Annotated in this window: 94 protein-coding genes and 1 pseudogene (2 of these 95 running past the window's edge); 35 read left to right on the top strand and 60 right to left on the bottom strand. The window is 34.9% G+C overall.

Annotated features, from left to right (window positions below; translation table 11 throughout):
* Positions 1-147, top strand: partial view of a pyrroline-5-carboxylate reductase family protein gene (locus NKG37_RS14495; protein WP_016204090.1) — the final stretch only. 660 nt of this gene lie to the left of the window's left edge; only the last 147 of its 807 coding nucleotides appear in the window; the start codon falls outside the window, past its left edge; the stop codon is at positions 145-147.
* The gene (locus tag NKG37_RS14490) at positions 144-920 is read left to right on the top strand and encodes a VOC family protein (RefSeq protein ID WP_016204091.1); all 777 of its coding nucleotides are present in this window, start codon (positions 144-146) and stop codon (positions 918-920) included. Before NKG37_RS14495 ends, NKG37_RS14490 begins: the two co-directional genes overlap by 4 nt.
* Positions 921-1068: 148 nt before the next feature.
* Here the strand turns inward: NKG37_RS14490 and NKG37_RS14485 are convergent, their stop codons facing one another.
* The 4 genes from NKG37_RS14485 to NKG37_RS14470 form a co-directional block, all read right to left on the bottom strand.
* Positions 1069-1317 (bottom strand): type B 50S ribosomal protein L31, encoded by a 249-nt coding sequence (locus NKG37_RS14485; RefSeq protein ID WP_101730213.1) that lies wholly within the window; start codon positions 1315-1317, stop codon positions 1069-1071.
* Positions 1318-1354: 37 nt separating this feature from the next.
* Complete coding sequence (gene rpsN / locus NKG37_RS14480) at positions 1355-1624, bottom strand: 30S ribosomal protein S14 (protein ID WP_016204093.1); 270 nt, start codon at positions 1622-1624, stop codon at positions 1355-1357.
* A gap of 349 nt (positions 1625-1973) precedes the next feature.
* Entirely contained in the window at positions 1974-3170 is a 1197-nt protein-coding gene (locus tag NKG37_RS14475) for a GTP-binding protein (RefSeq protein ID WP_254414837.1), read from the bottom strand.
* A 439-nt stretch (positions 3171-3609) separates the two neighbouring features.
* A complete protein-coding gene (locus tag NKG37_RS14470) occupies positions 3610-4236 on the bottom strand; it encodes a metal-dependent hydrolase (RefSeq protein WP_169188227.1) in 627 nt (208 codons plus the stop codon).
* Between the two features lie 476 nt (positions 4237-4712).
* Here NKG37_RS14470 and NKG37_RS14465 point away from each other — a divergent pair, with 476 nt between their 5' ends.
* The gene (locus NKG37_RS14465; RefSeq protein ID WP_169188226.1) at positions 4713-5090 is read left to right on the top strand and encodes an SLAP domain-containing protein; all 378 of its coding nucleotides are present in this window, start codon (positions 4713-4715) and stop codon (positions 5088-5090) included.
* Positions 5091-5500: 410 nt separating this feature from the next.
* Here NKG37_RS14465 and NKG37_RS14460 read toward each other — a convergent pair whose 3' ends face one another.
* Positions 5501-6445, bottom strand: coding sequence for a helix-turn-helix transcriptional regulator (locus NKG37_RS14460; protein ID WP_224427954.1), 945 nt, complete (start codon positions 6443-6445; stop codon positions 5501-5503).
* A 148-nt stretch (positions 6446-6593) separates the two neighbouring features.
* Here NKG37_RS14460 and NKG37_RS14455 point away from each other — a divergent pair, with 148 nt between their 5' ends.
* A complete protein-coding gene (locus NKG37_RS14455; protein WP_101730590.1) occupies positions 6594-7097 on the top strand; it encodes a DinB family protein in 504 nt (167 codons plus the stop codon).
* Positions 7098-7588: 491 nt separating this feature from the next.
* On the opposite strand, the gene NKG37_RS14450 is transcribed toward NKG37_RS14455, so the two are convergent.
* The 6 genes from NKG37_RS14450 to NKG37_RS14425 all read right to left on the bottom strand — a co-directional run bounded on the left by NKG37_RS14450 (position 7589) and on the right by NKG37_RS14425 (position 14917).
* Positions 7589-8389: a formate/nitrite transporter family protein gene (locus NKG37_RS14450; RefSeq protein ID WP_016204100.1), complete on the bottom strand. Its 801-nt coding sequence runs from the start codon at positions 8387-8389 to the stop codon at positions 7589-7591.
* A gap of 23 nt (positions 8390-8412) precedes the next feature.
* On the bottom strand, positions 8413-9147 hold the full coding sequence (locus NKG37_RS14445; protein ID WP_169188225.1) for a sirohydrochlorin chelatase: 735 nt from the start codon (positions 9145-9147) through the stop codon (positions 8413-8415).
* Positions 9147-10583 carry a uroporphyrinogen-III C-methyltransferase gene (cobA, locus tag NKG37_RS14440; protein WP_169188224.1) on the bottom strand — a complete coding sequence of 479 codons (1437 nt, stop codon included), beginning with the start codon at positions 10581-10583 and terminating at the stop codon, positions 9147-9149. The genes NKG37_RS14445 and cobA overlap by 1 nt, the downstream gene beginning before the upstream one ends.
* Before the next feature lie 3 nt (positions 10584-10586).
* On the bottom strand, positions 10587-10904 hold the full coding sequence (nirD, locus tag NKG37_RS14435) for a nitrite reductase small subunit NirD (protein WP_016204103.1): 318 nt from the start codon (positions 10902-10904) through the stop codon (positions 10587-10589).
* A 30-nt stretch (positions 10905-10934) separates the two neighbouring features.
* Positions 10935-13340, bottom strand: a complete 2406-nt coding sequence (nirB, locus tag NKG37_RS14430; RefSeq protein WP_169188223.1) for a nitrite reductase large subunit NirB — start codon at positions 13338-13340, stop codon at positions 10935-10937.
* Positions 13341-13792: 452 nt separating this feature from the next.
* Positions 13793-14917 (bottom strand): IS4 family transposase, encoded by a 1125-nt coding sequence (locus NKG37_RS14425; RefSeq protein ID WP_036180785.1) that lies wholly within the window; start codon positions 14915-14917, stop codon positions 13793-13795.
* A gap of 893 nt (positions 14918-15810) precedes the next feature.
* Between NKG37_RS14425 and NKG37_RS14420 the strand changes: the two genes are divergently transcribed.
* Both NKG37_RS14420 and NKG37_RS14415 read left to right on the top strand, forming a co-directional pair.
* Positions 15811-16062, top strand: coding sequence for a hypothetical protein (locus NKG37_RS14420; protein WP_254414836.1), 252 nt, complete (start codon positions 15811-15813; stop codon positions 16060-16062).
* A gap of 301 nt (positions 16063-16363) precedes the next feature.
* Positions 16364-16786, top strand: coding sequence for a hypothetical protein (locus NKG37_RS14415; RefSeq protein WP_254414835.1), 423 nt, complete (start codon positions 16364-16366; stop codon positions 16784-16786).
* A 116-nt stretch (positions 16787-16902) separates the two neighbouring features.
* Here NKG37_RS14415 and NKG37_RS14410 read toward each other — a convergent pair whose 3' ends face one another.
* The 3 genes from NKG37_RS14410 to dcm all read right to left on the bottom strand — a co-directional run bounded on the left by NKG37_RS14410 (position 16903) and on the right by dcm (position 23343).
* Positions 16903-20655, bottom strand: a complete 3753-nt coding sequence (locus NKG37_RS14410; RefSeq protein WP_169188220.1) for an AAA domain-containing protein — start codon at positions 20653-20655, stop codon at positions 16903-16905.
* Between the two features lie 530 nt (positions 20656-21185).
* The gene (locus NKG37_RS14405) at positions 21186-22364 is read right to left on the bottom strand and encodes a type II restriction endonuclease (RefSeq protein WP_169188219.1); all 1179 of its coding nucleotides are present in this window, start codon (positions 22362-22364) and stop codon (positions 21186-21188) included.
* The gene (gene dcm, locus NKG37_RS14400; RefSeq protein ID WP_254414834.1) at positions 22351-23343 is read right to left on the bottom strand and encodes a DNA (cytosine-5-)-methyltransferase; all 993 of its coding nucleotides are present in this window, start codon (positions 23341-23343) and stop codon (positions 22351-22353) included. Before dcm ends, NKG37_RS14405 begins: the two co-directional genes overlap by 14 nt.
* A 128-nt stretch (positions 23344-23471) precedes the next feature.
* Between dcm and NKG37_RS14395 the strand changes: the two genes are divergently transcribed.
* Positions 23472-23762, top strand: coding sequence for a hypothetical protein (locus tag NKG37_RS14395; RefSeq protein ID WP_169188217.1), 291 nt, complete (start codon positions 23472-23474; stop codon positions 23760-23762).
* 535 nt (positions 23763-24297) lie between these two features.
* Here NKG37_RS14395 and NKG37_RS14390 read toward each other — a convergent pair.
* Positions 24298-25509, bottom strand: coding sequence for a M20 metallopeptidase family protein (locus tag NKG37_RS14390; protein WP_169188216.1), 1212 nt, complete (start codon positions 25507-25509; stop codon positions 24298-24300).
* A gap of 272 nt (positions 25510-25781) precedes the next feature.
* On the bottom strand, positions 25782-27164 hold the full coding sequence (gene gdhA, locus NKG37_RS14385) for an NADP-specific glutamate dehydrogenase (RefSeq protein ID WP_169188215.1): 1383 nt from the start codon (positions 27162-27164) through the stop codon (positions 25782-25784).
* Between the two features lie 144 nt (positions 27165-27308).
* On the opposite strand from gdhA, the gene NKG37_RS14380 reads away from it, so the two are divergent.
* From NKG37_RS14380 to NKG37_RS14350, 7 genes are all read left to right on the top strand, one after another.
* The gene (locus NKG37_RS14380) at positions 27309-28220 is read left to right on the top strand and encodes a glutamate biosynthesis transcriptional regulator GltC (protein ID WP_169188214.1); all 912 of its coding nucleotides are present in this window, start codon (positions 27309-27311) and stop codon (positions 28218-28220) included.
* Positions 28221-28678: 458 nt separating this feature from the next.
* Positions 28679-30430 (top strand): cache domain-containing sensor histidine kinase, encoded by a 1752-nt coding sequence (locus NKG37_RS14375; RefSeq protein ID WP_169188213.1) that lies wholly within the window; start codon positions 28679-28681, stop codon positions 30428-30430.
* A gap of 50 nt (positions 30431-30480) precedes the next feature.
* Entirely contained in the window at positions 30481-31638 is a 1158-nt protein-coding gene (locus tag NKG37_RS14370; RefSeq protein WP_169188212.1) for a response regulator transcription factor, read from the top strand.
* A gap of 47 nt (positions 31639-31685) precedes the next feature.
* A complete protein-coding gene (locus tag NKG37_RS14365; RefSeq protein ID WP_169188211.1) occupies positions 31686-32972 on the top strand; it encodes an ABC transporter substrate-binding protein in 1287 nt (428 codons plus the stop codon).
* A gap of 289 nt (positions 32973-33261) precedes the next feature.
* On the top strand, positions 33262-34728 hold the full coding sequence (locus tag NKG37_RS14360; RefSeq protein WP_169188210.1) for a glycoside hydrolase family 68 protein: 1467 nt from the start codon (positions 33262-33264) through the stop codon (positions 34726-34728).
* A gap of 535 nt (positions 34729-35263) precedes the next feature.
* Complete coding sequence (locus tag NKG37_RS14355; RefSeq protein WP_205835591.1) at positions 35264-36832, top strand: glycoside hydrolase family 32 protein; 1569 nt, start codon at positions 35264-35266, stop codon at positions 36830-36832.
* A 390-nt stretch (positions 36833-37222) separates the two neighbouring features.
* Positions 37223-38539 (top strand): ISLre2 family transposase, encoded by a 1317-nt coding sequence (locus tag NKG37_RS14350; protein ID WP_254414833.1) that lies wholly within the window; start codon positions 37223-37225, stop codon positions 38537-38539.
* 169 nt (positions 38540-38708) lie between these two features.
* On the opposite strand, the gene NKG37_RS14345 is transcribed toward NKG37_RS14350, so the two are convergent.
* The 9 genes from NKG37_RS14345 to NKG37_RS14305 all read right to left on the bottom strand — a co-directional run bounded on the left by NKG37_RS14345 (position 38709) and on the right by NKG37_RS14305 (position 48744).
* Complete coding sequence (locus tag NKG37_RS14345; RefSeq protein ID WP_169188209.1) at positions 38709-40568, bottom strand: glycoside hydrolase family 32 protein; 1860 nt, start codon at positions 40566-40568, stop codon at positions 38709-38711.
* A gap of 35 nt (positions 40569-40603) precedes the next feature.
* Entirely contained in the window at positions 40604-41644 is a 1041-nt protein-coding gene (locus NKG37_RS14340) for a carbohydrate kinase family protein (protein ID WP_367975859.1), read from the bottom strand.
* 22 nt (positions 41645-41666) lie between these two features.
* Entirely contained in the window at positions 41667-43124 is a 1458-nt protein-coding gene (locus tag NKG37_RS14335) for a glycoside hydrolase family 32 protein (RefSeq protein ID WP_169188208.1), read from the bottom strand.
* Between the two features lie 19 nt (positions 43125-43143).
* Positions 43144-44760, bottom strand: coding sequence for an ABC transporter substrate-binding protein (locus tag NKG37_RS14330; protein ID WP_254414832.1), 1617 nt, complete (start codon positions 44758-44760; stop codon positions 43144-43146).
* A gap of 31 nt (positions 44761-44791) precedes the next feature.
* On the bottom strand, positions 44792-45670 hold the full coding sequence (locus NKG37_RS14325; RefSeq protein WP_101730244.1) for a carbohydrate ABC transporter permease: 879 nt from the start codon (positions 45668-45670) through the stop codon (positions 44792-44794).
* A 17-nt stretch (positions 45671-45687) separates the two neighbouring features.
* Positions 45688-46671 carry an ABC transporter permease gene (locus NKG37_RS14320; protein WP_205835590.1) on the bottom strand — a complete coding sequence of 328 codons (984 nt, stop codon included), beginning with the start codon at positions 46669-46671 and terminating at the stop codon, positions 45688-45690.
* 297 nt (positions 46672-46968) lie between these two features.
* Complete coding sequence (locus NKG37_RS14315) at positions 46969-47952, bottom strand: LacI family DNA-binding transcriptional regulator (protein WP_169188205.1); 984 nt, start codon at positions 47950-47952, stop codon at positions 46969-46971.
* A 140-nt stretch (positions 47953-48092) separates the two neighbouring features.
* Entirely contained in the window at positions 48093-48341 is a 249-nt protein-coding gene (locus tag NKG37_RS14310) for a DUF6944 family repetitive protein (protein WP_169188204.1), read from the bottom strand.
* Between the two features lie 13 nt (positions 48342-48354).
* Positions 48355-48744 (bottom strand): DUF6944 family repetitive protein, encoded by a 390-nt coding sequence (locus NKG37_RS14305; RefSeq protein WP_254414831.1) that lies wholly within the window; start codon positions 48742-48744, stop codon positions 48355-48357.
* A 333-nt stretch (positions 48745-49077) separates the two neighbouring features.
* Between NKG37_RS14305 and NKG37_RS14300 the strand changes: the two genes are divergently transcribed.
* From NKG37_RS14300 to NKG37_RS14290, 3 genes are all read left to right on the top strand, one after another.
* Positions 49078-50541 carry a spore germination protein gene (locus NKG37_RS14300; protein ID WP_169188202.1) on the top strand — a complete coding sequence of 488 codons (1464 nt, stop codon included), beginning with the start codon at positions 49078-49080 and terminating at the stop codon, positions 50539-50541.
* Positions 50542-50899: 358 nt separating this feature from the next.
* Positions 50900-51472 carry a hypothetical protein gene (locus tag NKG37_RS14295; RefSeq protein WP_169188201.1) on the top strand — a complete coding sequence of 191 codons (573 nt, stop codon included), beginning with the start codon at positions 50900-50902 and terminating at the stop codon, positions 51470-51472.
* A gap of 51 nt (positions 51473-51523) precedes the next feature.
* Positions 51524-51787, top strand: a complete 264-nt coding sequence (locus NKG37_RS14290; RefSeq protein WP_040344351.1) for a hypothetical protein — start codon at positions 51524-51526, stop codon at positions 51785-51787.
* A gap of 732 nt (positions 51788-52519) precedes the next feature.
* On the opposite strand, the gene NKG37_RS14285 is transcribed toward NKG37_RS14290, so the two are convergent.
* From NKG37_RS14285 to NKG37_RS14275, 3 genes are all read right to left on the bottom strand, one after another.
* Entirely contained in the window at positions 52520-52636 is a 117-nt protein-coding gene (locus NKG37_RS14285) for a DUF4023 family protein (protein ID WP_169188200.1), read from the bottom strand.
* 371 nt (positions 52637-53007) lie between these two features.
* Positions 53008-53232 (bottom strand): hypothetical protein, encoded by a 225-nt coding sequence (locus NKG37_RS14280; protein WP_169188199.1) that lies wholly within the window; start codon positions 53230-53232, stop codon positions 53008-53010.
* 311 nt (positions 53233-53543) lie between these two features.
* Positions 53544-54887: an IS1380 family transposase gene (locus NKG37_RS14275; RefSeq protein WP_118977697.1), complete on the bottom strand. Its 1344-nt coding sequence runs from the start codon at positions 54885-54887 to the stop codon at positions 53544-53546.
* Between the two features lie 139 nt (positions 54888-55026).
* Here NKG37_RS14275 and NKG37_RS14270 point away from each other — a divergent pair.
* A pseudogene (locus NKG37_RS14270) lies at positions 55027-55571 on the top strand (flavodoxin family protein).
* 158 nt (positions 55572-55729) lie between these two features.
* On the opposite strand, the gene NKG37_RS14265 reads toward NKG37_RS14270, so the two are convergent.
* The 3 genes from NKG37_RS14265 to NKG37_RS14255 form a co-directional block, all read right to left on the bottom strand.
* Positions 55730-56197 (bottom strand): hypothetical protein, encoded by a 468-nt coding sequence (locus NKG37_RS14265; protein WP_254416400.1) that lies wholly within the window; start codon positions 56195-56197, stop codon positions 55730-55732.
* 2 nt (positions 56198-56199) lie between these two features.
* Positions 56200-56988: a hypothetical protein gene (locus NKG37_RS14260; RefSeq protein WP_254414830.1), complete on the bottom strand. Its 789-nt coding sequence runs from the start codon at positions 56986-56988 to the stop codon at positions 56200-56202.
* A gap of 341 nt (positions 56989-57329) precedes the next feature.
* Positions 57330-58673 (bottom strand): IS1380 family transposase, encoded by a 1344-nt coding sequence (locus tag NKG37_RS14255; RefSeq protein WP_118977697.1) that lies wholly within the window; start codon positions 58671-58673, stop codon positions 57330-57332.
* Positions 58674-58913: 240 nt separating this feature from the next.
* On the opposite strand from NKG37_RS14255, the gene NKG37_RS14250 reads away from it, so the two are divergent.
* The gene (locus NKG37_RS14250; RefSeq protein WP_254414829.1) at positions 58914-59600 is read left to right on the top strand and encodes an HAD family hydrolase; all 687 of its coding nucleotides are present in this window, start codon (positions 58914-58916) and stop codon (positions 59598-59600) included.
* A gap of 115 nt (positions 59601-59715) precedes the next feature.
* On the opposite strand, the gene NKG37_RS14245 is transcribed toward NKG37_RS14250, so the two are convergent.
* Both NKG37_RS14245 and NKG37_RS14240 read right to left on the bottom strand, forming a co-directional pair.
* Positions 59716-60369 carry a hypothetical protein gene (locus tag NKG37_RS14245; protein WP_205835589.1) on the bottom strand — a complete coding sequence of 218 codons (654 nt, stop codon included), beginning with the start codon at positions 60367-60369 and terminating at the stop codon, positions 59716-59718.
* A 71-nt stretch (positions 60370-60440) separates the two neighbouring features.
* Positions 60441-60665, bottom strand: coding sequence for a hypothetical protein (locus NKG37_RS14240; protein WP_169188194.1), 225 nt, complete (start codon positions 60663-60665; stop codon positions 60441-60443).
* A gap of 208 nt (positions 60666-60873) precedes the next feature.
* Here NKG37_RS14240 and NKG37_RS14235 point away from each other — a divergent pair, with 208 nt between their 5' ends.
* The 3 genes from NKG37_RS14235 (at position 60874) to NKG37_RS14225 (ending at position 62582) form a co-directional block, all read left to right on the top strand.
* Positions 60874-61548, top strand: a complete 675-nt coding sequence (locus tag NKG37_RS14235; protein ID WP_101730249.1) for a response regulator transcription factor — start codon at positions 60874-60876, stop codon at positions 61546-61548.
* Positions 61545-62201 carry a histidine kinase dimerization/phospho-acceptor domain-containing protein gene (locus NKG37_RS14230; RefSeq protein WP_254414828.1) on the top strand — a complete coding sequence of 219 codons (657 nt, stop codon included), beginning with the start codon at positions 61545-61547 and terminating at the stop codon, positions 62199-62201. The genes NKG37_RS14235 and NKG37_RS14230 overlap by 4 nt, the downstream gene beginning before the upstream one ends.
* A gap of 63 nt (positions 62202-62264) precedes the next feature.
* On the top strand, positions 62265-62582 hold the full coding sequence (locus NKG37_RS14225; RefSeq protein ID WP_254414827.1) for a sensor histidine kinase: 318 nt from the start codon (positions 62265-62267) through the stop codon (positions 62580-62582).
* A gap of 74 nt (positions 62583-62656) precedes the next feature.
* Here the strand turns inward: NKG37_RS14225 and NKG37_RS14220 are convergent, their stop codons facing one another.
* The gene (locus NKG37_RS14220) at positions 62657-63760 is read right to left on the bottom strand and encodes a 5-methyltetrahydropteroyltriglutamate--homocysteine S-methyltransferase (RefSeq protein WP_254414826.1); all 1104 of its coding nucleotides are present in this window, start codon (positions 63758-63760) and stop codon (positions 62657-62659) included.
* Positions 63761-64199: 439 nt separating this feature from the next.
* Here NKG37_RS14220 and NKG37_RS14215 point away from each other — a divergent pair, with 439 nt between their 5' ends.
* Positions 64200-64550, top strand: coding sequence for a DUF485 domain-containing protein (locus NKG37_RS14215; protein WP_224428195.1), 351 nt, complete (start codon positions 64200-64202; stop codon positions 64548-64550).
* Complete coding sequence (locus tag NKG37_RS14210; protein ID WP_169188190.1) at positions 64547-66073, top strand: solute symporter family protein; 1527 nt, start codon at positions 64547-64549, stop codon at positions 66071-66073. Before NKG37_RS14215 ends, NKG37_RS14210 begins: the two co-directional genes overlap by 4 nt.
* A 136-nt stretch (positions 66074-66209) precedes the next feature.
* Here NKG37_RS14210 and NKG37_RS14205 read toward each other — a convergent pair whose 3' ends face one another.
* On the bottom strand, positions 66210-66941 hold the full coding sequence (locus NKG37_RS14205; protein ID WP_169189632.1) for a polysaccharide deacetylase family protein: 732 nt from the start codon (positions 66939-66941) through the stop codon (positions 66210-66212).
* Positions 66942-67183: 242 nt separating this feature from the next.
* On the opposite strand from NKG37_RS14205, the gene NKG37_RS14200 reads away from it, so the two are divergent.
* Both NKG37_RS14200 and NKG37_RS14195 read left to right on the top strand, forming a co-directional pair.
* Positions 67184-67378 (top strand): hypothetical protein, encoded by a 195-nt coding sequence (locus NKG37_RS14200; protein ID WP_224428196.1) that lies wholly within the window; start codon positions 67184-67186, stop codon positions 67376-67378.
* A gap of 51 nt (positions 67379-67429) precedes the next feature.
* The gene (locus NKG37_RS14195) at positions 67430-67786 is read left to right on the top strand and encodes a hypothetical protein (RefSeq protein WP_169188188.1); all 357 of its coding nucleotides are present in this window, start codon (positions 67430-67432) and stop codon (positions 67784-67786) included.
* A gap of 67 nt (positions 67787-67853) precedes the next feature.
* Here NKG37_RS14195 and NKG37_RS14190 read toward each other — a convergent pair whose 3' ends face one another.
* The 7 genes from NKG37_RS14190 to NKG37_RS14160 form a co-directional block, all read right to left on the bottom strand.
* Complete coding sequence (locus NKG37_RS14190) at positions 67854-68867, bottom strand: threonine aldolase family protein (protein WP_169188187.1); 1014 nt, start codon at positions 68865-68867, stop codon at positions 67854-67856.
* A 133-nt stretch (positions 68868-69000) separates the two neighbouring features.
* Positions 69001-70929 carry a PTS fructose transporter subunit IIABC gene (locus NKG37_RS14185; RefSeq protein WP_254414825.1) on the bottom strand — a complete coding sequence of 643 codons (1929 nt, stop codon included), beginning with the start codon at positions 70927-70929 and terminating at the stop codon, positions 69001-69003.
* Between the two features lie 132 nt (positions 70930-71061).
* On the bottom strand, positions 71062-72984 hold the full coding sequence (locus NKG37_RS14180; protein WP_254414824.1) for a BglG family transcription antiterminator: 1923 nt from the start codon (positions 72982-72984) through the stop codon (positions 71062-71064).
* 225 nt (positions 72985-73209) lie between these two features.
* Entirely contained in the window at positions 73210-73809 is a 600-nt protein-coding gene (safA, locus tag NKG37_RS14175; RefSeq protein ID WP_016204493.1) for a SafA/ExsA family spore coat assembly protein, read from the bottom strand.
* A gap of 187 nt (positions 73810-73996) precedes the next feature.
* Positions 73997-77410 carry a pullulanase gene (locus tag NKG37_RS14170; RefSeq protein WP_169188184.1) on the bottom strand — a complete coding sequence of 1138 codons (3414 nt, stop codon included), beginning with the start codon at positions 77408-77410 and terminating at the stop codon, positions 73997-73999.
* 1583 nt (positions 77411-78993) lie between these two features.
* Positions 78994-80142: a PstS family phosphate ABC transporter substrate-binding protein gene (locus NKG37_RS14165; protein ID WP_101730259.1), complete on the bottom strand. Its 1149-nt coding sequence runs from the start codon at positions 80140-80142 to the stop codon at positions 78994-78996.
* A gap of 209 nt (positions 80143-80351) precedes the next feature.
* Entirely contained in the window at positions 80352-81203 is an 852-nt protein-coding gene (locus tag NKG37_RS14160) for a TetR/AcrR family transcriptional regulator (protein ID WP_048718732.1), read from the bottom strand.
* Positions 81204-81300: 97 nt separating this feature from the next.
* Here NKG37_RS14160 and NKG37_RS14155 point away from each other — a divergent pair, with 97 nt between their 5' ends.
* Positions 81301-84384, top strand: coding sequence for an efflux RND transporter permease subunit (locus NKG37_RS14155; RefSeq protein WP_169188183.1), 3084 nt, complete (start codon positions 81301-81303; stop codon positions 84382-84384).
* 330 nt (positions 84385-84714) lie between these two features.
* Here the strand turns inward: NKG37_RS14155 and NKG37_RS14150 are convergent, their stop codons facing one another.
* Positions 84715-84903: a hypothetical protein gene (locus NKG37_RS14150; protein ID WP_169188182.1), complete on the bottom strand. Its 189-nt coding sequence runs from the start codon at positions 84901-84903 to the stop codon at positions 84715-84717.
* 196 nt (positions 84904-85099) lie between these two features.
* Here NKG37_RS14150 and NKG37_RS14145 point away from each other — a divergent pair, with 196 nt between their 5' ends.
* Positions 85100-85930 carry a dimethylarginine dimethylaminohydrolase family protein gene (locus NKG37_RS14145; RefSeq protein ID WP_048718737.1) on the top strand — a complete coding sequence of 277 codons (831 nt, stop codon included), beginning with the start codon at positions 85100-85102 and terminating at the stop codon, positions 85928-85930.
* Positions 85931-86028: 98 nt separating this feature from the next.
* Here NKG37_RS14145 and NKG37_RS14140 read toward each other — a convergent pair whose 3' ends face one another.
* Positions 86029-86793 (bottom strand): sugar phosphate isomerase/epimerase family protein, encoded by a 765-nt coding sequence (locus NKG37_RS14140; RefSeq protein WP_048718739.1) that lies wholly within the window; start codon positions 86791-86793, stop codon positions 86029-86031.
* A gap of 177 nt (positions 86794-86970) precedes the next feature.
* Here NKG37_RS14140 and NKG37_RS14135 point away from each other — a divergent pair, with 177 nt between their 5' ends.
* On the top strand, positions 86971-87768 hold the full coding sequence (locus NKG37_RS14135) for a nucleotidyltransferase domain-containing protein (protein ID WP_048718742.1): 798 nt from the start codon (positions 86971-86973) through the stop codon (positions 87766-87768).
* Between the two features lie 269 nt (positions 87769-88037).
* Here the strand turns inward: NKG37_RS14135 and NKG37_RS14130 are convergent, their stop codons facing one another.
* Together NKG37_RS14130 and NKG37_RS14125 are read right to left on the bottom strand one after the other, a co-directional pair.
* Positions 88038-88673, bottom strand: a complete 636-nt coding sequence (locus NKG37_RS14130; protein ID WP_048718744.1) for an FMN-dependent NADH-azoreductase — start codon at positions 88671-88673, stop codon at positions 88038-88040.
* 148 nt (positions 88674-88821) lie between these two features.
* Positions 88822-89712 (bottom strand): cation diffusion facilitator family transporter, encoded by an 891-nt coding sequence (locus tag NKG37_RS14125; protein WP_101730264.1) that lies wholly within the window; start codon positions 89710-89712, stop codon positions 88822-88824.
* A 326-nt stretch (positions 89713-90038) separates the two neighbouring features.
* On the opposite strand from NKG37_RS14125, the gene NKG37_RS14120 reads away from it, so the two are divergent.
* Positions 90039-90593, top strand: coding sequence for a DUF3231 family protein (locus tag NKG37_RS14120; RefSeq protein ID WP_101730265.1), 555 nt, complete (start codon positions 90039-90041; stop codon positions 90591-90593).
* A 220-nt stretch (positions 90594-90813) separates the two neighbouring features.
* Here the strand turns inward: NKG37_RS14120 and NKG37_RS14115 are convergent, their stop codons facing one another.
* The gene (locus NKG37_RS14115) at positions 90814-91743 is read right to left on the bottom strand and encodes a glycosyltransferase family 2 protein (RefSeq protein WP_101730266.1); all 930 of its coding nucleotides are present in this window, start codon (positions 91741-91743) and stop codon (positions 90814-90816) included.
* On the bottom strand, positions 91725-92834 hold the full coding sequence (locus tag NKG37_RS14110) for a polysaccharide pyruvyl transferase family protein (RefSeq protein ID WP_169188178.1): 1110 nt from the start codon (positions 92832-92834) through the stop codon (positions 91725-91727). Before NKG37_RS14110 ends, NKG37_RS14115 begins: the two co-directional genes overlap by 19 nt.
* Before the next feature lie 156 nt (positions 92835-92990).
* On the opposite strand from NKG37_RS14110, the gene NKG37_RS14105 reads away from it, so the two are divergent.
* Both NKG37_RS14105 and NKG37_RS14100 read left to right on the top strand, forming a co-directional pair.
* Entirely contained in the window at positions 92991-93947 is a 957-nt protein-coding gene (locus tag NKG37_RS14105) for a glycosyltransferase family protein (protein ID WP_224428024.1), read from the top strand.
* Positions 93944-95035, top strand: coding sequence for a polysaccharide pyruvyl transferase family protein (locus NKG37_RS14100; protein ID WP_101730269.1), 1092 nt, complete (start codon positions 93944-93946; stop codon positions 95033-95035). The genes NKG37_RS14105 and NKG37_RS14100 overlap by 4 nt, the downstream gene beginning before the upstream one ends.
* A 563-nt stretch (positions 95036-95598) precedes the next feature.
* Here the strand turns inward: NKG37_RS14100 and rfbG are convergent.
* From rfbG to NKG37_RS14080, 4 genes are read right to left on the bottom strand one after another with little or no spacing between them, the layout of a single operon-like run.
* Positions 95599-96669 carry a CDP-glucose 4,6-dehydratase gene (gene rfbG / locus NKG37_RS14095; RefSeq protein ID WP_169188177.1) on the bottom strand — a complete coding sequence of 357 codons (1071 nt, stop codon included), beginning with the start codon at positions 96667-96669 and terminating at the stop codon, positions 95599-95601.
* Between the two features lie 20 nt (positions 96670-96689).
* Positions 96690-97631: an NAD-dependent epimerase/dehydratase family protein gene (locus NKG37_RS14090; RefSeq protein WP_169188176.1), complete on the bottom strand. Its 942-nt coding sequence runs from the start codon at positions 97629-97631 to the stop codon at positions 96690-96692.
* A 12-nt stretch (positions 97632-97643) separates the two neighbouring features.
* Complete coding sequence (locus NKG37_RS14085; protein ID WP_224428025.1) at positions 97644-100412, bottom strand: cell envelope integrity TolA family protein; 2769 nt, start codon at positions 100410-100412, stop codon at positions 97644-97646.
* Between the two features lie 27 nt (positions 100413-100439).
* Complete coding sequence (locus NKG37_RS14080; protein ID WP_101730272.1) at positions 100440-101183, bottom strand: sugar phosphate nucleotidyltransferase; 744 nt, start codon at positions 101181-101183, stop codon at positions 100440-100442.
* Positions 101184-101476: 293 nt separating this feature from the next.
* Between NKG37_RS14080 and NKG37_RS14075 the strand changes: the two genes are divergently transcribed.
* Positions 101477-102592, top strand: coding sequence for an IS4 family transposase (locus tag NKG37_RS14075; RefSeq protein ID WP_254416035.1), 1116 nt, complete (start codon positions 101477-101479; stop codon positions 102590-102592).
* A 975-nt stretch (positions 102593-103567) separates the two neighbouring features.
* Here NKG37_RS14075 and NKG37_RS14070 read toward each other — a convergent pair.
* Together NKG37_RS14070 and treC are read right to left on the bottom strand one after the other, a co-directional pair.
* Complete coding sequence (locus NKG37_RS14070) at positions 103568-104041, bottom strand: PTS sugar transporter subunit IIA (RefSeq protein ID WP_016204515.1); 474 nt, start codon at positions 104039-104041, stop codon at positions 103568-103570.
* A gap of 123 nt (positions 104042-104164) precedes the next feature.
* Positions 104165-105847 (bottom strand): alpha,alpha-phosphotrehalase, encoded by a 1683-nt coding sequence (treC, locus tag NKG37_RS14065; RefSeq protein WP_169188174.1) that lies wholly within the window; start codon positions 105845-105847, stop codon positions 104165-104167.
* A gap of 502 nt (positions 105848-106349) precedes the next feature.
* Between treC and NKG37_RS14060 the strand changes: the two genes are divergently transcribed.
* Both NKG37_RS14060 and NKG37_RS14055 read left to right on the top strand, forming a co-directional pair.
* Positions 106350-107468, top strand: a complete 1119-nt coding sequence (locus tag NKG37_RS14060) for a GntR family transcriptional regulator (RefSeq protein ID WP_169189631.1) — start codon at positions 106350-106352, stop codon at positions 107466-107468.
* A 159-nt stretch (positions 107469-107627) separates the two neighbouring features.
* Positions 107628-108470, top strand: coding sequence for an STAS domain-containing protein (locus tag NKG37_RS14055; protein WP_101730274.1), 843 nt, complete (start codon positions 107628-107630; stop codon positions 108468-108470).
* A 59-nt stretch (positions 108471-108529) separates the two neighbouring features.
* Here NKG37_RS14055 and NKG37_RS14050 read toward each other — a convergent pair whose 3' ends face one another.
* The 6 genes from NKG37_RS14050 to NKG37_RS14025 all read right to left on the bottom strand — a co-directional run.
* On the bottom strand, positions 108530-109804 hold the full coding sequence (locus tag NKG37_RS14050; protein WP_016204519.1) for an MFS transporter: 1275 nt from the start codon (positions 109802-109804) through the stop codon (positions 108530-108532).
* Positions 109805-109827: 23 nt separating this feature from the next.
* The gene (rhaM, locus tag NKG37_RS14045; RefSeq protein WP_016204520.1) at positions 109828-110151 is read right to left on the bottom strand and encodes an L-rhamnose mutarotase; all 324 of its coding nucleotides are present in this window, start codon (positions 110149-110151) and stop codon (positions 109828-109830) included.
* A 329-nt stretch (positions 110152-110480) separates the two neighbouring features.
* Positions 110481-112109: a response regulator transcription factor gene (locus NKG37_RS14040; RefSeq protein ID WP_169188173.1), complete on the bottom strand. Its 1629-nt coding sequence runs from the start codon at positions 112107-112109 to the stop codon at positions 110481-110483.
* The gene (locus NKG37_RS14035; RefSeq protein ID WP_254414823.1) at positions 112096-113934 is read right to left on the bottom strand and encodes a cache domain-containing sensor histidine kinase; all 1839 of its coding nucleotides are present in this window, start codon (positions 113932-113934) and stop codon (positions 112096-112098) included. Before NKG37_RS14035 ends, NKG37_RS14040 begins: the two co-directional genes overlap by 14 nt.
* On the bottom strand, positions 113924-114970 hold the full coding sequence (locus NKG37_RS14030; RefSeq protein ID WP_169188171.1) for an autoinducer 2 ABC transporter substrate-binding protein: 1047 nt from the start codon (positions 114968-114970) through the stop codon (positions 113924-113926). Before NKG37_RS14030 ends, NKG37_RS14035 begins: the two co-directional genes overlap by 11 nt.
* A gap of 269 nt (positions 114971-115239) precedes the next feature.
* On the bottom strand, positions 115240-115343 hold the 3' end of the coding sequence (locus NKG37_RS14025) for an iron-containing alcohol dehydrogenase (RefSeq protein WP_169188170.1). Its footprint extends 1048 nt past the window's final position; the window shows 104 of its 1152 coding nt (coding positions 1049-1152); the start codon falls outside the window, past its right edge; the stop codon is at positions 115240-115242.

The raw sequence follows: 115343 nt of genomic DNA, 5'->3' as shown, positions 1-115343 counted from the left end.
CAATTATTAGATATTAATAATTCACCTGGCGGGGTTGGAATTAATGCGTTATTTGAACTAAATAAAAGTGATTTTGCTGCTGGATTACAAAGTAGTGTTTTAACTGCTGTTAAACGAACATCTCAATTAGGAGGAGAAACAAAGTGACAAAAGTAAAGTGGGATCATATTGTTCACTATGTTAACGACATAGAAGAACCAATTGATTTATTTAAAGAAAAAAACTTAATTGCTTTTAGAGGCGGATCTCATAAACAATGGGGAACCTACAACTCTCTTAGTTACTTTGATTTAACCTATATTGAATTCTTAGGAATTGAAAATAGAGATTTAGTTAAACACGTTAAAGAACCGAACAGAGTAGTAAAAGATGCTATTCAATATCTGCCTGAGCATGAAGCCCTAAGTAGAGTTGCCCTTCGTACAGATAATATAGAGGAAATAGCTGCTAGATTAAGAGATACAGGGCTCACCCTTTCCCCAATTATGGCTGGAAAACGATTAGATAGTAAGGGAGAATTAATCGAATGGAAAATGATGACGATTGACGGTTCTTTTCAAGGTTTACCTTACCCATTTGTAATCCAATGGAAAGGCACAGATTCAGAGCGTTTAAAATCACTGCAATCTTCAGGGGTTATTCAAGATCATCCTGCTGGTAAAACGATTATCCACCAAGCAATATTTACAGTATCTGATCCATTAGCTGTTGCTGAACATTGGAAAGAGATATTTCACTTAAACAGTATCAATTTTTCTGACACTGTAGCTACTCTATCGATCGGAGAACAAAGCTTTCTATTTAAGAAAGGTTCTTTCAATCAGCTAACTGAAATCATTCTTTTAACTGAATCTCCACAGCTTCAAAATAAATCACTCACGATAGGAGAAGGAACTTATACCTTTAAATCGATAGAATAACTCTACCTCTCCATTTAATTTAAGTGTGGAATTGTCCCAAAAAGGTAACAAACTATATGTATTGAGTTAAAATATAGCTTGTATGGTCTAAAAACTTTTCGGGACAATTCTGTTTCTATTTTTGTATAGTACTAACATCCTTTAGAAATTAGAGCTTATTTTTATACTTCTCATAAAACCGCTCTACTCGACCGCCTCGATCAGAGAATTTTTGACGTCCTGTATAAAAAGGATGGGTATCGGAACTTATTTCAACTTTTATTAGAGGGTAGCTTTTCCCATCTTTCCAGACAATTTCTTCCTTCGATTGTTTAGTCGATCCTGTTAAAAATTGAAACCCACTATTAACATCCATGAATACAACTTCTTGATAAGTCGGATGAATTCCTTTTTTCATTATATAGTCCTCCTATAAGTTGATTTAAATCTTTTAATCACCAGCTAGATTTTTTCACACCAGGTAGTTGTCCTTTATGTGCATATTCTCGAAAAGCAATTCTAGACATCTTAAATTTTCTGAGATAGCCTCTTGGTCTTCCAGTAACTTCACATCTATTTTTCAATCTCGTCGGCGAAGAATCTCTAGGTAGTTTTCTTAATGCTTCATAATCGCCCTTTTCTTTCAACTCTTTGCGAATTTCAGCATATTTCTCCACCATTTCTCTTCTTTTTCTCGCTTTTACTACTTTTGATTTTTTTGCCAAAGTTCCTTTTCCTCCTTTATCCTAAATCGCCATCATTACGATTTACTAAATACAAGTATTCTTTTCAAAAGGCTGTTTTGGTAAAGTTTGTTGCTATTACCCGCAGCCGGAATACACTTCGCTTTCCGTGGGGCTAAGCTTAAGCCTCCTCAGCTTCGCCTCCGGGGTCTCAGGCTGTCTCGCTAATCCCACAGGAGTCTACGTGTATTCCGGCTGCTCCATTTTTCCAACTAATTCTTTTTTTCTATTGAAAAAACAATAATCCTTTAGAAAACAGCCTTTCAAAAACACTTATCTATCATAAAACGAAATCATTACGATTTGCAAGTTTTCTGCTTCTATTCATCATCTATCTTGCTTGGAGCTGCCAATAAAATGGATCTCTTAATTGATGCCAATCTCCATGAAACTCTTCTTCCGTTAATAAACATTCATCCAATTCCTTTTTGATAAGCTCCACATTTAAATCCATTCCAATAAACACAAGCTTTGTATGTCTGTCACCAAATTGAGGGTCCCAATTTTCTCTCAAAGACGGATTAACGCTGAGAATGTCCTGTTGTCTAGCCTCTGGAAGTGATGCAACCCAGTAGGAAATAGGCTCGATAGTCACTGAAGGCCCTGCTTGAGATAACAGCAAAGCAAGATTATTTCTAGTCGCACACCAAGATATTCCTTTCGCTCTTACAATTGAAAGTGGCATTGAATGACACCAATCATTAAAACGTTCCGAGTGAAACGGTCTTTTAATTGAATAAACAAACGAGCTAATACCGTATTCCTCTGTTTCTGGTGTATGCATGCTTGGACCAATATTTAATTCTCGTAACCAACCTGCAGACTCACTTGCTCGATCAAAATCAAAAAGGTTCGTATCTAGGATTTCTTGTGGATCTATTTCGCTATTCACTGTACGAATGATTCTGGCAACTGGCTGTAACGTTCTAATAACCTGTTCTAATTTATCCAAATCATCTGCTGCTACTAAATCACATTTGTTAAGAATTAGCACATCACAGAACTCTATTTGATCGATTAGTAAATCGGCAACATTTCTATCATCATCAGCCCCAACTGCTTCTTTTCGGTCAAGTAAAGAGTCTCCAGATTCGTAATCATGCCAAAAACGATTTGCATCAACTACCGTTACCATCGTATCCAATTTACAAAATTTAGTTAAATCTATTCCCATCTCTTCATCTATGTAAGAAAAAGTTTGTGCAACCGGAATAGGTTCACTGATTCCAGATGATTCAATTAAAATATAATCAATATCGCCTTCAGTCGCTAGCCTCTCCACTTCTACAAGCAAATCTTCACGCAATGTGCAGCAAATACATCCATTTGACATTTCCACAAGTTTCTCTTCTGTCCGGTAAAAACCACCCTTTGTTTGCACTAATTCACTATCAATATTCACCTCGCTCATATCATTCACAATTACTGCAACCTTCAGTCCATTTCGATTATGTAAAATATGATTCAGCAATGTCGTCTTTCCAGCTCCTAAATAACCACTTAACACAGTTACCGGTATTTTTCTCATTTCCTCACTCCTTTTTTGATTTCACACAAATCGTAATCATTACGATTTATATAATAAACCCATTAATAAAAAAAAGCAAGGGAATCAAGGGGACGGTTCGAGGGCACTGAAAAACTGGCTAGTTAATGATGATGGGCAATAGCCACTTTTTAAACATAAGATGATGGATTTGTTTTTCGAGGCGTCCGCTCGCTTTCCATGGGGCGAGCGCCAAGCCTCCTCGTCACACTACGTCCGGGGTCTCGGGCTTTCTCGCAGCTCCCACAGGAGTCGAGCGGACGCCTCTCCAAACCAAACTTATTTTCACTTTCCAATGTGCTTGCTCTTCATTTCGCACGAAAAAAAGGCTTTTTCAGTGGTCTCGGACGGTTCTTCTGATTCCCAATTAAAAATGTCTTCAGTAGAACCGTCCCTCTGAATCCTGTCATCTATAAATATATTATAATTCTTTCGATGATAATGGTAAGAACAGTTTAACTCCGCGTTTATTAAATGGTAGTATTTTTAAATCTGCTAGTAGATGACTGATGTATCCTCCAATACAAGTGTAGAACAATCCGTTAATCCCAAGCGAAGTCTCTAAATCTGCGGCAATTATTCCAAAGTAAACAACGCCTAAAATAGAATGCGTATAACTTCGATGAGAGGTAAATGAGGCAATCATAATATAGATTCCTAGAAGAATAATCCATCGCTCTTCTACAGATATTCCGCCCATCAGAACAGCGATACCAGTAATTGTTAACATATGTTTTCGTTTAATCAAAGAGGCAATAAATAAAATCAATATACCAATTCCGACACCTATCCACCTCTCTCCTGCCGTCTTTTCAAAGATACTATATAGGATCATCATTATTCCAATGACTTGTGCAGACAGTTGAATCATTTGGTGGGGTAAAGTAATTTTCCCACGAAGCTTCCCGTCAATGTCAAGATCGGGAATTAATCCAGAAACCGCCCCTAAAGAGACGAATAAGAGTGTCTCTGATGGTGTGGATTGCACCGCATTAGCAACAATAAATCCTGTCGCTGATCCAATTACAGCGTGTGATGTTCCATTCAAGTTGATTACACCTCTAATATTTAATATTTTATTGCAACATTACTATTCTACACCAAAACACTTGTTCTGTTTAGAAGGAATTTTTCATTAGAAAAATAGATAGTGAAGATTAAAGTAAATCAATTCTATCTTCATGATAGAATAATAGGAATGAAATAAGTTTATAAGGAGTGTCACATTGAAATTTTTCAGAAATATGTCAAAAGTAGAAGTGATTAATTGGAGAAAAGGAGCAATACTTGGGTTTTACGTCTTTTTATTACTATTATTTGTAAACTATACCAGCTCATTACTATTCAATAAGGAGCCTTTTACCTCTACAGTGATTTTTTGGTCTGGATTATTAGTAGCTTTCGGATGTGAATTTCTCTTAAATTTACTGTCTAAGAAGAATAAATGACTAGTGTAATAAAAGGATCATTAATAGATTCTTTTATCGGCTTATGATACACTCACTTCAAAAGGTGGTTTTGTGGATGCAGCAATTACAATTTGAATCTTCCTGGGATAAACAACTGGCACCTCAGGATCGACGAAATATAGAAAAAATCTTTCAAGAGACTAAAAGTTTAAACAGCACGAGTGTCATCTTCTCCCCTATTCGAGAAGCGATTAATCATAAAGATGCCTTGCTTGTGTCTGTATTAGTTCATAATTTTACGAAAAACCAACTATTATTTAATCAAACTAGATTGCAATATAGATTAAAAGGAAAGGTCGTTGCAGAACAGGCCTTCACATTCCCTGATCTCGTCATCCCCCCTCATGTAAGTATGCCTTGGACGTTTATTTTTCCAAAAGAGAATTATCAAACTCATACTTCTTATAAGGATGGACTGTTAGAACTGAGCTAGTTTTTATTTGTAAAAAAAATAAACATTTATTGCTAAACAGCGGTTAACTACATAAATAGTTAGCCTATGTTTGCGTATATTCCGATAGTGAATTAAAACTATATCAGTAGAGGTTTAACAAAAATCGCGAATATGGACAAAAATAAATCGGCAGAAATTCACTATCCAAACATCATTAGAGGCATACCCAATATACAGGAAGAATTCACAAAATATAGGTAATAAGAATAAAGTGAAACTTCCATCAGTGGGGGTTTTCCTTCCTCCCCCACTGATGGTTAGTTGAACCAATCGGACCTTTACGGACAGTTGATCTCCCACCTATCTTCCTCGTATTCTCATATGCTTGAGGGGGGAGTCTTACTGTCCGTTAAGAGTGGGATAAAAAAGAACTTGATAAGGTCAAGCTCTTAGTTATACTGATTTAATACTTTGTTTAATATTTCTTTTGTACTTTCGATTAATTCCAAAGGCTCTTTTATAAACGCATTTTCTCCATATGCGATAAAGTAGTTTGATAAAAAGTTAATATCATTTTTTGCAATTATACCTTTTATAAATCCAGTTCCATCTTCTCTTTTTCTTAAATGGATATTTGGCCAATTAACAGATTCAAATTTCTCTACTCCATTTTTAGTGAACTCCACATATAATTCCATCATGTCCTTATCGGGATTAAGAATGGAAAAACGATTATTTAAGTTAATATGTGATAAATCAATAGGACCATTTTTTTCATCAAATTCTACAGATTTTATACGATCACAACGGAAAACTCGATAATCTTCTCTAAAAAAGCAATAGGAAGGACAATACCAATTTCCTTCCTTTGCATAAATACCAATTGGTTGAATGCTTCTTAAGCTGGTCTTTCCACTCGTTTCATAACTAATTATTAAAACTTTTTGGTGCACTGCCGCATCTAGTAACTCTTTTAAAAATGGAATTTTTTCTTGTTGAGGCACCGATACAAAATCAACTCTATTTTGCATTTTATCAATTGTATCTCTAATATCACCGGAAAGATTTAAGTAAAATTTCTTTTTTATTGATTCATACTCCATATCAAAAGGAAGAGATATGTAATGCCGTAATGCATGAATAGCAAAAAATATAGAGACAGCTTCATCCTCACTAAATACTATTGGTGGAAGAATTCTTTCATTTAAGACTTGATACCCTCCATGTGGACCTACTTCTGAATGTAATGGAACTCCCATCTCACTTAATTCTTGTAAATCTCTCAGGATAGTTCTTTTTGATACTCCAAATTCTTGTGCTAATTCTCTTACCGTAAATCGTTTTCTTCGATTAACCATCATAATCATTTCATTTAATCTTTTTGCTCGAGACATATTTTCCTCCAAAAAACAAAAGTGACATAAACTGTCACTATTATAATATATAATCACACATAGATAAAGAATAAGGAGGATGGAAATTGAATTAAAAAAACAATTATTTCATGATGTATCTTTAAATTTAAATGATGGAGGACTTTACATGTATATAACCATTTCAGACTTTATTAAAGAATGGAACAAAGAAGCTGTATTAACGCAAAACATATTAAATGGTTTGACTGATGATTCATTGAAACAACAAGTTTATCAAGAAGGTCGTAATATAGGAAGAATTGCATGGCATTTAACAATAACTGTTCCAGAATACTTGGCTGAATTTGGGTTGAAGATAGAGGAAGTAAAAAATGCGGAAAATATTCCAACTTCAGCAAAAGAAATTGCGGAAACCTTTAATGATGTAAGTGTTAACGCTGCTAAAGTTATGGAAGATCAATGGACTGATGACTCTCTGAAACAAATACAAGATGCCTTTGGAAGACAAGAAACAAATGCCTCCATTCTAATGGGATTAATCAAGCATATTGTTCATCACCGTGGCCAAATTACCGTTCTTATGCGTCAGGCTGGATTGAAACCATTTGGAGTTTATGGACCTCCCAAAGAAGATTGGATTCAATTAGGAGTCAAAAACCCACCATTATAAAGAAAACTTCTATCAGTGGGAGTTTTTCCTCATCTACCACTGATGGTTGGTTGCACTTATCGGACCTTTACCTGCAAGAGTTTGAAAAATATCGAGGATTTTGAAAGATGATTAGCAACATATATTGACTATTACAATCACAAAAGAATAAAAGCAAACTAAAAGATCTGGAACCTGTAGAATACGAGTGCACTGAAAAACTGGCTAGCTAATGATGATGGGCAATAGTCACTTTTTAAACATAAGATGATGGATTTGTCCGCTCCCTTTCCATGGGTCGAGCGGACGCCTCTCCAAATCAACCTTATTTTCACTTTCAAATATGCTTGCTCTTCATTTCGCACGAAAAAAAGACTTTTTCAGTGGTCTCGTAGAATACCGGACTCAGATCCTTTAATTTTCCTAAAAATATATGTCTAACTTTATTGGATTAGATCACTTTCCACATAGCTCTTTTTGTGATATCTTTCACATAAGCAGATAAAGTAAAATTAAGCTTCTTTTTTAAAAGATTTAACAACTGCTTGTGTCTTCTCCGAAATATGATACCAATAGGCAGCTCCTACAAAAATAGCTCCACCGATAATATTCCCAATGGTCACTGGCAATAAATTTGCAAACATGCCACCAATAGATACTGTTTCAGGGTGAGGAATGATAAGTGCAATAGACAATAACGTCATATTTGCGACACTATGTTCAAATCCTGACGTAATAAAAGCGAAGAGACACCAAAAAATCATAATTAATTTTGCTGTTTCATCCTTTAATTTTACAGAACACCAAACTGCTAAACAAACGAGAATATTACAAAGAATTCCACGGATCAGTAATTCCATAAAAGGAGCATTCATTTTCGCTGCCGCTCCGTTAGTTATAAATTCAGCTACTCCTCCAACAGCCAAACCTGAATAACTAAATAATAACGCTACTATAATAGAACCAATAAAGTTGCCAATATAACTATATCCCCATACTTTGCCGGTATCTTTCCAGGTAACTTTATTCTCTAGCATGCCAATTGTCATCACCATATTATTACCAGTAAATAAGTCAGCGCCTGCCATAATAACTAAACTTAATGCAATCCCAAATGAAACTCCCATTATAATTTTCGTGCCTGCAAATCCAGTTGCGCCGAGTAACCCACCAATTGTAAAAATAAGAATAATTCCTAACCCAACAAAAAAACCAGCAAGCATAGAACCAACTAAATACTTCTTTTTACTTGTATTTAAAGCATTCCTTTTCATTAATGCCGTATTACTAAATGCAGTAATAACTTCTTTCATAACGACACTCCTCTACATATAATTTAAGCCAAGCATTCCTTTACAAGACTCATTAATTGCTCTTCCATTTTTTCTACCAATACTTCCTTCATGAAGCAATCGTACTTTAATGGATGACAAAGTATAACTTCTTTTTCACTGTTTTCAATTTTGCTCTCCATTCTTTTTAATAATCTTCCCGTAAAAAGTAAATACGGAACAACATAAATCTTGTTATATTCCAATTGAAGCTTTTCCAATTCATCAATAAACCCAGGCTGGCCTGCTGTTAAAAAAGCTGGATATACAGGGCAATCTAATTTTTGCTGGACATGCTTGCTTATTTCCTTAAGCTTCCCAATTGGTTCTGGATCACTACTGCCTCTTCCCACTAATAGAATTGCCCCATCATTTTTCAATCGTTTTTCTTCTATTCTTTTCAGAACTAAGTCGATCATTTTCGGATGGAGATCAAATGGCTTTGAAACATAAAAGCTGACTTCTGGAAATCTTTCTTTCACTGCCAGTAATTCTTCTGGTATATCTCTTTTGAAATGGGCTGCTGCAAACAAAAGAACAGGTACAACGAGAATCTCCCTTGCTCCAGCCATGATTATTTTTTCCATTGTTTCATCAATCGATGGTGATGCCAGTTCTAAAAAAGCAATTTCTTGTACGGATATATTGATTTCTTTTTTTACTTCTTCGATAAATGCTATGAATTGATTATTTCCTTCCATTATGCGGCTACCATGACCTATATATACAACTGCATCCATTAGCATTCACGCTTCCAATCCTGGTTATCTAGTTCTTGTTGGACCTGCTCATCTATATGCTTAAACCCCTGCTTAGCAGCATACTCCTTCACAGATTGGCCGATTGCTGCAAAGGAAAGTTCCATTGGATTCCGTTCACTAAATTTACGCCATTCTTGTAAAAATAAATCCACAGATTGTTTATTTGGAAAAATAACCGTTTCCCAACAATCTTCTGTCAATAAGCGTTTATTTACTTCATGAAAGCGTTCATCTATTTGAATAGTATGACTAGGTAATGCTAGTAGATTATCTGAAAATATTTGTTTTTCAATTGTTCGCTCATTTCCTATAAAAATAGCACTTCTTTTGTCATAAGATGCCTTTATGCTGCGAATTCCCCTTTTCTCCAATCCCTTACGCGTTTTATCAGATAAGTGTTCTATCTGTCTAGGGAGATCACGCAAGTCATAATCTGCCTTAAACAACTGGGAAAACACGAATTCCACTCCTTCTGCAGAAGCAAAAATCAGTCTTTCTGCATTTACTATCAATTGTAATTCCTCGGTTGTGTAAGAGTGCGCGATAGCTTTTAAAGTAGGGAAGGCATAAGCTTCCGCGCCATTTTTGGAAAAATATCTTTCTAGCAAACTTTCTTCTGATGAGCTTTTGGCAATTAATAATTTCCTTTGATAAAAGGCTTTTTTCTCGAACCAAGCAATAGACGATCTTAGCTGTACAACGTCACCGATTATCGTTAAGGCTGGATTCCCAAGCTCCGCTTCCTTTACCATTTCTACAATTGTTTTTAAGGTCCCCTCGACTACTCGTTGTTTTCCTAGAGTTGCCCACTCAATAACAGCTACTTTGGTATCGCTAGACTTACCTTGTGCTAATAAATTCTCACAAATTCCCGGTAAACCTTTCACCCCCATATAATAGGCAATAGTATCTCCTATTGCTTCTTGCTTAGGTTCATGATGAATGGCAGCCTCATTTTTCTTACAAGCATGCCCTGTTCGAATCGTAAAACTAGTACTATAATCTCGGTGCGTTACTGGAATGCCTGCATAAGCACTAGCTGCAATGCTTGATGTCACACCCGGTACTATTTCAAAAGAAATATCATATTTTGTAATAGCTTCTGCTTCTTCTCCTACTCTTCCAAAAACAGAAGGATCTCCCCCTTTTAACCGGACAACATATTTTCCTTTTAACGCTTCTTCCACTAATGTTTCATTAATCTTTTCTTGTCGCATAATGTGATTGTTTGGTAGCTTCCCACAATAGATAAACGTACAATCCTTGCTTGTAAAACGTAATAATCGTGGATTCGCAAGGCGATCATACAATACAACATCTGCTTTTTTTAAACACTCTATCCCCTTATTTGTAATTAATCCAATATCCCCAGGTCCTGCTCCGACAAATGCTACATACCCCTTGTTCGTATTCATCTCTTACACCATTATATAAATATAGTCATCTTTTATTTGTGTTTCATAAACCTCGACACAGCCATTATCTGGTTTTTGAACTTCGCCTGTGACTAAAGAAATTTTCCAATCATGCAATGGACAGAAGACAAATTCGCCTGATACAATTCCTTCTGCCAACGGCCCATTTTGATGGGGACAGCTGTTTGCAATGGCTCTAACATCTCCATTTGAAAGATGAAACAAAGCAATTGATTTTCCTTTTAAATGAACCTCTTTACCAATTTGTTTAGGTAAATCAGCTAGTTTCATAATCTTATTCCACTCTAAAGTTGCCGTCATCATGTATACCCTCCGTTTTATTCTCCATTATTATCCTTTTATCACTTCATACATTTCTCTCTTCGTCTGATCGTTTAGGACAGAAGACCAAGCTTCTTCGTATGTTGTTTTTGCTTTTTCGAATCTACTTACAAACTGTTCAACATTTTCTACGTTTAATAATGTTTCTTTAACTGTATCAACTCCCATACGTTCCACCCAAGGAGCTGTTCTTTCTCCATAATTAGCATTTTCTCTGTAATATTGAACATAAGCCTTCGCCATCGTAATGACTTCTTCTTCCGTTTTCACTGTAGTTAAGCTATCACATTCGCGAACTTCAGTTCCACCATTTCCACCAATATATAATTGATAGCCATTTTCTACACATATCACGCCAAAGTCTTTTGTAAGTACTTCTGCACAGTTTCGTGGACAGCCCGTTACCCCCATCTTCATTTTATGTGGAGTATCGACCATTTCAATTGCTTGTTCCAATTTAATACCAAGTCCGAGTGAATCCTGTGTTCCAAAGCGGCAAAATCTTGAACCAACACATGATTTTACGTTACGAAGGGATTTAGAATAGGCATAACCAGAACGCATCCCTAACTCTTCCCATACATGTGGTACGTCCTCTTTCTTTACACCATATAATCCGATACGACTCGCACCTGTAATTTTTACTAATGGCACATTATATTTTTTCGCTACTTCTCCTATTTTCACTAAATCTTCTGCAGTGGTTGTTCCCCCATACATACGAGGAATAATAGAGAATGTACCGTCTTTTTGAATGTTCCCTTCCATTTTTTCATTTACAAATCTTGATGCTTTATCATCCTCATACTCTTCTGGGAACAGCATGCGCATATAATAGTTTAGTGCTGGACGACATTTAGAACAGCCTTCCTCACTTGAAAATTCAAGCACCATTCTTACTTCTTTTGGAGACTTAAGTTGCTTTTCTTTTATTTGTGCTACTACTTCATCACGAGTTAGTGTTGTACAACTGCACATGCCTGTTTTTTGAATAGAAGCATCGAAACTGTCACCAAGCGTATGTGCTAAAATACTTTCGACCATTGGTTTACATTTCCCACAAGATCCACCAGCTTTTGTACATCCCTTCACTTCTTCAAAAGTAGTCAATCCTTGCTCTAAGATAGAATGGACAATCGTACCTTTTGTTACCCCATTACAGCCGCACACTGTATCATCTGCACTCATACTTGCTACTAAATCTTCTTCTGAGTCCTGACCACTCTTACTTAAAACAGATGAGCTTATATATTCACTAATATCCGCTTGTTTTTTCAGCATATTAAAGAGACGATTGCCATCTGAAGCATCTCCATATAAGACAATCCCAACAATTTTGTTTTCTGTTACTAAAATCTTTTTATATACTTTTGCAAATTGGTCATGGACAATAATGGCTTCTGTATTCTCATCTTCATGAATTTTCCCCCCTGAGAATAAGTCACAGCCCGCAACTTTCAATTGAGTAGAAAGAATCGATCCTTGGTATCCTTTTCCATTTCCTCCTGTAATGCATTCCGCAAGTGCCATTCCTTGTTCATATAAAGGAGCAACTAATCCATAAGCAATTCCATTATGTTCCGCACACTCTCCTACTGCAAAGATAGATGGATCAGATGTTACCATATGATCATTTACAAGAATAGCACGATTCACTTCTAATCCTGCCTCACGGGCAATCGCCACATTTGGTCGAATTCCTACGGCCATCACAACAAGATCACACTCAATGTTAGTACCATCTGTAAATTTTAATCCCTTCACACGATTGTCTCCATATATTTCGGCTGTCTGCTTTTCCATTAAGAACTTCATACCTTGTGCTTCTAAATCTTTTCTAAGAAGATTTGCTGCAGCAGCATCTAACTGTTGCTCCATTAAAGTTGGCAATAAATGAACAACATGAACTTCCATTCCACGGTCAATTAACCCTCTTGCTGCTTCTAGTCCTAATAAACCTCCACCGATAACAACCGCTTTTTTATAATGTTTTGCTGTTTCCATCATTTTTTCCGTATCATCAATCGTTCTGAAACCAATTACACCTTCTAACTCACTTCCAGGTATCGGTAAAATAAAGGCACTAGATCCTGTTGCTAGGATAAGTTCATCATATTCAATCGTTTTCCCTTTATCAGTAATTACCTTTTTCTCTTCTCTATCAATCTTGATCGCTTTTTCACCTGTTAATAAATTAATATGATTGTCTTGATACCAATTCCAGTCGTTTATATTAATATCATTTACAGTTGTTTTCCCTTGTAAAACATTTGAAAGCATAATGCGATTATAGTTTGGATAAGGTTCATCTCCAATAATCGTGATTTCAAAAAGATCAGCATTCCGCTTCAATATCTCTTCAATTGTCCGTACTCCCGCCATTCCGTTTCCAATCATAACTAATTGCTTTTTCATCTTTGTACCTCCAAGAATCATCTAGTAAGGTGAATTCATTTGTGAAATAAATCACATAATGTCACATAAAAAAATAAATTGTTAATATTCTAAGTACTTTGCTAATATTACTAGTCACATCCCTATTCATACAAAAGAAGTATATTAAATACACCTTTTATAATTCCATTATATCTGCTTTTTGAGAAAAAAAAAGACCTAAAATTTGACGATTTAATGAACTTCTTTTGTTCTTCGACATACTGGAAGATGATAATATGTAAATGGACTGCATATTTATTTCCAGGAATTAATTGATATACTTTTCCACTAACGTCGCATAAATATTGACTGAATTTTCTGTTTTATTATTTTTCCGTTTGAGAAGAAAAATGAAGACACGTGAACAGAGGTAGTAATCATCCATTTTTTCACTATAACCTTTGGCGAGGGCGACAGAGACGGTTAAACCTTTATGGGACAGCTCTTCCTGCTATTTTTCGAATCCAAATGTGTGCGGATTTCCACGGTGCTGCTTTTAACAACCGACTAATTTGTAAGTACGTCCGTGAACTGTTTGTACCCAACTGAGCCAGTACGTTTAAACAGTAGACAATCATCGCGATGTACACTTGATTATGGACAGCTTGTTCGCTTTGTCCGTAGAACTTTTTGATGTTCAAGTGTTGTTTCATCCACTTGAAAAACAGCTCGATTGCCCAGCGTGATTTGTACAGTTCAGCGAGTTCATCCGCATTTAAGTCGAAACGATTCGTGATGAGGTGCAGCTCATTCCCTTTTGAATCCATCACTTTCAGTAGTCGAAACTCATTACCAGCCCGACTTTGTGCTGTGCCCAAAGAAATCATTTCATCTGATAAAACAGTTGAATTTTTTGGAAGGTGAAATTTCTCGATTTGATGTGTAACGGCGTTTTTTCGTAAGCGTGAGACAAAGAAATACCCGTCGTCTGTCATACGGTCAAATTGCTTGTAATCCAAGTAACCACGGTCAAAAACATACATGCACTCTTTGTCGTCAACAAGTACTTCTAGCTGACCTCGATCATGTTCAATCGCATTCGTTAACACCGCTTTATCCGGGTATGAACAGCCCTTTTCTAAGTAAACAAGACGTAAATGGAGCTTAATGCCTGATTTTGTTTTGCGGAATTCAGCCCATTTATGATTGTTCAGGTTCAATGGTAACGTACTTGAGTCGATGATTTTCAGTGGTGTTGTCATTTTCCGTCGCTTTTCAAAATGCGTTTTCTTATGAATTTGCGCGACTAAATCTAGAAACACCTGCTGGAACACCTCTGTCGGCACTTGATTTAGCCGGCGTCCCAGTTGCGAAAAGCTAATTGATTCTAGTTCGGTTGCTTTTTGTAGGTCATCCGAGAATAACGTATCACTAACCGCACGTAGACTTTCGGTTTCGTTGAGTTGTGCGAATACGAGTAATTTCAAGAATGAAGCAATGTACAGCTTCTTTGTATAGTAATTTAATTGATAGGCTTCCACAAGTTCCTCTAGTTTTGTGGAGGAAATCGGTGAAAGCCATTGTTCAAATGATGTTTTTCGTGTAAACTTATCCATGCGTATGTCCTTTATTTTGGATTTGGATGGTTTACTACCACCCAACCATTATAAAGGATTTTTTTGTGCATGAATAATATTGCAGAAAATTCAGATTTATAAAGGGCTTTGAATTATTTTAATGCGACGCTAGTGATACTTTTCGTAAGTGGTTTTATTGACACATTTGAATAAAAATTCAAAAAACATATGCATAAACACTAATATTTATGCACATTTATGAAACTGTATATACTTGGACTAACGTATTAAAAACTTATATCAGTAGTTTTTTTCCTCATCCTCCACTTATGGTTAATTGCCCTTAACGGACCTTTACAGGAGAGTTCAACACCTATCACTCTCGATTTTCCCAGCTCGAACTGGGGTCTCACTGCCTGTTAAGAGTGGGATAAAATCCAAGAACCCAAATATACAATAATTATGCATTTTTTTGTATATCTGGGTTTTTTTATTCATTAAACATACTGCTATAAACTACATTTTTAATTACTGAAAACAATATTTATGTATCTAGTTCACCTAACGCTTAAGCTATAGATAGATATTCCATCAATCCTCGTTTTTTCTGAATAAGAGATAAAGTGATTTTTCACACTCAGTGACTGGAATGAAAACGGACTTAAGGTTTCACAGCTTAAAAAAAGAAGGGAAGACCATCTGTACAGTATCTCACTTACCGGTTTATGGGCAAAATTGAAACCTTCCTTACAAAAGATACGTATATATCAGCATAGTATTTTAATAGATGGGGCCATATATTTTCTTAGAAAAAACACATCACCATCATTAATAAAGAGGAAATTTCCATTTCTTCTTGTATAATTAATGCTAGACATTTATTAAAATTTATTCGAATACACTATAAAAAAGTAAAGTGGAGGTTGTTCATTATGGAGTTTTCTTTATATTCGGTAATAAATATTTTAATAACCATTTATTTGGTAGTAGATTCTAAAAAGCACGGAAAAAATCCTGTCCTTTGGGGAATACTGGGCTTTATATTCGGAATAATAACACTTTCTATTTATTGGATTAGAACAGGTAAAAAATTATTAGGATGGATTATACTCGTATTAGCAATTATTTTCCATTTACTACTTATCCTATTTATATTCGCCGTTTTATTTATGTCCTTTACTTAATTCTCTAATAGATAGGTCGTTAGAACAATCAAACACACCCTGAACAAGCTACATTATTTCTATAATCACTATCCATAAGTAGAAGTTAAAACCCGTTTAACGGTCACATCACCTTTTATTAAGTGCCCATTATACGGGTTTTCCTTTTAATAACGAAGTGTCAGGCAACTGTAAAAGACATTTGTCCATATACAGTCCCTGACACTATTATTGACACTATTATTCTATTATTCAAACAGAAAGTGAAACCAAGCTGACAGTATATCCGTAATGAAGATAAATAGTAATAGGAGGAATTAATTTGGAATATTACAGAAAAACCCCAAGAAGCTTCTTAATCATTATGTTAGCACTAGTTACGGTCTCTTTATCTTTGTCTTCTCCCGTCTGGTTACTTTTCTTTCAACTTACACTTATCCTATTTTTTATCCTATCTTTTTTTATCCAATATAAAATCACCATTACTGACGAAGTAATAAGCTATCAAATTCAATGCATTGGAACATCCCTTTATAAGAAAAAAATTCAATTCTCTCAAATAATGCAAATCAGCTTTAAACGTTTTGGTTGGTCTACGAAAGGAGCGATAATTAAGCAAAAAAAGGGATTTTCTATTCAAATCATTCATTATTCTCCTAACAACATTCTGGAAGATTTAATGTTTTTTGCTAATAGGAATGGAATTATGGTAATTAAAACAAAAGACTTTTTGATTTTGGAGTGAGCACATGATAATGATTAAAATAATATTAAGGATACCAAGATCATTTTTCTAATTGTTCTTGATTTTATGTAACAAGACGTTGTCAAACCAACGTCTCGTTTAACCAATAACTTACTTTATCCATTTTTAACTTTCTTCTTAAGTTCTTCTTGTTTCAATAACTCTTTCACCTTTTGGTCAATCCGCTCTATTTCTGCACTAGGAGTTTTCCACCAGTTTCGGCTCCAGATTCTTTCAATCGTCCATCCTCTGCTTTCAAGGAACCGTTGACGATATATATCTCTTTCCTTTGCATTGGCCGTACTGTGGTACATTGCCCCATCACATTCTATACCAAGAATATACTTGGAAGAATCATTTGGATGTACAATGGCCATATCGATTCGATATCCTGACATCCCTACTTGTGTTGTTACTTCATATCCTAAATTTCTTAACTGTTTATACACTTGTTCTTCAAATGGTGAATCAAAATGCAATCCTTGCTCCTTTACATGCGTACTAACATTTTCATTAATTTCTTCAACCACTGCATGTATATATTCTATTTGTGTATTGGAAACAGCTTTTACATATTTCATATAGGACTTTAGTAATTTAGGACCTATTTGCGCAGTATTACTTACATTTAGTTCTTCTGGTTCAATACTTGAAACAACGGTAATACCTTCTTTCGCTCTTGAAACAGCAACGTTTAGTCGATTTTCTCCACCTTGTTGGTTAAGCATTCCGAAACGATTATAGATTCTTCCTTCTTCGTTTTTTGCATATCCAATAGAGAAGATGATTATATCTCTTTCATCGCCTTGAACATTTTCGATGTTTTTGACAAATACTCTTTCATCTAACTCTTTAGCCATCACTTGGTTATATACTGCATTAAATTCTTGATCGTCTGATGCATTTTTTTCAATCATGTCAAGAATTTTTGTCTGCTGCTTCGCATTAAAAGTAATAATCCCAACTGACTTATCAGGTTGTTTAGTCAAAGATTCTTTTAATATCCGAACTACTTCCAATGCTTCTACTTCGTTTGATTGATTGAGCCATCTTCCATCAACTTTCTTCCATGAGATAGATGGAGGATTTTTTAATGGAGCCACATTAGGCGCAATTTGCACATGCCCATTATAAAAAGCATGATTGGAAAAATTAATAAGTTCCTCGTACTTAGAACGATAATGCCATTGTAGTATTTTCTCTGGGAATCTTCTTTTTGCAAGATTTAATAAACTTTGGGATTCATCCGTATCATATTCCTCTTCGTCTTCCTCATTTACAAAAGAAGATTGGAACATGTTAAATGGCGGTAATTGTTTCTCATCACCAGCTATAATAACTTGTTTTCCACGATGAACAGCTGGAATACCACTTTCTACCGTACATTGGGAAGCTTCATCAAATATAACGAGATCAAATAAATTTTCTTTTAATGGGAATATAGACGAAACTGTTTCTGGTGAAGTAAGCCAAACAGGCATTAATCCTACAAGTCCTTTATCTGCAAATTCATTTACAAGTTTTCTTAGTGGCCACACTTGGCTTTTCTTACCTACTTGATATTTTAAGTCACGCATCGCTTTCGGATAATTACTTAATAAAGAATCTACGGATTGCGTTAATTGGTGAATTAAATACTTATTTGCTAGCTCTCGTTTCTCTTCAACCAACTTAGCGAATGTCTCTCTTGTTCGATTAAATTCATTTGTCGATATCTTCTTTACTTCTGGATACTTACTTTCTGTTTTATCAATCCAATGTATAAAAGTCGAATACTTAAATAGTTGAACCCAATAATTAGGTAAACTACTTTCTGAAGAAGAAGACTTGGTTTGTAATTCGGTTAGAATTTTTTTGACTACCTCTGAACACTGATTCCAATAGGCATCCATTTGCTGTAAACTATCAAAATCCTGATAGATATATTCCAACATTTTATCTAGTTCCTGAATTGGTATGTACCCATCAGCTATTCTATTTTTCCACGAATCGATATATTTATCATCAAAATATTCTTTAAGCTTCTCCATCTCATCAGCCATTTTTTTCGTTTCTTTCCCTAAATGATTCATCATAATAAGTGATTGTTTGATTTTAAGCCATTCAGTAGAACTAGTTCCTTTGAATTTCTCTCCTTCTAAAAGCTCTTCGATAATGGTTTTTCCTGAGAAAGATGTCCACCACCAAATTCTTAATCCTTGTAATGTTTTCTTATTATTATCCTCTAAATCCGGGTATATTTTGTCTAGTTTGTTTTCAATCAACCAAGTGTATGCTGGCGTGATTTTCTTATAATCCAATGAATGCAGATACTCAGAAGATTGCTTTGCTTTTTTGATTAGATCATTCAACAATTCATCTAGTTCTACTTTCTCTTTCATCGAAAAAGCAGCAAATGATTTACGGTTCTTTAATGCATAATTCTCATCTCCAAACCGTTCTTGCCATTCTGCATACGTGTATATATTTCCGTATATATCCTCTAAAGTATCCTTATGAAACTCACTTAACATTGGCTTTAAATCAAGGATTTGATTAAATTCACCGATGGACGCTGCTTTTCCATATAAATCATAAAGACGATAACCAAAATCTTGATATTCATATAATCCTTTTGCAATATCGTTTAACAGTTTTTCATGCGTTTCCAATCGTTTGGAAGTTGAATGCAATTCATGACTTGCTTGTTCATACATTACTTTGTTTTGTTCTAATACAGATCCTATTTTGCTATATAATGATTTGCGGTCATTTTTCTCATCATGTACTAAAGCTATATGATTAGTTAAAGATAGACCATCTAACCGCTGATAAACCACATCAAGAGCTGCTCTTTTCTGACAAACGACAAGCACCCTTTTATCCTGACTTATAGCATCTGTGATTAAATTAACAATCACTTGCGATTTACCTGTTCCAGGAGGACCATGCACCACAATCCCTTTTTTATATCTAGCTTCTTTTAAAATCTCTTCTTGAGAACCATCTGTGTCGAGAAGATTCAAAACCTCGATTTTCTCCTGTGTATATTCGGTTTCTAAATTCGATCCTTCTTCAAAGTCCAATTCTTTAGGATCGATTAGTTCACTGACTAAAGATAAATCTTCTTCTTCTGAAATATGAATTAGAGAATCATAATCTTTCACTAAAGCAGATCCACCTTGCGGGAAATTTCCCATGACCGCATATTCAACAATGCTTATCCCTTGTTTTTCCGGAATATCTTCACGTCTATATTCTTTTAGTCTTGTTAATCCTTGTTTTGCAAACGATACCTTCATTTCATGATCTTGTAAAAAGGATCTCCACTCATCCACATCCTGCTTACCTGCTATCACAGATGCTGCTTCAAAGAATTCCTCTGAGAAATCAATATTATTTAATTTTTTGAATGCCAAAAATAAGGTACGATTAATTTGTGGACTTCCTTCTTCAATACGAAGAATCCATTTTTGTGCATGCAGATTATTTTTTTCAATACGGATAGGATACAAAAACAATGGAGCTTGAAAAAAAGTTCCATCAGCGAGTGTTCCCGTTAAAAAGGGATAACCTAAATAAAAATCATGAATACCTGATTCCTCTTCAATTGCTTTCATATTTCGTGATAAATCAGTCAATTTTTTCGAGATAATCATAGAATGTTCATTATCTAAAGTGGGCTTTAATAACGTTATCTCCCCTTTAGATTGACTAATAATCTTCTCAACGATTTTTTCACTCTCTTTATCTTTGGATAGCATCGACAACTTGTCCAATTCCGTTAAATCAAAACTCCACTTGTTATAAATCTTTAATAATCTTATCGATCTATTTCTCTTACTAATATCATTTAACTTATCCCGCATATGTATTAGTTTGTCTTTCATGGTTTAGCCTTCTTTCTATTATTAAAAATTACATTTATATTTAAAAAGAAATTTTCATTAGTTTGTATAAACTGGTTTTACGAAAGAACAATATTTGACACTTTTCGGTTCATTTCGACTTAAGCTTATAGTACCATATTTTATTGGTAATTATCTTCCTAGTTAGGACAATATATCTTAATAAATAATCTAATATTCACAAACACTTCCTCAAAAATCACATATAAAACAAGAGCTAGGCATCACATAATGAACAAATGTCCTTCTGTGATGTCTAGCTCTATGATATTTCAATACTTTAAATTAAATCTAAATTTTTTTCTTTATCTTTCAACTCACTCTTTAATTTCAATTTAATATTTTTTTTAATTCCTTCTTTGAGGAATTTGATCCGCAATACTCAGTTTCATCAATTCAAGAGAAAACTGTACACTTGAATTGATGAAACAAGAATATTCGGTACGTCACTATGCACCACGAATTTGTACTCTTTTATAAACGATAAGTAAAGACCCCAGTTTTGGGTCTCATTAATAATCATACATTCCTTTTGCATAAAGTATAAATTTCTCCACTGACCAAAGCCTGTCTCGGTGTGACTCTGGATATGCTTTATGATAAGGTTTTGGAACAACAAGAATCACCTTCTCATCATGCATTTCTTCTAATTGATTAACAGTAATTCCTTGTTGTAAGGTCAATAAATGTTTAGCTGGAATTCGATTCGCCTCGTTAAGAATCTGTCTCCATCTGTCTTTACAAGTCGTTTTAGCTCCTAAAAAAATCAAATTGTTTGAAGCATATAGGTTATCTGCATACTCATTACTTGAGGGAAGAATAAAGTCAGGTTGCTTTTTACCTTCTGTTTTACCAGGATGACTAAAAGGAATATTCATTTTTCTCAGAATAAAATCAATATGGTGCTCTAATGATTTTCCAGCTCTACTCTTTCTTCGATTTAGTGCACTACTAGCAAATTCTAAAAGTAAATCTAACTCATTAAATGGTTTTATCAGAACGTCTTTATAAATATTTCTTTCTATTGCACGAAATAAACTGTACTCTGTTTCAATCCATTTAAGTAGCATTTTATCAGGATTGAATTTCTTAATTTTATATACTTCGTTGTATATTTCTCTTGCTATTTCTGCAAGATGTATTGTTTCAGGAAAACTTTCATATTTGGATGCTTTCTCATTAATCAACATTTCTATCTTATTCGAAAGATCAACATCTCTTTTTTCTCCCTCTATATATACTGCATTGTTATTAATCAGAGTAAGTGAAAATTTATCTTCAAAGGTTTCAATTACTTCTTCAGTATTAAAAATATATACCTTGAAATTTTCATGATCTAAGGGGATAAAAACAATTAAATTTCCTACTTGTTGTTCTTTTTCGAATGGAGAATTTGTCCAAAACCTTGTAATACGATATTCATTTCTCGTACCTTTCCCATAATAAATTATTCTACTTTCAAATGGATAGTAACCATCTATATGTATATTTACCATTTTAGAATTATTTTCTCCTTTTATCCCCTCCTTTTCAAAAAATATTTTCCAAGCTCCTTTTGCAATATGCAGTCCTTCTTGATGTGCATTTGTTAAACCAACATCATTTGCAGTAATAAATTTACAATAAAAGCGACCATATTGCTTGGCCGCCTCGATCGCTTTTTCTAATTGCCCCCTACTATGTGGTTGCATATTCAACTCGCTCCTCATGTACAAAATCTTGGATTAGTTCGTCCCGTTCAATAGCTTGTACCATTTTTTCAGCAATTAATCGAACAACTGGAACGGCAACACTATTACCAAATTGTTTATAAGCTGCCGTATTACTTACTACAATTTTAAACGTTTCTGGAAACCCCTGTAAGCGAGCACATTCTCTAGGAGTTAATCTTCTTGGATTTTTCCCATCTTCTTGTGGAATTAAAATTTCACTTCCATCTTTATAATATCTTGCGCTAAGTGTTCTACTATATGAATGTAGATTAGCAAGACCGTATCCAAAACCATTTCCTTTTTTTGCATGTTTTTCTTTATAGGCCTGTAGATATGCCCATAACTTGTCTGACAAAGTATATTTTTCTTCAACATTTTCTTCAAGTATAGAGTAAAGAGACGGACCCACACTAGGGATTATAGGAAACTCAAATTTAAGTGGCTTTTTAAAACCTACTATATATATACGTTCTCTATTTTGTGGAACAAGTCCTTTAGCATTAAGTACATCAGCATAAACCGTGTAACCAAGCTCTTCCTCCAAAACTTTTTTTATCACTTTAAAAGTTTTTCCTTTATCATGACTTCTAAGATTTTTAACATTCTCTAGTAAAAATGCCTGTGGTTTCTTTTCTTTTATAATTCTTGCTATATCAAAAAATAAAGTTCCTTGGGTCTCATCAAGGAATCCATGTTCTCTACCAAGACTCTTCTTTTTACTAACACCCGCAATTGAAAATGGTTGGCAAGGAAATCCAGCTAAAAGTATATCATGGTCAGGGACTTGTTTTTCATTTACCGTTCTAATATCTCCAACCGGTTTTTCACCAAAATTAGCCTCATAAGTTTCTTGCGCTTTAATATCCCACTCACAAGAAAATACACATTGCCCATATGGTTCAAAAGCAGTCCTTATCCCCCCGATTCCAGCGAACAAGTCAATAAATCTGTATAACACATTCCCCACCTCCAAACACCTGTTCATGTAATGGTAATTATATCAAAGTTTTAATTCTTTTTGTTGAATTATATGTTATAATATTAAAGTTATTTTTTAACAATTCCCTCTAAGTCGAGGTGGTATAATTGGCTAATATAGTTATTTACTATAACTCAAATAAAGGAGAAAATACACAACAAGCTGTTGAACAAGTAAATAATATTATTCACCAATTGGAAAAGCATCATGTAATTTCCGGAGTTTATATAGACAATTTTGATCAAAGCATCGAACTAATGGATCTTCTAAATTCCCCTCTAAAAAGATTAGATTACATTTATATTAATAAGCCTATTAAAAATGAATTTGATAAAGAGTTAATATATCAATTATCTAAAACTGAGCACTTTAAACTAAGATACTTTAATGAGATATAATATTTTGTTATTATTATTTCATAAGATATTTGAACAACCAATTTTCTAGTCAATTCTAGTTATAATGTAAGATTGTTTATACGGAAATAATTTCACAGGAAAATTCAATAGAAGAAAAAATATAAAGAAGCTTCCGAACAGTCAATTTCCTGACTTTTTGAAAGCTTCTTTATAATAATACTCTATTTAAATATTCCCCTTACTCCAAATCCCACAAATGATAATCTATCACTTAGTACCCAATATCTTTACCTGTCCATAAGCTACTATCAAATACTCTGCAAAATTGTAATCAGAATAAAGAGTAATAACCGGCAAGTCTCTTCCCAGATTTCCTGTAGTTCATCATTTATTACTTTTCTCTTTTCAACGATTGGTTATGACTTTCCATGTGCTAACAATTGATCCTTTAGCTGCGCAACTAAATTGGCAGCAAGTATCATTTTCACAAATATTTTATCCAGCTTTGGCGTTCCTAGAAAGTATCAGGATTTTTGTCAAATTCTACATACCGTTCTTTTTTGTATTAACTGAATTACTTTACAACATTACATTGCTCTATTACTTCCAAATCACTTTCTACAAGATAATAATCAACAATCGCCAGCATTGCTTTTCCAGCATGAAGCATAGCTCTTTCATCAAAGTCAAATTTAGGATGATGATGCGGATAGATAGCACCTAATGATTCATTTCCGGCTCCTGTAAAGAAAAGCATGCCTGGCTTTTCTTCCAAATAATTAGCAAAATCCTCACTGACTAACAGCGCTGGAACTTCTTCTACATGTATTTCTGGTAATGCAGATTTCATTGTACTGGCAAATATCTTTGTTTCATTCGGATGATTATACACCCCTGCTACTCCATGAAAATAGTTAAATTCATAATCAGCCTTTGAGCTTAAACAGATTCCTCTGATAGCATCCTTCATTTCTTCCTCTACTAATTGCTGTACCTCTTTTTCATATGTTCTCACTGTTCCTTTTAAAATAGCAGAATCAGCTATGACATTGGCAGCATCTCCGGCATGAATGGAACCAATGGAGACAACTGCTGTTTTCTGGGGATGAACTCTTCTGCTAACGATATATTGAAGCTGGTTAATCAGCTGTCCGGCAACAGCAATCGAGTCAACCGTATCATGCGGAGAGGAGCCATGACCGCCTTTTCCCTTAATTTTAATCTCGAATCCGTCTCCTGCTGCTGTGGTATATCCTTTTGTATAGGAAATCGTTCCAACAGGGATTAGGCTCCACAAGTGATTAGCAAATATAGCATCCACCCCTTCCAAACAATTGTCCGCAATCATTTTTCTTGCTCCTCCTCCTCCTTCTTCTGCATGTTGAAAGATTAGTACTACGTTTCCGGCTAGCTGATTTCTATTTTGTTGCAGAACCTTACCAACAGCCAGTAAAGTTGCTGTGTGTCCATCATGTCCACATGCATGCATGACTCCGTCAACTTTTGATTTATAGGAAACATCTTTTTCATCCTGAATGGGTAGTGCATCAAAATCGGCTCTTAGTGCAATGGTTTTCCCTGTCTGTGCTCCCTTTATAAACCCGATTACTCCCAAGCCACCAACATTGATTTTCCTCTCAATTCCATAATCCGATAAGATGGATGCAATGAGCTTGGAAGTCTCATATTCTTGATTTGTAAGTTCGGGATGCTGATGTATATATCTACGCCATTCCACCATTTTATCGTACATTTCCTCTAATTGAAGATTCCAATTGCTTAGCATTCATTCTTCCTCCTCTATTATTATATCAACTTATAGCCTAAGTATTATTCTGTATATTCTGAATATTAATCTTATAACTAAGTATAACGCGAAAAAATGCATAATACAATTTCATCTTTCGAAATCCGAAATAAGTGCTAATTTATTGTTTTTTACATGTTACTATTCTACTAGAAATATTGTAACTACTATTAAAAGTTTTGACCCAGTAATTATAGTTATTTAGCGGCTAAAAAAAGAGAATCAGCAAAATGCTAATTCTCCTAAACTTGTTATATAATCCCCTGCTCAATCATAGCATCTGCAACTTTAATGAAGCCTGCAATATTAGCACCTGCAACTAGATTTCCTTTAGTAGCATAATCCTCTGAAGCTTTTATACTTTTGCTATAAATATTTTTCATGATATCTTGTAATTTCTTATCTACTTCATCTTGAGTCCAAGCTATTCTAGCGCTATTTTGTGCCATTTCTAAAGCTGAGACTGCCACTCCACCTGCATTTGCTGCTTTGGCAGGTGCAAATAACACATTATGATGGATAAAGGTATCGACTGCTTCTAGAGTAGAAGGCATATTTGCCCCTTCCCCTATTGCCTTTACCCCATTGGCGATTAACTTTTCTGCTGATTCTTTATTCAACTCATTTTGTGTTGCACATGGCAGAGCAATATCGCAAGGAATCCTCCAAATACCAGTATATCCTTGCTGGTAGATTGCCTCAGGATGCTTATTCACATATTCAGAGATTCTCTTGTTTTCTTCTTCTTTTAATTGTTTCACTGTATCTAGATCTATTCCATTTGGATCATACACGTAACCACTGGAATCGCTGCAAGCAACAATTTTTGCACCTAACTGCATCGCCTTCTCCATCGCATAAATAGATACATTTCCTGATCCTGACACAACAACCGTACTATCTTTAAAGCTTAGCCCCTGATTTTTAAGCATTTCTTCCACAAAGTATACTAATCCGTAGCCAGTTGCTTCTTTACGACCTAAGCTTCCGCCATATCCGATGCCTTTACCGGTTAACACACCTGCTTCATAAGCGCCTTTTAATCTTTTATATTGTCCAAACATATAACCGATTTCTCTTGCACCTACTCCAATATCTCCAGCGGGCACATCGATATCTGGTCCGATATGCTTGCTAAGTTCTGTCATAAAGCTCTGACAAAAACGCATAATTTCTAAATCTGACTTCCCTTTAGGATCGAAATCGGAACCACCTTTTCCGCCACCTATCGACTGACCAGTTAACGAGTTTTTAAAGATTTGCTCAAAACCAAGAAATTTAATAATACTTGCATTAACAGAAGAATGAAATCTTAATCCTCCTTTATAAGGTCCAATCGCATTATTAAATTGGACACGATAGCCACGGTTTACTTTTATATTTCCTTTGTCATCCATCCAAGGTACTTTAAAGCTAATCATTCGATCTGGTTCAAGCATTCTTTCTAGTACAGCATATTTTATATATTTAGGATTTTTTTCAAGTACAGGAACTAAAGACTCGAGGACCTCTTTAACTGCCTGCTGGAACTCCTTTTCGTGAGGATCACGTTCTTGAACTTGAATCAATAATTGGTTAATGTAATCTTTCACGGTGTGTGTTTGAAACTCATCTTTTTTCTCCAGCACTTTCATCCTTTTTCAGCCCCTATATTATTTTAATGTTAGAATATTCTCTTTTCTAAAAGTTGTTTTTATTTTATAATTTTATAATTAATAGGTACAATACTAATTTCGGATTGAATTCATGCGTTTCGCGCATGAATAGGAGAGTGGATAATGGAAATAAGACAAATCCAGTATTTTTTGGAAGCGGCGAAAAGGGAACATATTACTGAAGCTGCTGACGCTTTGCATGTGGCACAATCCTCTGTAAGTCGACAAATTTTCAATTTAGAAGCAGAATTAGGAGTAGAGCTTTTTATACGCGAAGGAAGAAGCGTAAAATTAACACCTCTCGGAAAAGTTTTTTTTGAGCGGATGAAACAAGTATGGAGTATGATGGAGGATGCGAAAAGAGAAGTAGAGGAATCACTTGATCCTGAAAAAGGGACAGTCAGAATTGCATTCCCTATCAGTATGGCTGCTCATACGTTACCTTCTATCATTTATTCATTTCGCAACCGATATCCAGAAGCAAAATTCCATATGAGCAACGCCCTGTATTATGACCTTATCGATGGAGTTATTAATGGAGAATTTAATTTGGCAATGATTGCGCCAATGCCCAACCGAGAAAAGGAGGATAAAATTAACGGTGCTACATTATTTACAGAAAATATTGTTGCCCTACTTCCTCTTCATCATCCATTGAGCAATCAAAAAGAGTTACAGCTAAAAGATTTAAAGAATGATCCCTTCTGTGTCTTACCAGAAGGATTCGTATTCAGGGACCAAGTGGTTAAAGCATGTCATGATGCAGGATTTTCTCCACAGATTGCATTTGAAGGAAAAGACATAGATGCACTGAAAGGATTAGTATCTGCCGGGTTAGGAGTAGCCTTGATGCCAGAAATGACATTGGTGGATAACACACCACGTTCTACTTGCGTCATTCCCCTTTCAGATGTTAATCTGACGAGAACCGTTGGGGTTATTTATCCAAGTCATCGCAAACTACTTCCAACAGAATCACTATTTTACCAATTTCTCTTAGAGACATACGAAAGATTGAATGAGTTTAAAAAGTAAACAGCCAAAAAGGGTGTCAAAGCATATCAGCTGTGACACTCTTTTTACATTAAATCAGCAATTAACATCCCAAAATGCAAACGGAAGATGCTCCTTAGTTATCCAATCTCATAAATGAACATTTAATTTTCCTTATTTTGACTTGAATGTAACGAAATAATAGATAGTATGACAATATTTAATGATAATTACCTAAATTTCGTAATGAAGATATAGTCCCTAGTGCCATCGATTCAATTTTGTTCTTTTTATTATCGTTTCCACTACCATTAGTAAGCGATGCCATTCAGCGGTTTAATGGATAAAACGCCAAAAATATCTCCTAGCTTTCTTTCCATCTATGTATATTGACTTATTTGTAAAAAAAGATTTAGATTTAAAGAAATGGTTTATTGAGTACTACTAAATTTTTTTAAGGCTAGATAATGATATTAATGGAAAGAAAGGAACTTCTTAATATGAAAAGCATTCAAAGCCGTTTATTTTTTATGCTTCTTGCTTTCATTATCCTGCCCTATTTTTTAACGGTTTTAATTATTTATGGATATACAAAGGATAGTGTCGAACAGCATGAACTGCAAAACAGCAAAGAACAATTAGATAAATTATCCAAAGAATTAGAACAATATTTTAACGATATGATTAACCTTCCCTATATTTTATATAGAAATCCAGACTTTTTTCGGATTTTCACTAATGGCTATGAAGATTCCATTTATTTTAATCCAATTGCTATGGAAGAAAATATTGAAACTTTTTTCCTGATGCGTTCCGAAATCCGCCAAATTCGTTTTTATTTGGATAAGAATAAAGAATCATTCACTATTTATAATGGGATGATCAGCGCAAGAAAACCGCAAAATGATTTTATGATGCTAGACTCCATGCAAGAGCTGATTCATTCAAATTCACGTTTTTTAATAGAGCCTCCCCATACGATTGGAAACTATAATAATGCCGCGATTATACCTGAATCAGACAAAACAGAGGTTATGACTATCCATCATAAAATATTGGATCCTCTATCCAAAGAATTTCTTGGGGTTATTACAATTGATATGGATCTAGACAAGTATGCACAGATTTGCAGGAATCTATTACAGGAGAAAGGTGATTCCATTTATCTTCTTAATGAACATGATATTGTAATGTATACAAATGTTCATTCCCTAATAGGAAAAACAGCAGATGAGAAATTCCTTCATGCCAGCCAGGATAAAAGCAATGATATTATCTTATCTAAAACATTATCAAAACCACTTCATCAGTGGAAAATCGTAAAGGTGACACCTAGTGATAGATTATTTTATGATGCTAGACAAACCGCTTACACCAACATACTGGTTGGGATAGGGGTGGGGGTACTAGGACTATTAATGATCAGCATCCTTGCCTATTATATATCACGTCCTATTAAAGTGCTCAGCCAAAAGGTGCTTTCTATTAAAGGAGGAAATTTAAATATTCCTTTTACCGACAACCGCGAAGACGAAATTGGTCATCTAGAAAAGCATATGAAAGAAATGTTGGAGCGTATAAATCTCCATATTGATCGGGAATACAAATTGGAGATTGAGAATAGAAAAAATCAATTACGAGCACTTAAATCTCAAGTGAATCCACACTTTCTATTTAATGCTCTTCAATCCATAGGAGCAGTTGCGCTGCAAAATAGCTCTCCTAAAATCTATCAACTTGTGACATCCTTATCAAAAATGATGAGATACTCTATCCGAGCAGATCAGTGGGTTCTAGTTCGTGAAGAACTGGATTATATAAAAGCATACTTAACGCTGCAACGGGAACGTTTTGGCAGTAAGCTAAACTACTCTATTCATATAAGTGAAGAAATTCAGGGGATAAAAATCCCTAGTATGATACTCCAGCCACTTGTAGAGAACTACTTTAAACATTGCTATGAACAAGGCTATTTTAATTCTACATTATATATAACAGGCGAAAATAAAGAAGATTTTTTATATCTAATCGTTGAAAATGACTACTCAAGTTTATCAGCAGAAGAGCTGGAGACTTTAAGGAGTAATATCTATCGTGCTCCTTATGCTGGCGAATTTTCTCACGAGCATATTGGTTTAAAAAATATACATGACCGTCTTCTTCTAAACTACGAATCAAAAGCAGGTTTAGAGATAGATACCAACGAGGGGCATGGCTTTATCGTAAAGCTATATATCCCGATGCAAAATTAAATAGATGGTTCATCATTGCAAACCATTCTTTTCGAGGAGGCTCATTCAATTTGAAAGTTCTTATTATAGACGACGAAATTAATGTACGATATGTTATTCGCTATATTGGTGAATGGAAAAAAAACGGAATCACGACCATCTTAGAAGCTAGCAATGGAGAAGACGCAATAAAAATCATCAAAAAACAAAAACCGGAAATTATCTTTACAGATGTGAAGATGCCGAAAATGGATGGCATAGAAATAATTGAGTGGCTAGATTCCATTTCTTATTCTGGTAAGGTTATTCTGATTACAGGATTTGACGATTATACCTATATGCGAAAAGCAATCCAGTGCAGCAGCTTTGATTATTTATTAAAACCGATTGAAGCTGAATCTTTAAACAATACTTTATCAGAAGCAGTACAAACATGGATAACCGAAAATAAAGATGCAGGTGTTTTAGAAGACGCAAAAAGACTGCGTTTGAATCAATTGGCTACACAAGCTTGTATGGGAGAAGAATTTGACTTAATAGAGCTTGCTTCTAGTCTTCCCGATACAGTCGAGTATGAACTAACGCTTATTTCTTTTTATCAGATGCACCATTCTGAGCCATATATCCAATTACTTGCCAATCAACTTATAGAAGAAGGAATAGGAAATGCTTTTGCCCTTCAACATGATCATAGCCTTTGCTTAGTAATTACTACTAGCCAACAATGGCTGTCTGTTGAAGAATGGATTATTCAGCAATTCGATATCCCTATCCGAATCGTAAATGGAGCGTCACTTCTATCGTTGGGAAAAATCCATGAGTCTTATCAATCGATGCAAAAAGCAGTGGAAGAACAAAATTACCGGACGATTCACCGTTTAAATGATATAGACGATGCCAAGCGAATGCAGGATATTGTTTCTTATGTTGATACTTATTATATGGAAGAATTAAGTTTAGAAAAACTTTCTAATCGATTTTTCTTAAGTCGCGAGCATATCTCTAGAAAATTCAAACAGCAAACAGGCATGCCTTTATCCAAATATATTATGAAACTGAGAATCGAGAGAGCTAAATACTTGCTTCGGGAAAAAGATGAAAACATTTATGCAATTGCTTTATTACTCGGTTATCAAGATGAAAAGTACTTTTCAAAATTATTTAAAAAAATGGTTGGCTTAACGCCATTTGAGTACAGAAACTGTCAGAAAACGTTGGACGCAAAGTAGATACCACCATCAATAATAAATGAGAGTGAAATAGCAGGAGTGAAATTATGACAAAGTGGACATTCACATGGCTTATTGCAGGATTGTTGATTGTTGCACTTTCAGCTTGTCAGCCAAAATCAGAAGAAGACTCAAGCGAAAGAAAAACAGCCGATGAACGCATCACACTAACTATCCGAAATCCAAAAGTAGAAATTTCTACCCAATTTGAAGAAATGGTGATGGCATATGAACGCGAACATCCAAATATAGATATTCAGGTTCACACTGTAGGTGGTGCTGCTGATGATCTTGCTGATTTGAAAGCTCAAATTGCAGCAGGGAATGGTCCTGATATTTTTACAAATACAGGGTATGACAATGTGAAGATATGGAGTGACTATTTAGAAGATCTATCTGATCAACCATGGATTTCACATGCATACAAAGACACCTTGAAACCTGTAACAATGGATGGCAAAGTGTATGGAATGCCCCTTAATATAGAAGGATATGGATTCATATATAACAAAGATTTATTCCATAAGGCAGGAATTCATACGCTTCCTAGAACGTTATCTGAGTTACAGGCTGCAGCACAAACATTAGAAGAATCTGGTATTACGCCCTTTGCAACTGGATATTATGAAGAGTGGAAGCTTGGTGATCATCTCTTAAATATTGCATTTGCACAACAAGATGATCCTGAAGCATTTATTGCCCAACTAAACAAAGGAACCACAAAAATTACGAACAATCAAAAATTCTTAGATATTATTTCTTTACTTGATACTACCATCAAATATGGAAACCAAAATCCCCTAACAACGGACTATAATACAGAAGTTGATCTCTTCGCTTCGGGAAAAGCTGCGATGATCCAACAAGGCAATTGGATTCAGCCAATGATTGATCAGCAGTCTCCGAACATGAACATTGGATTTCTGCCAATTCCTATTAACGAGGAACCAGCTGACGCAATCGTTGTTAACGTTTCTAATTATTGGGTAGTTAACAAGCAATCATCTGCTGAAAAGAAAAAAGCAGCCAAAATTTTTCTAAACTGGATGGTATTTTCAGAGCAAGGAAAGTCCTTTATGACAGAACAATTTAAATTCATTCCAGCTTTTGACCATATAGAGGCACACCATCTAGGACCGCTTGCAACGGAAATTATGAACTACTATCAAACAGGAAACACCCTTAGAGCCAATTGGTTTTCCTTTCCTGGTAGTGCACGAGAAGAGTTTGGATTAGCTATGCAATTATACGTAGGTAATCAGCTAAATCGAGAACAATTGCTGCAAGAATTTCAAAAATCTTGGGAAAGGGCTGCCGCTTCGTCTTCCCACTAATTCCCGCCTTCTAATCGCTCCCTTTTGCAGGGAGCGATTTTTTGTTTTTGCAAACATTCATTCTCTCTATCTGAAATAAGTAAGAAGGTCCCGTTCTTCTATTACATCCCCTAGTATATTCGATTTATCTTATATCAATATAAGACTAGATTTCTATCAATCTATGCCATATGCGCAGAAACTAGATTAACCTATAATTTTATTAGAAACACGGTGTATTTGCTGCTTTGTTTTTATAAATCAGCAGCTTTACCCTGTCCTTATCTTTTCACATTCTAGGAGGTAAACCATGAAATTGAACAAGCTTGCTAAACAAGCAACAGTCGTATCATTGAGTGCTGCTATCTTATTGGGAGGTAGTGGATCACTAGCTTTTGCAAAACAAAAGGAAAAGTCAGACCACAAAGAATCTTATGGTATTTCACATATCACTCGATTTGATATGGAAAAAATGACGGAACAACAAAACGATTCTAAATTTAAAGTGCCAGCTTTTGATGAATCAACAATTAAAAACATCCCTTCAGCAAAGGGCTATGATGAAAAAGGTAATTTAATTGATTTAGATGTCTGGGATACATGGCCGTTACAAAATGCAGATGGCACAGTTGCAGAATATAATGGCTATCAAATTGTATTTGGATTAGCTGGAGATCCTGATAGAGGATGGGATACATTTATTTACATGTTCTATAAAAAAATTGGTGATAATTCCATTGATGCATGGAAAAATGCAGGAAGAGTATTTAAAGACAGCGATAAATATGCTACCAATGATGTTATTTTAAACAATCAAGCAGAAGAATGGTCTGGTTCAGCCACTTTCACTTCTGATGGCAAAATTCGCTTATTCTATACGAATCGTCAAGGCTGGGATCCTGATCATGGATTTTTTGGAAAACAAACATTAACCACTGCCCAAGTTAATGTATCTAAACTAGATGCAAATACATTAAAAATCGATGGTGTGGAAGATCATAAATCCATCTATGATGGTGGAGATGGATCTGTATACCAAACAGTTGATCAAGCTTTTTCGGGTGGGAATTATGCAGATAACCATACATTAAGAGATCCTCACTACGTTGAAGACAATGGCCATAAATATCTTGTATTTGAAGCTAATACAGGAACAGATTATGGCTATCAAGGAGAAGAATCATTATTTAATAAAATCTATTATGGGGGCAGCACTAAATTTTTCAGAACAGAAAAAGAGCAGTTATTACAAAGCCCGAAAAAGAATTTAGCAACACTAGCAAATGGTGCATTAGGAATCATTGAGATTAATGATGATTACACACTAAAAAAAGAAATGAAGCCGTTAATTGCTTCCAACACTGTTACAGATGAAATTGAACGTGCGAATATCTTCGAAAAAGACGGAAAATGGTATCTATTTACAAGTTCCAGAGGTTCAAAAATGACTATTGATGGCATTAACGACAAAGATATTTACCTATTAGGATATGTAGCTAATTCTATTACTGGACCATATAAACCTTTAAACAAAACAGGTATTGTCTTACATCAAAATCTAGATCCAAATGATATTACATGGAACTACGCTCATTTTGCGATTCCACAAAAGAACAGTGACAATGTAGTTGTCACAAGCTATATGACAAACAGAGGATTATTTGAAGATCATCAATCCACTTTTGCTCCAAGCTTTTTATTAAATATTAAAGGCAATAAAACTTCTGTAGTAAAAAATAGCATTTTAGAACAAGGTCAAATCACTATAAATAAATAAACAAACGAGGTTGGGATAAAAGTATTTCAATTTAATATAACCCGAACAATTATACATTCATACTAAAAAGGATTCGTATAATTGTTTGGGATTTTTATTTATTGAAGAAAAAAGGTATGTGGTAATCACCCGCAGACTGAATACACTTCGCTTTCCATGGGGCGAGCGCCAAGCCTCCTCGTTCCTGCGGGGTCTTGGACTTTCTCGCAGCTCCCATAGGAGTCTCCGTGTATTCAGTCTGCTCCATTTAGTTCTTTTGAAAAAAAAGTTGGAACGAAATACTCTTTAAAAACGGAGTGAAATGGAGTGGAAGACACTCAACTCCTGCGGGAAATAGAGCAAAGCCTAAGACCCCACAGGCTTGCCGAGGAGGCTTAGGTTGCTCCCCGCGGAAAAGGAGTGTCTGTAACGCAATGGAACGAATTGGATACACCACTAAATTAGAGATTGTTCGTCTTTATCCATTATTTATTTTGCTTTGTCCCACCCTCTTTTACCAATAGCAAGAAATACAGGATAAGCGCGGTGATATTACTTGAAGAAACCAGCAAAGCACACACAGAAAGTCCTATTTCTCTTATGCCTTATTATACTTGTCGGCATCCTCTTATTTTGGCATCAAATCACTAAGGTTTTTACTGAAACAGTAGACCAGCAAGAAAAGACCGTTGTTTCTGATGGTCAATCCTATCGTGCCAAATACCATTTCACTACACCTGACAAGTGGAAAAATGATCCGCAAAAACCAATCTATTTAGATGGCTTCTATCATTACTATTATCTTTACAATGGTGATTATCCTGACGGTAATGGCACAGAATGGAGACATGCTGTTTCAAAAGATTTAGTGCACTGGAAGGATAAAGGAATTGCCATTCCAAAATACACAAATCAAAATGGAGACCCTTGGTCAGGTTCTGTCGTTGTTGATAAAGAGAATACAGCTGGATTTGGATATGGCGCACTTATCGCAATCGTCACTCAGCCATCAGCCAATCAGCAAAAACAAGAACAGTTCTTGTGGTACAGCCTCGATAATGGCAGTACATTCACTTCATACAGCGATACGCCTGTTATGACAAATCCTGGAACCGATGATTTTCGTGATCCCAAAATCATTTGGTCAAAAGAGTATCATAAATGGATAATGTTAATGGCAGAAGGAACAAAGATTGGTTTTTATGAATCCTCTAATATGAAAGATTGGACATACCTCAGCGATTTCTTCACAAATGATATAGGAATTGTGGAATGTCCGGACCTTTACTATATGCAAACAAATGATGGAAGCTTCAAATGGGTGCTTGCTGCGAGCGCAAATGGAAAAACAAAGAATCAGCCCGCTACTTATGCTTATTGGATTGGTCAATTTGATGGAAACCATTTTACAGCTGATCATCCAGAACCCCAATGGCTTGATTATGGTTTAGATTGGTATGCTGGGGTAACATTTGAAGATGGAAGCAATAGTGAAGATTACAAGAAAAGATATGCTTTTGCGTGGATGAATAATTGGAATTATGCCGACAATACCCCTACATTACAAGAAGACTTTAACGGAATGGATTCTGTTGTTCGACAAATTCAATTAAAAAATAATGGGGAAAATTCCTATTATTTAGCTTCCCAACCAATCGAAGCATACAACAACCTGGCCAAGACAAAAGATCATCTAAAGGAAATAGAAGTAAACGGCCAAAAGCAACTAGAGATGACAGGAGAAATTTATCAACTAGAGACAGACATCTCATGGACAGAGTTAGATAATGTCGGTTTAAGACTTAGAGAATCTTCTGATCAAACGCGATATGTGAATGTAGGAATATTTATAAAAGAAAACTACTCGTATGTAGATCGTTCTTTTACCGAACATCCAGATCAGCAGAATTCACATTCAGAAAGTACAGCCCCCTTTCCTGCTGAACAAAAACAAGTACATTTAAAGATCCTGGTTGATAAAAGTAGTATCGAGTTTTTTGTAGATGATGGGAAGGTTGTGCAATCGAATTTAATATTTCCTCATGCGGTTGATCAAGGCATCACGTTGTATGCAGATGGAGGAACAGCAATCTTTAAGAATATGACAATTACACACTTTGATTAATGGATTTGGGCATTCTTTCTTCAGACAGAGAACCGAACATCCTTTTTCACTAATTGCCAGCTTTCTTTTTCAAATCTACTGTATGGTCTCCCCCAGGAGTGATGACATTTTTTCTTACGTGTAAGAATCTTATTTGTAAACAAAATGCTCCATACACTCTATTTAGAATCCATATAAAAGCACTTTGTATGAGTAAAATGTTTGTGGGAGAATAAATATCCTTTTTGTCTAGTTGGGGGACTCGTCCCCCAACTAGACAAAAAGGCCACCAAGCGAAAGCGCGGTAGCTGGAAAAAATTAAGTATTAAAAAAGAGAGCTTCCTTTTGTAAAGTAGAATTTGGCGAAAACTACGAAAAGGAGAGGCTCTCATGAATCAATGTAACATAAAAATGCCATCATTAAAAGAATTGGAAAAAACTTTATTTCGAACACTACAAATGACGTTTCAAGAAATCCTTATTCAAATGTTAGAAAATTGGGATCAAGAGATTGCCAAGCAACGAGACAAAAGAAGATTTGCTTTACGTGATAAACGAGAAATACGATTAGATACAGCGTTTGGAGCAGTGGAGCTGAAGCGTAATTATTATTTCGATCGTGTAACCAAAAAATATATTTGTCTGTTAGATCATTATTTACAGTTTCAAGGGAATAAAGGGTTTAGTCCACTATTAGAAGAATGGGGGCTAGAATTAGCGACAAATGGTTCCTCCTATCGAAAGGCGGTGGAAACGTTCGAACAATTTTTAGGCTATTCGGCGATGAGCCACGAAGCATTACGGCAACATCTTCTTCAAACAAGCGTACTTCCCGCTAAGGAAAAACGCCCTTTTCAAAAGGTATTGTTTGTAGAAGTAGATGGATTATATGTGAAGAGTCAAGAAAAGAAAAAGCGTGGATGGGAGTTGAAATTCGCCGCTGTACATGAGGGATGGAAAGAAAACGGAAAGCGAGTCAGGCTCCGAAATAAAAGGCATTTTCTTTATGAAGGAAAAGAACCCTTTTGGGAAGCCTTTGAAACGTTCTTACAGAATAATTATGCGTATGATCCTACCCAAACCTTGCTTATTATTAATGGTGATGGAGCAGGCTGGATAACGGCATGTCGGGAGTATTTTCGGGAACGCGCCTTTTTCACCATGGACCGTTTTCATGTCGCTCGTTCGATGAAGCAACTAATGAAGAGCCATCCTCGATACCGCTACATGAAAAGAGCGTTAAGAAACTACCAGGTAGAAACATTACTTCTAGAGTTGAATAGCGCAGTAGGAACAATGGATACACCAGAAAAAGAAGAAAAACTAGAGCATTTCCTTGCCTTTTTAACGCATCATCAGGAAACCATAAAAGATTACCGTAGTTGGTTACAGGAAAAAGGCGTGGACACGACAGCGTATCGTCCAATGGGAAGTGCAGAGGCGATGATGAATCAATTAGCCAAACGATTAAAAAATGGAAGAGTATGGAGCAAAAAAGGGGTCATGAGCATGGCGCGCTTGTGGATTGGATTGAAGGATGACCTATCCATCCAAACGATATATGGGAAATGGGAAAAAGCCACGGAAAAATCAAAGAAAGAGCATCGAGCGAAAAGAAAAATACCCACAAAATTAGTAACAGAAACCGTGCGTCAGAACATGCCATACTTAAATCAAGCGATTGGAAAACCCGTTCACTTTGCCTTACAGGGATTAAAAGGTTTTTAAAAAATGAGAGAATCAACAGTTGGAAGAACAAAACCAATTGGAAAGCGGATACAAACTTAGAGGTTTTACTTTATAAAAAAGGGAGCTAAAAAAACTCCCACAAAAACTTGACTCAATCAAGCACTTTTCCTTTTTTGCGAAAAGTGCTCTTACATACTGTATAATACTTTTATTTTACTACCCTTATTCTAATTTCCTTTGCAATTTTCGTTTCTGGATGCTTAACCTGTATGCTTGTTACTCCTGGCTTTAATGCTTTAATGGAAATACCCTTCTCCTCGTCATCAGACTCCGTGATTTCGATTATGTCTTGTACAGCGCTGTCCCAACTAAAAGGAGAACTGCTCTTAATCCAATCTGGCTTTAAAATCGCTTTAATAGTTTTGATTTCCCCTTCTTTAATAGTTAAATATTCCGAACTTACTACTATACGTTCGACTTCATTTTCCTTTGGGCGTTCTCTCCAGGTTGAATATAAAGGATAAAAGTCTAGTGAAACAACCTTCATACTACCACCTTTTGTATATAACTCTATTCCGTTGCTCGTAGGCTGGGAATAGATTAATTTCGTAAAGACATATTCCCCGTCGTTTATAAACACCTCAACAGATGATTCATCAACAAATCCTCTTATCTTTATTCGTTTCTCCTCAACAGGGTAAGTAGTTGTATGGTTATTACCAAATTGAAATGGATTCCCATTTCGATCCAATAACGTTTCTAATCCAGCACGAGATCTATCTAAGAATAGTTTTTTACCTAACGTATTTACACCTATAACCGTATTTTCGTCCTCTGATTGTCGAACGCGAATACCGAATTCCTCTACGTTTTCCCATTCCAGCACAGCTTCAAATTCATAAGTGGTACCAGAAAAATCAGGAATTGACTGCTCCCCATTAACCTTCATAGGATCAATAGCAATATGATTAACACGTAAACTTTCTAACTCCCTAACCGGTTCTTGAAATAACTTAATACTTCCATCCTTAACTGTTTTCAAATGCAGTTCACGTGGAATTGACATAGATCCCTTCCATGGTTCCGTCGGCGATTGATAAGGATATCTCCAATTCGCCATCCAGCCTAACCATATTCGGCGGCCATCTTTTTCCGGGATATCAGAAAAGGACTGAGCTGCATAAAAGTCTTGCCCAAAATCTGTTGTCAAAATAGTTTCTGGCGCATTATCATTAATAAATTGTGTTCCGTCAAACTCTCCAATAAAATATTGAGCAGTTGATCCATTTGTTTCTTCATTATCTCCAACACTAACTTGCAATACCCATTTCTTATTATTCTCATCACCATCTACAGGCAATTCGAATAAATCAGGACATTCCCATACAGCTGCATGAGATCCCTCCTTATCCCCAAATTGACTCTGAAACTCCCAGTCAATCAAATTATCAGAACGATAAAACGTCACACTTTGATTTGTCGAAACAACCATTACCCATTTTTTAGTACTCTCATGCCAAAATACTTTTGGATCACGAAAATCCTTTATTCCAGGGTTTGGAATAACCGGATTTCCTTTATATCTTTCCCATGTTCTTCCATTATCTTTGCTATAAGCAATACTTTGAGATTCTCCACCCTCTGTATTTGTATAGATGGCAACTAACCCGGCTTTCCCATCAAAAAATCCTGTGGAATCATTCCAATCCACCACAGTGCTTCCAGATAATGCTTGCCCTAGGTTATCATGTTCTAACGCAATCGGCAAATGCTCCCAATGTAATAAATCCCTGCTCACTGCGTGTGCCCAATTACCATTTTTTTGATGAAACAGATGATACTCTCCCTCAAAATAGATGAGTCCATTAGGGTCAGCTAAATTTCCTGAAGGGGTTGAAAAGTGATATTGAGGTCGATACAATTCTGTATAATAATCAGAAGTGGCAGCTTCCATATTATCCGGTCTCAAGGCATCCAAATTTTTCTCTTCCTTTCCCATTTGATGGATACTACAGCCAGTTAATAACCATGCAACAGACAAAACAGCTGTCAAGATTCTTTGTCTCAATTTGCTTCTCCTCCTCTCCTCCTTTTTAGCACCATTTATCCTCCCTTTTTATTAACTACTATAAAGTCTTCGATTTGGTGAAGAGTAGGCATGGCTGGAATTCCACCTTTATTTGTTGCCACATATGCTCCCATCGCATTTCCGAAATTCAATATTTGCTTTAATATATCTTCGCGTATTTTAAAATTCAATAAATCCCTCTTTAATAATTCATATAGCACGCCAGCAAGAAATGCATCTCCGCATCCAGTTGTATCAATTGCTTTTACAGCTGCTCCTGGGACAAATACTAAGCCATCCTCTCCATATGCATAGCTTCCCTTATCTCCCACTGTTACAAAAAGCAGCCGTAAATCAAACTCTTTAAATAACTGCTTTGCTCCTGAAAAAATATCTGTTGTATTCGTTAAAAATGCTAATTCTTCTTCCGAAACTTTGACTATATCCGCAAAATGCAAGACTGCTTCGATTTGCTCTTTTGCCTCCTCTAAGCTTTGCCATAGTAAGGGACGAAGATTTGGATCAAATGAAATAATCTTATGTTGTTCTTTCGCATAATTTAATGCTACTAAAGTTGCTTCTCTTGCTGGCTCATTTGTCATGGATATTGATCCTACATGGAATATTTTACCATCTGCTATTAATGAAAAGTCCACATCGTCCTTAGATAACATCATGTCCGCACCAGGCTGTCTATAAAAATCAAATGAACGATCCCCCTGATGATCAATATGCACAAATGCTAGTGTCGTTTTTATTGGGGAATAAACAATTCCATTTGTTTGCACCCCTTTATTCTGTAAGGTAGCAACGAGTAATTCCCCAAAATAATCATTTCCTACGCTCCCCATAAATTCTGTTCTCAGCCCTAAACAGGATAAAGCCACTAGAACATTTCCCGGGGCTCCACCTGGATTTGCAACAAGAATCGGAAACCCCTGCTCATTTTCTCCTTGGGGAGTAAAATCAATTAAAATTTCTCCTAATGCTGCTACATCGATCATATCTCTACACCACTTTTCTAACTTTTTTCCATTGAGTTTCGTATAAAATAGCCAGAGGATAGATTTATCCAATCCTCTGGCTTTCCATTATATATCAACTTTTAGAAGGAACAGATACCTTGCCATATACTAGATTTACTTTCCCTTCTTCTGCAAACAAACATATTCGTTTGCTTACTTTATCAGGGAAAATTAAACTTGTTAATGCTTGCTCTCCGCCATTGATAAATAATTCTAAGGAGGCAGAATCTACAATTATTCGTAACTCAAGTGAATGAGAATCCTCAAGACAAACTCGCTGCAGTTTAGGAAAAATATCGGAAAAATCAACCACCCCAGATTTTTCACGAGACAGACTCAGTATATTTTCTTTCGCATCAATAGTAATAGTTGTATGCTGTGAATCTGTATGTTCTATCCTTAATCCATACTTATTTGCATTTATATTCTTGAAGGATAGGATTATCTCTGTGTATTCATGATCTACTTCAAAAACAGTGCTTTCTTTGTCTGTAATGATTGTGTCTGTTCTTTCTTCTTTTCTATCAAAATAGGTATCTAATTCTCTTACTAAATGCTGGACGAGATAATACTCTCCCATCTTCTCACGCAGTTCCAGCTCTCTAGGAAGAGTCATCTGACTTCTCCATCCTTCTGTCGGAACTTGATTAGCATAACGCCAATTACTCATCCAGCCTAAATAAATTCGTCTTCCATCTGCTTCAGGAATATCAGAAAAGCTTACTCCAGCATAGTTGTCCTTCCCATAGTCCAGCCATTTTATATCTTCATGTTCTGGCGTAAATTCCTTTCCATCAAATGAGCCAACAAAATACTGCGTGCGAGATCCTTCATCATATTGAGGATTATCGCCAATACTGACAATAAGCACCCATTTTTTATCATTTGTATTGTCTATTGGTAACTCAAATAAGTCTGGACATTCCCATACCCCTTTGTGACAGCCGCAATTCTCTCCAAATTCACTTTCAAACTGCCAATCCTTCAAATTTGGAGAGGAATAGAAAGAGATTGTTTGTCCTGTAGCTAAAGCCATCATCCACTTTTGGGTATCTTTGTGCCAAAAAACTTTAGGGTCTCTAAAATCAGGATTGGTAGGGTGAGCAAGTACGGGATTACCGTCATATTTAATCCATGATCTTCCCTTATCTATGCTATATGCCAAACTCTGTGTCTGAACAGCCTCCTTGCCGTGATCTGGCTCCGAGTGATGGGTAAAAATAGCCACCAACCCGGGTTCTTCGTTAAAAAAGCCTGTTGTATTATTCCAATCTACAACTATGCTGCCCGAAAAAATGGTTCCATTCTCATCAGGATGTAAAGCTATCTCTAATTCATCCCATACAATTAAATCTTTGCTGACTGCATGCCCCCAATGCATGGGCCCCCATGTGCTACCATGCGGATTATGCTGATAAAATAAATGATATTCTCCTTTGAAAAACACTAATCCATTCGGATCATTCATCCAATTTTTTTTGGGAGAAAAATGCAAGGCTGGTCTGTATTTTTCGAGTTTAGTAATCTTCAATGTCATGCCTCCAATTAATTTACTGTTTTACTGTTCTGTCATAGCCATCTTGCTTAATTTGCAACCAAGTGCTTAGACCTAGCCTCTCTAATTCTTTCAAATAATCCTTCCATTCTTCCTCAATTTTTCCATTACTCATCCATTCCGCTCTTTTTCTATTTACATAAGCAATTAAATCTGTTTCAATTTTTGCCTTTTCATCTGCTTCCTCTAGTGAGAAAAATACAGGTGGATAAAAGTTCTCAGCTTTAATATGAGGAACCATATTTTTTTCTAAAATATCTAATCTCCAAGCAGCATCTTCTGGTTTTGTCGTATATACGCCGTAATACTCATCTAGTATCGCCAGCGGTCCTGCGATATTTGTTTTTTCTCTTATTTCGACTGGTGCCGCGCCTTCTAAAGGAAGATGCTTTAACATACCAGCTTTCTCATCAAATTCAAAAATATTTTGCTGTTTTGTGTCACCATATGTTCCCCAGTTATTTTGAACAGATTGCAGCGGCTCATACAGTTGATCAATCCATTTGGCTGTTAATTCTAAATTCTTATTCGAACTTGTGATAACCATTCTTCCTCTATCAAGACCAAAGCCATTTGTTTGCGCCACATTTCTTTCCCCAGAAGGTCCTTCTAATGGCGGCATCACATCATAAGTATCGTTCATGCCAGTAATATTTCCTTTATCCCAAGTAAAGTAAAGACCATATTTAGAATCTTTTCCTTTTGCTACATACTTATTCCAATCTTGTTCATATGCTTCTACATCAATTAAACCTAATTCATTTAGCTCATTAAAGAATTTTAATGCTTCTTTATACCCTTCTTCTGCTGCAGTAAAGATAACTTCCCCATCGTTTGAAACAACTGTATGGTCCCAGTTATCCCCTAAACCAAATGAAGCAAATAAAAAGGCTGGGTCTTCTCCTCCTTGATTTACAATAAAGGATAGTGGTATTTCATCTGCTTCGCCATTACCATTTGGATCTTGTGTTTTAAAAGCAAGAAGTACCTCTTTTAGTTCTTCTGTTGTTGTTGGCATTTCCAGCCCTAAATTATTGAGCCATTCTACATTTATCCAAGGAAGGCAGTCAACTACTTGAATGCGGCTCTTTCCACTGCCAAGCTCTTCAATCCAAGGAAAACTGTATATATGTCCATCTGGAGCTGTAATCATCGATTTATATTCTGGAGCTTCTTCCAGCACCTTTTTAAAATTGGGCATATACTGATCAATTAAATCTTCAACTGGTATGATGGTTCCATCCTTCGCATATTTCAATAAATCATAATCACTGAAAGCAGCATCTAAAATGGCATCTGGCAGCTCCCCACTTGCCAACGCTAAATTCCGCTTCTCCACAAATTGGTCTTTCGTATAGTTTTTCCAATCTATATGGACACCTGTCTGTTCCTCTAATCTTTGATAAATTAGCTTTTCATTCGGGTCGGTTGGTGCCAAAGCAGAGCTTTGTGTCATAAAACGAAGTGTGACTTTCTCTTCCAAAGGAAAGGTAACATCTGTTAGTTTTAAATCTTCCGTGGAAGCACTTTTACTTGTCTTTTCGCCACTACAACCTGTTAAAACAAGACCTGTAACAATAAAAGTGGAAAGAAGCTTATTAATTTTCCCCATAAATTAACCCTCCATATGCTTTTGTTTTAAATTATTTTAAAGATCCTACCATAACACCTTTTTCAAAGTATTTTTGGAAGAATGGATACATAATTAGAAGTGGTAAACTTGAAATGACAATAGACGCATATTTTATTTTTTCTGCTAATTTACTTAACTCAGCCATTGCTAACTGATCACTAATCATTCCAGGCTGAACTTGGTTTTGAATCAGAATAGATCGTAAAACTAGCTGCAATGGATGTAATTCTTGATCCTCTAAGTAAATCATTGCATCAAAGTAGGAATTCCATTGTCCAACAAAGGCATATAGAGCAATGACAAAAATAATAGGTTTAGACAATGGCAATACTATTTTTAAAAATATTTTTAACTCAGAAGCACCGTCAATTTTAGCTGCCTCAAATAGTTCTTTTGGTAGACCTTTAAAAAAGGTTCGTGCTAATATAATATTCCAAACACTAATTGCTCCTGGCAAAATAATGGACCAAATCGTATTTAGCATTCCTAAATCTTTTACTACTAAATAGGTAGGAATCAGTCCACCATTAAAAAACATGGTGATGAGAAAGAAAATCATGATTACATTCTTCCCTTTGAATCCATCAAGAGAGAGTGGATATGCCGCAAATATCGTGATAATAATCGTGACGATCGTAAATCCTACTGAATATAAAACTGAATTGATAAATCCTTTTATCATCAATTCATCTTGAAGAATCCGTTTATATCCTTCGAGACTCCAATCAGATGGATTTAAGGAAAAACCTTTACTAAGTAAAACATTTGGATCTAAAAACGAAGCCAATAAAATATAAAGTAATGGTAATAAAACGATTAACACAAGTAATACTAAAATTATTTTGTTACTAAAAAGTAGCGTTTTATCTGTTTTGGAATGATTTTTCAATGGGTATCCCCCCTTTATTAATATAACCCTTCACCTTCATTTAACTTCTTCACAACAAAATTAACAAATACTAATAAAACCACATTAATAACAGAATTAAACAAGCCTACAGCTGTTGAATATGCATAATCCCCAGCCTGTAACCCAACCTTATATACATAAGTTGGCAGTATCTCTGAAGTTGGTAGGTTCATAGAAGTTTGCATTAAGTAAGCCTTTTCAAATCCTATCGCCATGATTCCTCCTGCCCCTAAAATAAACAACACAGCCATTATAGGTTTAAGTGTAGGAAGATCAATATGTCTTATCCTCTGTAAAAGTGTTGCTCCATCGATTGTTGCAGCATCATGTAATTGAGGATCAACATTTGCAAGTGCTGCTACATAAATAATGGACGACCATCCTGCAGCTTGCCATATTCCTGATAAAATATAAATAGATCTAAAATATTCAGGATCTGTCATGAAAGACACGGGTTTATCGTTAAATATAGATAATAGTGAATTTATTGGACCTGTAGGTGACATAAAGATAAATAACATTCCTGTAATGACAACAACAGATATAAAATTTGGTGCATACAGTATTAATTGGATGTTTTTTTTGATAGCTGCTCTCCGTACTTGGTTTAGACTAAGTGCTAGAATAATAGGTACAGGGAAGCCAAGTATCAAACCATAAAAACTTAATTTAAGCGTATTCATAAAAATGTCTTTAAAATTGGGAGAAGTTAAAAAATCCTTAAAGTGTGTTAAACCTACCCAATCACTTCCCATAATTCCCTTCATTGGGCTAAAATCTTTAAAAGCGATTATTGCCCCATACATTGGGATATATTTAAATACAATTGTTAAAATAATGGCAGGTACTAAAAATAAATACAACACATAATTTTTTTTAAAATATTGAATAAAGTTCTCCTTCTTTTCAATAGGAACTATTCTGCCTTCTACTACAGTTGAAGTTTTCTTATTATTCTTTTCAGGTACTGAAATCGACATTTTATTTCGCCCCCTTCTATAGAAAATGTTAAACCATATAAATGTCAACCGCTTGACACATTCCTAATTCTCCCTTCTCAAATTATGTATATCAACCGCTTTCATATCCTTTTATGTCAACCGCTTGATATCTTTGATTTTAACCGCTTTCATATTATGTGTCAACCGCTTGACTTACTTATTTTTAAAAAAAAATACAATCTAATTTTTAGATTATATTTTATTAAAGAAAGGATCTAAGTTTGGTGCTCCTTCGTTTATGCTATTTTATTATACAAAAGGTCTGGAATTCCAACTCTATCCATTTAATTCTGCCGTTCCATTTTCCAACAATTGAACAGGTAATATTATTTCCATTCTTTCATCCTTGTTTACTTCATTTATAATGTCCATTAATCTTAATACAGCTGATTGTGCAATTTCCTCTATTGGCTGTTTAATTGTTGTTAAATGGGGCAATAAGCTTCTTACACTTAGTGTACCATCATATCCTACAACTTTTAATTGATTTGGGACCTGAATCCCCAGTTCATTTGCTACTTTCAAACAAGTCGATGCTATCAAATCATCACTAGCAAAAATCCCATCCGTTTCAGGGTGCTCTTTGAAAATCTTTTTAATTGTTTCTGCAGTCGCTTCCTCATCGAAAACGCTATTTAGTTCATAGGTTATGGGGTGAGCTACTTGGTCTTCATAGGCTTTTCTTCTATTTTGAGTTGGTGTCTCTAACTCACTTGGTCCATTTATATGAATGATTTCTTTACAACCTTGATTAAGTAAATGTTGAACAGCCAGTCTTCCACCTTCATAGTTATCAGAACCTATTACTGGAATTGTTGGTGATAAGTAATGGTCAATTGCGACTATAGGAAGCTTGGAGTTCTTATATATCTCAATTCCACGATTATAAGAACAAACAATAATACCATCTACTTGATGCCTGATAAGCATCTCTGCATAAGATGTTTCTTTTGCCACTTGTCCTAAACTATTACATAAAATAACTTTAAACTCATGATTGGAGCATATATTCTCTATATATAAAGCTAGTTCACTAAAAAAAGGATTATTAATTGTCGGCAAAATAAGACCAATAAAATTAGTCCGTTTTTTAAAAAGGGAACGTGCAATATCATTAGGATAATAATTTAAGTCTTTAATTGCTTGTTCCACTTTTTCTCTCGTTTTTTCACTTATGTATCCCCGATTATTCAGCACACGTGAAACCGTTGTCGGTGAAACACCTGCTAACTGTGCTACATCTTCTAATTTAACTTTCATGATAACCACCCGAAAAATCATAAATTATTGTATACTTAAATTTTTTATATGTTAACCGCTTTCATACATATTATCATAAACTTGTAAATTTTGCATCTTTCCATCTATCAATGTTTTTGTTCTCCATTGTTCCTCCTGAATTAATCACCTTTTCTATAATTGTATTTATTTTTAGTAGCTTTTTTTTCATTAATATTTTGAATTACCGCATATGCCTCTATAACAGAACCAGTAAACTCAATCCATCCCCCTGTTGCAAGTAATATTCTTCTTTGTTTTTCTTTCTCTTCAGGGGTTATAATAGCAATGGCATCAATTAGTGTACCGATAGAAATTAGGAGATTTCCAAAAGCTTTGTTTTCATATAAACTTCCATTTTCCTCAAACACAACACCAGCGACTTCAATTGCAGCACCTATTGATTGAACAACATCCTAATGCATCTAACTTTACAACCTCAGGATTAAGCGGAGTAGGATTAGGTATGCTGGCATTTGCTGCAGCGTAATTTAGAGAGTTTCCTCCAACCTGCACATAAGCTCCGATTATCTCTAGGCGGCTGACTAGCTCTTCTTCCTTTTCATATCGTAATGTTCTTCCAACCCCATGAAAGGAATTAGCTATTGCTTGAATAAAATTCCCATCACGTATTCTTCGTATATTCACTCTATCATCTGCATCTATTGATGATTCTCCGACCGCTGACAAGAATGTCCCGGTAACGAGTAAGTAGGATCCTATTATAAGTAAATCCTCTTTATCTATCATTAGCGAGTCTTCCATATGTACCATTCCCCCAATCTTCCTTACTATGGAACGATATGTTCACTTACATTCTTAGTATCTACTCATATATATTCAACCTTCCCCCTTTATGCTAAAAAAATATTTTTATTCCATCTATAAATACTACTAGTTAATCGAAATTTTCTTGCAATCTCTGGAAAAATAAAAAAGGGAATCCTCCTCATCATTTAAAAAATACTCCAACCTTTTTCACTTTCTTTCGAAGAATTATCACTTTCCACTCCCATATAAGTATGATTTCTCCCTTCTGTGTCTATTATGAAAGTAATCTATAAAAAGGAAAACTGTTCCACTTTTGGTTGAGCATGAGGTGAAAATATGGACACTACAAGTAGTAAAAGAAAAGTATCTAGTCGATTAGAAAAAAATGTTGACTATTTAAAGGAAGAATTAGGTGTTGGCAAAAACTTTGACATCATTCATTTAGATGTTGAATATGCTGGCATTCGAATGGCGATGTTTCTTGTTGATGGATTGGTAAAAGACGATATATTACATTTGCTCATGAAGTTTCTAGCAAAAGTAAAAAAAGAGGAATTAAGAAAAGATGTTTTACAACAATTACTACGTACCTACATACCATATATCGAAATTAGTACGGTTGATGATTTAAATAATGTTGTTGATAATGTCCTGTCTGGTCCAACCGCTCTTGTAGTTGATGGAATTGATGAAATACTGCTAATTGATGCACGTACCTATCCAGTTAGAGGACCAGAAGAACCAGATACGGAAAGAGTTGTTCGTGGTTCACGAGATGGGTTTGTAGAAACAATTGTGTTTAATACAGCCCTTACACGAAGAAGAATTAGAGACCGAACCCTGCGGATGGAGTTTATGCAAATTGGACGTCGTTCGAAGACCGATATCGTTATTTGTTACATTGGTGATATAGCTGATCCTGATATGGTCAAGCAATTAAAAGAATCCATGTCAAAAATTGATACAGATGGATTACCGATGGCGGAAAAAACGATTGAGGAATTTATTTCAGGAAACAATTGGAATCCTTATCCTAGAGTAAGATACACAGAGCGACCTGATACAACAGCTGTCCATCTTTTTGAGGGACACGTTTGTATTTTCGTTGATGGCTCCCCATCGGCCATGATTACACCGGTAACCTTTTGGCATCATTTGCAGCACGCCGAAGAATATCGTAACAACCCTCTGGTAGGTGCCTATTTACGTTTTGTTCGCTACTTAGGTGTATTTGCATCCATTTTTTTATTGCCGTTTTGGTATTTAGTAAGTATTGAACCAAGCCTATTGCCTAGCTCCTTATCTTTTTTTGGACCTAGTGAATTAGGACAAATTCCATTAATCATTCAGTTTCTATTAATAGAAGTAGGTTTGGATATGCTGCGAATGGCTGCTATTCACACTCCTACTTCGTTGGCAACCGCACTAGGACTTGTTGCGGCCTTAATGATTGGACAAGTAGCAGTAGAAGTTGGTCTTTTTTCTAATGAAGTTATTTTGTATTTTTCTATTGCTGCGATTGGATCCTTTGCTACACCAAGTTATGAACTCAGTTTAGCAAACAGACTTGTTCGGATATTTTTACTAATTGCTACTGCTCTCTTTAAAGTTCCTGGATATATAATTGGTGTTGCCCTATTTATTATCTTTCTTGCAAGAATGAAATCTTTTGGGGTTCCATACCTATGGCCGTTCATTCCATTCAATTTCCGTGCCATCCGAGATATTGTTGTAAGAACACCTATTCCATTAAAAAACCGACGACCTCGTATTTTAAATCCAAATGATCCTGATCGATAATCAACTATCTTTTTAAATAGGGATATATGAAAAGCAAATCTTTCATATATCCCTATTTAGTTATTATCAAAATGTAACTACTATAATAACAAACTTACTACTTAAAGGATGTAATGGTATTATTATTAATTAATAAAGAATGTTTCTTTTCCTATTGAGAATGTATGAATAGACTAAGAAACCTTTTGACTTAGAAATTAGACAAGATAGCGACATAGTATATTTTATTCTTATATCATAATAAGTTAAATTTAATATCAAATGAACATAATCTAAATTTTCTGTATACTCAGAAAAATGAGTATGTTATCCTTAAAATGGAATAAAAATACCAAAAAATCATGCGGGAGGTAATATAGTGAAAATAATAAAATCCGGAATATTAACAGTTTTGTTACTTCTATTCACTAATACTGGTATAGGAAATGCAGAAGAGTACCAGGGTGGTGGTTTTTCTGAGAATGAGATAATTAAAGAAGAATCAAATGAAATTATTAGTGATTTAGAAGTTGAAGATGGACCTAACAATCTGAGTAGCCCTGATGCTGCAATTTCTTTAGGACCACCTAGTTGTAATAGAACTCATTCACATAATGTTGCCACTGTAACAATGCAAGTTAAAAATCTCACAGGTAGTTATAGATCTTTAATGTGGGGGTTTCATTTAACTTCTTCAGCTAAATCATTTTTGGGTCCAATTGTAGTAGTTAAAATGCCCTCTGCAGCAGTAAACGGTAAAGCTATAAACACACCATATGAACCTCATTCCGAAGGAGCATCATATAATTTTCATGGAAGCATGAAAAATTATCAAATTAAGGGTCAAAGTTATCCACTCAAAAAAGGTGATATAGTTAATCTTACTTGGCATATAACGGGTACAAATCCGGAAAGATATGGTTATCGATATGTAACTTGCAAAATGCCCTAAAGAATAAACCGAAACATAAGAAATAAAGAAATGAGGTTGTAAATGATGGAGATAGAATGGAAAAAAGAAACTATTATTTTTGAAACTTTAAGAGAATCAGAGGTATGGGCTGATTCTATAGCAAACGAAATACATGGTAGAACAATAAATGGGTATATAACACCAGATTATAAAATAGCATATGCTCTTTCATTTTTCCTAGCTTCCAATCCTGATTATGTTGTTCATACAGAAAAAAGTTTCAATATTTGTCCAGGATTAAAGGTAGAGGATTCATTTATTTATAAAGTTTGGGTAACTTTTAATAGTAAATAAATCATATATGAGTGTGATTATTACATACTGAAAACTTCTATATTTCAGCAAAAATATTTAGATTTTCTTTCACTCATTTATTTTTGACGCTATATTTTCAATGTTGTTTACTTCATTGGAAAATACATTTTCAAAAACTTCTTGGATAATTATATAGTACATTACTACTTAAATCCTACATAATGACATGGAGTTGTATTATCTTATGTTGAAAAGAAACTCAAAAACGGAATTATTTTATCTGTTTTCGAGTTTCTTCTCTTTAAAGCATCTAAATTTCCTCGTTCGTAATAACATTGGGTTTCTATTTTAGTTTTTCTTCTAATAGTTAGTGTTACTTCTTTGCAAACGATATTTAGTTATACAAAACTTAGAAAAAACAGTGAAAAGTTAAGTAATAAAATTTTTGCAAATTTTGTTGCTCCCCAAGTACTTCTCACTGTGATTATAAATTTATGGGTGGAGGGTAGAAATATAATGAGATTTATCAACCTCATTGTATTAAAAAAATTATAGAATTCATGCTATCTCATACCCATAGTATGTCATGACCTTTTCAATTTTCATTGCATCTTCCCCTTTCTTCTCTTCATCCTTTGCTAAAGTATGCAGATTTCTACCAGTAGGTGATAACAAAAAGGATTTTTCACTTAGATAAGAAAGAGGAATTTTCCTATTTAAACAAAATCTGCACCCTCACAATCTATAGGATGCAGTTCTTATCATGTCTTTTTAATGTTGTTTATTCGGTAATTTTGCTTCTGGATGCCCTTTACCATGTTTTTTGTTTTTTTCTTGCTTTTTTTGATCATCCTTTAGTTTTTCAACAAACTGACTTGTATCTTCCATCTAGATTCCCTCCTTTAAATGTTCATGTTATTTTAACCAGTTATGAGATTTTACATTCTTCCTCTATTTTTAGTTTAAGAAAAAAGCACCTATCTATTTTGATAGGTGCTAAACTGTAGAAAAACTCCTGAATTTTAAAATAAAAGTTTGTATATAGTATATTTATTAGTCCCTTTGAATGGGGATGTTGCTTTCCGTGGGGCTCGCGCTGAGCCGCTTCGGCTTTTAAGCCTGCAGGGTCTCAGACTGTATCGCTAATCCCACAGGAGTCTCACCTCTTCCACTACAAACAACGCATAAAAATTCCATTTAACTGTTTAAAAATCATTTTGTCGACAAACTGAGCACTTATCTATTTTGATAGGTGCTTTTTAATTCATTTCAACAGCTCTTGCTACTGGTTTACTGCATTGTTTACACGTTCCTTGTAAAACAATGCCAAAATCTGTTTCTTTAATTTGATAATTCTGTATTTGAACAACATCGCTACAGGAACTACACCAGACATTTCTTTCTAATTCATTGCGCGTTTCTTTAGGAATAGCTAACCATTTTTTATTTGCATTAAAAGAGACCACTTCGTTATTCTTGTCCATTTTCCGCACCACTTTTCTTATTTTTTCGAATCTACAAAGATAACTATAAAAGGAATTTAGGAAAAAGGTTTCTATTATCAGTTTTTTCGATTAGACCTATCTAAATAATCATCTTTATTCTCAGTTACTCCCATTATAATATAAACCTGAATCCGTGATAAAAAATAATTCTTCCGATAATTTTAGGAATTCCTTATTTTCTTGCCATTCGTACTAATTTAAGTTGGATTGATTGTTTTTTGTGTACACTAAATAAAACCTGCTTACCTATAATTTTTTTCAGGTCTTATTACCTATTCAGTTTCCTAGGCTTATGTTGTAAATGAAAGATACAGTCGTTTAAAAGTAGGAAACCAAGGACTATGATTTCCAAACTTTAAGTAAATTCTTCGGGAATGCTTTACCAATTTTGCAGCTAATGTAATCAAATTCTGGATAACCGTTTTTACTCGGCGACGGAAGACCTTTCTTTTAAGCGGCGCATCCCCTGATTTCAGGCTTTCTTGGCCAATAATCCGAAGGAGATTGTAGGTTAAACATCCAAGATGTAAGATTAATTCATTGGTGGCAAATTTCCCAGAAGGGAAACGTTCTAGGTCTAAATCCGTTTTTAATTCACTGTGGAATTGTTCACAAGTGGCATGTTCGTGATAAAGGCTAATTATTTCCTCTGTTTCATTAGGTAGGGTAGTCCAATAGCTCTCAAACTCAACATCTGGGATTAAGAGGATTTGGCCGTTTTTATCAATCGTTCTTTCTGTTACTTTATAGACTTGGCGAATGGCTTTTTTCATTCCCTTTGGAGTTGTTTCTAAAGCACCATAGAATACACGTTTTCCTTCTCGCTCCTGAACGCATTTACCGAATTGTTCAGCTACCATGAGCCAGTTTTCAGGCTTTTCACGGCGAGGATTTCGTTTAATTATGAAATCGGCCTTTTCATTCACACAAACTTTTAGGTTTTCGACACTATCGTTTCCTGCATCCATACGGACCAATAACGATAGATCAGTAATCATCCGAGAATATATAATACTTTTCTCGAGAAATTTCTCAGTATCCTTTTGAACGTGTGTGCTTCCCTCCCGAAGTTCCACATTTACAACGTAGCCTTCTTGACCCAAATAGGAGAAGTTAGGGGAATACCCGTCACATCCTTTGTATGTGCGACTAACCCCTTCTTTCTTAGTATTTGAGTTATCAAATGGCGATACATCAATATCCAGAGGTACGTATGATTTTTTGTCACTAGTAATTGTTGGAGTGACAGGAGAATCAAATTGCCGTATTAGTTTAGCCGATTCTTCCAGAACAATGGATTTCCATCCAGTCACCTTGGCAATTTGATCGAGTCGTTGCCGTAGTGTGGGACTTGATGGAACCACTTGAATATCCAATGCACGATAAAAGAAGGGATCATCTCGAAATTCTTCGATATGGTCGAAATCATTCTTACCTTGGCACAATAGACCCACATAAGAAGTGGTAACATCCCCATTAAGAATGGCCGGAGACGACTTGATTTCTGGGACCTTTAAGGATGAAAAACGTTTGTAAAATTTTGTTTTTGATAAAAGCAAACCTATTAAACCTAGACCCGAATGGGTCGTTAATGTATCATCGGAATCTTCTAAAATAAACTTAACCAATTTCAACACCTGCCTGGTGAAATAAAATTATCAACATAAATCAGCTGATAACATTATTATATCAGGCTTTGTGGGCACATTTATTATTAATTACGTCACGGACTCAGGATAAATAAAAAAGAAACGAAAAGAAAGGATGAAATTTATGAAAACAATTGCAGTCATTGACGGAGGAACTCGCCCCAATGAAATACAGCTATCTTAACTGATCAAGTAATCGAAGGATTATCGGTTGCGAAAATTCTACTTAGAGATTATACTGTTTTCCCTATCATAGACATGCGTCACGCTTCAGGTGGATTCAAAAAAAGAGAGGATGATTATCATACAATAATTGATCAAATTCTCCCTCATGAGATTTTAATATTCTCCACCCCTATCTACTGGTATAGCATGTCTGGATTAATGAAAAATTTTGTTGATCGATGGTCTCATTCATTAAGAGATTCTGACTATCCTGATTTTAAAACTCAAATGGCTAAAAAGACAGCTTACGTTATTGCTGTAGGGGGAGATAATCCCCATGTAAAAGGTTTACCTATGATTCAGCAATTTCAGCATATTTTTGATTTCATGGGGATTGAGTTTGGTGGTTACATTATAGGTGTTGGGAATAAGCCTAAAGATATATTGGAAGATAAGAAAGCACTTTTTACTGCTGCTCAGCTGAAAAACAAATTAATATATTGATAGATCGGAGTGCAAGAGAAGGATTTCTATAAAGAATTTTCTATTAGTGAGGGTCTTACTGCTCGTTAAGAGTGGGATAAATATCAAAACCCTTGCTTTACCCTTCCTGATAAAAAACTAATCCACATAAAGTAGAGCATTATCGATTTGATAGTACTCTACTTTTGTACCTTAATCTTCGCTACCCCTAAAGCGTAATGACTAAATAATATATTTTCAATCATTTCCGCTTCAGACTCTTCGCAATCCACTATGACAATAATTTCTGAATGAAATCCCTTTAATAATCTCCGCCGCTTTTTTAGAATGATTTCTGTAAAAATGCGAATACCAAATCCAATTAAAAATCCAATTGCTGCTCCTATTAATCCCCAATAAATAGGACCCCATGCAAGCTCAAAACCTATACTTGCTCCAATGACGGAAAAGGCTGTTGCTAATGCAACACCAATATCAACGAAAGAGGTCCCATCAGAACGATGCAAATTATCAAAAACCTTGCGTTCTTCCGTTTGATTATCTAGTGGAATAACAAATATATTTTCCCTTTTTACTCCTTTTTTCTCAAGCGTACTAATAGCCATTTCAATAAAAACAGAATGTTCAAATGTCGAAAATATTTGCATCATCATTTCATCTTCAGCCCTTTTAACACTTGGAAAGAAGAGGATTGGTAATTTTCTTTAAAATAAAAGCGCTGTTCTTTATCATACAGTTTATTATTTTCTACGGTGTTTATATAAGAATCAAAAATAGCAAATCCATAAATGGATGGAAAAAATAAAAGCCACTCAGCATTAATAACTTCTGTTGCTTGTTTTATCTCTCCTAAAAACAAAAGAGAGATAGCTTCAAGGCCATGAGACAAATAAAAAAATACAACTGTCCAAATAATAACAAAAAATGCCGTTGTAATTCGATGGATGTATAGTTGACCTAATCCTGGAACAAAAAGGGACCAAATAATTGCCATAAGAGGACTTCTTTTATCTAAATAATTTATTTCCATTGCACCAATACTAAAAGAATTAAATCGATGCTCCTCCCTTTCTGCTAATACATATATTTTATTCAAATCTACCGTTGTGCGATAACTATCCCATATAGCAAATATATAGACAGGGATATAAATCAATAACCATCTTGTATCTAAAATCTCTTTTGCTTTGTCAATCTCTCCTTGAAAAGAATAAATCATCGCTAAATTTATATTACTGTTTACATTTACTACAACTTCCCAAATGAATAAGACAAAACCACGCAAATATTTTGATAAGAGAAGATGTCCAAATCCAGGAAATGCTGCACTCCACCACCCAATAATATAAGGATTTCTCAGGTGAACTTGTGTCGTACCGAGAATACTTACATGGGCTCTATACCTTCTTGCTGTGTTATCATTCGAATAATTATTCATAGTTTTTCACCTTTTTCTTCATTTAATTACAATGGAGATATAGGTGTTATTTTTTACAAAATTATGAAATTCATCCACATCTGTACTTTTTTAGTACAATAGAACTAAAAAAGAAAGAAGAAAATAATTGATAGGAATGGTGTGCCTTTGATAAATTAAATAAAAATAAAACTTTCCTGAATCCGTGATAAAAAATAATTCTTCCGATAATTTTAGGAATTCCTTATTTTCTTGCCATTCGTACTAATTTAAGTTGGATTGATTGTTTTTTGTGTACACTAAATAAAACCTGCTTACCTATAATTTTTTTCAGGTCTTATTACCTATTCAGTTTCCTAGGCTTATGTTGTAAATGAAAGATACAGTCGTTTAAAAGTAGGAAACCAAGGACTATGATTTCCAAACTTTAAGTAAATTCTTCGGGAATGCTTTACCAATTTTGCAGCTAATGTAATCAAATTCTGGATAACCGTTTTTACTCGGCGACGGAAGACCTTTCTTTTAAGCGGCGCATCCCCTGATTTCAGGCTTTCTTGGCCAATAATCCGAAGGAGATTGTAGGTTAAACATCCAAGATGTAAGATTAATTCATTGGTGGCAAATTTCCCAGAAGGGAAACGTTCTAGGTCTAAATCCGTTTTTAATTCACTGTGGAATTGTTCACAAGTGGCATGTTCGTGATAAAGGCTAATTATTTCCTCTGTTTCATTAGGTAGGGTAGTCCAATAGCTCTCAAACTCAACATCTGGGATTAAGAGGATTTGGCCGTTTTTATCAATCGTTCTTTCTGTTACTTTATAGACTTGGCGAATGGCTTTTTTCATTCCCTTTGGAGTTGTTTCTAAAGCACCATAGAATACACGTTTTCCTTCTCGCTCCTGAACGCATTTACCGAATTGTTCAGCTACCATGAGCCAGTTTTCAGGCTTTTCACGGCGAGGATTTCGTTTAATTATGAAATCGGCCTTTTCATTCACACAAACTTTTAGGTTTTCGACACTATCGTTTCCTGCATCCATACGGACCAATAACGATAGATCAGTAATCATCCGAGAATATATAATACTTTTCTCGAGAAATTTCTCAGTATCCTTTTGAACGTGTGTGCTTCCCTCCCGAAGTTCCACATTTACAACGTAGCCTTCTTGACCCAAATAGGAGAAGTTAGGGGAATACCCGTCACATCCTTTGTATGTGCGACTAACCCCTTCTTTCTTAGTATTTGAGTTATCAAATGGCGATACATCAATATCCAGAGGTACGTATGATTTTTTGTCACTAGTAATTGTTGGAGTGACAGGAGAATCAAATTGCCGTATTAGTTTAGCCGATTCTTCCAGAACAATGGATTTCCATCCAGTCACCTTGGCAATTTGATCGAGTCGTTGCCGTAGTGTGGGACTTGATGGAACCACTTGAATATCCAATGCACGATAAAAGAAGGGATCATCTCGAAATTCTTCGATATGGTCGAAATCATTCTTACCTTGGCACAATAGACCCACATAAGAAGTGGTAACATCCCCATTAAGAATGGCCGGAGACGACTTGATTTCTGGGACCTTTAAGGATGAAAAACGTTTGTAAAATTTTGTTTTTGATAAAAGCAAACCTATTAAACCTAGACCCGAATGGGTCGTTAATGTATCATCGGAATCTTCTAAAATAAACTTAACCAATTTCAACACCTGCCTGGTGAAATAAAATTATCAACATAAATCAGCTGATAACATTATTATATCAGGCTTTGTGGGCACATTTATTATTAATTACGTCACGGACTCAGGACTTTTATTGAAATACTTATTTTTCCAAAATTCACACATATAACATGAGCTAGTTGAAGACTTCAAAACCACTTTTTAATATTTCATGCTAAAATATACATATAACCTATAAGTACTTTTAAAAAGGGGAGAAGACGATTGTCTCAAGCACTAATATTCGATATGGATGGCACACTTTTTCAAACAGATAAAATTTTAGAAATATCTCTCGATGATACTTTTAATCACTTGCGTTCACTCGATCAATGGAATGGAGAAACCCCTATTGATAAATACCGTGAAATTATGGGTGTTCCATTACCTGTCGTCTGGGAGACATTATTGCCTAATCATCCCATCACTATAAGAAAGCAAATAGATGCTTATTTTCTTGAAAGATTAGTAGCGAATATTAAAAGTGGGGAAGGTGACTTATACCCAAATGTAAAAGAAGTCTTCTCCATCTTGAAAGAAAATAATATTGCTATCTACATAGCTAGTAACGGTTTACCTACATATTTACAAGCTATTGTAGAATTTTATAAATTAGATAACTGGGTGACTGAGACATGCAGTATTCAACAAATTGAATCACTGAATAAATCAGACCTTGTTCGTACCATCATACAGAAGTACAAGATTACTAATGCTGCTGTAGTGGGGGACCGCCTTTCTGACATAAATGCCGCGAAAGAAAATGGACTAGTTTCCATCGGTTGTAATTTTGATTTTGCTCAAGAAATCGAACTTAAGCAAGCGGATATTGTGATTAATGATCTTATCGAATTAACATCAGTCTTAGCAACATTACCGATCTTTCAGGTGGAACAAACTTCTATTCTATAATGTTTCAAGGAATTTTCTATAATCCTTCAGTAAGCATAACAAACTACGAATCTAAATCTTAGAGGACACAAAAATTATAGCTGCCATCATCGGCAGCTATTCTAAAAAAATCGTATTATCTATATTCATCTAAACTACCAGTTTTAATAAGAATCCCTTCCTTATTAATTCTTTCATGCTCAATAGAAATATCGTTTAAGTCCTTATATTTTTCATTCCAAATAATAGCGATAAACGGGTATGGTTCTTTGACAAAATAGTCACATATTACCTTTTCATAGCGATAGCATTCGCTAGGATAAGTTTCTTCACAACCAAATAATCCAAGGATATCTTCTTCTAATGCTATTCCACCAATTTTAAAGACAAAAACAGAATATAACTCTATCAAGAAATCCATAAACTCCATTATTTCTTCTTTTTGTATTCCCACTTGATTCCATTCTAAAGCATCAAAACTGGAACCGTAGAATAGAAAATTCACTAAAATAGAATTAGAAGAGACCTGCTCTATATAAAGGAATGCCTTTCTTTTCCTCGCAAATGAAACGAATAAGCGCAAAGTGAAAGAATGGATATATTGACTTTCATCAAAGAGATAGCCTATACAGAACTCCTCTATTCGCTCTTCCACATTATTATCATAAATCTCAATACTAGTTCTAACCTTAGACAAACGAAAAAGAATGTCTTGGATTATTTCTTTTTTCGCATTTAACTTACCTCTAGGAACGGACCTCCTCGTATCCATGGAGATGACTGCATTCAATTCCCCCTAAGTATGCTTATCGTTTTCATCATTCCCTATATATGGTCTATAGCTTGTTTAGAGTGGGATATCTAGCTTATGTTTTCCCTTCCATTATTAATAATCTCAGCAATACTCATAAATTTGTTTGTACGTATTCCCCACAAATCAACGTTCCCTATGAATTCATAATTTTGTTGTCTTAACAATGTTTCTAAACTTTCTTTTTGTTGACTAGAAGGAAGTCTGTATTCATCTATTAAACGTGCTTCCTCTCCTACTATCTCATAATAACTAAATAAAATGGTGTAACCCACTAAACTATCTCCCCTCTTTTTTCTATCATGCTTTATTTTATTTAAAATTTATTAGTATTCTTTAATATAATATTTTTTGTAATGTGTTCATTATTATGTTCCTAAGTATAACGATGTAAAGTAAACTGAATATAAACTTCCGTAAAGTAATTTTCAGTTTACATTCTTCTAATAGAATAGGTACAAATTATACATATGGAGGCATTGGATGTTTAAAATATTAGTGGTAGAAGATGATAAAAATACACGAAAATTAATGTGTGCCGTATTAAAGCAGCATGGATTTCAAATATATGATGCAGCTGATGGCATGGAGGCTCTTCAAGTAATGGAAAAGGAACACGTTGATTTAGTTGTGCTTGATTTAATGATGCCGAAAATGGATGGATATGAATTAACACGGCAGCTTAGACAAACATGGGAGAACCTTCCGATCTTGATGGTTACCGCTAAGCAAGAATCGGTAGATAAAAGAAAAGGATTCCTTGTCGGTACGGATGACTATATGACTAAACCTGTAGATGAAGAAGAAATGGTGCTTCGTATTAAAGCCCTTTTACGAAGAGCTAAAATCGCTAATGAGCATAAACTTACTGTCGGAAAAACGATTCTTGATTATGATGCACTAACTGTATCCCGCGAGGACATAATTATTACATTGCCTCCAAAAGAGTTTTACTTATTGTTCAAATTATTATCCTATCCTAATATGATCTTTACTCGTATTCAACTTATGGATGAAATTTGGGGAATGGAATCAGAAACAGATGACCGAACACTTAATGTTCATATCAATCGGTTAAGAGATCGATTCAAAGATTTTCCAGAGTTTGAAATCGTGACAGTAAGAGGACTAGGCTATAAGGCAGTGAAAAAGGGATGAGAGATTTTTTTACAAAACGATTAAGTCTTGCAATTACGTTAGTGATGTTTGTGTTTGGCGTTATGGTGGCTACAGTATTAGTGGCGGCTGTCATTACTTTCGCTTTGCAGCATTTAGGTATTATTTCGAATCATAGCCAACTTCCAGTGTTTCCACTCATTACTTTTTTAGGCTTTTGTATCTTACTTGGTACATCTCTTACTGCCTTTCTCAGTAAAAAAGCGTTAAACCCAATCCGCACGGTGATTGATGCTACTCATAAAGTTGCTGGAGGCGATTTTTCTGTACAAGTTAACATAAAAGGCATTGGAGAATTAGAAGAATTATCTCATAGCTTTAATAAAATGACCCAAGAGCTGTCAGGAATTGAAACACTTCGGAGTGACTTTGTAAATAATTTTTCCCATGAATTCAAAACACCTATTGTTTCATTACGAGGGTTTGCGAAATTACTTAAAGAAAATAACTTAACCGAAGTAGAAAGACAAGAATACCTTGACATTATCATTACCGAATCTGAGCGATTAGCCGCTCTTTCTACAAATGTACTTATCCTTTCAAAGTATGAAAATCTTGAGATTATTACTGAAAAAGCGCCCTTTCGACTAGATGAGCAAATCCGAAAAACAATTGTGTTAATGGAACCAAAATGATCTGCAAAGGAAATACTCCTAAATGTTGAGCTTGATGAAGTTATCTTTAACGGAAATGAAGACTTGACCCAGCAAATCTGGCTAAATCTTTTAGACAATGCCATCAAGTTTTCAGATTCAGGAGGAAAAATAGATATAACTCTTACTAACACAAAGGAAGAAATTTGTTTCTTGATTCGAGATAATGGTCCTGGGATGGATGAGCATACCAAAAAACATCTTTTTGATAAATTTTATCAAGGCGACACCTCTCATTCCCAATCAGGGAATGGATTAGGGTTGGCACTTGTAAAAAGAATTGTGGAACTGTGTGATGGGAGGATTTATGCGGAGAGTGAGAAAGGAAAAGGAAGTACATTTATTGTAAGATTATTAGCTTAATTAGGTTATTCTTCATAAAAGAGGCACATACTCATACAAGAATGTGCCTCTTTCTCTACTAATTTGAAACTATCTTATTCCCAAATCTCTTTTGCCACATCAACAATGTATTTCAATTTATTCCATTGCTCTTCTTCTGTTAATTTATTTCCATGGTGAGTAGAAGCAAATCCACATTGTGGACTAATGCAAAGCTGTTCAAGAGAAACATATTTAGATGCTTCCTCTACACGTGTTTTGATCGCCTCTTTATCCTCTAATTCTCCAGTTTTCGAAGTAAATACACCTAAAACTACTTGTGCTCCACCATTTGGAACAAACTCAAGCGGTTTGAAACCACCAGAGCGCTCATCATCATACTCTAAAAAGAAACCATCTACTTTTTCCTTTGCAAAAAAGCTAGGGGCAATTTTATCGTATGGACCTTCAAATGCCCAAGCAGATTGATAGTTTCCACGGCAAAGGTGGGTTGTCACTATTAGGTCTTCTGGTTTTCCTTCTAGAACTCCATTAACTACACTTAAGGCTAAATCGATTAATTCTTGTCTTTCTAGCTCACTTTTTGCAAATGGTAGTTCTGGTGCACAAAGCCCTGCGATGTATACATCATCAAATTGTAAATAACGACAACCAGCCTCATAAAATGCTTGCACCGCATCCCGATAGGCTTGGATAATATCTTTCGCAAAATCATCAATTTCTGGATAAATTTCTTCATTGCGGATGCCTGCATTGAAAAATTGATTTGGACTTGGAATGGTCATTTTTGCGACTGCACGGTCTCCAACAATCTCATAGAATTCCTTAAAATCTTTTAAATGTGGGTGATCAGGATCAAAAGATACTTTTCCTATAACACGTACATCATACGCTTCTGTTTCAACCCCTTTAAATTTGTAACCATGGTCAGGTACATAGCCTTCTACTCCATTTAAATGCTCCATGAAATCAGTATGCCAGAAGCGGCGGCGGAACTCGCCATCTGTAACTGCCTGAAGACCAACTTCAATTTGCTTGTCTACAATTCGTTTGATTTCTTCCGTTTCAACTGTACGTAGTTCCTCAGCTGTAATAGCTCCTTCAGCAAACTTCTTTCTAGTATCATGAATTGATTGAGGACGAAGTAAACTTCCTACATGGTCTGCTCTGAATGGTGCTTTAATAATTGTTTTTGTCATTTGAATCCCTACCTCCGTAAATTTCTTTTCTCTTTTTAATTTTAGATTTTTCAGAAAAACGCATTTGTAATTATGTATAGAAAAATCTTTTTTGTGGCTTTTACAACTCTAAAATCCACAATTCTTTACTAATTATAAGTAAATGTAACATGAAAACAAATATTCTGAAATACATAAAATTTCAACTCTTAAGATTATTTAAAACTTTTCTAGTAATTCTACACTATTTCTTATAAGAATACTAGATAATAGAAATAGAAAATAGAAGCAAATTTAAATGGCTATTTACAGCAATTCCTATTTTACTTTTTCCAAAAATAAGTAATTTCACTCAAATAAAACGCTTACATTTAAGAATAAAGAACCATTGCTAATCTTCTTTGAAGTTTTTACACTATTGTTATATTGGAAAATAATATGTATTCAAGGGGGAAAGTGAATGAGTAATTTGGCCAAAGATGCAAAAAAGCAATCGGAGCCTTACGATTTCGTACAAATTGCCAACAGCTCTAAATTTAAGCAATTAATGTCCCAAAAGAAAAAATTTCTAATACCTCTAACAGTCTTCTTCTTACTCTTTTATTTTATGTTGCCCATTTTAACTTCTTACACGACTATCTTAAATAAACCTGCAATTGGATCCATCACATGGACATGGGTATATGCGTTTGCACAATTTATTATGACTTGGGTGCTATGTATGATTTATGTCCGAAAAGCAATAAAATTTGATCATTTAGCTGCTGAGATTGTGGAAGAAAATAAGCTGGAAGGAGCTAAAAATGAATGAATCCAATCGCCTTAATGTTATTCGTCATTATTGTCGTTATTACCCTTATCATTACATATTGGGCAGCAAAAAGAACCAACACAACAAGTGAATTTTACACAGCTGGTGGTGGCTTAACCGGCTGGCAAAATGGGTTGGCCATTGCTGGTGATTATTTATCTGCTGCCTCATTTCTTGGCATTGCAGGAGCCATTGCATTAACTGGTTTTGATGGATTCTTCTATTCCATCGGATACTTAGTAGCATATTTAGTTGTTCTTTATATTGTTGCCGAGCCACTAAGAAATTTAGGCAAATATACCATTGCCGATATGATAAATGCCCGCTTTGATCAGAAAAAAGTGAGAGGGGTGGCTGCACTAAGTACGATTACCATCGTAATCTTTTACATGATCGCCCAATTAGTTGGAGCCGGTGCGCTTATACAGCTATTATTAGGTATCGATTATTGGCTGGCTGTCTTAATTGTAGGGGTAATGATGACCATTTATGTATTATTCGGCGGTATGACTGCTACAAGCTGGGTACAAATCATTAAAGCCGTCCTCTTAATGCTTGGAACAGTTGTCATCTCCTTCCTTGTCCTTGCAAAATTCAACTTTAACATCCTTACAATGTTTGACGAAATCAAAACACTTACACCATTAGGAGAAAAATATATTAATCCTGGCGTGAAGTATACAAATTCTCTTGATACTATCTCCATGATGGCGGCACTTGTTTTGGGAACTGCAGGTCTTCCTCATATTTTAATGCGTTTCTTTACCGTAAAGGATGCAAAAACAGCTAGAAGCTCTGTTGTAACGGCAACTTGGGTGATTGGTATTTTCTATATCTTAACCATCTTTCTAGGCTTTGGAGCTGCTGCTTTTGTTGGCGCTGCTGATATTATGGAAGCTAATACAGCTGGGAATATGGCGGCTCCATTATTGGCACATGCGCTTGGTGGTGACTTCCTCATGAGTTTTGTTTCTGCTGTGGCATTTGCGACCATTTTAGCTGTTGTTGCAGGACTTGTTTTATCAGGCGCTTCTGCTTTTGCCCATGATATTTACGGACAAATTATAAAAAAAGGCAAGGTAACAGAAAAACAACAAATGAAAGCTGCACGCTATGCTTCTGTTGCTGTAGCCATTCTTTCTATTATCCTTGCACTATTTGCCCAAAAAATGAATGTAGCCTTTCTTGTATCCCTTGCATTTTGTGTAGCAGCCAGTGCCAATTTACCAGTTATTATTTTTACAATCTACTGGAAAAAATTCAATACAGCTGGTGCTATTACTGGTGTAATAACTGGATTAGTTACTGCGTTAGTATTAGTAGCAATTAGCCCAAGTGTACTAAATCCAGATCCTGGTGTCGCTATTTTAACAGGAACTGCTATATTCCCGTTAACAAATCCAGCTATCGTTTCTATTCCTGCAGGTTTCCTTGGAGCATTTATTGGGACTATTCTTTCCACTAAACGAGACGAGAAAAAATATGCAGAAGTGATTGTAAAAGCGAATACAGGAATGAAGTAAGAAATGGAGACTGACTCTATGTAACAATAGTAGAGTCAGTCTCCATGTTTCCCGGGAAATAAAATGACAAAAAGCGCCAAAAATCGATTTGTTTTCAGCACCTTTCTTACTCATTTAGTTCCATAATACCCGTCAGTCATTTCCCCTCCACTATGTCTGCAAACTCCTCTAACGTAGTAGAATGCTTAATATAAACTCTAGGCAATAAATAGTGTTCATTCTTTATTCCCTTTTCTAAATATAATTCCGGAGTTGTCGTTAATCCAAAAGAATAGTACTTCTTTACTTCATCAATTGTTTTAGAATCAATATTTCCATATGGATAAGAAAGAGCAATAACTTCCTTTCCTGTTATTTTTTCGATTGTTTCTTTCGAATCTTTTAGTTCCTGTTTATAATCTGTCGTTTTCGTTAAATCAGGATGTGTGGCAGTATGAGATTGAACCGATATTAAACCAGAATCGGCTAATCTTTTTAACTCTGTATTAGATAACCTATTTGCATTTCCGATAAAATCTGTTATAACAAACATCGTTGCAGATGGGATAAAATGATTATTTTTTATCTTTTGGAAAATGTCATACACCTTTAAATTATTTTTATAGCCGTCATCCAAAGTAATGAAAATAGGCTTTTCCTTTGTATAAATATCCTGCCATTTTTCTAATGTTAACAAACTAAATCCATGATCACGCAAATAGATCATTTGTTTCTCAAAATTAGTAGGAGTGACATACAATTCTTTTGAACCTTGGCCATGGAATTCATCAATGGAATGATAAACCAAGATAGGTATCTTTCGTTGAGCCGATCCGATGGGTGGGAAAATAATAAATAGTAGGAAAAACATAATGGCGATTTTTTTCATCATAATCCTCTTTTACTTATATTTTGCTAAATGGAAGTTATCTTAGCTTTCCATTAATGGTTTAAACAACAAGATTAGTATGGTGAAAGCTCTTTAAACTATACGTTTAAAATTGATTTAATAATTGGCAAAGAACACTTACAATGATTTGTTATTTTTTACCACTCGCTAAATATTTTATAAACAACGAACCTAGGATTTTTTTCTTCATTTTATCCATCCTAATAGTAGGAGGTGTCATGATGTCAAGAGATCAAGTTCATGTTAACGTAGATCCAAATATGGATGGACCACGAGAAGGAGTTATTGCTGACGCTGATGGAGATCAATTAGGGATAAGCAGAGATACAGATTCAGAAACAACTGCATTTCATGTAAAGCAATTAAAAAAAGATCCTGAATTAGCAAAGTTCGATCAAACTTTTAAAGATAAATAATACTGGACAAAGTATCAAGCCGTATACCTTATTAATTTTATGGAGGAAGAAATGAATAGTTATTTGGATACGATGGTCACTAAAGTAAAAGATTCAATTGCCCAAGCTGCTGATTCGGTACGAAGAGGTTTTGTTGCCTTAAGCGGGGACACTTTTATATCTGTATGGGAACTAGCAGAATATATAAAAACACATAAAGAAACGAAAACAGAGAGCAAATATTTATTAGGAAATTATTATTATTTCAGCCATTTGCAAGAAAATGGCGTTCGGTACTATTTAGAAACGAACGGAGATTTTATATTGCAGGTAGATGCAACCACAAAAGATCAAATACTTGTTGCTTATCGCTCATACAAAGACAAACTATCTTTAAATACTCCCGTTAAATTCCCAAAAGTACACTGAAAAAACAAATAAACATTTTAAAAAAATAGCCCTGTAAGACTAAGAATAGCCAAACAGGACTATTTTATTATATTTCCTTTATAAAGGCTTCAACTTCTGCTTCTTTCGTTGCCCATGAAGTGACAAGTCGAATTGCAGAATGATCTTTATCAATTTTTTCCCAAATGTTGAATTGATAATTCTTCTGTAGCATTGTAATCTTTTCGTTAGAAAAAATCGGAAATACCTGATTAGTAGAAGATGGTGTTAAAAAGCGATAGCCTTTCTCTGCCAATGCTCTATTTAGTCTTTCTGCCATCTTATTAGCGTATTCAGCTAATTCGAAGAAGAGATCATCCTTAAATAGCTCATAAAATTGGATTCCCAACAATCTTCCTTTTGCTAGCATTGCTCCTTTTTGCTTAATATGATAACGAAAATCCGCCTTCAAGGAATCATTCTTTATCACTAAAGCTTCTCCCATTAATGCTCCATTTTTCGTACCACCAATGTAAAAAGCATCTAGTAATTTAGGAAAATCACTTAACACCAGATCATTGTCTTTTGCACAAAGAGCAGACCCTAGTCGCGCTCCATCCATATAGAAAATCAAATTGTTTATTTGACAAAATTGACTTAATTGTTCAAGCTCACTCTTTGAATAAATCGTTCCAATTTCAGTCGAATTAGATATGTATACTAACTTTGGCTTTACCATATGTTCATCCGTATGCTCATCAAGTACACTTTGCACTAAACTTGGTGTCAGCTTACCATGTTTTGCATCAACAGTAATAACTTTATGACCTGTTGCTTCAATGGCTCCTGTTTCATGAACAAAAATATGCCCAGTACTTGCGGCAATTGCCGCTTCATGTGGTCTTAAAAAGGCAGATATGGCAATCAGATTTGTTTGCGTTCCTCCAACTAAGAGATGAACATCTACCTCATCACTATTCATTTTAGCTTTCAAAACTTCTGCTGCTTTGTTTGTAAAGGAATCTTGCCCATATCCTATTTCTTGTTGTAAATTGGATTCTACTAATGCTTGTAAAATTCTAGGATGCGCTCCTTCACTGTAATCATTATTAAAACTATACATGGACATTGCCTCCTTATTTTAAAAATATTTTCTCATACAAAGATTCGTGTTGTCAGTAAATATTTTTTACTTCTAATTAAAAAGTACCAAACACCTCTAAATAAATCCTAAGGTGTTTGGCACTTTTTATTCATTATTGTATTTCATCTAACAAAATAATCGCTTCTGATTTGGAATTAACTTTAAGTAATTTTTCTCTAAAGTTCTCATCCATTAATTTACGTGATAACATTTGCAATATTTTCAAATGAGCGTCGCCTGATCTTTGTTCTGGTACAGCAATCATAAAGATTAATTTAGCGTCTGTCCCATCTAAACTATTCCAGTCCACACCACTTCGCTTTATTCCAAAAGCAACTGCTGGACGTTTAACTGCATTCGACTTTCCATGTGGAAGCGCAATGTTCATTCCTAAACCGGTAGAACTTTGTGCCTCTCGTTCTAAAATAGCTTTCTTATATTCTTCCTTGGAGTGTAATATACCAGCTTTTTCAAACTTTTGAATGAGCTCATCTATTACCTCACCTTGTGTTTCTCCTAGTAAATCTGTAGAAATTAATTCTTCGCTTACAATGTCTGTTAATTTCGTTATTTCAACCGCTTCGTCTGTCTCTTCTTTTGTTGCTGCAACTTCTCTTTTATCCGTTCCCTTTTTAACCGGAACATCAACAGCCACTTCTTTTTTCAATGCATTGACCATGAAGGCAGTAACTAATACCCCAACGATTGCCGCAATAAAAAACATAACTACATTATCTACTGCACCTAATATGGCTACAATTGGACCACCATGTGCTACTTTATTACCTACATTTCCAATCATAGCAATAACAGAACCAACCATTGAACCAGCCATAATACTAGGAATTACACGTAATGGATCTTGAGCAGCAAATGGAATTGCTCCTTCTGTAATACCAAACAGTCCCATGGTAAATGACGCTTTCCCTGCCTCCCTTTCATTTGGAAGGTACTTCTTCTTGTTTATAAATGTCGCAAGTCCCATTCCAATTGGTGGTATACCGATTGCAACTGCAATTGGTCCCATAATCTCATAGTTACCTTCTGCAATCATTGCTGACCCAAACAAGAATGCAACTTTATTAAATGGACCACCCATATCTACGGCAATCATCGCTCCAAGAATAAGTGCTAATAAAATGGAACTTGCTCCTTGCATGCCTGCTAGCATACTAGTTAATCCTTCAAAAACTTGTGCTACTGGAGCTCCTATAACAAAAATGAATAATAGTCCAACAATAACAGATGATACAATTGGGATAAAAATAATTGGCATGACTGGTTGTATTGCTTTTGGGACTTTAATCTTTTTAATACCTAATGCAATATAACCCGCTAAGAAACCGGCAATAATTCCTCCAATAAACCCTGCACCAGCTTCACTGCCGTAAAAACTACCGTTCGCAGCAATATAACCACCGATCATCCCAGGTACAAGTCCTGGACGGTCTGCTATACTTACGGCAATAAATCCAGCTAAAATTGGTACCATAAACATAAAGGCTGTGCCACCAAGACTTTCAATCTGTTTCCAAATCGAATCTTCTGGTATGACTATTCCCCCTGGTGTTTGTTCCCCGCCAAGTGTAAGGGCAAGTGCGATCAGCAAACCGCCGACAACAATAAATGGAACCATATAAGATACACCATTCATTAAATGCTTATAAATGGGATTTTCTTTTGATTTTCGTTCTCCTTTTATTTCATCAGCTGATTTTAATTCTGCTCGATATACTGGTACATCTCCATTTTGAAGTCTTTTAATTAATTCATGTGGATTGCGAATCCCTTCTTTAACACCAGCAATAATGACTTTTTTACCAATAAAGCGCTCTTTTGGAACTTCTTTATCTGCTGCAATAATAATGCCATCAGCTTCTTTTATATCTTGTTCTGTTAAAGCATTTTCCACACCAATGGAGCCTTGGGTTTCTACTTTAATGTCTACACCCAATTCTTCTCCAGCCTTTTGGAGATTTTCTGCTGCCATATATGTGTGAGCAATACCAACTGGACAAGCCGTAATCGCTAAAATCTTCATGATATTCCCTCCTATAACTTATCATACGCCTTATGTAATTGCTTACATTTTGATTATAAACCTATGTTCCTATTCTAATAATCTTAATTTTTACCAGACTTGTGGTAAAAAATGATTATTTATAAGAATCTTTTATTGAATATAGTCAAGGACACTTTTGACGTCTGTTAGTTTCGCTATTCTGTTTGAAAACTCAAGATTTTCACTGTAGGATGCGAGTTGCCCAATCACTGCTCGATTTAGGTTTTGATCTTGTTTTGAGATAGCTAACAGAAATATGACAGCAACATATTCATTTCCCCATTGAATTGGTTCTTTTAAAATTGCGACTGCGATCGAAGACTGAATGACCATTTCTGGATCACCATGAGGAATAGCGATATTCCCCCCTATTGCTGTAGCTGACTTTCTTTCTCTATTAAGCGCACTATGAATAAATTCCTTCTCAATCAGCCCTTTTTGGAACAATAGATTCCCTAACATTTCAATTACTTCATATGGATGACCTTTATCAATTTCCAACTGTACTAAGTCACCACGAACTAGTTTTGACAGTTGTTTACTATCTTTACGGTTGCTTTCTTGATTCGCTTCGACTTGTTGGAGAAATTGGTTCAGTTTATCCTTATCTTTTTCTTCTAGTAAGGGAGAAATAACTACATAGGGAACAGGAAGCTCTTTAAGAGAGACAGTAGAAATAATAAAGTCAATATTATTATTTTTTAAAAATTCATCGATAGATTTCTTGCCAATACAAGCCAATATATAAATATCTGCATAATGCTGTTTAATTTTCGCTTCCAACAAGTGGGAAATCCCCACTCCAAGATGGCAGACGATAAGCGAATTTTTCTTTTTTCCGCGATTACCTTCTAATCGCTCAATCGAGGCTTGAAAATGAAGTACTAGGAATGCTGCTTCGTCTTCAGGTACATCTAAATCATACGTGTTTTTAATTTCTTCTAAAGCAAAAATCACCATATTAAACATATAGGGATACATTTTCTTTATGTCTGCTAAAAGAGGGTTACTAACCGGAAAACCATATTTCATGCGGCTGATAACAGAATACATGTGAACAGCCAGCCCTTCCGTAAGAATGGAATCCTTTTCAAAAGAATAAGCAGTTAATTCACTTAACCTTTCCGTTAGGTTATGAATAATACCAAGCAATTGAGCATCTTGAAAAAAAGCATGCTCTTCTAAGTCCCCTACCCTTTTGCCACTAATTAAATGCCAAGTAAAATAGATGCATTCATTCTCTGGAAATTTCATAGAAAAAGAATTTTCCAATTGCTTAAAGAACATGCCTGCCCATTCGTATTCTTTATAATCTTTAACATAGGCTTTATCTTTCTCTATTACCGTAATAGGTGATTTTTGTCGTGTTCGCTTCACAATAATAAGTGCATGAACAACTAAACTATCGAATGTTTCATCCATAAATTGAATTTCAAAGTAATTTTGCATTTTTTGTAAAGCTTGTTTAACGGAAGTAATTTCATATGGTAAAAACAAATCAAGAACATAATTTTTTTCAACAAAAACAGAAGACAATAGCTGCGATAGATGGGCTAAAGCACTTCTTCTCTGAAATTCTGTGCCAAGAAGGATATTTCCCAATCGAGGCTTGGAAATCAGTTCTAATCCATAATCGGCCAACCATTTTTCAATAATTTCCATTTCTTTTTTTATCGTGGTCTTTGGTGCATAATAGCGTTCTGCTAAACTTTGTAAAGTAATTGGATTCTGTGAAACAAGTAATAAATAAGCAATCTCAACTATCCGCTCTTCCATTGCTTTCTGGTTATTGAAAAATAATTGTTGTAGAAGACCAGACCTGTCTTCTCTGTTAATTTCAAGAGTTATGCCTATTCCCGGCTGACGTTTTAGTTTTGCACTGGGGAATTTATTTAATAGTTGTTCTATCTTACCTAAATCATTACGCACGGTTTTTTCTGAACAGGCTAATCGTTCGGAAAGCTCCATTATATTCCAAGTTTCCCCTTCATTTGAAAGTAAAGTTTGAAGTAGAACTTTTTGTCTATCGTTCATTTAAAACACCTACTTTTATTTATCAATAAAAAGTGTAGCTTATTGGATAGACGAATTCAATTTTATTTTTTCTAGAGTATTAGAAATTAAATGGTAGACTTAAAATATTTGTTATCTTTACAAGTTCAACGCTATTCCCTTTTGTTAAAAGGTGGGTTGGAACGAAAATAATCACTAAAAAAAGGACTACTACTAATAACACTTAAGTGGCAGTCCTTTTGCAGTTTATTTTGATATAAACATTTGTGTCCAATAGTTTCCGCTTTGGTAATAACCTACGCCAATTTGTGTAAAGCTTTTGCTTAGTATATTGGCGCGGTGACCACTGGAGTTCATCCAAGCCTGAACAACCGCTTGGGCACTTGTTTGTCCTTGGGCAATATTTTCTCCAGCAGATTTATAACTAATTCCATATGCTTTCATCATATCAAATGGTGATCCGTATGTTGGACTTGTATGACTAAAATATTTTTTTTGCGCCATATCCATTGATTTATCTCTTGCTACGCGCGATAATTCCCAGTTTTCTGTCAATGCAGGAAGGCCATTTTTTTGCCGCTCCACATTGCAAAGTCTAATGACTTCACGTTCTACTGTTTTAATAGAATCGATATTAGGAATCGTTAATTTTTGATTAGGATAAATTAAACTAGGGTTTGAAATGTGCGGGTTTGCAGCAATAATTTCTCGTAAGCCGATTTGATATTTCACCGCTATTTTCCACATGGAATCTCCGCTTTTAACGGTATATGTATCAGCGAATACCATCGTTGGAAGTGTTACTAAACATAAAAATAAACTAACCATTGCCATTATTTTTTTCATATTCTTTCACCTCCTTCAGAATAATAAGTTGTACACAAAATTTCTTTCTTATCCTGCTTTTAGTAATTTTTTTCATTTTTTCTTTGCATATAATGAACTTCATTCAAATAAAGACCTAACTGACGATCAATACCAAAAAAGCAGAAATCAGCTTTTTACAAAAGCTAATTTCTGCTTAATTTTAACCTTATTGTCCAGCATGTTTTTTCCTGCGAATAATAACTAAAAGACTAACTCCAACCATTAAAATAATGATACCAGCTAAAAGATATGTTCCATTATTTGTAGCTGTGTTTGGCAATGAATTTTCGGATTTTTCGCCACCATTTTCCACCTTATCGTCTGTACTACCATCAACTTCTTTATCAGAACCATCAGGCTTTTCATCTGTATCAGCCGGAGTCTCTTGTTCTGGAGTATCTGGATCGATGGAATCATCTGGATTTTCAGGTGTAGTTGGATTAGGTGTGTCCACATCTGGATCTCCTGCTGTATCCTCTTTCTCTGTTTTAATAACAACAGTAGTTAGTGGATCAAGTGTGATTTTGTCTGCTGCTAATGTAAAACCACTTTTCTCTGTAACAGCGTCCTTTCCAGCTTCATTGTTATCAACTACTACTTTAAAGTCTGTTAAATCTTCACTTAAGGATAACTCTCTTGATTTTGTATCGCCATTCATAAATACATAGTAACTGCCTGTATTATCTGTTGATTCATTTTTATAGGCGATCACAAGGTCCTCTTCCTCTATTTCTTTTGCTTCAACCATGGTTACATTGGAATCCACTAGGCTTTTTTCGCCTAATCGAAATGCATTGGATGATTTTCTTAATTCAATCAATCCCTTTGTAAACTCCATCGTTTCATTATTAACAGCGTATTCTTCTTTATTGGTTGCTTTTGACCAATCAAACATATTAATTGCATCAGATGAATCGTATGAATCATGAACAAAATAACCAAACACCTTGCCATTCTCATCTGTAAAGGCATCGTATTTTTGCTCTGGAACGCCTTCCCCTAACCATTGCTTTGTTCTGCCATATTCTTGTCCAGCATGTAAAAATGCTGTTCCTTGTGAAGTGAGAATTAACGAATTACCAAGACGAATACGTTTATGAATTTCCAAATCATTTTCCGGAACTGCTGGATCTTTTTTCAATGCTTTTGCAATAATATCGTATAACGGCAAATTATCATGTGCTTCAATATATTGCACCATGTCTCCTGGATCATCTGCCGGTGTATTAGATGGTTGTGCTTTTATATTATTAAATATCGTTTGAATATCACGAGCTCCACCAGTAATAAAGCGCGGCTCTCCTTCTGATCCAAATCCAGATTTCAGTTCATTTCTTATTTCATCAGAGAATACGCCAACATCATCAGTCTTATTCATCCAGTCTTGATCCGCACCTTTTCCTGCTAAAGACGGATCTGCTAAATGTCCAGAGAATGTTCTCCAGCCTTCTCCAATAAAGAGTGCATCTGGATTGATGGCTACAGCTTCATCATAAGCCTTTTGGACAGCTTCATATGTTGCATCCCCCATCATATCCCATCTCATTCCATCAATTTTAAATTCACGGAACCAATATTTAACTGAATCAACCATTAATTTTTCAGCCATTTTATGATTTGTTGCTAAGTTATTTCCAAACCCGCCGACAAATTTACCATTGCTATCTTGGAAAAAATAATAGTCTGGAACAATATCATTTAAAAGACTTGCATTGGACATATGTGTATATACAACATCTAATACTACTCCCATTCCAGCATCGTGAATAGCATTAATAAGTTCCTTTAATTCTTTAATACGAAGCTCAGGATCTTTTGGATTCTCCGAATAAGCACCATCTGGAGAGAAATAGTTATGAGGATCATAGCCCCAATTATATTCATTTCCTGCTGCTGAATACTCTAATTCTCTTTCTCCCATTTTTGTTTCATCGCCCCAATACCAAGCATTAACTGGTAAAAGCTGAATATGTGTAACACCTAATGACTTAATATAGTCCAGCTTATCCATAAATGCTTTATAAGTTCCCCAGCGACCATTTAATTCCGTTTGAATTGTCGGGTCGGAAGTAAAGTCACGAATATGAGCTTCCCATATAATGGCATCTTCACGTTTTTCATATCCAGCAATGTTCGCACCATTAAAGTTCGCTGGATTTGTTTGACTTAGATCCACAATTGCTGCCTTACCAACTGTATCACCATCGCTGCCAACTTTTCCCTCTGTGTTCACAGTAAAAGCAGCCATTGATTTAGCATAAGGATCTAAAACTTTTGATATTTTCCCGTCATTTGTTACTTCATATTGGTAGTAATATCCTCTTACATTGTTGACCCCCAGCTCTTTTGCCTCTGCTTCCACACTCCAAACACCTTTGTCACCTTGTACTAAATCTAAACTACCAATTTTCTTAGCAGCATCATTTTTATCATAAAAAATTGCAGTAACTTTTGTTGCCTTTGGCGCCCATAATTTTAACGTTGCGTCCCCATTATGATAAGTAGCCCCTAAATCGTCGCCCTCATAGAAATAATTTTCATCTAACATTTTCCATCCAGATTTAACTGTTACTGATCTTCCTTGATAAGAGATCGTAAAAGGTCCTTGTTCCGCATCAAAAACACCTTTTATTTCCACTGTTGTTTCATTGGCAATTTTCACTTCATTAAAATCAATTGCTTCTTGATTTTTGTCAACAATAGTTAATCCTTTTACTAACTCTTCTTCTGCAAGACCTTTTGTACTGGAAAAAGTTAATTGGATTGTTGTGTCAGACAATAATTCGCCAGATACTAAATCAGTTGGCGATTCCCAGTATGGTGAAATATAAACTTGATCATCTTCATTCTTAATCCATAAATGATCGTATTCCTCCAATAATGCGAACCCTTTATCCCCGCCAATTTTTTCTCCATTTTCACGGTTTACAATAAGAAAGCCAATCTTCTTTGCATCTTCTTTCACTTTTACATCGACATAAGCACCATAGCGATCACTTTTTTCTAATGCTACGGCATCAAGCGGCCAATTTGCAGAAGGAGACTCTACATCTTCCCACAGCCACAGCCCTAACTTTTCATAGTTTTGATCTTCTCTTTGATAATGAATTCTGATTGTGTTCTCAGGTAAAGCTACTGGCTCAAATAGATGGACCGTATCCGCTCCTTCCTTTATCCATATTTCATTCAACGACGGATTGCTTATGGTAACTGCCTTATCTCCGCCCTCTTTCTCTCCATTTGTTCTGTTTACTACTAGAAATCTAACCTTCCTAGCATCTTCTTTCAATGGAATATCAATATATGTACCATACTCATCTTGTTGTTCTTTTTCAAAAGCCACAGCTCCTTGTGGCCAATTAGCAGTTGGAGATTCTACATCTTCCCACAGCCATAATCCTAGATCTTGATAGTTATTATCCTTGTTTTGATAGTGTATTCTTAATGTGTGTTCAGGTATGTCTTTGCCATCTGCATTCTCTGCTTTTACACTCGGTTGATCGAACGCAAATCCTCTTGTGGTCAACACAAGAACAAATACAGTTAGAATAATGAGCAATTTCCTTAACCATTGGTTCATTCCCTTTCCTCCTATTCAAAAATATAAGCAACCTGTTCATTTAAAAATTTATATTCCTAAAAATAGTTGCTTGCGTAACAAAACATTTACCTGTAAAATAAGCTACCAACAAAAGTAAACGCTTTCTTTCTATGTGCGATTATAAATATAGTAGATTAAGAGTGTCAATAATCCTTTTAATTGTTCACGGTAACAGAATTTTCAGTTAGAAACATACAGGCATTCAGACTTATTAAATATACATAAAAAGGAAGACTTAGATAGGGATTAAATCTAAATGATAGAAGGGGTACAATAACTAATTAATCGTTTTTGTTTACGACTTTAGAAAGACATCATGGGGATTGGATACGTTTTGTTTTGGCTGATATCTATGCTCGGTTGGCTGATTTATTTTTGTTTTGGCTGATATCTATGCTCGGTTGGCTGATTTATCTTTATTTTGGCTGATATCTATGCCACGTTGGCTGATTTATCTTTATTTTGGCTGATATCTTTGCCACGTTGGCTGATTTATCTTTATTTTGGCTGATATCTATGCCACGTTGGCTGATTTATCTTTATTTTGGCTGATATCTTTGCCACGTTGGCTGATTTATCTTTATTTTGGCTGATATCTATGCTCCGTTGGCTGATTTATCTTTGTTTTGGCTGATATCCATGCCACGTTGGCTGATTTATCTTTGTTTTGGCTGATATCTATGCTCCGTTGGCTGATTTATCTTTATTTTGGCTGATATCTATGCCACGTTGGCTGATTTATCTTTATTTTGGCTGATATCTATGCTCCGTTGGCTGATTTATCTTTATTTTGGCTGATATCTATGCTCCGTTGGCTGATTTATCTTTATTTTGGCTGATATCTTTGCCACGTTGGCTGATTTATCTTTATTTTGGCTGATATCTATGCTCCGTTGGCTGATTTATTTTTATTTTGGCTGATATCTTTGCCACGTTGGCTGATTTATCTTTATTTTGGCTGATATCTTTGCCACGTTGGCTGATTTATCTTTATTTTGGCTGATATCTATGCCACGTTGGCTGATTTATCTTTATTTTGGCTGATATCTATGCTCCGTTGGCTGATTTATCTTTATTTTGGCTGATATCTATGCTCCGTTGGCTGATTTATCTTTGTTTTGGCTGATATCTATGCTCCGTTGGCTGATTTATCTTTATTTTGGCTGATATCTATGCCACGTTGGCTGATTTATCTTTATTTTGGCTGATATCTTTGCCACGTTGGCTGATTTATCTTTGTTTTGGCTGATATCTATGCTCGGTTGGCTGATTTATTTTTGTTTTGGCTGATATCTATGCTCCGTTGGCTGATTTATCTTTATTTTGGCTGATATCTATGCCCCATTGGCTGATTTATCTTTGTTTTGGCTGATATCTTTGCCCCATTGGCTGATTTATCTTTGTTTTGGCTGATATCCATTCCCATTTGGCTGATTTATCTCTTTAAGAGCAAGGAATATCCTTCTCCTATTGCTATTTCACTGTCTGAATAGATAACTCGGTCAGTGAAAAATTCAGACAGTGACCTATCATTCAAAAAACGAAAATCTTAAGCTTATTATCTATTCAACTGCCACATATCCAGTTTCCGAGACTATCCTTTGCCCCTGCTCTGACAACATCCATTTTAAAAATCTATCAACTTGGGGAGAATCATTATCCTCCAGCGTAATTGCATAAAATTCATTAATGAAGGGATAGCTTCCATCTTTAATTGTTTCTATTGTAGGTGGAATTCCTTCAACCGAAATATTTTTTATTTTGCCATTACGAACCATATCTTCTGAAAAATGACGGAAAGAAAAACCAATGGCATCACTCTTATTCTGATAATCTGCAGTTTCATTAATAATCCCTTCCATTGCACTTACAACATCTTTTGTGGGCGGATCCATTAATGGCTTTCCACCCATTACCCTTATCAATGCTGTTTGACTTCCACTTTCTGCTGGCCTTTGAAAGGCTCTTATTTTTTTCCGGTTTCCACCGACTTCCTTCCAGTTTGTTATTTTCCCAGAATAGATATCCTGTATTTGTTCCACGCTAAGTGTCTCTATTGGATTCTTCGCATGAACAAAAAAGATAAACGCTTCTCTTCCAATTGGCGTTAATTTTAATTGAACACCATGACTTTCTGCCAACTTATATTGTTGCTCTGAAGGCTTCGGTATAAATATGATGTCTGCCTCTTTATTTAACAATCTCTCAAATGCCTCACCTGTTTGGCTAGATACTACTTCGCTTTCTTCTATAGAATAATCTTTTTCTGGATATACGGCTTGAGCAAACCCAGCATATACTGGATAGAGAGCCGTTGAGCCATCTAACTTCGGAAGATTCCCTTCTATTTTTAAGGTGGATTCTTCATTTAATTGAACTACTTTTGTACCTTCAGAATATGGTATGTATTCCGTTAAATCTGTATTTTGACTACTGACTACCTCTAGACTTCTGTCATATTTCACAAAAAGTATATGACCAATCACAATACTTATACTAATGATAAGAATAAATAGATTCGCTTTTTTTGCTGTTCTTTTCTGCCATACTTCAAAGATTGGTAGATTTACTGTCATAATAAAAAATAAAGTTACTATCGGTATAAGCCATAAATAAAACGTACTTGCTGTAAATAAGGATGTGAGGACCGTTAAGATAAACCCAATAAACCCGATACATCCCGTAATAACTATTGCTTGTAATATTTTCATTTTTTCTCCTTTATGCGTTTTTTTTTCACTTTCAACAGAAAAATACCACTTTCTTCCTTAAAAACACCATCATAATGTTATATTATCATTTTAGTGTATTTTTACACCTTATTCAAGTGATTATTATTCTTTTTTTAAAATTGTGATTTAAACTGCATAAAAAAAGACGAGTCTCTGTGAAGAACTCATCCTTAAATATACCTTTTATATCAGCTTTCTTGAGCAGTATCGATCTTAAAATAATGGAATAATAAATATGATAGCCAAACACAATCGCGATGATGCCGAATATTTTCAATTAAGCCTTTTAATAGAACTGGATTTAGTGTTTCCTCTTCCAACTGCTCTGTAAGCAAAAGAAGAGATTCTTTCACATAGCGATCATCAACTTCTTCTATTTTCCCTTTTACTAGCTTTATTATTTCCTCTCCTGCAATATTTTCTTGCGTAACAGACTGATGTAACAACTGATATATATTTTCAGTGAAATATGGTGACTTTGTATGTGTAGCAAGAATATCTGTTTTCTCCACCAGCGATTTTGCAAGCATATGTAAATCAAAATCAATCCATTCATTATGACTTAATACAATATGAGTATAAGCATTAAGAAATCCTTTAATACTAAATACTAAATCATATTTAATTGATTGTTTTGATGAATCGTACACTTTTTCAATCATGTGCTCAATTGTTTTTTCCAGCAAATGATCATAGTAAGTAAATTTCTTAATAAATTCTTCATTAAACGAAAGCGCTTGCTCTTTAATGAATAGAGTTGCAAAACTGGAATTTTCTTTAAAGGTATAAAAGATCTCATAATAAAAATGATAAAGGATATCATCCACATGATTGACTGCATAGTCAAGTTTTGCAATGAACTGTTCCATAAAATAATCAACCAATGCCATAATCAGCTCATCCTTGGACTTAAAGGATAAGTAGAAGGCACCTTTTGAAATGCCACAATGATCCGTGATTTGTTGAACGGAAGTAGCCGCAAATCCCTGTTTTGCAAATAATTCTATTGATTTTTCCATAATCAGTTGTTTTTTTGCCATGTTCATACACTCCTATGCACTATTGATTGACATATGACTACTTAGTCATTTATTATAGGTAAATGAGTAAGATTAGTCAATAAAGGGAAGGTGTAATATGAAAGGTTTAGTAAATTTTGTGTTAGGTAACAAGCTAGCGGTTTGGTTACTAACCATTATTATTACTGTATCAGGTATCTATTCTGGTACAAGAATGAATATGGAGACCATACCGAACATTTCGATTCCATACTTAACGGTAATGGATGTTTATCCGGGAGCAACACCGGAAAAGGTGATGGAAGAAGTATCCATGCCGATAGAAAAACTTGTGGAAAATCTAGAAGATGTGAAAGCTGTTTATTCGAATTCTTATTCGAACATGGCAAATGTTCAATTAGAATATGAATATGGTACAGATATGGATGAAGCAAAACGTGCTTTACAATCCGCTCTAGATAATATCACCTTGCCTGACGGCGCACAGGAACCTACAATCACAGCAATCAGTATGAATATGATGCCAGTTGTAGCGTTAAGTGTCAGCAGTACAGAAGAAGATATTACTGAATTAACATCAACTGTTGAAGAAATCATCCTTCCGAAGATTGAAAAGATTGATGGTGTTGCATCTGCAACGATTACCGGACAACATATCGAAGAAGTAGATTTAACATATGATAAGGAAAAAATGGAACAATTAGATTTAACAGAAGACACTGTTAAAGATATGATCCAAGCAAGTAATTTAGCTGTTTCTTTAGGACTTTATGAGTTTGAAGAAGGCGAACAGGCAGTTGCAATTGATGGTAAGTTTATGACAGAAAAAGAACTTAAAGATATGCTTATCCCTGTCACTCCTTCTGAACAAAATCCATCCCCATTTGTTAAACTTAGTGATATTGCCACAATCGAAGTGGTTGGGAAAGTTGAATCTGTTTCTCGTACAAATGGTGAAGATGCTATTGCCATCCAAATTGTCAAAGGTCAACAAGCAAACACTGTTGATGTTGTTAACAGTGTAAAAGATTTAATTAAAGATGAGCAAAAGAATATCGATGGATTAGTAATTGATGTTTCCCTAGACCAAGGGGCTCCAATTGAAGAATCTGTATTTACGATGATTGAAAAAGCGGTGTTTGGTTGTTTAATTGCCGTATTAATTATTTTACTATTCTTACGTGATTTTAAATCAACGATAATTTCCATTATTTCTATCCCAGTTTCTATTTTCATGGCATTAATGCTATTAAACTGGATGGATATTACGTTAAATATCATGACACTTGGTGCTATCACTGTTGCGATTGGCCGGGTTATCGATGACTCTATTGTTGTTGTTGAGAATATTTACCGACGCTTGCACCTGAAAGAAGAAAAATTAACCGGCCGTGCGCTAATTAGAGAAGCGACGATTGAAATGTTTAAACCAATCCTTTCTTCAACTTTAGTAACAGTTGCTGTATTCGCTCCATTAATGTTCGTTGGGGGAATGGTGGGAGAGCTATTCCGTCCTTTCGCATTAACAATGGCATTTTCACTTGGAGCATCACTACTTGTTGCGATTACAATTGTACCTGCTCTTTCTCATTTCTTATTTAAGAAAAAATTATATGGTGAGAAAACAGAAAGTAATCATAAAGATGCAGGTAAATTGGCAAATTGGTATAAAGGCATTCTTGAAAAAGCTCTTAACCATAAAATCATCACTTCCCTTATCGCTGTTGTTTTATTAGCCGGAAGTGTTGCTCTTACTCCGTTAATTGGCTTTAGCTTCTTAGGAAGTGAAGAAGAAAAAACAATGTATATCACCTATACACCAGAAACTGGTGAATTAAAGGATGAGACATTAAAGAACGTTACAGAAGTAGAAGAAAAAATGCTTGAACGCAAAGATATTGATATTGTTCAATTATCTATCAATGAGACAGCAGATGCACAAAGTGCGATGATGGGTATGGGATCTGGCGGTGCACTTATGTACCTAATCTTTGATGAAGATATGAAAAACTTCCCTGAAGTCCGCGATGAAATTGAGGACTATATTACAAATATCGATCAATCTGGCGAATGGAAAACACAAGACTTCACATCCATGGGGATGTCAACAAATGAAGTTAGCTATACATTCTACAGTGAAGATTTAGATAAACTTAATGAGTCTGTGAAAAAAGTAGAAGACATTTTAAAAGAAAATGATGGATTAGAAGATGTTACTACAACTGCTGAAGATGCTTATGTAGAATATACATTTAAAGTTAATCAAGATGAATTATTGCAGTATGGGTTAACTGCAGGACAGCTTCTCATGATGCTAAGCCCAGACAATACTAAAGATGTATTAACAACAATCGAAAAAGATGGCGAAGCACTTGATGTTATTGTCCAACAAGAAAAATCAGCACAACCTAAATCAATTGACGAAATGCTAGATATGGAAATTCCAACTGCTCTAGGAAATACGATGCCACTTTCTGAACTAGTAGAAGTTGAAGAAGGAACAACTTTAAATACTCTTTCTCGTAGTAAGGGTGAGTATTATGCAACAGTATCAGGAAAAATTCTCGGTGATGATGTTTCCAAAGTAACGAACGAAGTCGATAAGGAAATTGATAAAATTGACTTACCAAAAGGAGTTACAATGGGAGTTGCTGGTGTAGCAGCAGATATGAATGAAACATTTACACAATTAGGTGTTGCCATGATTGCTGCTGTTGCTATAGTATACTTTATTCTTGTTGTAACATTCCGTGAAGGGGTTGCTCCATTCTCGATCCTGTTCAGTTTACCGTTTGCTGTGATTGGTTCCTTTGTCGGATTATATCTTTCAGGTCAAACGATATCCGTTTCGGTTATGATGGGATTACTCATGTTAATTGGTATCGTTGTTACGAACGCAATTGTATTAGTAGACCGAATCATCCATATGGAACGCGATGGAATGAATATGCGCGACGCCATTCTTGAAGCTGGATCAACACGTCTTCGCCCAATTCTAATGACAGCTATTGCAACAATCGGAGCATTAGTTCCATTAGCAGTTGGTTCTGGCGGTAGCGGATTAATCTCTAAAGACCTAGGTATTACGGTTATTGGCGGTTTAATCAGTTCTACTCTATTAACACTTGTTATTGTCCCAATTGTTTACGAAGTTCTTTCTAAAGTATTTAAGAAAAATCGTAAAGATATTGACGAAAGCTAATATTAACTTTTACTAAAAGCCAGTGAAGAATATTTCACTGGCTCAGACCGTAGACAAATCCCTGAATTTTAGATATAGAGGTTTGTCTATAGTATATTTATTAGTCTCTTTGAATAGGGATGTTGCTTTCCGCTTCAGGGGGTCGCTTTCCGTGGGGCTCGCGCTGAGCCGCTTCGGCCTTTGGCCTGCAGGGTCTCAGCTGTCTCGCTAATCCCACAGGAGTCTCACCCCTTCCACTCCAAGCAACGCATGAAAATTCCATTTAAGTTTCTAAAAATCTTTTTGTCGACAAACTGAGCCAGTGAAGAATATTTCACTGGCTTTTTGTTATCATAATTCTCCTGCCAACCTCTTATTTTTAATGGCTGTTTTCCAAAGGATTGTTGCTTTTTCAATAGAAAAAAGAATTAGTAGGAAAATTGGAGCAACAAACTTTTGCGAAAACAGCCTTTTTAATAGTAGGTTTCGTTTACTCGATTGCTCCTTTTTTACTGCTTTTCTAATAATTTCAGCTTTCATTCACAATAAAGAAAACTTCCATCAGTGGGTGTTTTCCTCATTCCCCTTTGACTTTTAAACTTAAAAGACTTTTTTAATTTTCCACAGCTCGAGCTCGGGCGTTAAATGAAATAAAATTGATTTCCCATGTTCCCTTCATAAAAAAATAAAAACAAGGAAAAACTATTCTCAATACTCCAATGGAAAGGATTTTGTCATGAAAGTACATTGCTCGAATGAATATGATCCATTAAAAGCAGTCGTCTTAGTTTCTCCCGAATATATGGCTATTAAAGTTCCTATAAACGATATTCAAAAAAAACATGCAAAGAAAAATATCGATCGAAAAGTGGCCGAAAAACAACATGAAATGTTTATTGAAAAGCTGCAAGAAAACGGGGTTGAAACAATCCTTCTTCCTCCTGTGGAAAAATATCATGAACAAGTATTTACAAGGGATATTGGTTTTACTTTAGGAAATCAAATCTTTGTAGCAGAAATGGCCCGAGATGTAAGACGTGGAGAAGAGAAAATTTTAATCGACTATTTGAAGGAACAGGAGATTACTTATACGGATATTAAAGGAAATATGATTGAAGGCGGAGATGTTATCATTGACGGTAAAACGATTTATATTGGCCTCAGCCAACGCACAAATAAATTTGCTATCCGGCATTTACAAACATTACTTCCTTCTTATGATGTCATCGCTGTTCCATTTACAGACTCGTATCTTCATTTGGATTGTGTTTTCAACGTACTTTCCCCTACAGAAGGATTAATATTCCCAGGCGAGTTTCATAAAGAGAAAGAAAGAATGCTGCGAGATCGCTATGATTTAATCCATGTAAATGCAAAAGAGCAAGAGACATTAGGTACAAACGTATTATCCATCGGTAATAAAAAGGTTATTAGCTTACCTGTGAACGAAGGAGTCAATAAAGAGCTTCAAAAAAGAGGCTATGACGTGATTGAGGTGGATTTTTCAGAAATCATCAAGTCAGGTGGATCCTTTCGTTGCTGTTCTATGCCATTGCTGAGAGAATAATTAAGTAACCAATGATAATCAGTGGGGATTCCCATCCCCACTGATTATAGTTTTCTTTATCCTATTGAAAAAAATGTCTCATCAAATATAGCTTTTCACTACTTTTGTTCCCCTAATATTTTTCTTAAATTATTTAAGCTAATTTCAATGCTTTCAAATGGTGTTCTTCTTGTGGCATCCTGTTCAATAATCCACCACTGTATATCCGCTTCCTCTCCCTTTTCAAGAATTGCTTGAAAATCGATACTCCCAGTACCAACTTCTGCAAAGAATCGTTCTTCATCTGTTGTCATGTCTTTTAAATGGACAAGCTTTGTTCTGTTTTTATATGTATCAATCCATTGTGCAGGATCATACTCTCGCTTTGAAAGCCAGTATACATCTAGCTCTGCAAAAACCAGCTTAGAATCTGTTTCTTCCATTATCGTATCTAATGCTGTTCTTCCATCATACAATCTATCTAATTCAAAATCATGATTATGATAACACAGCGATATCCCTTCTTTTTGACACTCCGCTCCCGCCATATTTAAGAAAGCAATTAGTGACTCATAATCCGCCTCCGTTCTTTTGTCTGGTAAAAGATAGGGACATACTAAAAACTTACTCCCTAAAACTAACTGGTCTTGAATGACTTGGGTTAGATTGCTCTCTAAGTCTGCTAAAGGTACATGACTAGCCGCTACTTGAAGATTTAGTTCATCCAGTAATTCCTTTAATGCGGCTACAGAAATCCCGCCATACCCTGCAAGCTCTACTCCTTGAAAACCAAGGCTTGCAACCTTCTGGAGAGTTCCACGGAAATCCTGTTCACATTCCTCTCTTAACGTATACATTTGAATGGCAATTGGTATATTTTTCACTATATTTCCTCCTTTTAATTAATTCCTTTGAAATCAACCACTTCTACATTATGAAGTAAGTCAAAATAAGTTCCTCTTATCATTGTACAAGAAAACGCTATCATTTTTATAGATTAAGATGGTAAATCGTTAACTTTTTTTGTAAAATGGACTAAAATAACTAGGATGTGTAAGCCATTGGAAAACCATATCAGAAAAGTCATCGAACAAGCAGAAAAAGAATTTGCCATAAAGGTGCTTTATGCCTGTGAATCTGGAAGTCGTGCATGGGGATTTCCGTCAAAGGATAGTGATTATGATGTCCGGTTTATTTATATCCATCATCCAAGCTGGTACTTATCCATTGATCAAAAGCGAGATGTAATAGAAATTCCAAACCATGATCCTATATCAATTCCTGTTGATCCATTATTAGATATGAGCGGCTGGGAATTGACTAAAACACTGAAGCTTTTTCGTAAGTCTAATCCTCCTTTATTAGAATGGTTGCGATCCAACATGATATATTATCAGCGCTTTTCAACCATTGAAAAAATGAAGCAGCTTGAAAAACAAATATTTTCTCCTACTTCTACCATTTATCATTATTTAAATATGGCTAAAGGAAATTTCAGAGAATATTTGCAAGGAGATACCGTTAAGATTAAAAAGTATTTTTATGTATTGCGACCAATTCTAGCAGCCAAGTGGGTACAAACATTCCAAACAATTCCTCCAATGGAATTTGATATTTTGGTACATGGACTTATTCCTGAGGGTGCACTTCGCACAAAGATTGACATTTTATTAGAAAGAAAAAAATCTGGAGAAGAATTGACTCTTGAACCACGAATCAACCTTATTAATGAGTATTTGGAAAGAGAGATGCAACAATTAGAAACGTATGCAAAAGGTTTAGAGAGAAATTTAATTGATCCAACTGAACAATTAGATCAGCTGTTTCGTTATACTTTAAAGGAGGTTTGGAACGACTAAGAAGAAGTCATTGAAAAAAGGTATGTTCTCACAAATACTTTTTTCGATGACTTCTTCTGAATTACGATTAAAAACACTTTGTTTTATTAGGCATTTTTCGTATAGTTTGTTGCGATTACCCACAGACGGAATACACCTCGCTTTCCGTAGGGTCTCAGACTGTCTCGCTAATCCCCGTGGCGTCTACGTGTATTCCGGCTGCTCCATTTTTCCAACTAATTCTTTTCTCCTATTGAAAAAACAACAATCTTTTAAAAAACACCCTTCTATCAAAAAGTAATTGCGGCATCTTTTGCACGAGCAATTGCATTCGCTTTAATCTCTTCTGCTCTTTCTGGTGCTAAATCATGACCTTCCACAAATAAACCTTGGAAATCATTAATGCCGAAAAATGCCATTAGCGTCTTTAAATAACGGTGTGCCATTTCTTTATCCGCTGCTGGTCCATGAGAATAAATCCCACCACTTGCTTGAATATGAAGAACTTTCTTATCAGTAAGGAGTCCCTTTGGTCCTTGGGCTGTATATTCAAATGTCTTACCTGCAACAGCAACAGAATCTAAATAAGCTTTCATCACTGGAGGAAACAATAAATTCCATAGTGGCGTAACAAATATATATTTATCTGCTTTAACGAATTGTTCACTTAGCTCTGCCAAACGACTAACTTTTGTTTTTTCCTCATCAGAAAGCTGATCAAATCCACTTCCAGATTGTAGCTTTCCCCATCCTTGAAATACGTCTGCATCAATGGAAGGAATATACTCATTGTATAGATTAATATGAATAACCTCATCATTCGGATTAGACACTTCATATTGATCAATAAACGCTTTACCAACTGCCATTCCATATGATCTTGATTCATCAAATGGGTTTGCCGTAATATATAATACTTTTGCCATTTTATTCAGCTCCTTAGAAAAGTCTCTAGTCATCTTTTCTTTACTATAGTGCTGATCGAAACGATATTCAATGGAAGCAGCTATATATTACTAATATTGTCACATTTAAAATAACCGTTAAGGTAGAGAGATCTTTTCTCCCTAAAAACTATTCCTTAAAATATGGATTTAAATGGATAAGTACTTCGTTGATATTATCGTGTTTTTTCATAAGTTTCTTTTTTATTTGTCTAGATAAGTCATGACCTTCCTTAATCGTCTTGTCATAATCGATAGAAATGCGTAAATCGACTAATATATAATGTCCATGTTCTCTTGCACGAAGACGATCAATCCTTTTTACTTCAGAGAAGGAAGCAATCATTTCACGATATTCTGTTAAGATCTCTAAATCGATATTTCGCTCCAGTAATATATCGAAAGCTTCACTTACCATTTCCTTCGCAATTTTAAAAATTAAATAAGCAACGATAATAGTAGCTACTTTATCGCCATAGAGCAGTGCATTTATCGTTAAATTTTCTCCAAGTATAGACAGTAATACTCCTATTGCAGCGGCAATCGAGGCAACTATATCTGCCTTATGATCATAAGCAATTGCTTCAATGGCTTTACTACTTTGTTCATTAGCGATTTTCTTACTATAACGATACAATAGTACTTTTGAAACGTATGAAATAACAGCAACCCACATTGTAATCATACTTGGTGTTGTAATGGGATGGAAGAAACCAATTATAGCTTCATACACCAAATAGATGGCAACACCGAGTAGAATCATCCCGACTATTCCGGATACAATTATTTCAGCTTTTCCATGTCCATATGGATGTTCCTGATCAGCAGGTTTATTGGCAATCCGTATCACTACTAAAACAATGATAGAAGCAAAGACATCTGCAGCAGAGTGAATACCATCAGCAAAAACAGCATCACTATTCCCCATCCAGCCAACTATTAATTTTCCCAATGTTAATACAATATTACTAATTACACTAATCCATGCAACTCGTTTAGCTAGAGATTCTCTTGATCCCATTTTCATCAACCTCATTTATTATTTCCAATAATTTCTATATGTACAAAAAGTCAACCTAACTATCTTAGCAGAAAAGAAATCAGTGGGTCTAGAGAAAAAAAGTTGGCTCTCTACAAATTAAAAATTTACCAATCATTGCGTATTTATTCGATTATGCGTGCTAATAATAAATACGATATAAATCACTTAGTATTTTTCTTACAAACAGAGCATTTTTGCGAAAAGGCATTTGCAAGCCTTCGAGAGGATGACTGCCGAACAATGCATTATTTTCTTAAATAAGTAATGTTGACTAATGAAAAATTCCACTAATTAGGATGGTTATGATGACAACTATTTTTGAAGCATTAAAAGATTATCTACAATTGAATTTAGATACGGAGCCAAAAAATCCGCTTCATGTAGGAGAAGTGATGAGTTGCTGGATCTATCTTACTATCATGGATGAAGCCAGTATCTATATACAAGTTGGCTTAAATACATCAACAGATGATGATGTTATTAAATCGTTAGACGAAAGTTATAAACAATGTGATATACAAGGACAAAGATTCCGAAACTTTCTTAAGGTAGAAGGAATTCCATTACCACCAACTAGTGAACAACGACCACTTTCTAATGCAAATGCTGTTCCACTTGGAGTTAAGATGACAGATGATGAAATTATGAATGGATTAAGCATAAAAACGGTTGCGGCAATCACTCATTGCGCAGCATCTGTCTCTCAATGTGTACGAAATGATGTAGCTACCATGTTTACCCAATGTATGTTAGAAAAAATGAAATTCGGTGCAAGTTTAAAGGATTTGATGAGAAAAAGAGGCTGGATTAAAGTTCCTCCCTATTACTATCCACCGGGTGCGCCAACTTCAAACTCATAAGAACAATTGAATAACCCAGCTATAAGTCAAATGCATGGCCCTAGCACTTTGTTTTGAGGGCACTGAAAAACTACTACTTAATGATAAGTGATAGTTACCAGTTATTTAAATTGGGATATTGTATTTGTTATCCTTTCAAATATGCATTCCCTAATTTTCATTCGAAAAAAAGACTTTTTCAGTGCCCTATTTTTTTTAGCAGGAGCATAAAAACATTTACTTAGGGGCATTCTTTTTTATAATTTTTTGTATGAAAACTATATTTGTTGATTATCCTTTTCCAATAGTAAAGCAGCCACAGCTTTGCTTTTTCCCATTTATATACTTTTGCTTCTGTATGATGTAATTCTTCCCAAGCAGAATCTAATTTGTTTGCCTCTAGTAATCTTTTACTGTAATCTAATTTTAATTTTGATAAGTATAAATCGATATAAGGCATTTGTTCTTTACGAAGCAGATTCTCTAATGAATAAATAATTGGATACCGATTTAAAATCGTCAAATCCATACATACGCTGTTTTCTAAGCCACGATAATAAATTGCATAGCTGTCATTTTTGTACGCAATCGGATAGTTCATCCCAATTCGTAACCACATATCTTGATCTTCTCCAAGAGGCTCCCCTTCTTTAAACAGCCCTATTTCTTGAAATACTTGTTTTCGAACTGCAATAGCAGAAGATATAATTGGTAAATCCTTTAATGTTTTTTCCACATAGTTTGTAAATACGCCTTCCCACTTGTCAGGGGTTTGGTAGATAGACGGAATGATCTTTTTTTGGGTTGGCAACCGAATTTCATAACTTGTTGCAAAGGCCCCACATTCGGGATATTTTTCTTTTAAATCCATTATTTTTTCTAGAAATTGCGGCTTCCATTCATCGTCTGCGTCAATAAAAGTAATTAATTCTGCCTTTGCAGCCAGTATCCCTTTGTTTCTGGCTGCTGAAGCTCCTTTATGTTCCATTTTGAGCACCGTAATTCGATTGTCTATCCAAGTTTCCGCTTTTACGACACTACCATCTGTAGAGCCGTCATCGACAATAATAATCTCAAAATCCTGAAACGTTTGCGAAATAATTGACATGATTGTTCGTTCGATATACTGTTCCTTATTATAAAGTGGGATAACTACTGAGACAGCGACCATCTTGCACCCTCCCAATTTTTCATTGCTAATGATTGAGCTTCTATTAAAGATAGTTTTGGATAGCGATAATGCCCGGTTATAATTTGATCAAGAGCATGCCATATATTTTCTTCAGTAAATGAATTGGATGAAAGAAGAAAATCTTTGTCTGCCTTAATCTGTTTTGCCCAGCCATCACATTTTGGATGGTAAGAGAGAATGATAGTTGGCGTATTTGTGATATAGCCAAATACAGCACTATGCAACCTCATCCCAATCAATCCTTTTAATGATGCAATAGTGCGAAGAACATTTATTGGATCCTTATCATAAGACAGATGTTTAATTGGTATTTTGGTTTGTAGTTGTTCGATAACCTCGCGATGAATATCTTGATCTCCCAAAATAGGATGACCGTTAAAATCAATAAAAACTAATTCCTCAATTTCCTCCTCCTTCAGTTCATTTAAAGCATTTATTATTTTTTCCACCCTTGCCTTTTCTTCACTTGTATCTCGCCCTATATATCTTTCATAATGGCATAAGGAAATTCCCAACCCCTTCCTTTGATGACTTCCAGTGAAATCTTCACCTGTTACAAGAGGTAAGAGCACGGCTAGATCAAATGTTAATTCTGCATGAACATTTGAAGAGAGCGAGGAGACTAATTCATAACTCTCCTCGTCTCTACAGCCAATATAGTTGAATTTTTCCACAAGCTTTCTACATGCTTCTTTCGCAGCTGAATCTCTAAATGGTCCAAAGGATACACCAATTGCAGCTGCTCCTTTCCCTCTATTTAAATCGATTAAATCGCCATCTCTCGTCATTTTATCGGTTGAATGAAAAACAGAGCCACCACCATATAAAATAAAATCACTTTCGTAACACTGCCTGTACAAACGTAGTAAGTTTTCATTGCGTTCTTGTTCTTCTTGAACAAAGAGCGCCTCCATTTCGGCATTTAATGGCAGAATAGGCTTTTGCGTACATGTTCCATATATTTTATCTCCAGAAAGAAATTTCCGGCTTCCCCAAGAGGATACTAGTAATAATGCATCATCTCCGCCATTCTGTTCTCCGTAATAACCTGAAAGAATAATCTTCTTCATCTAAGTACTCCTCCTACCTCTCGCATCTCTTAATAGTATATGGACAATCCATAAAAACGTGAGCAGCAGCGAATAATTGGACAAATTGCTATGGTCCGATTTCTTTTGGACAAGAATAGAATATAAAGTAAACATTAGGGAAAGGACATGATGCTGATGACATTAAAGAAGAAGAGAAAGATACTTTTTATTACAAAAAATTGGGAAAATGGAATAGAAAGAAATACGTATTATTTAACAGAAGAAATTAAAAAATACGTTGATATAAGAATTTGGGAAGAAGACGGTAATATAAGTGAGACACTACAAAAAATGGACTTTCAGCCTGACTTTATCCTAGTAAATGATTTACGTCCTACTCGATCACCGAAGGTAACTGGCCTAAAGGAGTGCAATATTCCATTCGGAATCATTATGCATGATTTAACCTACCAAATGGATCAAAGAAGAGCTTTCATTAGGGAAAATAATGTGAAGTATATCTTTACCCACTATAGAGATACATTTTTAGAATGGTATCCAGAATTTAAAGATAAAATGATATGGTTTCCCCATTATGTAAATATCGATGTATTTAAAGACTTCAATCAACAGAAAACAATTGATTATTTAATGATGGGCGCTGTACATCCTACTATTTATCCATTACGTCAAAAAATTCTCGATGAAATGAAGCATTTACCTAATTTCATCTATCATGCACATCCTGGCTATTTTCACAAACAGTACGACGAGAAATCGTTTAAGGTAGCTAGCAGCTTTGCGCAAGAGATTAATAAAGCAAAAATGTTTTTTACCTGTGATTCCATTTACCATTATCCAGTAATGAAGTATTATGAGACTTTGGCTTGTAACACATTATTACTAGCTTCCTGCACAAAAGAAATCAAGGATTTAGGATTCATCCCTGGTGTTCATTTCATTGAAATAAATGAAGATAATTTTATGCGCAAAGCAAATTATCATTTAAGAAATTATGATACATTAGGGAAAAAAATCGCTTTAAATGGATATAAAATGGTAAGACAAAAACACTCTGTACAGGTGCGTGCGAAACAGCTCCTTGATCATATTGAAGTGATTCTTTCTAAGGAAGGAGGAAACGAACAATGAGAATATTATATCTTGGTTATTTAGGAGTTAATAATATCGGAGATGAGGTTTGTTATGAAGCATTTGCTCAAGCTTGTGAAAGATGGCTTAACGAAGAGTATACTTTATTCTCCTACCCTATAAATGCAGCTAAAACATTGACTGAATTATATGTAGAAAAGCCTTTCGATATTGTTGTTTTAGGGGGAGGATCTTTATTTCAAGGTAATTTCTTTATTGATTTAGCTTTAGAAGCAATAGAGATGAAGCTTCCCCTTTATTGCTACGGAACAGGTATCGATTATATGACAGAAGAAACAATCGAATCCTTTAAAAGAGGCGAATTCCAATTATCTTTCACCAATTTTCATAACAAAGAGATTAATAAAGAGAAAATAAAAAAAGTGATAGAGTATTCTACATTCGCAGGTCTAAGAGGCCCTCTTACACATAAATATATTAAGAGTTTACCCCCTTCATCAACAAGTAACTATCAAATAATCGGTGATTCCGGCATGCTTTTCACTCCTAAAATAGACGATTATATAGAAAGAAAATACTTGCATGACTGCAATAAAAAAATCATAGCAGTCAATTGGGGAACCACTAATAACATCCTATTTGGTTATGATGAGAATAAGCTGAAAAATCAAGTGATTAAAGCATGTACGAATCTTTTAAATAAAGGCTATCAAATTGTTATTTTCCCAATGTGGGATCTGGATATTCCTCATTGCAAGGATTTATATGAAAGCATTAAAGAAAGAGGAAAAGTCACTTTCATACCAGAAGTATGTACTGCTTCGCAAATTTATTATTTCTTATCGCTTTGCCACTTTTCCCTTAACCTAAAGCTGCACGCAAATGTACTCTCTGCCTCAAGTGGGACACCTTTTATCCAGTTAGCTTATCGCTCAAAAGGAGTGGATTTCGCAGCCTCCATCCACCAATTACCCTATACGTTATTAACCAATACAAATAAACTGGCTGAAACGATTGAAAAGAAAGAATACTATTTAACAAGTAATAAAAACCGAAAGAAAATTAGACTAGCAAAAGAAAGAATCGTAGCGAAACATAAAAACTTTATATTATCGTTAAAAAAGTAGCTGGGACATAAGTATTTTCAATCAAATAACCCCAAACAATTATACGTACATGCTAAAAAAATTCGTATAATTGTTTGGGGTTTTATTCATTTTAAAAAGGAAGGTTTGTGGTGATCACCCGCAGACTGAATACACTTCGTATTTCCTACTAATTATACTTTCTTAAAAAAAATAATGGAACGAAACAACTTTTAAAAACGTAGTGAAATGGAGGGGAGGACACTCAACTTCTGCGGGAAGTAGAGCAGTCTTTAGACCCCACAGGCTTTAGCCGAGGAAGCTTAGGTTGCTCCCCGGCGCATAGAGTGTCTGTAGCGAAATGGAACGAGTTGGTTTCGCTACTAAATGAGAGATTGTTTGTCTTTATCTATTATGTATTTTGTTTTGTCCCAGTCTCTTATAACAAAGAAGTGCATGTAATTATAAATAAAGAAGAGATATGTCAGTTGTTTTCTCACACTTTCATTGTATTAGAATGACAAATAGAAGCTTTAAACCTTCCTTTTATGTTTGAGTGAATCCTCTAACCAAAGGAGCGAAAAGCTTCTATTAATCTTGTTATTTTATTTTTCATATTCACTTATCTGTTTTAAGCATAGTTCATAAACGTCTACTTCCCGATACCATTTATACCATTCCATTGTATAATATATTGTTTGGTCAATATTCCATTTTGGGTGCCAGTCTAAATAGTACTTTGCTTTATTTATATCCAAACTAAGAAGCTTTGCTTCATGTTCTGCAGTATGTGACGAATCTACTTCCCATCTACCATCCTTCCACTGCTCAACAATTTTCTCAACTAATTGTTGTACCGTTGTAACACTATCTGATTCTGGTCCAAAATTCCAGCTTTCCGCATATTCGATTTTACCTTCATATAGATAAGCACCTATTTTTAAATAGCCAGAAAGCGGCTCTAATACATGCTGCCATGGACGTACAGATTGAGGAGAACGCAGTTTAATGGACTGACCAGCTAATAAGGAGCGAACACTATCAGGAATGATTCGATCTTCTGACCAATCTCCTCCTCCTATAACATTCCCCGCTCGGACAGAAGCAATTAACTTCCCGTGACTACTATAGGAATCGATTGGAAAGAAAGAATGCTGATAAGAGGAAATCAATAATTCGCAGCATCCTTTACTTGAACTATATGGGTCATACCCACCCATTGGATCGTTTTCACGATATCCCCATACCCATTCTTTATTATCGTAGCATTTATCACTTGTTACCATCACTCCTGCTTTTACGGACGGAGACTTTCTTATCGCTTCTAACACATTCATCGTTCCCATCACATTCACTTCATACGTATAGACAGGGTCTCGATAAGACTGTTTCACTAATGGCTGTGCAGCCAAATGAAAGACAATTTCTGGTTGATATTGTGCAAAAACTGCTTGTAACTTCGTAGCATCACGAATATCTCCCCTTATATCCTTCATTTTATTATTCATATTAGCCAATTCAAATAGACTTTCTTCTCCAATCGGATCTAAAGAATAACCAATTACGTTCGCACCTAGCTTTGTTAGCCAAATAGCTAGCCAAGAACCTTTAAAACCTGTATGACCAGTTATCAAAACCTTTTTATCTTTATATATTTGTTGCCAATCAGTTGTCATAAGTAACACCTCCACTCCCTTTAATGATGATGATAATAACTTTTATACCAGGCAATGGTTTTCTTTATTCCCTCTTCTACGGAAACGGCTGGAGTCCACCCAAGCACCTCTTGAATCTTTGTTATATCAGGAATAGGTGCATTTCTTTCATTTTCCCTTTTTGGTATAGCACCATACAAAGGTACTTGCTTTGTATCTAAATGCTGATAAATTAAATCAACAAAATATCGCAAAGGATGGGCAGTTCCAGAAGCTATATTTAAAATCAAATTACTGCCTTCAGATGTGGCTGCAAGAATTAAGCCATCGACAATATTTCCAACATAGCTATAATCACGATATTGATCACAAGTTGTTAATTTTACATGCTCATCACGCATTACTTTTTCAATAATATGCGAAAATAATTTATGGTTATCCTCTGCCTCCCCAAAAATATTAAAAGCACGCAAAGTGATAATGGGAAGTTTATAATCCAGTGCTAATTGATGCGAAATAATCGTCGAAGCTGCTTTTGTACTGCCATAAATATCAACTGGTTCTAATAGCATTTCTTCATGAATTAGCTCTTTTTTATCCCCATATTCAGAACTACTTCCAAGACAAATAATTTTTTTGCATTTTGTATCTTTTGCTGCAAATAAGATATTCATTGTTCCTACTATATTCGTTTCATATGCAAGTAAGTCATTTCTATTACTTGGGTTTGTTCCATAAGCTGCTAAATGAAAAATATAATCTGGTTTAAATTCATGGATAATTCGACATATGTCTGAGCGATTTTGAATATCTGCCTCATATTTTTTTAAATGAGGCAAATATTCCTGTACTCTCCAAGGATTGGAATGTTCCCGAACAATGACAGCGATGGACGCATTTTCTTTCACAAGCTGTTTAATAAGATGGGATCCAATAAAACCATATGCACCTGTGACTAACACTTTTTTATTTTTCAATTTCATGACATTCACCTCTTATAGAGAAGCGATGGAATAAGGATTTTTAGCAGTATAATTGGCAGGCACATTTGCAAAGAATTGTGCATTGTTAGAAAGGCGGTTTGATATCTCTCTTAATTTCATTAAATACGGATTATAAATATTCGTTAAGATGGCAGACGATATATTAACTTCTTCTAGCTTCCATAAGTCAAATTCATTTACATTTAAGATTAACAAACTACCAAAATGGAAGAACATTAATGGATTATTGTCAATATATACATTATTCTCCCTCATGGTTACTTCTTGCTCGGCATTATTTAGAATAAGGTTCCATGGAGCAGCGTTAATTCCTGGGTTTTCACTCACTTTTATATTTTCAAATAATTCTGGGATACGATCCAAATACAATTGATCTCCCCATGATTTCCGTTCATCATTGTATACATCAGAGCATTCTTCTAAGCATTTTTTCTTCCACCAATTTAAAATTTTTCTACTATTCCCTTCATTTTTAAATCCGATAAATCCAGCTTGATATTGCCCATGGAAATGTTCCAGTAAGTCTGTTCCACGTTGACGGCATAAATAAACTGAATATCTACCGAAGTCATTAGTCACAGAAAGTGGGTTAGAGAAGAAATATAAATCACTATCGCAATAGAAAAGATGGTCAATATCAGAATGCGTTGATAATAAATGTTCTAGTAATGTCGCCTTTATTGTCCAACAATATTCTTGCAATGTCCGTTGTTGTTTTAGCTCTTTTAACTGTGGCGTTTCAATTGTTTCTACTGGGATTAAGGTGACATTTTTTAAATTCAAGTTAGATAAGACATCATAGGTTTCTTGATCCATCGTACAAATCCATAAATGAAAATTTTCTATCTGCTTACTAAGCGAGTCATACATTGCAAGTCCTTTAACCAAATACTCTTTACTAAATATTGAAGTTAATAGCAAATAATTATTATACTTAATCATTTTTCTTTTTAACTTAGTGGAATGATACTTTGTCTTTGCTTGAATAAAATCATTCGTTGATAATGTTGCTTTTATGATTCCAGGATAACTATTTTGATAAGATGTAATTACTCTTTCTAAATGATCAAGGTAGGGAACATAAATATAATTCATAATTTCCTTCTGAATATTTAATTGATGCATATTCCATAAATCATATTTATCACTGCTATAAATAGTTAAACAAGAGAAGTGATAAGCAACAAGCGGATCATTATTTATAAAGACTTTATCACCTTGTAAGGAAATTTTGAAATTATTATTGTAGATTATATTCCAAGGTGCAGCATTTACTCCTAAGTTAGAAGATATTTGAACGTTCTCATACATAATTGGAAGCTGATCTAAATACTTTTGATCCCCAAATCGACCATTGCTTTCAACGACACTACACCATTCAATACATCGATCCTTCCACCATTGAACAGCTGCTAATCCTGTTTCATCTTTTCTAAATCCAACAATACCCGCTTGATACTTTCCATACTTTTGTTCTACCCAATCTAAATCTCTTTGTGGAGTCAAGAAGATGGAAGCAGAACCCCATTCATTAAAAATACTATCCGGATTAGAGAAGAAATAAATATCTCCATCACAATACAATACTTGCTCAACATCATTATTTTTGAGGATATATTCAATTACGAAAGATTTTAATGTCCAACAATATTCATTTATCATTCTTTCTTGTTTAACAGCTCTTAATTGGTCATCCTCTATTTCTTCTACTCTAATAAGATGCATATTTTTTAGATTTTTTTCATTTAAAAACTTGTACGTAATAGCATCTGTGCAACAAACCCATAAATTGAAGTTATTGCTGTTTTTAACAAGCGACTCATAAAATGCCATAATCTTCATACAGTATTCTTTTCCAGCAATAACACAAAAATTTTGATTTGTAGAGGCAATTGGCTCTTTAGGAGATAATTTAGTTTCTACTTTGGTCATAGTTAATGCTTCTTTTTTCGCTTTTTCTTGGGCTGTCACTTCTTGTCTTGCCTTTTCCTGAGCCACTGCTTTTTGTCTTGCTTTTTCCTGAGCTGCCGCTTCTTGTCTTGCCTTTTCCTGAGCTGCTACTTTTTGTCTTGCCTTTTCTTGAGCTGCTGCTTTTTGTCTTGCTTTTTCTTGAGCTGCCGCTTCTTGTTTCGCTTTTTCCTGAGCCGCTACTTTTTGTCTTGCTTTTTCCTGAGCTGCCGCTTCTTGTCTTGCTTTTTCCTGAGCTGCCGCTTCTTGTTTCGCTTTTTCCTGAGCTGCCGCTTCTTGTCTTGCTTTTTCCTGAGCTGCTGCTTTTTGTCTTGCTTTTTCTTGGGCTGCCACTTCTTGTCTTGCTTTTTCCTGGGCTGCTGCTTCTTGTCTTGCTTTTTCTTGGGCTGCTGCTTCTTGTCTTGCTTTTTCTTGGGCTGCTGCTTCTTGTCTTGCTTTTTCTTGGGCTGCCGCTTCTTGTCTTGCTTTTTCTTGGGCTGCCGCTTCTTGTCTTGCTTTTTCCTCAGCGCTCTGTGAATTACTACCCAGTGTTTCTGGATCATTTTCACTAACTACTGAATTTGGAGTAGCTATCTCCTCCAATGAGGAATTATCTTCTTGCGGAGAAGGTAAAGCTAACACCTTATTGTTTTTTGCCCCATTTAAGATTCCAACTAAATTATCTACATGAAATTTCACCGAAATCTCTTTTGAAAATAGTGAAATATTTATAGTAGCAGACTTATCTTTTTTTTCATTATTAGACACTGCTTCCAGAAAGTCATTTATAATATTTCTTTTTAGCCATTTCATGGCAATCCTCTCTCTCCCTTATACCAATTATTTTTGTTTCCATATCTTTCTAGCATCTTCTAAATCCTTTGGTGTATCAATAGATAACCAGGCTCCTTCATGCAGATAGACAGCTAGTTCTCTCTTTTCAATTAACTTTCTTAACGGCTCTTCCTCTAACACACAATCTGGCTGTGCTGATAAATACTGAAAGAACTCCTTATTACAAACAAAGAATCCCCCGTTAATCCAGTCATCTAGAACCGGCTTTTCTGAAAAGCGACTAGCAATTCCATCTTCTATATCAAGTACTCCATATTGATTATTTTTTTTAATACCGGTAAGTGTAACGGTTTTTCCTTTTTCCTTATGAAAAGCAATGAGTTCATCTAAATTAATATCAGACAAACCATCCCCATATGTTAATAAAAAGATATCATCTTCTATATATTGTTCTAACTGTTTAATTCTTGCTCCAGTCATCGTATCTTGACCTGTATCAATACAAGTAATTTTCCAGGGCTCTGTTTTTCCGAGAATGTCATATTGATTGTTTAATAAATCTATTTTTATATTATTTTTTCTCCAAGCTAAATTCACGAAATAATCCTTAATTTGATCTCCTTTATATCCCAATGGCAGAATAAATTCTTGGTGTCCATATTCACTATAATGTTTCATGATATGCGATAATATCGGTTTTCCATTAACATCAGCTAAGGCTTTCGGTATATTTTCTGTTAAGCCTCTCATTCTCATCCCTTTACCCCCACATAAAATAACAACTTTCATGCTTTCACCTCTTCTCTTAGTATTTTCATGCCATTATATGTACAGGCTACTAAGTATGCGTAGGTTGTTTCATTAGGTTTGATAAGATATAGGCAAAATTTTCGTTGGAAAGGAGAAAAAATTTATATGACAGAAATTTTTTTCAATAAATAGTCACTAGTGTTGCGTTAATTTAATTTAACTATTAAAAATACTTGAAATGTTCAATTTTATCATTTTATGCATAGAAAAAGTCCTTTATAATGGATAAGTTAGGTGGTAACCCGTCCAAATCCACTAAAAAGGACTATCGCATGGACAAGATTACACGAAAAACTTCATTTGGACAATGGTTTTCACCAATAAATCTTCAATTATTTGAAGAAAACGTGAAAACGTTGAAATTAGATTTCTATACGAAAAAACTAACGACAGAGTCATTTCTAAAATTATTACTTTTTGCGCAGCTAGAAGAAGTCGAAAGTCTGCATGCGCTGAGCGATTGTCTTTTCGATGATCAACTGCAAAAGGGCATTGATCTTGATTCTATCAGTATTTCCCAACTCTCACGCCGTTTAAATGGCATGAATCCAGACTTATTCCAAAAGCTTTTCCTTGATTTAGTTTCACAAATTCATACCAAAACGCACAACACGAAACTTGTGATGCCATTAAAAATCATTGATTCAAGCACATTGCCTCTCAATTTGACTAATCATAAATGGGCAAAATTCCGCAAAACAAAAGCGGGTGTTAAATTGCACTTACGCCTTGTGTTTATGGAAAAAGGTATATCCTATCCCGAAAAGGCCATTATGACAACGGCCAAAGAACATGACCGCGGTCAGCTTGAAGTAATGGTTGATGACAAGGAATGTATGTATGTGTTTGACCGTGGTTACTTAGACTACGAACGCTTTGATCGGATGACAGATGACGGCTACTTTTTCCTTTCTAGGCTGCGAAAAAACGCAGTCATACGGGAGGTTTACGATTTTAAACTACCCGAGAATACATCTGTTTTGTCGGATCAAATGGTGTTGATTGGTACGACGCAAAACCGTGCCGAAAATTACTTTCGTCTTCTAAAAGTGATTGATTCAAAAGGAAATGAGCTTCATTTAATCACAAATCGTTTTGATTTAAGTGCTGAAGAAATCTCAAAGATGTATAAATCACGCTGGGCGATTGAGTTATTTTTCAAATGGATTAAACAACATCTCCATATCAAAAAGTTTTACGGCCAAAGCGAATGGGCAATTCAGAATCAAGTGTTTATCGCACTTATTGTTTTTTGCCTGCATGTTCTCGCACAAATCGAGACAAAAAGTAAACGAAAAACCCTACAAATTAGCCGATATTTACGGGCAGCTTTGTGGAAACCAGCACATATTTGGCTTCGAAAGATTGAAGGAAAAACCATTCCTTAATAAACAAATTGTCGTCGTCTCTTAAGTCTAATTGTAAAAAAATTTCCAAATGGATGGATCCACCTTTAGTTGGGTATTTACTTTTTTGGCTCTTAACAGGGGACATATTTAAACTGAATATTCTAACAACATTTATGCAACACTAGTGATAAATAGTAATTAAATAAATAATTAGAAAGGGAGAATTTCATATTAGAAAGGGGATGGCGTCTTTAAACCAGCTATTAATGGATGATTGTTTAAGAGATAGGGCTCTCTAATATAAGTGAGTGTGTTTTACGAATTTCATACTTTATTTTACAATCCCGTATTCCTCATATGAACACCATTTTTCCTTCCTCTCCCACAAATTTCAGCTTTCATCCCTCTTATGAACACCACTTTCCCTTCCTCTCCCACAAATTTCGGCTTTCATCCCTCTTATGAACACCACTTTCCCTTCCTCTCGCACCGATTTCGGCTTTCATCTCTCTTATAAACACCACTTTCCCTTCCTCTCCCCACAAAAAAACTGCCCTTTAATAAGGGCAGCCAGATTGTAGAAAAACCCCCTATTTTTAAAAGTATGATTTTGAAAAAGGGGGTTTTTGATGTTTTAATTGATTTTTACCACAACATATGGAATATAAGGTATTATTAAAACACTATATGTTGTATATCGGAATTGTAAAAAAAGCTGTCGAGACTTTCTCGACAGCCTGACTGCCCTTTAATAAGGGCAGCATTCGGTTAACTCTGTACTATTAACTAATATCTCTTTGTGGCAATTAATTTTTATAAAGGATTGCAAAAATCTATTCTTTTCTAATAATTTATTATGTGAACCGTTTTCCTACATTTTCTCTTCCCTAATAACAAAAATGACATCGCTTCTCTAGTTGTGCTCAAGCAATGTTCTTCGTTGCTTCTTTAATATGGAACTCGGTTCTTTTCATAAAAATAAAAAAGCTATGAGGCAGCCTCATAGCTTTTGAATTATCCAATTTTAATTTCATTACCTTCCACTACTACTTTTTCATTTTCTCCTAGGTTAGTAAATACCATTGGAGTAATGATGGAAGGAACTTTTGATTTGATTTCATCAAAATCAATTTCCATTAATTTTTGTCCTTGTTTTACTTTATCTCCATCTTTGACAAAAGTAGTAAACCCTTCACCTTTTAATGCAACAGTATCTAATCCAACATGGATTAAGATCTCTCTACCATTATTGTCTGTCATGCTTAATGCATGCTTTGTAGGAAATACATTCATAATTTGTCCATCTGCCGGAGCAACTAATACACCATTGGATGGATCTACAGCTATGCCATCACCCATCATTTTTTGGGAAAATACAGGATCAGGAACGTCTGCAATACTTAATAGTTTTCCTTCTAAAGGTTGAATATAATGATTACTTGAACTCGTTTTCTCTTCTTTATTTCTTTTAAATAGATTTTTAAACAAGCTAGTACCCTCCAATAAAAGTTTCTATTCCTAGTTTAACTTTTTTCTATGAAAATAACAAAAATTTTCCCATAAATCTGATTAATAATTTTCCTGCGACCTTAAACCGCAGGAAAACGAAACTTATTTTAGATAATATATAATGGACTCATATGGTCTTAACTTCATACTTTCTCCGAAGAAAGCTGAGTTTGAATAGTTAGAAAGAAGGATTTCACTTGTTAACCCTGTCATATCAATATGCTCTGGTAATTTAAATTCCGCTTCTTCCTCGTAAAAATTATTTACCACTAATAATTTTTCTTTATCTGTACTACGTAAATAAGCAAATATTTTATCATCGTCTGGAGCAAGTAATTCATAATCTCCATCTGTAATAATATCGTATTCTTTACGAAGTTTAATTAAATTTTGATAGTGATAGAAGACAGAGTCTTTATCCTTTAATGCATTTTCTGCATTCAATTCTTTATAATTTTGAGCCGTTTCAATCCATGGTGTCCCCTCGGTAAATCCAGCGTTTTTCTCTCCGTTCCATTGAACAGGTGTACGTGAATTGTCACGAGATTTTCTGCGCAAGATTTCAAGAATTTCTTCTTCCGGCTTACCATTTGCTTGCAAAATATTGTACATATTCAAAGATTCGACATCTCTGTACTGATCAATGGAAGTAAATTTAGGATCTGTCATGCCTAATTCTTCTCCCTGATAAATATAGGGAGTTCCTTGCATCATATGAATCGTTGTTGCGAGCATTTTAGCTGATTCCTTATGGTATTTCCCATCATTTCCATAACGTGAGACAATACGTGGTTGGTCGTGGTTACACCAGAATAACGCATTCCAGCCTTCACCTTTATTCATACCGACTTGCCAGTTAGATAAAATTTGTTTTAAAGCATGAAAATCCATTTCTCCTATTTCCCACTTTTCTCCGTTAGGGTAATCAACTTTTAAATGGTGGAAATTAAAGGTCATGCTTAACTCATTTCGTTCAGGCTTCGTATATTTAATGCAATGCTCTAAAGTTGTAGAAGACATTTCCCCAACTGTCATGCTGTCATATTTTGAAAAAACTTCTTGATTCATTTCATGGATAAATTCATGTACACGAGGACCATCTGTATAAAACTTTCTTCCGTCCCCTGGTGCTACCGATCCATCATCATCTGGAAAGGCTTGATTTTTGGAAATCAAGTTAATAACGTCTAAACGAAAACCGTCTACTCCCTTTTCAAACCAAAATTGCATCATTTTGTATATTTCATCACGAAGCTTCTCATTTTCCCAGTTTAAATCAGCTTGGGTTACATCAAATAGATGCAAATAATATTGTCCTGTTTTTTCATCATATTGCCACGCATTACCACCGAATTTAGACTGCCAGTTAGTTGGCTCCCTACCGTCTTCTTTTCCATCCTTCCAAATATAAAAATCACGATATGGATTATCTTTAGAAGAGGCTGCCTGTTTAAACCACTCGTGCTCAGTAGACGTATGATTAACGACTATATCCATGATAATTTTTAATCCTTTTTGATGTGCTTCTTTTAATAGCTGATCAAAATCTTCCATTTTTCCATACTCATGATGAATGGAATAATAATCACTAATATCATAGCCATTATCTTTTTGTGGGGAAGCATAAATCGGTGTTAACCACAGTACGTCCACCCCTAATTCTTTTAAATAATCTAATCTTTTTATGATTCCTTGAATATCTCCTACTCCGTTCCCTGTAGTATCTTGAAAACTCTTCGGATAAATTTGATACACTACTGCCTTTTGCCACCATGCTTGTTCCATCTATATACACCACCGATGTGAAAATTATGTCCTTTTTCCTGTATGCTAAAAAACTCAATGGAATTAGTATTTACGTTTTTTCCTATTTCATTATCGCTTTAGTAGGAAAAGAACTACTACTTGCTCATAAACACACAAATTGGTTGACATCATAGCGCACGTCAACTTATACAATTCTCTACTTGAACAATACCATTATTAACGATTAATATACTATATTCCTTCCCTTTCATCATAACATGTATATACAAGTTGTCAACTAATAAAGTAATGCGTTTCCAAAACTCCTTATATATTTAAAACTTAGATAAGCAAACTTGTACGTATAATAGAAAGAAAATTTTGCCCCTTCATTTGGTCCCCTTCGAAATATCATCACTGCTTGCTATCTTTCTACTAAGAAATCATTGGTCTTTTATGCCTTTTTCTGGTACGATATCCCTATAATTTTTATTGTACGTATAAGTTAACAGCGTTATCTACAATGGAAAGTGGTGAAACAGTGGCACAAACAACAAAATACAATATGGTGAAAGAAAAAATTACGGACTGGATCACTACTGGAAAAGTGCAGCCCGGAGAAAAAATATACTCGGAAAATGAGTTAGGAAAAATATTTGGAGTAAGTCGTCATACAATTCGACAAGCAATTGGGGATTTAGTGCATGAGGGTTGGCTATATAGAGAACAGGGTGCTGGCACATTTGTTTCTAATCAACAAGTTCGCTCTTCTGAATCAGCCCTTTCCTATCCACCATTACAAAGAACAAAAAATATCGGCGTTATAACAACCCATATATCAGACTATATTTTCCCGTCTATTATAAAAGGAATTGAATCTCATTTAACAAATCAAGGATATTCCCTTACCTTCGCTTGTACGGACAATGATATTAAAAAGGAAAAACAATGTCTTCAGACAATGTTGGACAGAAACATTGATGGATTAATTGTTGAGCCGACTAAATCCAATACCTTTAATCCAAATATACAGCTTTATTTAGAACTGGAGCAGAATAAAATTCCCTATATAATGATAAACCAATTTTATTCCCAACTCTCGCCTCCCTATTTAGTGGTGAATGACGAACATGGTGGATTTATTTCGACCGAACATTTAATAAAACTTGGCCACAAAAAAATTATTGGATTATTTAAAACAGATGATTTACAAGGAATAAATAGAATGAAAGGATTCATTCAAGCATATAAAACATACTCGATTCCTTTCTTCCCAGAAATGATTATTAATTATTCAACCGAAAATGAGGTAACCTACCCGATAGAGCGACTTGCGGAGATATTTGAAACGACTACTAGGCCTACTGCAATTGTTTGCTACAATGATGAACTCGCCATTCAAGTAATCAATTACCTCCGTACATTAAACTTAAGTATTCCAGAACATATCTCCATTATTGGCTATGACGATTCATTTTTAACGGAAGCTTCAGAAGTCAAATTAAGTTCTATAACCCATCCAAAAATGGAAATGGGCTTAGAAGCAGCAAAATGGATTATAGATGCGGTGGAAAAGAAAGGAATCTTGCCTCCATCTGTTGTTTATAATCCAAAGCTTGTCTTAAGAAATTCCACAGCACCTTGTCTGAATAATCTTTAGGGATAAGCGCCAATCTTTTAAAAACAGTCTTAAATAATCATTACTACAATACAAATACTTAATTTTATCATTAAATATAGGTGGAAAAGCTCATTTGCTCCACATATAATCAAAGAACATGTATACTATTAATAGATTTAAACTTAGGAGTGAGCCATTTTGAAGGATGAATTAGCTTATATAGGCAACAAAATCATAGAAAACAAGAACATCCTTGCTGAAAATACAAATACACTACTTTCGCAATTCTTACAACAGCAGGAATCTAATTTATCCCTTCCGTATCGCGAAGAAGACATGCATGAATGGAATGCTAAGCTTTTCTTCATCTTGGCTGAAGCCTTAAAGGATAATAAAGATTCGGAAGGAATACAATATTGGTCTGAAAAAACGGGGGAAACGTTTGTAAAGAATCATATTCCCTTACAATCTGCACTTCGCTCCCTATCGGTTTATCGAAATGTTATTTGGGACGTATTCACAGAAGAATTAGAACAAAAATCTTTCGCACCAATTACAATGCTCGATGTTGGAAAAATTATTGATCCTATTCTCGATGAAATCAGTGCTTATATAGGACATATTTATGAAGAGCATAATACGAAGATAATGAAGCTCGCTTATACTGCTTTAGAAGAGCTGTCTGTCCCAGTTGTTCCAATTGCAAAGGAAACAGCCATTATCCCACTTATAGGTGAAATTGATACACAACGTTCTCAGTTAATTTTAGAAGTTGCCTTACAGGAATCAGCCAATTTAAAAATTGAATATCTTATATTAGATATTTCAGGCGTACCAATTGTAGATACTATGGTTGCGGATAATTTATTTAAAGTTGTCCATGCCTTGGATTTGATTGGTGTAAAATCCATTGTCTCTGGTATTAGACCTGAAATTGCGCAAACGATTATTTCTTTAGGAATTGATTTTAGCAAAATTACCACCTGTGCAAATTTACACACTGCTTTAGCCAGCATCGGCTTAAAGAGAGTAGTAGAATAAGAAAAGGATGTCTTAAAGTGTTATTTAAACAATAACTCCATTAAGACATCCTTTTCCTTTTATGCAGAATAGCGCTCTTTTTCAATTTCTTTTAATGATTTCCCTCTCGTTTCAGGAGCCATTATAAATCCGATGATAGCTGCAATTAACAAGAATCCTATCATTATCAGACCTGACGTTTTAAAGCCTAATGTAGTAATCATTAATGGCACTACTAATGAGATTAACCCTACAGAGACACGTGCTGTTGCAAATAAAAAGCCTTGTGCTTTAGCTCTATACTTTGTATGGAATAGCTCACTTGACCATAACCCATAAAATGCCTGTGCTCCAAATCCAGCTGCAACACCCCATAATATAACGAATGTAAATAGTTCAAACATCCCCATTGAACCTAATGATAAAACTAACCAAGCAATAATTCCAAGAACTGCACCAATGGTATACAGTAATTTACGATTTACCTTATCTCCTAATTTAATAAAGACAAAATAAGTAGAAGCAACCGTTAATATCCATAAAAATGCTTGTAACAAGTTAGCATGTGCCGCTGTTAAACCACCAACCGTTTCATAGATATATGGCATAAAGTAACCCATTACCCCTGCCACTAAATTCCAGAACACATAGATTCCGATTAAGAGAACGATTGCTTTTCGATTAGCTTTAATGGAGAAAAGTTCTTTAATCGGATTGGCAATTTTTTCACCTTTTTGAATTTGGGCTTTCTCTTTCTGTTTTTCTTCTTCCCAAATTGCTGATTCATTAATCTGTTGCTGCATAATCCATGTTACTAAAGCGATTATAAATAATTGCGCGAATATTATTCTGCTCCCCAATAAACCTAGTGGTGCAAGTAAAACAGACAATAATAACGATATTGCTGGTCCAACAGACCAAGCTAATTGACCATATCCTATTCTAGCTGCACGCTCCTTATCAGGTGCTTCTTCTGCTATGTATGTCCAGGCAGCTGGAATGGCAGCCCCTACTGCAATACCTGTAATCACATAGCCAATTAACAGCATTGGAAAATTGAAAGAGAAAGTAATCAATAAAACACCAAGCATATATACGAGCAAATCATATTTATATATAAACTTTCTTCCATATTTATCTACTAAAATACCACCAATTAAAGCACCAATTGCTGAACCAAACCCATTTGCACTTAGGGCTCCCAGTAAACCAAGCTTAAAATCATCTAAATGTAAGTATTCCATCCATAGAGTCAATCCACCGGCCCCAGCAACAATAGAGCCTGCTTCAAGATAATTGGACATAGCTACTGTAATTGTAGCCTTTTTATCATTTTTTTTCACCGCAGTCGCCATCACTAATCTTCCTTTCTATTATTCTATTCAAGATAAAAAACACTTTTTAGCTGCTTAGACACAGGACTGTTATCTGGATTTGTCTCCATTAATGGCTCCATGTAGTCCCACCATTTCTTACAAATTTCCGTTTTCGAAACCTTATCCCATGTTTCTACATCGTCTACTTCTAAATAGGCAAATAATTGTCCAGATTCTTCTTCTAAGAAAATGGAATAGTGATGTACACCATGAGCTTTTAACGTCTCCTCCATCTCTGGCCAAAGTTCATTATGTCTCTTCTCATATTCTTCAAATTGATCCTTATATACTTGCATAATACTTGCTAATCTAGTACGATTTTTCATTCTTTGATTACTCCCTTCTTATTATTGAAAGCAATTACATTGTTGATATCTACATATTACTGCATGATAAAAGCGCTTAACAGGAGACAAAACTAAGAATGGGGGGATAAAAAAATGTTTTTTGGTAGGGTTTTCATTATTACACAACGAGAAACTATGAAGGCCTAAATAAATGGAAGGAATTGAAACAGTTCTTTTAAAAATTTACTGTCCTAAACACTACCAGTCTATCTAACAAAAAAAAGCTATCGGAAACTCATTTCCCATAGATTCCGATAGCTCAAATATGATTATATTCCTCATCCTAGTATTACTTAGCCGCTCCTCCCTTATCTTTTTAGATGGGCTTCTCTATATTGAGAAGGTGTGTATCCATACCATTGTCTAAACAATCTACTAAAATACTTTGTATCCTGATAGCCTAGTTGGACAGCAATATCATATATCTTAAGATCCGTTGTTTCCAATAACTCTGTTGCTTTTTTCAATCGTGTTTTCGTAATATAGTCTAGAATGGTTTCCCCTGTCTGCTCCTTAAAATAAACACTGAAATAAGTAGGACTCATGTATACCTGTTGTGCAATTAATTTAATGGTTATCGATTCGCCTAAATGATCCTGAATGTAATCCTTTGCTTTTTGAATAGGGTTTTTATTGGTTCTTTTGGCTTTTTGAATCCTTTCCATTACAGAAAGAACCCAAAATTTTATCTTATCCTTCAATTGATAAAAATTGGATGTATTTTTTGTTAAGGAGATTACTTCGCGGAACAATATTCTTTCTTCTCCAAATCCTTCTAACTCAACCCATCTGTTTACAATTCTTAATCCAAGTAATTGTACAGCTTCTTCTAAAATACTTGCTGAACTAATTAGTTGCAGCTTTTTAAAATATTCTTCGAGCGAGATAATTACTTCCTTCTTTCCCTCATTCTCCAGACTAAATAAAAGCTGCTGGATGCTTTTAATAATTTCTGAACTATGTTTTTTACTCTCCTCACTTGTCTCTGGCAATTGCTCAAGCCAAAACACTTTATTACATCCGTATATCATTCTATTTTGCATAACACTCTCTAATTTTTTTCGATTAGTCAAGTAATCTTCCATATTTGTAAACACCGATCCCACAGCAATTGTAACCGTATTCTCGGATATGTTTTTAATATTTTCTTTCCATAATCGTAAAAGTGCTTCTGTTTCCTTACGTAAATGTTGAGACTCTTGATGTTCTATTAAAATCCATATAGAAAAAAGATCATCTCTCCATAACCATTTTCTTCTATTCGATGAGGAAGACCATTCTTCTAATGAGATCTTTAATGAAGACAAAATATCTTCATTTGCTACTTTTAGCCAAGCTAGATACTCATCCGACCATGTTTGATTTCTATTTTGATCAATGCTGATATACAATAACTGAAATGAACCTTTCCCTATAAGCTGTAACCATTTCTGTTTATCTTCTCTCAAATAATCTTCCAATTGCAATTGACTTAAATAATATATTTGCTTCGTATAGTCTAATTCTTCAGCCTTTCGTTGTAATTGCTGCTTTTCTTTTTCTTCTTTCCTTTTTGTTTCAATTTTTTTCTGTATCTGTAGTAATACTTCTTTCAATTGCTCTCGATGAACTGGCTTTAATAAATAATTGGAAACTCCTTCTTTTATAGCAGATTGCAAATAGACAAAATCATCAAATCCACTAATGATGATTGACTCAAATGACATTTTATCTTTTAAACGCTTAATAAGTTGCAGCCCTGTAATTTCAGGCATTTGCACATCTGTTAAAAGTAAATCAAACCTAAGTGACTTTTCTTCTATTTTTTCAATCGCTTCTTTTCCATCAGAAAAGGCTCCAATGATTTCCCACACTTCTCCATCGTCTTCTACCATCCGTACCATGCGTTTTAAAATTCTAGGTTCATCATCTACAACAATCACCTTAATTTTCTCCATTTTCTCTCCCACCTTCTAACCTGTTCTCATACACTATACAAGGATCCTGAATCAGAGGTAAAAGAATCGTTACTGTTGTTCCGATGGACTGTTTGCTTTCAATCGTTATCCCATATTTATCAGAAAACAACATTTTAATTCGCGCATGAACATTTGTTAATCCCACTCCCGATTCTCTTGTAAAATAATCTTGTTTATTTAAGTTTTTTTGGATACTCTGCAATTTTTCTTCCTCTATTCCAGGTCCATTATCCTTAATGACAATCTTTAATTTTCCATCCTCCACCAAAATGGCTATCGATATTATTAATACTTTCCTTAGTTTCATTCCATATTTAAAAGTATTTTCAATAATTGGTTGGATAATAAATTTAGGAGAATAGTAGAGGGGAATCTGATCTTCTCCCACCATTTCATAGTTGACCCTGTCCTCAAAACGGATTTTTTGAAGCCTTAAATAGTTTTTTATATGTGTTAATTCCGTTTGCAGAGGCACTAAATTTTCACTACTGCTTAATGAATACCTTAACATTTGTCCAAGAATACCTACCATATCTACTGCCGTTTCTGGATCCTCTTCCTCAATAACTGCTCCAATTGTTTCTAACGTATTGTACATAAAGTGTGGATTTATTTGTGATTGAAGTGCATAGATTTGCGCATTTCGTTGTTGTAATTCAATTTCATAGTTTTTCTGTATCAGTATTCTCAATTGTTCTAACATCGACTGAAAGCTCTCGGCTAATTGTCCTACTTCATCCTTATTGGTTGGAGTGATTGTGACATGTAGATTACCATCTTCCACTTCCTTCATTACTTTTCCAAGATGCTTAATCGGCTTGGTTACAGACCAAGCGATAAAAATCGAAATGATCGTAGAAACGATTGTTAAAATAAAAAAAATGGATAGTGTATAATTCTTTACGATATCTGTTCTTTCGGTTAGATATTTCATAGGAATACTGTGAGCGAGAATCCAGTGTTTATTTGTTGATTGATTCATACTATATAATACATTTTCCTTTGCATACTCCGTTGTACGAAAACTACCGTTTACAAGTGGATAATCTACTAATCCGCCATCTATTTGTCCAATGAGTGTTTTGTCAGGATGATAAATGATATATCCATCTTCATCCATTAACCATATATTTGCTCTTTCTTCCTTATCAATATCATTAAGTATTTTTTCAATAAATGTCACATCTACTGCAAATAGTAAAGAACCTAAACTTTCCCGATTTTCAAAGTCCGTAAGTTCATTTACAACGAGAATAAATGGAATATTTTTTTCGAAGGTTAAAGTTGTTTTATTTGGCAAAATTATTGGCATTTCCCCGGCTAAATCATGAATTTCTCCAAAAGGAAGGATGGAATCCTCAAAATCCATTCCTTTAAAAGGAGTTTTCGTGCTTATATAATTGCCATTATTGGTGATTAAAAATGCCGCTAAAATATCTGATTGATTACTGTTTAAATAGTTATTGGATAAAAAGCTTTCCACTGTATATTGCTCCTGTAGAAAAGCTGATTTTTCTTTGTAAGGCGTGCTTCTAAGAATTGACATTATTTCTTTTGAATTATAAATTGCATTAGGCAGATCATTTAGCAAGTTTAATTCATTTTCTATATTTTTATTTGCTTGATTCAATAGTCTAGGAATATATTCGCCTACTTGTTCTTCTATAGCCTTTGTATTTTGCGTATACGTAATATAGCCTAATATCCCCATTGGAATTACGGTCATTATCATATAAGTAATAATTAACTTACGCTTTAAGGGGGCTTGCCCTAGCTTAAATAACTGTATTCGTTTAAAAATCATATTGATCGATATTCTCCTTTGTAAAATCAATAGGCTGCCCCATAATAATCGTATCGTCTTTCACTCTAATAATGCCGACATTTTCAAAAGACTTATTATCTGTCACTTCATTTCCTAATAAAATTTCTTTTGCTACACTAACTGTTAAATAGCCTAATTTTTTAGGACTCCATAAAGTGCTAATTTGTATCGCTTCATTTTTTAAATAGGAACGTACTAAATTAGGACTTGATAAACCAACGACAGCAATCTCTCCAACTTTATTCGCATCCATTACGGCTTGAGCAGCTGCTGGCGGTCCTACCGAAGAACTTCCAATAATCCCCTTTAAATCTGGATATTTCACCAGCAATTCATTTGCAATCATATATGCTCTTTGTGGGTTATCATTTGATTCCTCTACTTCCAAAAGCTTCATTTTAGGATAGTTTTCTTCTTGTTGAATAACCATCCACTCCGTCCACTCCTTTAAAGTGGCAGCATTATCGGAACCGGTAATAATGGCATAAGCACCTTTTTCCTTCATATTTAAAGACAGAGTATCCATCACATGTCTACCTAAAGTCTCTGGATCTACTGAGCTAACAAAATATTCTCGAAATTTTTCATTTGTATCTGAGTCCCATGTCATAACTACAATCCCTTTTTGTTTTGCTTCCATTAAGATGGGACCTAATTTTTCTGGATCATTTGCAGAAATAGCAATAGCATCAACCTCTTTTTCTATATATTCCTTAACAAGTTGTTCTTGTTGCTGCCAATCTGCTATTAATGGTCCTGCATATAACACATGTACATTCAAATCTTTCCCAGCTTCTAATACTCCTTCTTCCACTGCATTAAAGTAAGGAATTCCACTTACTTTTGGTATAACAGCAATCATATATTCCTTTTCTATTGCGGACCTTTCCCCTTCTTTTGGTTGAAGCCTATCATTCTGGTAAATAATTTCATATTTTTGATTAGACGAATCGAAACTGCATCCGCTTACAATAATCAAAAGCATGAAAAGTACCATTATTGATTTTAGCTGCATTTCTTTTCCCCTAACCTTTCATTACTCTCTACATAAAGTGAAACTTCTATCAGTAGGATCTTACTATCCGTTAAGAGTGAGATAAAGTGCTTTCTTTTTATTATATAAAAAATAAACAAAAAAATATATGTTTGTTTATTTTTATTTTTTGGGGTTTCATTTGGAACATCCACAAATTTTATGCATAAATAAAAACAGAAGGAATTAGTAACGTAATATACAACCTAATTCCTTCTATATAATATCGTGCTGGTACACCGATTCTATTATTATAAAATCTCTTTAAACATAGAAATTACTTCTTCCTTTGTAGGTTGAAATGGATTTCCAGGAGCACATGCATCTAATAAAGCAAAGCTTGCTAGTTTTTCCA

This window comes from Niallia sp. RD1 (assembly GCF_024219955.1).
GTDB lineage: Bacteria > Bacillota > Bacilli > Bacillales > Cytobacillaceae > Niallia > Niallia alba.
Note: the sequence above shows the minus strand (reverse complement) of the source record. Positions and strands in the feature narration are given on the sequence as shown.

What these genes read in the sequence shown, in the direction of transcription:
- NKG37_RS14485 (WP_101730213.1), bottom strand. Translation starts at nt 1,317, where the DNA reads ATGAAAAAAGGAATTCATCCGACTTATCAAGAAGTTGTATTCATGGAT.
- NKG37_RS14475 (WP_254414837.1), bottom strand. Translation starts at nt 3,170, where the DNA reads ATGAGAAAAATACCGGTAACTGTGTTAAGTGGTTATTTAGGAGCTGGA.
- NKG37_RS14465 (WP_169188226.1), top strand. Translation starts at nt 4,713, where the DNA reads ATGCAGCAATTACAATTTGAATCTTCCTGGGATAAACAACTGGCACCT.
- NKG37_RS14460 (WP_224427954.1), bottom strand. Translation starts at nt 6,445, where the DNA reads ATGTCTCGAGCAAAAAGATTAAATGAAATGATTATGATGGTTAATCGA.
- NKG37_RS14455 (WP_101730590.1), top strand. Translation starts at nt 6,594, where the DNA reads ATGTATATAACCATTTCAGACTTTATTAAAGAATGGAACAAAGAAGCT.
- NKG37_RS14450 (WP_016204100.1), bottom strand. Translation starts at nt 8,389, where the DNA reads ATGAAAGAAGTTATTACTGCATTTAGTAATACGGCATTAATGAAAAGG.
- NKG37_RS14445 (WP_169188225.1), bottom strand. Translation starts at nt 9,147, where the DNA reads ATGGATGCAGTTGTATATATAGGTCATGGTAGCCGCATAATGGAAGGA.
- cobA (WP_169188224.1), bottom strand. Translation starts at nt 10,583, where the DNA reads ATGAATACGAACAAGGGGTATGTAGCATTTGTCGGAGCAGGACCTGGG.
- nirD (WP_016204103.1), bottom strand. Translation starts at nt 10,904, where the DNA reads ATGACGGCAACTTTAGAGTGGAATAAGATTATGAAACTAGCTGATTTA.
- nirB (WP_169188223.1), bottom strand. Translation starts at nt 13,340, where the DNA reads ATGAAAAAGCAATTAGTTATGATTGGAAACGGAATGGCGGGAGTACGG.
- NKG37_RS14425 (WP_036180785.1), bottom strand. Translation starts at nt 14,917, where the DNA reads ATGGATAAGTTTACACGAAAAACATCATTTGAACAATGGCTTTCACCG.
- NKG37_RS14420 (WP_254414836.1), top strand. Translation starts at nt 15,811, where the DNA reads ATGGAGTTTTCTTTATATTCGGTAATAAATATTTTAATAACCATTTAT.
- NKG37_RS14410 (WP_169188220.1), bottom strand. Translation starts at nt 20,655, where the DNA reads ATGAAAGACAAACTAATACATATGCGGGATAAGTTAAATGATATTAGT.
- NKG37_RS14405 (WP_169188219.1), bottom strand. Translation starts at nt 22,364, where the DNA reads ATGCAACCACATAGTAGGGGGCAATTAGAAAAAGCGATCGAGGCGGCC.
- NKG37_RS14390 (WP_169188216.1), bottom strand. Translation starts at nt 25,509, where the DNA reads ATGCTAAGCAATTGGAATCTTCAATTAGAGGAAATGTACGATAAAATG.
- gdhA (WP_169188215.1), bottom strand. Translation starts at nt 27,164, where the DNA reads ATGAAAGTGCTGGAGAAAAAAGATGAGTTTCAAACACACACCGTGAAA.
- NKG37_RS14380 (WP_169188214.1), top strand. Translation starts at nt 27,309, where the DNA reads ATGGAAATAAGACAAATCCAGTATTTTTTGGAAGCGGCGAAAAGGGAA.
- NKG37_RS14375 (WP_169188213.1), top strand. Translation starts at nt 28,679, where the DNA reads ATGAAAAGCATTCAAAGCCGTTTATTTTTTATGCTTCTTGCTTTCATT.
- NKG37_RS14365 (WP_169188211.1), top strand. Translation starts at nt 31,686, where the DNA reads ATGACAAAGTGGACATTCACATGGCTTATTGCAGGATTGTTGATTGTT.
- NKG37_RS14360 (WP_169188210.1), top strand. Translation starts at nt 33,262, where the DNA reads ATGAAATTGAACAAGCTTGCTAAACAAGCAACAGTCGTATCATTGAGT.
- NKG37_RS14350 (WP_254414833.1), top strand. Translation starts at nt 37,223, where the DNA reads ATGCCATCATTAAAAGAATTGGAAAAAACTTTATTTCGAACACTACAA.
- NKG37_RS14330 (WP_254414832.1), bottom strand. Translation starts at nt 44,760, where the DNA reads ATGGGGAAAATTAATAAGCTTCTTTCCACTTTTATTGTTACAGGTCTT.
- NKG37_RS14320 (WP_205835590.1), bottom strand. Translation starts at nt 46,671, where the DNA reads ATGTCGATTTCAGTACCTGAAAAGAATAATAAGAAAACTTCAACTGTA.
- NKG37_RS14315 (WP_169188205.1), bottom strand. Translation starts at nt 47,952, where the DNA reads ATGAAAGTTAAATTAGAAGATGTAGCACAGTTAGCAGGTGTTTCACCG.
- NKG37_RS14305 (WP_254414831.1), bottom strand. Translation starts at nt 48,744, where the DNA reads ATGGTACATATGGAAGACTCGCTAATGATAGATAAAGAGGATTTACTT.
- NKG37_RS14300 (WP_169188202.1), top strand. Translation starts at nt 49,078, where the DNA reads ATGGACACTACAAGTAGTAAAAGAAAAGTATCTAGTCGATTAGAAAAA.
- NKG37_RS14285 (WP_169188200.1), bottom strand. Translation starts at nt 52,636, where the DNA reads ATGGAAGATACAAGTCAGTTTGTTGAAAAACTAAAGGATGATCAAAAA.
- NKG37_RS14280 (WP_169188199.1), bottom strand. Translation starts at nt 53,232, where the DNA reads ATGGACAAGAATAACGAAGTGGTCTCTTTTAATGCAAATAAAAAATGG.
- NKG37_RS14265 (WP_254416400.1), bottom strand. Translation starts at nt 56,197, where the DNA reads ATGCAAATATTTTCGACATTTGAACATTCTGTTTTTATTGAAATGGCT.
- NKG37_RS14260 (WP_254414830.1), bottom strand. Translation starts at nt 56,988, where the DNA reads ATGAATAATTATTCGAATGATAACACAGCAAGAAGGTATAGAGCCCAT.
- NKG37_RS14235 (WP_101730249.1), top strand. Translation starts at nt 60,874, where the DNA reads ATGTTTAAAATATTAGTGGTAGAAGATGATAAAAATACACGAAAATTA.
- NKG37_RS14230 (WP_254414828.1), top strand. Translation starts at nt 61,545, where the DNA reads ATGAGAGATTTTTTTACAAAACGATTAAGTCTTGCAATTACGTTAGTG.
- NKG37_RS14220 (WP_254414826.1), bottom strand. Translation starts at nt 63,760, where the DNA reads ATGACAAAAACAATTATTAAAGCACCATTCAGAGCAGACCATGTAGGA.
- NKG37_RS14215 (WP_224428195.1), top strand. Translation starts at nt 64,200, where the DNA reads ATGAGTAATTTGGCCAAAGATGCAAAAAAGCAATCGGAGCCTTACGAT.
- NKG37_RS14210 (WP_169188190.1), top strand. Translation starts at nt 64,547, where the DNA reads ATGAATCCAATCGCCTTAATGTTATTCGTCATTATTGTCGTTATTACC.
- NKG37_RS14205 (WP_169189632.1), bottom strand. Translation starts at nt 66,941, where the DNA reads ATGAAAAAAATCGCCATTATGTTTTTCCTACTATTTATTATTTTCCCA.
- NKG37_RS14200 (WP_224428196.1), top strand. Translation starts at nt 67,184, where the DNA reads ATGTCAAGAGATCAAGTTCATGTTAACGTAGATCCAAATATGGATGGA.
- NKG37_RS14195 (WP_169188188.1), top strand. Translation starts at nt 67,430, where the DNA reads ATGAATAGTTATTTGGATACGATGGTCACTAAAGTAAAAGATTCAATT.
- NKG37_RS14190 (WP_169188187.1), bottom strand. Translation starts at nt 68,867, where the DNA reads ATGTATAGTTTTAATAATGATTACAGTGAAGGAGCGCATCCTAGAATT.
- NKG37_RS14185 (WP_254414825.1), bottom strand. Translation starts at nt 70,929, where the DNA reads ATGAAGATTTTAGCGATTACGGCTTGTCCAGTTGGTATTGCTCACACA.
- NKG37_RS14180 (WP_254414824.1), bottom strand. Translation starts at nt 72,984, where the DNA reads ATGAACGATAGACAAAAAGTTCTACTTCAAACTTTACTTTCAAATGAA.
- safA (WP_016204493.1), bottom strand. Translation starts at nt 73,809, where the DNA reads ATGAAAAAAATAATGGCAATGGTTAGTTTATTTTTATGTTTAGTAACA.
- NKG37_RS14170 (WP_169188184.1), bottom strand. Translation starts at nt 77,410, where the DNA reads ATGAACCAATGGTTAAGGAAATTGCTCATTATTCTAACTGTATTTGTT.
- NKG37_RS14165 (WP_101730259.1), bottom strand. Translation starts at nt 80,142, where the DNA reads ATGAAAATATTACAAGCAATAGTTATTACGGGATGTATCGGGTTTATT.
- NKG37_RS14160 (WP_048718732.1), bottom strand. Translation starts at nt 81,203, where the DNA reads ATGGCAAAAAAACAACTGATTATGGAAAAATCAATAGAATTATTTGCA.
- NKG37_RS14155 (WP_169188183.1), top strand. Translation starts at nt 81,301, where the DNA reads ATGAAAGGTTTAGTAAATTTTGTGTTAGGTAACAAGCTAGCGGTTTGG.
- NKG37_RS14150 (WP_169188182.1), bottom strand. Translation starts at nt 84,903, where the DNA reads ATGAAAGCTGAAATTATTAGAAAAGCAGTAAAAAAGGAGCAATCGAGT.
- NKG37_RS14145 (WP_048718737.1), top strand. Translation starts at nt 85,100, where the DNA reads ATGAAAGTACATTGCTCGAATGAATATGATCCATTAAAAGCAGTCGTC.
- NKG37_RS14130 (WP_048718744.1), bottom strand. Translation starts at nt 88,673, where the DNA reads ATGGCAAAAGTATTATATATTACGGCAAACCCATTTGATGAATCAAGA.
- NKG37_RS14125 (WP_101730264.1), bottom strand. Translation starts at nt 89,712, where the DNA reads ATGGGATCAAGAGAATCTCTAGCTAAACGAGTTGCATGGATTAGTGTA.
- NKG37_RS14120 (WP_101730265.1), top strand. Translation starts at nt 90,039, where the DNA reads ATGACAACTATTTTTGAAGCATTAAAAGATTATCTACAATTGAATTTA.
- NKG37_RS14115 (WP_101730266.1), bottom strand. Translation starts at nt 91,743, where the DNA reads ATGGTCGCTGTCTCAGTAGTTATCCCACTTTATAATAAGGAACAGTAT.
- NKG37_RS14110 (WP_169188178.1), bottom strand. Translation starts at nt 92,834, where the DNA reads ATGAAGAAGATTATTCTTTCAGGTTATTACGGAGAACAGAATGGCGGA.
- NKG37_RS14105 (WP_224428024.1), top strand. Translation starts at nt 92,991, where the DNA reads ATGACATTAAAGAAGAAGAGAAAGATACTTTTTATTACAAAAAATTGG.
- NKG37_RS14100 (WP_101730269.1), top strand. Translation starts at nt 93,944, where the DNA reads ATGAGAATATTATATCTTGGTTATTTAGGAGTTAATAATATCGGAGAT.
- rfbG (WP_169188177.1), bottom strand. Translation starts at nt 96,669, where the DNA reads ATGACAACTGATTGGCAACAAATATATAAAGATAAAAAGGTTTTGATA.
- NKG37_RS14090 (WP_169188176.1), bottom strand. Translation starts at nt 97,631, where the DNA reads ATGAAATTGAAAAATAAAAAAGTGTTAGTCACAGGTGCATATGGTTTT.
- NKG37_RS14085 (WP_224428025.1), bottom strand. Translation starts at nt 100,412, where the DNA reads ATGAAATGGCTAAAAAGAAATATTATAAATGACTTTCTGGAAGCAGTG.
- NKG37_RS14080 (WP_101730272.1), bottom strand. Translation starts at nt 101,183, where the DNA reads ATGAAAGTTGTTATTTTATGTGGGGGTAAAGGGATGAGAATGAGAGGC.
- NKG37_RS14075 (WP_254416035.1), top strand. Translation starts at nt 101,477, where the DNA reads ATGGACAAGATTACACGAAAAACTTCATTTGGACAATGGTTTTCACCA.
- treC (WP_169188174.1), bottom strand. Translation starts at nt 105,847, where the DNA reads ATGGAACAAGCATGGTGGCAAAAGGCAGTAGTGTATCAAATTTATCCG.
- NKG37_RS14050 (WP_016204519.1), bottom strand. Translation starts at nt 109,804, where the DNA reads ATGGCGACTGCGGTGAAAAAAAATGATAAAAAGGCTACAATTACAGTA.
- rhaM (WP_016204520.1), bottom strand. Translation starts at nt 110,151, where the DNA reads ATGAAAAATCGTACTAGATTAGCAAGTATTATGCAAGTATATAAGGAT.
- NKG37_RS14040 (WP_169188173.1), bottom strand. Translation starts at nt 112,109, where the DNA reads ATGGAGAAAATTAAGGTGATTGTTGTAGATGATGAACCTAGAATTTTA.
- NKG37_RS14035 (WP_254414823.1), bottom strand. Translation starts at nt 113,934, where the DNA reads ATGATTTTTAAACGAATACAGTTATTTAAGCTAGGGCAAGCCCCCTTA.
- NKG37_RS14030 (WP_169188171.1), bottom strand. Translation starts at nt 114,970, where the DNA reads ATGCAGCTAAAATCAATAATGGTACTTTTCATGCTTTTGATTATTGTA.